General features: G+C 68.3%; 110 protein-coding genes, 2 tRNA genes and 1 pseudogene (2 of these 113 cut by a window edge). 50 read left to right on the plus strand and 63 right to left on the minus strand.

The window, feature by feature from the left end; all coding sequences use genetic code 11:
• A protein-coding gene (locus tag AC1RIF_RS00885) for a hypothetical protein (RefSeq protein ID WP_492599491.1) crosses the window boundary here: on the plus strand, positions 1-288 show its 3' portion. Its footprint begins 384 nt before the window's first position; the window shows 288 of its 672 coding nt (coding positions 385-672); its start codon lies beyond the left edge, outside the window; it ends in the stop codon at positions 286-288.
• Positions 289-348: 60 nt separating this feature from the next.
• Here the strand turns inward: AC1RIF_RS00885 and AC1RIF_RS00890 are convergent, their stop codons facing one another.
• Genes AC1RIF_RS00890 through AC1RIF_RS00905 form a run of 4 tightly spaced genes read right to left on the minus strand, consistent with a single transcriptional unit; the run spans position 349 to position 3,996 of the window.
• Positions 349-1,443, minus strand: coding sequence for an LLM class flavin-dependent oxidoreductase (locus AC1RIF_RS00890; RefSeq protein WP_492599492.1), 1,095 nt, complete (start codon positions 1,441-1,443; stop codon positions 349-351).
• Positions 1,440-2,174, minus strand: a complete 735-nt coding sequence (locus AC1RIF_RS00895; RefSeq protein ID WP_492599493.1) for an ABC transporter ATP-binding protein — start codon at positions 2,172-2,174, stop codon at positions 1,440-1,442. The genes AC1RIF_RS00890 and AC1RIF_RS00895 overlap by 4 nt, the downstream gene beginning before the upstream one ends.
• Positions 2,147-2,989, minus strand: coding sequence for an ABC transporter permease (locus AC1RIF_RS00900; protein ID WP_492599494.1), 843 nt, complete (start codon positions 2,987-2,989; stop codon positions 2,147-2,149). The genes AC1RIF_RS00895 and AC1RIF_RS00900 overlap by 28 nt, the downstream gene beginning before the upstream one ends.
• The gene (locus AC1RIF_RS00905; protein WP_492599495.1) at positions 2,986-3,996 is read right to left on the minus strand and encodes an ABC transporter substrate-binding protein; all 1,011 of its coding nucleotides are present in this window, start codon (positions 3,994-3,996) and stop codon (positions 2,986-2,988) included. The genes AC1RIF_RS00900 and AC1RIF_RS00905 overlap by 4 nt, the downstream gene beginning before the upstream one ends.
• Before the next feature lie 386 nt (positions 3,997-4,382).
• Here AC1RIF_RS00905 and AC1RIF_RS00910 point away from each other — a divergent pair, with 386 nt between their 5' ends.
• From AC1RIF_RS00910 to AC1RIF_RS00935, 6 genes are all read left to right on the plus strand, one after another.
• Complete coding sequence (locus tag AC1RIF_RS00910) at positions 4,383-4,652, plus strand: GlsB/YeaQ/YmgE family stress response membrane protein (protein WP_492600105.1); 270 nt, start codon at positions 4,383-4,385, stop codon at positions 4,650-4,652.
• A 588-nt stretch (positions 4,653-5,240) separates the two neighbouring features.
• Positions 5,241-5,714 (plus strand): hypothetical protein, encoded by a 474-nt coding sequence (locus AC1RIF_RS00915; RefSeq protein ID WP_492599496.1) that lies wholly within the window; start codon positions 5,241-5,243, stop codon positions 5,712-5,714.
• Between the two features lie 100 nt (positions 5,715-5,814).
• Complete coding sequence (locus AC1RIF_RS00920; RefSeq protein WP_492600106.1) at positions 5,815-6,792, plus strand: pseudouridine synthase; 978 nt, start codon at positions 5,815-5,817, stop codon at positions 6,790-6,792.
• A gap of 198 nt (positions 6,793-6,990) precedes the next feature.
• The gene (locus AC1RIF_RS00925) at positions 6,991-7,494 is read left to right on the plus strand and encodes an Rv1352/Rv1906c domain-containing protein (RefSeq protein ID WP_492599497.1); all 504 of its coding nucleotides are present in this window, start codon (positions 6,991-6,993) and stop codon (positions 7,492-7,494) included.
• A gap of 335 nt (positions 7,495-7,829) precedes the next feature.
• A complete protein-coding gene (locus AC1RIF_RS00930; RefSeq protein WP_492599498.1) occupies positions 7,830-8,438 on the plus strand; it encodes an LppA family lipoprotein in 609 nt (202 codons plus the stop codon).
• Positions 8,435-8,590 carry a hypothetical protein gene (locus AC1RIF_RS00935; protein ID WP_492599499.1) on the plus strand — a complete coding sequence of 52 codons (156 nt, stop codon included), beginning with the start codon at positions 8,435-8,437 and terminating at the stop codon, positions 8,588-8,590. The genes AC1RIF_RS00930 and AC1RIF_RS00935 overlap by 4 nt, the downstream gene beginning before the upstream one ends.
• A 144-nt stretch (positions 8,591-8,734) precedes the next feature.
• On the opposite strand, the gene AC1RIF_RS00940 is transcribed toward AC1RIF_RS00935, so the two are convergent.
• A complete protein-coding gene (locus tag AC1RIF_RS00940) occupies positions 8,735-9,682 on the minus strand; it encodes a glycoside hydrolase family protein (RefSeq protein ID WP_492600107.1) in 948 nt (315 codons plus the stop codon).
• A gap of 144 nt (positions 9,683-9,826) precedes the next feature.
• On the opposite strand from AC1RIF_RS00940, the gene AC1RIF_RS00945 reads away from it, so the two are divergent.
• Positions 9,827-9,988 carry a hypothetical protein gene (locus AC1RIF_RS00945; RefSeq protein WP_492599500.1) on the plus strand — a complete coding sequence of 54 codons (162 nt, stop codon included), beginning with the start codon at positions 9,827-9,829 and terminating at the stop codon, positions 9,986-9,988.
• Here AC1RIF_RS00945 and AC1RIF_RS00950 read toward each other — a convergent pair.
• From AC1RIF_RS00950 to AC1RIF_RS00990, 9 genes are all read right to left on the minus strand, one after another.
• Positions 9,977-11,365, minus strand: a complete 1,389-nt coding sequence (locus AC1RIF_RS00950; protein ID WP_492599501.1) for an FAD-dependent oxidoreductase — start codon at positions 11,363-11,365, stop codon at positions 9,977-9,979. The two genes, AC1RIF_RS00945 and AC1RIF_RS00950, sit on opposite strands and share 12 nt — an antisense overlap.
• 12 nt (positions 11,366-11,377) lie before the next feature.
• Positions 11,378-12,265 (minus strand): AurF N-oxygenase family protein, encoded by an 888-nt coding sequence (locus tag AC1RIF_RS00955; protein WP_492599502.1) that lies wholly within the window; start codon positions 12,263-12,265, stop codon positions 11,378-11,380.
• A 1,139-nt stretch (positions 12,266-13,404) separates the two neighbouring features.
• Positions 13,405-13,530 (minus strand): hypothetical protein, encoded by a 126-nt coding sequence (locus AC1RIF_RS00960; protein ID WP_492599503.1) that lies wholly within the window; start codon positions 13,528-13,530, stop codon positions 13,405-13,407.
• A 409-nt stretch (positions 13,531-13,939) separates the two neighbouring features.
• On the minus strand, positions 13,940-15,019 hold the full coding sequence (ychF, locus tag AC1RIF_RS00965) for a redox-regulated ATPase YchF (RefSeq protein ID WP_492599504.1): 1,080 nt from the start codon (positions 15,017-15,019) through the stop codon (positions 13,940-13,942).
• A 71-nt stretch (positions 15,020-15,090) separates the two neighbouring features.
• Positions 15,091-15,486 (minus strand): CD225/dispanin family protein, encoded by a 396-nt coding sequence (locus tag AC1RIF_RS00970; RefSeq protein ID WP_492599505.1) that lies wholly within the window; start codon positions 15,484-15,486, stop codon positions 15,091-15,093.
• A gap of 63 nt (positions 15,487-15,549) precedes the next feature.
• A complete protein-coding gene (locus AC1RIF_RS00975; protein ID WP_492599506.1) occupies positions 15,550-16,137 on the minus strand; it encodes a class I SAM-dependent methyltransferase in 588 nt (195 codons plus the stop codon).
• Positions 16,138-16,278: 141 nt separating this feature from the next.
• Complete coding sequence (locus tag AC1RIF_RS00980) at positions 16,279-17,898, minus strand: MDR family MFS transporter (RefSeq protein WP_492600108.1); 1,620 nt, start codon at positions 17,896-17,898, stop codon at positions 16,279-16,281.
• 128 nt (positions 17,899-18,026) lie between these two features.
• Entirely contained in the window at positions 18,027-18,482 is a 456-nt protein-coding gene (locus tag AC1RIF_RS00985; protein WP_492599507.1) for a MarR family winged helix-turn-helix transcriptional regulator, read from the minus strand.
• 78 nt (positions 18,483-18,560) lie between these two features.
• On the minus strand, positions 18,561-18,992 hold the full coding sequence (locus AC1RIF_RS00990) for a MarR family winged helix-turn-helix transcriptional regulator (RefSeq protein ID WP_492599508.1): 432 nt from the start codon (positions 18,990-18,992) through the stop codon (positions 18,561-18,563).
• Positions 18,993-19,088: 96 nt separating this feature from the next.
• Here AC1RIF_RS00990 and AC1RIF_RS00995 point away from each other — a divergent pair, with 96 nt between their 5' ends.
• A complete protein-coding gene (locus AC1RIF_RS00995) occupies positions 19,089-20,666 on the plus strand; it encodes an FMN-binding glutamate synthase family protein (protein ID WP_492599509.1) in 1,578 nt (525 codons plus the stop codon).
• A 9-nt stretch (positions 20,667-20,675) separates the two neighbouring features.
• On the opposite strand, the gene AC1RIF_RS01000 is transcribed toward AC1RIF_RS00995, so the two are convergent.
• Entirely contained in the window at positions 20,676-21,152 is a 477-nt protein-coding gene (locus AC1RIF_RS01000; RefSeq protein WP_492599510.1) for a hypothetical protein, read from the minus strand.
• Between the two features lie 185 nt (positions 21,153-21,337).
• On the opposite strand from AC1RIF_RS01000, the gene AC1RIF_RS01005 reads away from it, so the two are divergent.
• Positions 21,338-22,543: an AI-2E family transporter gene (locus AC1RIF_RS01005; protein ID WP_492600109.1), complete on the plus strand. Its 1,206-nt coding sequence runs from the start codon at positions 21,338-21,340 to the stop codon at positions 22,541-22,543.
• Here the strand turns inward: AC1RIF_RS01005 and AC1RIF_RS01010 are convergent.
• Entirely contained in the window at positions 22,540-25,521 is a 2,982-nt protein-coding gene (locus AC1RIF_RS01010) for an AAA family ATPase (RefSeq protein WP_492599511.1), read from the minus strand. The genes AC1RIF_RS01005 and AC1RIF_RS01010 overlap by 4 nt on opposite strands.
• Positions 25,518-26,714, minus strand: a complete 1,197-nt coding sequence (locus AC1RIF_RS01015; protein ID WP_492599512.1) for a metallophosphoesterase family protein — start codon at positions 26,712-26,714, stop codon at positions 25,518-25,520. Before AC1RIF_RS01015 ends, AC1RIF_RS01010 begins: the two co-directional genes overlap by 4 nt.
• Positions 26,715-26,834: 120 nt before the next feature.
• Between AC1RIF_RS01015 and AC1RIF_RS01020 the strand changes: the two genes are divergently transcribed.
• Entirely contained in the window at positions 26,835-27,791 is a 957-nt protein-coding gene (locus tag AC1RIF_RS01020; protein ID WP_492599513.1) for a DUF6542 domain-containing protein, read from the plus strand.
• A 66-nt stretch (positions 27,792-27,857) separates the two neighbouring features.
• Here AC1RIF_RS01020 and AC1RIF_RS01025 read toward each other — a convergent pair whose 3' ends face one another.
• A complete protein-coding gene (locus tag AC1RIF_RS01025; RefSeq protein WP_492599514.1) occupies positions 27,858-28,862 on the minus strand; it encodes a 4-hydroxy-3-methylbut-2-enyl diphosphate reductase in 1,005 nt (334 codons plus the stop codon).
• A gap of 110 nt (positions 28,863-28,972) precedes the next feature.
• Here AC1RIF_RS01025 and AC1RIF_RS01030 point away from each other — a divergent pair, with 110 nt between their 5' ends.
• Genes AC1RIF_RS01030 through AC1RIF_RS01040 form a run of 3 tightly spaced genes read left to right on the plus strand, consistent with a single transcriptional unit; the run spans position 28,973 to position 31,100 of the window.
• On the plus strand, positions 28,973-29,602 hold the full coding sequence (locus tag AC1RIF_RS01030) for a lipid droplet-associated protein (RefSeq protein WP_492599515.1): 630 nt from the start codon (positions 28,973-28,975) through the stop codon (positions 29,600-29,602).
• Complete coding sequence (xseA, locus tag AC1RIF_RS01035) at positions 29,599-30,861, plus strand: exodeoxyribonuclease VII large subunit (RefSeq protein ID WP_492599516.1); 1,263 nt, start codon at positions 29,599-29,601, stop codon at positions 30,859-30,861. Before AC1RIF_RS01030 ends, xseA begins: the two co-directional genes overlap by 4 nt.
• A 5-nt stretch (positions 30,862-30,866) precedes the next feature.
• On the plus strand, positions 30,867-31,100 hold the full coding sequence (locus AC1RIF_RS01040) for an exodeoxyribonuclease VII small subunit (protein WP_492599517.1): 234 nt from the start codon (positions 30,867-30,869) through the stop codon (positions 31,098-31,100).
• A 30-nt stretch (positions 31,101-31,130) separates the two neighbouring features.
• On the opposite strand, the gene AC1RIF_RS01045 is transcribed toward AC1RIF_RS01040, so the two are convergent.
• Positions 31,131-31,751, minus strand: coding sequence for a DUF4245 domain-containing protein (locus AC1RIF_RS01045; protein WP_492599518.1), 621 nt, complete (start codon positions 31,749-31,751; stop codon positions 31,131-31,133).
• 129 nt (positions 31,752-31,880) lie between these two features.
• Between AC1RIF_RS01045 and glpX the strand changes: the two genes are divergently transcribed.
• The 5 genes from glpX (at position 31,881) to AC1RIF_RS01070 (ending at position 36,997) form a co-directional block, all read left to right on the plus strand.
• Complete coding sequence (glpX, locus tag AC1RIF_RS01050) at positions 31,881-32,921, plus strand: class II fructose-bisphosphatase (protein WP_492599519.1); 1,041 nt, start codon at positions 31,881-31,883, stop codon at positions 32,919-32,921.
• Between the two features lie 96 nt (positions 32,922-33,017).
• Entirely contained in the window at positions 33,018-34,427 is a 1,410-nt protein-coding gene (locus AC1RIF_RS01055) for a class II fumarate hydratase (protein ID WP_492599520.1), read from the plus strand.
• 72 nt (positions 34,428-34,499) lie between these two features.
• On the plus strand, positions 34,500-36,086 hold the full coding sequence (locus tag AC1RIF_RS01060) for a serine hydrolase (protein WP_492599521.1): 1,587 nt from the start codon (positions 34,500-34,502) through the stop codon (positions 36,084-36,086).
• Complete coding sequence (locus AC1RIF_RS01065) at positions 36,083-36,508, plus strand: limonene-1,2-epoxide hydrolase family protein (RefSeq protein WP_492599522.1); 426 nt, start codon at positions 36,083-36,085, stop codon at positions 36,506-36,508. Before AC1RIF_RS01060 ends, AC1RIF_RS01065 begins: the two co-directional genes overlap by 4 nt.
• Positions 36,509-36,583: 75 nt before the next feature.
• A complete protein-coding gene (locus AC1RIF_RS01070) occupies positions 36,584-36,997 on the plus strand; it encodes a carboxymuconolactone decarboxylase family protein (RefSeq protein WP_492599523.1) in 414 nt (137 codons plus the stop codon).
• Here AC1RIF_RS01070 and kstD read toward each other — a convergent pair.
• Positions 36,984-38,687 carry a 3-oxosteroid 1-dehydrogenase gene (gene kstD / locus AC1RIF_RS01075; protein WP_492599524.1) on the minus strand — a complete coding sequence of 568 codons (1,704 nt, stop codon included), beginning with the start codon at positions 38,685-38,687 and terminating at the stop codon, positions 36,984-36,986. The two genes, AC1RIF_RS01070 and kstD, sit on opposite strands and share 14 nt — an antisense overlap.
• Positions 38,688-38,915: 228 nt before the next feature.
• Between kstD and AC1RIF_RS01080 the strand changes: the two genes are divergently transcribed.
• Together AC1RIF_RS01080 and AC1RIF_RS01085 are read left to right on the plus strand one after the other, a co-directional pair.
• Positions 38,916-39,596, plus strand: a complete 681-nt coding sequence (locus AC1RIF_RS01080; protein ID WP_492599525.1) for a FadR/GntR family transcriptional regulator — start codon at positions 38,916-38,918, stop codon at positions 39,594-39,596.
• 1 nt (position 39,597) lies between these two features.
• The gene (locus AC1RIF_RS01085; RefSeq protein WP_492599526.1) at positions 39,598-40,428 is read left to right on the plus strand and encodes a sterol desaturase family protein; all 831 of its coding nucleotides are present in this window, start codon (positions 39,598-39,600) and stop codon (positions 40,426-40,428) included.
• A gap of 102 nt (positions 40,429-40,530) precedes the next feature.
• On the opposite strand, the gene phoH2 is transcribed toward AC1RIF_RS01085, so the two are convergent.
• The 5 genes from phoH2 to AC1RIF_RS01110 all read right to left on the minus strand — a co-directional run bounded on the left by phoH2 (position 40,531) and on the right by AC1RIF_RS01110 (position 47,082).
• Positions 40,531-41,841: an RNA 5'-3' helicase PhoH2 gene (phoH2, locus tag AC1RIF_RS01090; RefSeq protein ID WP_492599527.1), complete on the minus strand. Its 1,311-nt coding sequence runs from the start codon at positions 41,839-41,841 to the stop codon at positions 40,531-40,533.
• Positions 41,842-42,090: 249 nt separating this feature from the next.
• Positions 42,091-43,104 (minus strand): ABC transporter substrate-binding protein, encoded by a 1,014-nt coding sequence (locus tag AC1RIF_RS01095; protein ID WP_492599528.1) that lies wholly within the window; start codon positions 43,102-43,104, stop codon positions 42,091-42,093.
• 127 nt (positions 43,105-43,231) lie between these two features.
• The gene (locus AC1RIF_RS01100; protein WP_492599529.1) at positions 43,232-44,305 is read right to left on the minus strand and encodes an alpha/beta hydrolase; all 1,074 of its coding nucleotides are present in this window, start codon (positions 44,303-44,305) and stop codon (positions 43,232-43,234) included.
• Positions 44,306-44,484: 179 nt separating this feature from the next.
• Positions 44,485-45,795 carry a serine hydroxymethyltransferase gene (glyA, locus tag AC1RIF_RS01105; protein ID WP_492599530.1) on the minus strand — a complete coding sequence of 437 codons (1,311 nt, stop codon included), beginning with the start codon at positions 45,793-45,795 and terminating at the stop codon, positions 44,485-44,487.
• A 42-nt stretch (positions 45,796-45,837) separates the two neighbouring features.
• The gene (locus AC1RIF_RS01110; protein ID WP_492599531.1) at positions 45,838-47,082 is read right to left on the minus strand and encodes a DUF885 domain-containing protein; all 1,245 of its coding nucleotides are present in this window, start codon (positions 47,080-47,082) and stop codon (positions 45,838-45,840) included.
• Between the two features lie 150 nt (positions 47,083-47,232).
• Here AC1RIF_RS01110 and coaA point away from each other — a divergent pair, with 150 nt between their 5' ends.
• Complete coding sequence (coaA, locus tag AC1RIF_RS01115; RefSeq protein ID WP_114718318.1) at positions 47,233-48,165, plus strand: type I pantothenate kinase; 933 nt, start codon at positions 47,233-47,235, stop codon at positions 48,163-48,165.
• 51 nt (positions 48,166-48,216) lie between these two features.
• On the opposite strand, the gene AC1RIF_RS01120 is transcribed toward coaA, so the two are convergent.
• On the minus strand, positions 48,217-49,356 hold the full coding sequence (locus AC1RIF_RS01120; RefSeq protein WP_492599532.1) for a serine hydrolase domain-containing protein: 1,140 nt from the start codon (positions 49,354-49,356) through the stop codon (positions 48,217-48,219).
• The gene (locus tag AC1RIF_RS01125) at positions 49,353-50,687 is read right to left on the minus strand and encodes a flavin-containing monooxygenase (protein WP_492599533.1); all 1,335 of its coding nucleotides are present in this window, start codon (positions 50,685-50,687) and stop codon (positions 49,353-49,355) included. Before AC1RIF_RS01125 ends, AC1RIF_RS01120 begins: the two co-directional genes overlap by 4 nt.
• A gap of 146 nt (positions 50,688-50,833) precedes the next feature.
• On the opposite strand from AC1RIF_RS01125, the gene AC1RIF_RS01130 reads away from it, so the two are divergent.
• A complete protein-coding gene (locus AC1RIF_RS01130) occupies positions 50,834-51,469 on the plus strand; it encodes a TetR/AcrR family transcriptional regulator (protein ID WP_492599534.1) in 636 nt (211 codons plus the stop codon).
• Between the two features lie 7 nt (positions 51,470-51,476).
• Here AC1RIF_RS01130 and AC1RIF_RS01135 read toward each other — a convergent pair whose 3' ends face one another.
• Positions 51,477-52,244, minus strand: a complete 768-nt coding sequence (locus AC1RIF_RS01135; protein WP_492599535.1) for an isoprenyl transferase — start codon at positions 52,242-52,244, stop codon at positions 51,477-51,479.
• 183 nt (positions 52,245-52,427) lie between these two features.
• On the opposite strand from AC1RIF_RS01135, the gene trhA reads away from it, so the two are divergent.
• The 5 genes from trhA (at position 52,428) to AC1RIF_RS01160 (ending at position 57,181) form a co-directional block, all read left to right on the plus strand.
• Positions 52,428-53,096, plus strand: a complete 669-nt coding sequence (gene trhA, locus AC1RIF_RS01140; protein ID WP_492599536.1) for a PAQR family membrane homeostasis protein TrhA — start codon at positions 52,428-52,430, stop codon at positions 53,094-53,096.
• A 109-nt stretch (positions 53,097-53,205) separates the two neighbouring features.
• Positions 53,206-54,693, plus strand: coding sequence for a wax ester/triacylglycerol synthase domain-containing protein (locus AC1RIF_RS01145; protein WP_492599537.1), 1,488 nt, complete (start codon positions 53,206-53,208; stop codon positions 54,691-54,693).
• A 144-nt stretch (positions 54,694-54,837) separates the two neighbouring features.
• On the plus strand, positions 54,838-55,032 hold the full coding sequence (locus AC1RIF_RS01150; protein ID WP_492599538.1) for a hypothetical protein: 195 nt from the start codon (positions 54,838-54,840) through the stop codon (positions 55,030-55,032).
• A gap of 507 nt (positions 55,033-55,539) precedes the next feature.
• Positions 55,540-56,541, plus strand: coding sequence for an alpha/beta hydrolase (locus tag AC1RIF_RS01155; protein WP_492599539.1), 1,002 nt, complete (start codon positions 55,540-55,542; stop codon positions 56,539-56,541).
• 493 nt (positions 56,542-57,034) lie between these two features.
• On the plus strand, positions 57,035-57,181 hold the full coding sequence (locus AC1RIF_RS01160; protein ID WP_492599540.1) for a hypothetical protein: 147 nt from the start codon (positions 57,035-57,037) through the stop codon (positions 57,179-57,181).
• A 64-nt stretch (positions 57,182-57,245) separates the two neighbouring features.
• On the opposite strand, the gene AC1RIF_RS01165 is transcribed toward AC1RIF_RS01160, so the two are convergent.
• Genes AC1RIF_RS01165 through mca form a run of 3 tightly spaced genes read right to left on the minus strand, consistent with a single transcriptional unit; the run spans position 57,246 to position 60,479 of the window.
• Positions 57,246-59,273 carry a thioredoxin domain-containing protein gene (locus tag AC1RIF_RS01165; protein ID WP_492599541.1) on the minus strand — a complete coding sequence of 676 codons (2,028 nt, stop codon included), beginning with the start codon at positions 59,271-59,273 and terminating at the stop codon, positions 57,246-57,248.
• A 7-nt stretch (positions 59,274-59,280) separates the two neighbouring features.
• A complete protein-coding gene (locus tag AC1RIF_RS01170) occupies positions 59,281-59,601 on the minus strand; it encodes a hypothetical protein (RefSeq protein ID WP_492599542.1) in 321 nt (106 codons plus the stop codon).
• Positions 59,602-59,603: 2 nt separating this feature from the next.
• Positions 59,604-60,479 (minus strand): mycothiol conjugate amidase Mca, encoded by an 876-nt coding sequence (gene mca / locus AC1RIF_RS01175; RefSeq protein ID WP_492599543.1) that lies wholly within the window; start codon positions 60,477-60,479, stop codon positions 59,604-59,606.
• 198 nt (positions 60,480-60,677) lie between these two features.
• Between mca and AC1RIF_RS01180 the strand changes: the two genes are divergently transcribed.
• Positions 60,678-61,103, plus strand: coding sequence for a DUF4307 domain-containing protein (locus AC1RIF_RS01180; RefSeq protein ID WP_492599544.1), 426 nt, complete (start codon positions 60,678-60,680; stop codon positions 61,101-61,103).
• Positions 61,104-61,361: 258 nt separating this feature from the next.
• Entirely contained in the window at positions 61,362-61,856 is a 495-nt protein-coding gene (gene greA, locus AC1RIF_RS01185) for a transcription elongation factor GreA (protein ID WP_492599545.1), read from the plus strand.
• A 74-nt stretch (positions 61,857-61,930) separates the two neighbouring features.
• Here greA and AC1RIF_RS01190 read toward each other — a convergent pair whose 3' ends face one another.
• The 5 genes from AC1RIF_RS01190 to AC1RIF_RS01210 form a co-directional block, all read right to left on the minus strand.
• Entirely contained in the window at positions 61,931-63,811 is a 1,881-nt protein-coding gene (locus AC1RIF_RS01190) for an SEC-C domain-containing protein (protein WP_492599546.1), read from the minus strand.
• A 9-nt stretch (positions 63,812-63,820) separates the two neighbouring features.
• Positions 63,821-65,164 carry a C40 family peptidase gene (locus AC1RIF_RS01195; protein ID WP_492599547.1) on the minus strand — a complete coding sequence of 448 codons (1,344 nt, stop codon included), beginning with the start codon at positions 65,162-65,164 and terminating at the stop codon, positions 63,821-63,823.
• A gap of 155 nt (positions 65,165-65,319) precedes the next feature.
• Complete coding sequence (locus AC1RIF_RS01200; RefSeq protein ID WP_492599548.1) at positions 65,320-66,474, minus strand: cystathionine gamma-synthase; 1,155 nt, start codon at positions 66,472-66,474, stop codon at positions 65,320-65,322.
• 60 nt (positions 66,475-66,534) lie between these two features.
• The gene (locus AC1RIF_RS01205) at positions 66,535-67,140 is read right to left on the minus strand and encodes a hypothetical protein (RefSeq protein WP_492599549.1); all 606 of its coding nucleotides are present in this window, start codon (positions 67,138-67,140) and stop codon (positions 66,535-66,537) included.
• A 79-nt stretch (positions 67,141-67,219) separates the two neighbouring features.
• Entirely contained in the window at positions 67,220-68,605 is a 1,386-nt protein-coding gene (locus AC1RIF_RS01210) for a cystathionine beta-synthase (RefSeq protein WP_492599550.1), read from the minus strand.
• Between the two features lie 375 nt (positions 68,606-68,980).
• Between AC1RIF_RS01210 and AC1RIF_RS01215 the strand changes: the two genes are divergently transcribed.
• The gene (locus AC1RIF_RS01215; RefSeq protein ID WP_492599551.1) at positions 68,981-70,198 is read left to right on the plus strand and encodes an acetyl-CoA C-acetyltransferase; all 1,218 of its coding nucleotides are present in this window, start codon (positions 68,981-68,983) and stop codon (positions 70,196-70,198) included.
• A 170-nt stretch (positions 70,199-70,368) separates the two neighbouring features.
• On the opposite strand, the gene AC1RIF_RS01220 is transcribed toward AC1RIF_RS01215, so the two are convergent.
• Positions 70,369-71,214, minus strand: coding sequence for a Bax inhibitor-1/YccA family protein (locus AC1RIF_RS01220; protein WP_492599552.1), 846 nt, complete (start codon positions 71,212-71,214; stop codon positions 70,369-70,371).
• 245 nt (positions 71,215-71,459) lie between these two features.
• On the opposite strand from AC1RIF_RS01220, the gene AC1RIF_RS01225 reads away from it, so the two are divergent.
• Positions 71,460-71,798, plus strand: a complete 339-nt coding sequence (locus AC1RIF_RS01225) for a hypothetical protein (protein ID WP_492599553.1) — start codon at positions 71,460-71,462, stop codon at positions 71,796-71,798.
• A 6-nt stretch (positions 71,799-71,804) separates the two neighbouring features.
• Here the strand turns inward: AC1RIF_RS01225 and AC1RIF_RS01230 are convergent, their stop codons facing one another.
• From AC1RIF_RS01230 to AC1RIF_RS01285, 12 genes and pseudogenes are all read right to left on the minus strand, one after another.
• The gene (locus AC1RIF_RS01230; RefSeq protein WP_492599554.1) at positions 71,805-72,941 is read right to left on the minus strand and encodes a class I SAM-dependent methyltransferase; all 1,137 of its coding nucleotides are present in this window, start codon (positions 72,939-72,941) and stop codon (positions 71,805-71,807) included.
• A 54-nt stretch (positions 72,942-72,995) separates the two neighbouring features.
• A pseudogene (locus tag AC1RIF_RS01235) lies at positions 72,996-73,400 on the minus strand (alpha/beta hydrolase); the annotation flags it as partial.
• On the minus strand, positions 73,401-73,541 hold the full coding sequence (locus AC1RIF_RS01240) for a hypothetical protein (RefSeq protein ID WP_492599555.1): 141 nt from the start codon (positions 73,539-73,541) through the stop codon (positions 73,401-73,403).
• A complete protein-coding gene (locus AC1RIF_RS01245) occupies positions 73,538-74,731 on the minus strand; it encodes a glycerate kinase (RefSeq protein WP_492599556.1) in 1,194 nt (397 codons plus the stop codon). Before AC1RIF_RS01245 ends, AC1RIF_RS01240 begins: the two co-directional genes overlap by 4 nt.
• Before the next feature lie 25 nt (positions 74,732-74,756).
• Positions 74,757-76,274 (minus strand): SLC13 family permease, encoded by a 1,518-nt coding sequence (locus AC1RIF_RS01250; protein WP_492599557.1) that lies wholly within the window; start codon positions 76,272-76,274, stop codon positions 74,757-74,759.
• Positions 76,271-76,939 (minus strand): response regulator transcription factor, encoded by a 669-nt coding sequence (locus AC1RIF_RS01255; RefSeq protein ID WP_492599558.1) that lies wholly within the window; start codon positions 76,937-76,939, stop codon positions 76,271-76,273. Before AC1RIF_RS01255 ends, AC1RIF_RS01250 begins: the two co-directional genes overlap by 4 nt.
• Positions 76,936-78,417 (minus strand): sensor histidine kinase, encoded by a 1,482-nt coding sequence (locus tag AC1RIF_RS01260; RefSeq protein ID WP_492599559.1) that lies wholly within the window; start codon positions 78,415-78,417, stop codon positions 76,936-76,938. The genes AC1RIF_RS01255 and AC1RIF_RS01260 overlap by 4 nt, the downstream gene beginning before the upstream one ends.
• A gap of 34 nt (positions 78,418-78,451) precedes the next feature.
• The gene (locus AC1RIF_RS01265) at positions 78,452-78,838 is read right to left on the minus strand and encodes a hypothetical protein (RefSeq protein ID WP_492599560.1); all 387 of its coding nucleotides are present in this window, start codon (positions 78,836-78,838) and stop codon (positions 78,452-78,454) included.
• 77 nt (positions 78,839-78,915) lie between these two features.
• Positions 78,916-79,536, minus strand: coding sequence for an FMN reductase (locus tag AC1RIF_RS01270; RefSeq protein ID WP_492599561.1), 621 nt, complete (start codon positions 79,534-79,536; stop codon positions 78,916-78,918).
• Entirely contained in the window at positions 79,533-80,621 is a 1,089-nt protein-coding gene (locus AC1RIF_RS01275; protein WP_492599562.1) for an LLM class flavin-dependent oxidoreductase, read from the minus strand. Before AC1RIF_RS01275 ends, AC1RIF_RS01270 begins: the two co-directional genes overlap by 4 nt.
• An 87-nt stretch (positions 80,622-80,708) precedes the next feature.
• Positions 80,709-81,302: a TetR/AcrR family transcriptional regulator gene (locus AC1RIF_RS01280; protein WP_492599563.1), complete on the minus strand. Its 594-nt coding sequence runs from the start codon at positions 81,300-81,302 to the stop codon at positions 80,709-80,711.
• Positions 81,303-81,352: 50 nt separating this feature from the next.
• Complete coding sequence (locus AC1RIF_RS01285) at positions 81,353-82,852, minus strand: MFS transporter (protein WP_492599564.1); 1,500 nt, start codon at positions 82,850-82,852, stop codon at positions 81,353-81,355.
• Positions 82,853-82,992: 140 nt separating this feature from the next.
• On the opposite strand from AC1RIF_RS01285, the gene AC1RIF_RS01290 reads away from it, so the two are divergent.
• Entirely contained in the window at positions 82,993-84,630 is a 1,638-nt protein-coding gene (locus tag AC1RIF_RS01290) for an acyl-CoA dehydrogenase family protein (protein ID WP_492599565.1), read from the plus strand.
• Between the two features lie 68 nt (positions 84,631-84,698).
• Entirely contained in the window at positions 84,699-85,040 is a 342-nt protein-coding gene (locus tag AC1RIF_RS01295) for a GNAT family N-acetyltransferase (RefSeq protein ID WP_492599566.1), read from the plus strand.
• Positions 85,041-85,121: 81 nt separating this feature from the next.
• On the opposite strand, the gene AC1RIF_RS01300 is transcribed toward AC1RIF_RS01295, so the two are convergent.
• Positions 85,122-85,325: a cold-shock protein gene (locus AC1RIF_RS01300; RefSeq protein WP_114718550.1), complete on the minus strand. Its 204-nt coding sequence runs from the start codon at positions 85,323-85,325 to the stop codon at positions 85,122-85,124.
• Positions 85,326-85,470: 145 nt separating this feature from the next.
• On the opposite strand from AC1RIF_RS01300, the gene AC1RIF_RS01305 reads away from it, so the two are divergent.
• Complete coding sequence (locus AC1RIF_RS01305) at positions 85,471-86,013, plus strand: hypothetical protein (protein WP_492599567.1); 543 nt, start codon at positions 85,471-85,473, stop codon at positions 86,011-86,013.
• 351 nt (positions 86,014-86,364) lie between these two features.
• Positions 86,365-86,610, plus strand: coding sequence for a hypothetical protein (locus tag AC1RIF_RS01310; RefSeq protein WP_492599568.1), 246 nt, complete (start codon positions 86,365-86,367; stop codon positions 86,608-86,610).
• Positions 86,611-86,763: 153 nt separating this feature from the next.
• Here the strand turns inward: AC1RIF_RS01310 and AC1RIF_RS01315 are convergent.
• The 6 genes from AC1RIF_RS01315 to AC1RIF_RS01340 form a co-directional block, all read right to left on the minus strand.
• Positions 86,764-86,837: transfer RNA gene (locus AC1RIF_RS01315), tRNA-Leu, on the minus strand.
• A gap of 77 nt (positions 86,838-86,914) precedes the next feature.
• Positions 86,915-87,871, minus strand: coding sequence for a Ppx/GppA phosphatase family protein (locus AC1RIF_RS01320; protein WP_492599569.1), 957 nt, complete (start codon positions 87,869-87,871; stop codon positions 86,915-86,917).
• Entirely contained in the window at positions 87,868-88,404 is a 537-nt protein-coding gene (locus AC1RIF_RS01325) for a DUF501 domain-containing protein (protein ID WP_492599570.1), read from the minus strand. The genes AC1RIF_RS01320 and AC1RIF_RS01325 overlap by 4 nt, the downstream gene beginning before the upstream one ends.
• Positions 88,401-89,132 (minus strand): FtsB family cell division protein, encoded by a 732-nt coding sequence (locus tag AC1RIF_RS01330; protein WP_492599571.1) that lies wholly within the window; start codon positions 89,130-89,132, stop codon positions 88,401-88,403. The genes AC1RIF_RS01325 and AC1RIF_RS01330 overlap by 4 nt, the downstream gene beginning before the upstream one ends.
• Positions 89,132-90,427, minus strand: a complete 1,296-nt coding sequence (gene eno / locus AC1RIF_RS01335) for a phosphopyruvate hydratase (protein WP_492599572.1) — start codon at positions 90,425-90,427, stop codon at positions 89,132-89,134. Before eno ends, AC1RIF_RS01330 begins: the two co-directional genes overlap by 1 nt.
• Positions 90,428-90,634: 207 nt before the next feature.
• Positions 90,635-91,465: a lytic transglycosylase domain-containing protein gene (locus AC1RIF_RS01340; protein ID WP_492599573.1), complete on the minus strand. Its 831-nt coding sequence runs from the start codon at positions 91,463-91,465 to the stop codon at positions 90,635-90,637.
• Positions 91,466-91,660: 195 nt separating this feature from the next.
• Here AC1RIF_RS01340 and efeU point away from each other — a divergent pair, with 195 nt between their 5' ends.
• From efeU to AC1RIF_RS01360, 4 genes are all read left to right on the plus strand, one after another.
• Positions 91,661-92,557 carry an iron uptake transporter permease EfeU gene (gene efeU, locus AC1RIF_RS01345; protein ID WP_492599574.1) on the plus strand — a complete coding sequence of 299 codons (897 nt, stop codon included), beginning with the start codon at positions 91,661-91,663 and terminating at the stop codon, positions 92,555-92,557.
• A gap of 12 nt (positions 92,558-92,569) precedes the next feature.
• Positions 92,570-93,703 (plus strand): iron uptake system protein EfeO, encoded by a 1,134-nt coding sequence (efeO, locus tag AC1RIF_RS01350; RefSeq protein WP_492599575.1) that lies wholly within the window; start codon positions 92,570-92,572, stop codon positions 93,701-93,703.
• A gap of 67 nt (positions 93,704-93,770) precedes the next feature.
• Positions 93,771-95,018 (plus strand): iron uptake transporter deferrochelatase/peroxidase subunit, encoded by a 1,248-nt coding sequence (gene efeB, locus AC1RIF_RS01355; RefSeq protein WP_492600110.1) that lies wholly within the window; start codon positions 93,771-93,773, stop codon positions 95,016-95,018.
• Positions 95,019-95,144: 126 nt separating this feature from the next.
• Positions 95,145-95,885, plus strand: coding sequence for a class I SAM-dependent methyltransferase (locus AC1RIF_RS01360; RefSeq protein WP_492599576.1), 741 nt, complete (start codon positions 95,145-95,147; stop codon positions 95,883-95,885).
• A 65-nt stretch (positions 95,886-95,950) separates the two neighbouring features.
• Here AC1RIF_RS01360 and AC1RIF_RS01365 read toward each other — a convergent pair whose 3' ends face one another.
• The 3 genes from AC1RIF_RS01365 to AC1RIF_RS01375 all read right to left on the minus strand — a co-directional run bounded on the left by AC1RIF_RS01365 (position 95,951) and on the right by AC1RIF_RS01375 (position 101,024).
• Positions 95,951-96,634 carry a nucleoside triphosphate pyrophosphohydrolase gene (locus tag AC1RIF_RS01365; RefSeq protein WP_492599577.1) on the minus strand — a complete coding sequence of 228 codons (684 nt, stop codon included), beginning with the start codon at positions 96,632-96,634 and terminating at the stop codon, positions 95,951-95,953.
• A gap of 5 nt (positions 96,635-96,639) precedes the next feature.
• Positions 96,640-100,326, minus strand: coding sequence for a transcription-repair coupling factor (mfd, locus tag AC1RIF_RS01370; protein WP_492600111.1), 3,687 nt, complete (start codon positions 100,324-100,326; stop codon positions 96,640-96,642).
• Between the two features lie 107 nt (positions 100,327-100,433).
• On the minus strand, positions 100,434-101,024 hold the full coding sequence (locus tag AC1RIF_RS01375; protein ID WP_492599578.1) for a TetR/AcrR family transcriptional regulator: 591 nt from the start codon (positions 101,022-101,024) through the stop codon (positions 100,434-100,436).
• 221 nt (positions 101,025-101,245) lie between these two features.
• Here AC1RIF_RS01375 and AC1RIF_RS01380 point away from each other — a divergent pair.
• From AC1RIF_RS01380 to AC1RIF_RS01405, 6 genes are all read left to right on the plus strand, one after another.
• A tRNA-Gln gene (locus AC1RIF_RS01380) sits at positions 101,246-101,316 on the plus strand.
• Positions 101,317-101,619: 303 nt separating this feature from the next.
• A complete protein-coding gene (gene glmU / locus AC1RIF_RS01385; RefSeq protein WP_492599579.1) occupies positions 101,620-103,098 on the plus strand; it encodes a bifunctional UDP-N-acetylglucosamine diphosphorylase/glucosamine-1-phosphate N-acetyltransferase GlmU in 1,479 nt (492 codons plus the stop codon).
• Positions 103,095-104,075, plus strand: coding sequence for a ribose-phosphate diphosphokinase (locus AC1RIF_RS01390; protein ID WP_492599580.1), 981 nt, complete (start codon positions 103,095-103,097; stop codon positions 104,073-104,075). Before glmU ends, AC1RIF_RS01390 begins: the two co-directional genes overlap by 4 nt.
• Before the next feature lie 66 nt (positions 104,076-104,141).
• On the plus strand, positions 104,142-104,774 hold the full coding sequence (locus AC1RIF_RS01395) for a DUF2461 domain-containing protein (protein ID WP_492599581.1): 633 nt from the start codon (positions 104,142-104,144) through the stop codon (positions 104,772-104,774).
• Between the two features lie 145 nt (positions 104,775-104,919).
• Positions 104,920-105,597: a hypothetical protein gene (locus AC1RIF_RS01400; RefSeq protein WP_492599582.1), complete on the plus strand. Its 678-nt coding sequence runs from the start codon at positions 104,920-104,922 to the stop codon at positions 105,595-105,597.
• A 21-nt stretch (positions 105,598-105,618) separates the two neighbouring features.
• Positions 105,619-106,128, plus strand: a complete 510-nt coding sequence (locus AC1RIF_RS01405; protein WP_492599583.1) for a GNAT family N-acetyltransferase — start codon at positions 105,619-105,621, stop codon at positions 106,126-106,128.
• Here the strand turns inward: AC1RIF_RS01405 and egtD are convergent, their stop codons facing one another.
• Genes egtD through egtA form a run of 4 tightly spaced genes read right to left on the minus strand, consistent with a single transcriptional unit; the run spans position 106,129 to position 110,379 of the window.
• Positions 106,129-107,100: an L-histidine N(alpha)-methyltransferase gene (gene egtD, locus AC1RIF_RS01410; RefSeq protein WP_492599584.1), complete on the minus strand. Its 972-nt coding sequence runs from the start codon at positions 107,098-107,100 to the stop codon at positions 106,129-106,131. It lies immediately after the preceding gene.
• A gap of 35 nt (positions 107,101-107,135) precedes the next feature.
• Positions 107,136-107,864: an ergothioneine biosynthesis protein EgtC gene (egtC, locus tag AC1RIF_RS01415; RefSeq protein WP_492599585.1), complete on the minus strand. Its 729-nt coding sequence runs from the start codon at positions 107,862-107,864 to the stop codon at positions 107,136-107,138.
• A complete protein-coding gene (gene egtB, locus AC1RIF_RS01420; RefSeq protein WP_492599586.1) occupies positions 107,864-109,174 on the minus strand; it encodes an ergothioneine biosynthesis protein EgtB in 1,311 nt (436 codons plus the stop codon). The genes egtC and egtB overlap by 1 nt, the downstream gene beginning before the upstream one ends.
• Positions 109,150-110,379 (minus strand): ergothioneine biosynthesis glutamate--cysteine ligase EgtA, encoded by a 1,230-nt coding sequence (gene egtA, locus AC1RIF_RS01425; protein WP_492599587.1) that lies wholly within the window; start codon positions 110,377-110,379, stop codon positions 109,150-109,152. The genes egtB and egtA overlap by 25 nt, the downstream gene beginning before the upstream one ends.
• Before the next feature lie 86 nt (positions 110,380-110,465).
• Between egtA and AC1RIF_RS01430 the strand changes: the two genes are divergently transcribed.
• From AC1RIF_RS01430 to AC1RIF_RS01445, 4 genes are all read left to right on the plus strand, one after another.
• Entirely contained in the window at positions 110,466-111,638 is a 1,173-nt protein-coding gene (locus tag AC1RIF_RS01430) for an aminotransferase class V-fold PLP-dependent enzyme (protein WP_492599588.1), read from the plus strand.
• Between the two features lie 135 nt (positions 111,639-111,773).
• The gene (locus tag AC1RIF_RS01435; protein ID WP_492599589.1) at positions 111,774-112,298 is read left to right on the plus strand and encodes a hypothetical protein; all 525 of its coding nucleotides are present in this window, start codon (positions 111,774-111,776) and stop codon (positions 112,296-112,298) included.
• A 156-nt stretch (positions 112,299-112,454) separates the two neighbouring features.
• Entirely contained in the window at positions 112,455-113,930 is a 1,476-nt protein-coding gene (locus AC1RIF_RS01440; protein WP_492599590.1) for an FAD-dependent oxidoreductase, read from the plus strand.
• Between the two features lie 273 nt (positions 113,931-114,203).
• Positions 114,204-114,337 carry the 5' portion of a 50S ribosomal protein L25/general stress protein Ctc gene (locus AC1RIF_RS01445; protein WP_492599591.1) on the plus strand. Its footprint extends 454 nt past the window's final position, so 134 of the gene's 588 nt are visible here — the first part of the coding sequence; it begins with the start codon at positions 114,204-114,206; its stop codon lies off the right edge, out of view.

The following is a 114,337-nucleotide window of genomic DNA, read 5'->3' on the forward strand; positions in this document are numbered from 1 at the left end:
AAGGTGGAGCCGGGCACGATGGCGCGCGCCGTCGACGTCTACAAGCTGGCGGCGTTGCCCGCGATGGGCGAGATCGACGGGTTCTGCAGCGCGAGTCTGATGGCCGACCATGCGGCCGGACGCGCGGTGTCCTCGGTGACCTTCGACAGCGTCGAGCAGATGGCAGCCAGCCGCGACCAGGCCGAGACCATCCGGAACGCAACCCTGAGTGAGGCCCGAGCCGAGGTGCTGGAGGTGTGCGAGTTCGAGCTCGCGATCGCCCACCTGCACGTGCCCGAGATGGTCTGACCGACCCGCCGGCCGGTCCGGGAGCCACGAAGTGACTCCCGGACCGCCTCCGTCCGCCCATCACGCGACCTGCAGCAACCCCTGCCGCGACAGGATCGGACGCACCCCCTCCCCGAACCAGTACGCCTCCTCGATGTGCGGCTGACCCGACAGCACGAAGTGCTCGACGCCCACCGCCGCGTACTCCTGGATCAGCGATGCCACCTCCGCGTGGCTGCCGACGAGCGCGGTACCGGCGCCGCCGCGGACCAGTCCGTATCCGGCCCACAGGCCCGGGTACACCTCGAGGTGGCGCAGATCCGCGCTCAGGCCGAGCTGACGGCGCTGACCTTCGGACTCGCTCTGAGCCAACCTGTTTCGTGCCGACTCGATCTGCGCGGGATCCATCCACTCGACCAGCTTGCGCGCCTCGGCCCACGCCTCCTCCGAAGTGTCCCGGGCGATGACGTGCGCGCGGATGCCGAAGCTCAGCGTCCGCCCGTGCAGCGCGGCGCGACGGCGGACGTCGTCGACGAGCGCGCCCACCTTCGCCGGTGGCTCGGTCCAGGTGAGGTAGGTGTCGACATGCCGGGCCGCGACGTCCAGCGCGGGCTCGCTGGCCCCGCCGAAGAAGATCCCCGGTGCCGGGGACGGCGTCGGGAACGCCACGGCGCCCTCGACCGTGTAGTGGGTGCCCACGAAGTCGAACGGCGACCCGCCCCACGCGCCGCGGATGATCTCGAGGAACTCCCCCGTCCGCTCGTAGCGCTCCGCCTTGGTGAGGAAGTCGCCGAACCGCCGCTGCTCCTCCGCGTCGCCGCCGGTGACGATGTTGAGCAGCAACCGCCCGCCGGACAACTGCTGGAAGGCCGCCGCCTGCTGCGCGGCCAGGGTCGGGGTGATCAACCCGGGCCGGAACGCGACGAGGAACTTCAGCGTGCGGGTCTCCCGGATGAGTGCCGCGGTGGTGATCCAGGCATCGGAGCACCACGTCCCGGTCGGTGTGAGCACCGCCTCGAATCCCAGCTGCTCGGCGGTCCTGGCGACCAGGGACAGGTAGTCGAGCGACGGCGGACGGAACGCGGACGCCCGGCCGGACGACCCCGCGTCGAGCGCGCCGATCACCTCCCGGCCGTCCCCGGAGGTGGGCAGATACCAGTGGAAGTGCAGGGTCATGCGGGAATCCCTTCGAGAACGCCGAGATGCGTGAGAACCGTGCTGCGCAGCTCGACCACGTGCGGGTCGGCGCGCAGCCGTGGGCGCGATGCCGACACCGCGACGTCGTGGGCGATCCGGCCGCCGTCTAGGACGAGCACACGATCCGCGAGCAGCACCGCCTCCTCCACGTCGTGGGTGACGAGCAGGACCGCGAAACCGTGCCGCTTCCACAGCCGGATCAGCAACTCGTAGGCGGTGATTCGGGTCAGTGCATCCAGCGCACCGAACGGCTCGTCCAGGAGCAGCAACTCGGGTCCACGGACGAGTGCCCGCGCCAACGACACTCGCTGCGCCTCACCGCCGGACAGCGTCAGCGGCCACGCGTCGACACGGTGCCCCAGGTTCACTTCGCCGAGGGCCTCCGTCGCGCGTTGCCTGCCGTCGGCTGCCGGCAGTCCGAGCGAGACGTTGCGGTGCACCCTCTTCCACGGCAGCAGCCGCGGTTCCTGGAATGCCACGGCTACCGAACCCTCGACGTCGATGCTGCCGTCGTGCCCGCGGTCGAGGCCCGCGATGGTGCGCAGCAGCGTCGACTTGCCGGACCCGCTGCGCCCGACGAGCGCGACGATCTCGCCGCGGCGCAGCGTCAAGTCGATGCCGTCGAGCACGACGTCGGTGCCGAACACCCGTCGCACGCCGCGGGCGGTGACGACGGCGTCACTCACACGCCCTGGTAGGTCTTGCGCCATGTCAGGAGCCTCCCTTCGAGGGCCCGCACGATCGCGTCGGTCGCGAGACCGAGGACCGCGTATACGAGCAGACCGAAGATGACGATGTCGATGCGGAAATAGATGCGGGCGTTGTTGATCAGGTAGCCGAGGCCCGCGTCTGCGTTGATCTGTTCGGCGACGATGAGCGCGAGCCACGCGACGCCGAGCGACATCCGCAGACCGGTCAGCGCCTGTGGCAGCGCACCCGGGAGGATGACGTGCAGAGCGAGCTGGAACTTGTTCAGCCCCAGTGTCTGCGCCGCCTCGACGAGCTTGCCGTCGATGCTGCGGATGCCCGCGAACAGATTCAGGTAGAGCGGGAACATCACCCCGAGCGCGACGAGGAACACCTTGGGTTGTTCACCGATCCCGAACCAGATGATGAACAGCGGGATCAGCCCGAGGAACGGCACCGTCCGCAGCATCTGGATCGGCGGATCGATCGCGAGTTCCACGATCCGGGAGAACCCGGCGAGCACACCGAGAACGACGGCGAGCGCGACACCGAGCACGACGCCGACCAGCACCCGCTGCACCGACACCGCCAGCGCGTCCTGCAGACTGCCGTCCGACCACAGCTCGCCGGCCGCCGAGATCACCTGCGCCGGCGAGGCGAGCGTCTTGTCCGACACAACCCCGGCGCTGCTGAGTGCCTGCCACAGCACCAGCAGCACCAGCGGGGAGATCAGTCGCAGTAGCGGCGTCCACGAGCGGCGCGCTTGCCCGGTCGGTTCCGGGACAGCGCTGTCCGACGAGTCGACGGTCGCGATGTCATTCGTCAGGACCGCGGTCATCTCCGGCCCTCCTCGATCTGCTGGTTGAACCGGGCGTCGAAGTACTCACCCGCGACGGCAGCCTGCTTCAGCAGGCCCGCGGCGGCGAGCAGGTCGATCAGCTTCTGCTGCTTCGCGATGCGCTGGTCGTCGATCGGCACGTAGGAGCCCTTCGACGTGTCGAACGACGCCGCGGCGACGTCCTCGGGCAACTTGGTCAGCTTCGCGAAGATCGGCACCCACGCTTCCGGGTGCGCGTCGGCCCACACCTGGGCGCGGGCCAGCCGTCGGAAGAAGTCCGCCAGCGCAGCCGACTTCGCCGGGTCCGCCAAGGCCTCCGACGCGGCCGAGAAGTAGGACTGTCCGGTGGTCACCTCGCTGCCGTCGGCGATCACCTTGGCGCCGGCAGTGTTCGTGCCGACGGTCGCGTAGGGGTTCCACACCGCCCACGCATCGACCTGTCCGGCCGTGAACGCACTCAATGCGTCTGCGGGGCTCAGGAACTGGAACTGGAAGTCCGACACCGGGAGACTCGCTTGCTCGAGCAGGCCCAGCACCAGCCCGTGTGAGCTCGAGCCCTGCGTGACCGCGACCTTCTTACCCTTCAGGTCGGCGATGGACGACGCCGTAGAGTTCGCGGGCACCAGCAGAAAGTCGTTGGCACCGGTCCGCGCCTGCACCGCGACGATCCGGCCGGAGTTCCCCGTGGCCTGGGCGAACACCGGCGGCACGTCACCGGTGCCACCTGCGTCGATCTTGTTGGCGCCCAGCGCTTCCAGCAGCGGTGGCCCCGCCTCGAACGTGGACCATTCGATCTTGTAGTCGAGGCCGTCCAGCGCCCCGGCGGCCTCGAGCAACGATTGCGTGCTCTTGACCTGGTCTCCGATTCGGAGGGTGACGTCGGAGTGCGTGCTGCCGGCAGTGCCGGACGGCTCCGTGGCGTCGGAGCTGCTGCACGCGGTCATTGCGAGGGATGCGATGACCGCGGCGGCGATCAGGGAGAAACGTGGACGCGTCGAACGACGCATGGAAACCTCCGATACGTACGTGGGGAGTGCTCAGACGATCCCGCGCGGTCGCGGACTGCGGGAGGGCAAGGAGTGACGGCCCGCCGAACTCCGGGGGCCGGCGACATCAACAGGAGCGCGGACAGATGGCACCCACGCAGCAGGCCGGAACGGCGTGCCGGGGTGCCCGGGTGTCGACGCTGATTGTCATGCCGGGAATCCTGTGTGCCGCCGACGAGATCGTCAACGGCGACGCGGCCGCCGCCCACAGCCCGAGAACGCCTGTCCAGGCGGTTCAAGAGTTCGGATCACCGAGTTCGATACCCACCACGATTGTTGTCGTCGCGAAATCGTGTCTTTGCGACAAAACAAGGAACCAGCAGGGAAAGGCTGCCTATACTCCCGCCATGCTGATCATCGGGATCATTCTGTTCGGGTTGCTCGTCGGCGTCGTCGCCCAGCTCATCATGGGCAGATCCAAGAACGGAATCGACTGGAGTCTGGCCTGCGCTGCCGGCATCGGGGGTTCGTTCGTTGGCGGCCTGGTCATCAGCCTCCTCGCCGGAGACGGCCTGGCATTGCGCCCCAGTGGGATCATCGGCTCCCTCGCCGGCGCCATCATCGTCACGGCCGCCTGGTCGTGGTGGAAGACCCGGGCAGCGTCGTCGGTCAGCTGAGACGCCGCCCATCGAGCATCCGGAACTCCGGCGGCCTTCTTCTCCGCCTCGTTCAGCAACCGCGGTCGCAGCACCTCGACGCCGTGACGCTCGAACACAGCACACAGGTTGTCGCGCTCGGCTTCCCACCGACGTTGACGCTCGGGAGAGGCATCGGCGTGATCGCGGCCGAGCATTGTCGCCGGCATGTCTCGGTCCTCCGGCGCCAGGAACGCGGTGCCGGATTCCGACAACACATCCGGTGCGCCGAACTGGGACTGTGACACGACAACCGTGTGCAAGGGGGCGAACTCGCTCCGCACCAGGACCCGACCCGGGTCATGCTCCACCGCAGAAGGATTCGTGACGTCTTCCATCGAGATCCCCTCGCATCGGACATCGAGCCCACCCGGCAACGGAGTCTGCGTCTCCGACCTGCCCCGTGCCGTACGAGCGGTCGCCGCGCCGGCGCAGCGACCGCTCGGATTCGGCGCCGAACGGGCGGTTTGCTGCGGTCGGCACTCGGACGATGCGGCACGCCAGGTGTGAGGCGGTCCCGGAACGGGTACTCGCTCCCGGACGGACCCTTCTCGCTCACCTGGAGTTGCCATGATCGTCATCATCGGCCTGATCATTCTCATCGCGGCAGTCGTCGTCGGTGTGGCAGGCGTCCTCGCCAACGGGGGCAGCGAGCATGCCCTGACCGACGACTTCTCGGTGTTCGGCTATCACGTGACCGGATCGACCGGTGCCCTGTTCCTCTACGGAATCGTCGTCGGGGCCGTCGGCCTCCTGGGGCTCGCCCTTGTGCTCACGGGGGCCCGGCGCGCCTCCAGACGAGGACGGGCCGACCGTAACGAGTTGGAGCAATCGCGCCGGAACGAGGCCGCACTCACCCAGGAACGGGACCAACTCGCCGCCACCGGAACGCAGACGACCACCGCCCGTCATGCTGCCGCGGACACCGACACCGGCACTCCCACCACCACCGGCAGTGCCGAGACCGCCGGCGAACGAAGCTGGAAACACCCCTTCGGAGGGGGACACCAGGACCCTCCCGCGTCCCCTCGCCCGGCGCACTGAGACACCGGACGGCACCGCAGAACCGGCGGTTAGGGCGGTCGACTCTCGGCCGTTGTCGCAGCAACCGCCCGTCGTCGCGGCCCTCGGCGCGGCCGGTGAGATGATGATGCCCGTGCCGATGCCCTCACCCCTGCCCGTGAAGAACGGGGTCGGACCGACGCGGCTGCGCGTCCCGACGTCGGGGCCGTGGGCGACGATCGCCGAGTACGTCGTCGGGAGGTTCGACCACCTGGACGCCGACGACCTGTACCGGCGGTTCGACGCCGCCGAGATCGTGGGCATCGACGGCCGGCCGATCGGGCGCGGCACGGTGCTGGGCGCGCACCAGTTCATCTGGTACTACCGCGATCTTCCGGTCGAGGAACCGGTGCCGTTCCACGAGGAGATCCTGTACGTCGACGACGACCTCGTCGTGATCGACAAGCCGCACTTCCTGCCCACCACCCCGGGCGGGCGGTACCTCCGGGAGTCCGCGCTCGTCCGGTTGCGGACCCGACTCGACAATCCGGACCTGACGCCGATCCATCGACTCGACCGCGCGACCGCCGGACTGGTGATGTTCTCGGCGCGCCCCGCGACACGCGGCGCCTACCAGTCGCTGTTCGAGAAGCGGCAGGTCACGAAGGTCTACGAGGCTGTATCGGCCCTACCGTCCGGATGGAACCCGGACGCACCGACGCTCGCCGGGCACGCCGTCCCCGTCGTCTACCGCAACCACATCGAGTCGCGGCGCGGCGAGCTGCGGGTCGTCGTCGACGACTCCCGTGAGCCCAACTCCGAGACGCTGGTCGAGATACGTGGTGCCGGCGTGAGCGCCTCCGGTCGTGCTGTATTGCACACGATCCTGCGCCCGCACACCGGACGGATGCACCAGCTGCGGGTACATCTGGCAGCCCTCGGCATCGGGATTCTGGGCGACAGCTGGTACCCGGACCTGTTGCCCGAAGTACCGGACGACCATTCCCTACCGCTCCAACTGCTCGCGCGGGAACTGGAATTCACCGATCCGCTGTCGGGTACTCCGCGGCGGTTCGTCACCGAGCGGACGCTGAGCGAGGCGCCCGCGTCCGGGCTGTGACACGCGGCGCCGCCTGCCACCAACCCGCCACAATCGCGATGGAACCGTTCACGTCCGGCCTGCGTCGAACCGACCACGGCCAGCGGCGCACCGCTCGACGAGCACGCCATCAGGACAAGTGTCCAAAACCGCCCTACAGGTCGGCACTGCCCACTACAGTCGCCGGGACCCACCACGGAACCTCAGGGAGAAAACGGAATGCGCAAGTCCATCGCTGCCGGCGTTGTCGCAGCAGCATCGGTCGGAATCATCCTCGGAGGCACAGGAATCGCGTCCGCAGCCTCCAAGACCATTCCCGAAGGGACCGGGATGTATTACGTGAACAAGGACATCCGACCCGGCATCTACTCCACCGAGGGTGCACTCGTCGACGGAAACCAGACCTGCACCTGGGTGCGCGGCAGCATGAAAACGCTCCGCATGGAACCGATCGCGTCCGGTAAGACCAAGGGCCCGACCACGGTGAAGATCGAAGAAACCGACGACGTGTTCATCACCTCCGGGTGCGGCGAGTGGACGCGCGACACCCAACTGGACGGCGGCTTCCTCCATTCCCTGTTCGGCTCGCTCGACGTCGGCTCCCTGGTCGACCCTCTGGTCGGGTCTCTCGAGGTCGGTTCGGCGGCAGGGTCGCTCGGTGGTTCCCTCGCCACCGGTTCCATCATCAACGGATCACTCGCGAACGACTCGACCGGTTCCTGATCGCTGGAACGCGAACAGCTCAGGCGGCCGGCTCGCAGCGCCGGCCGCCGTGAGGGGTGAGGTGGCTGAACCTGACCACGGGCGCTACCCGAACCACGGCGATTCGCCGAACGCCCGTCGACTACAGTCGCCCCGTCGCCGCGGACGAATGGTGCCGATACACCCCGGCCACGGCGGTCACCGGCGGCGGCACCCTGGTCGCAACAGCCGACACCGACTCGGTCGTCGCCCCGGGAGGCTTCCAGGTTCAGGTCAACCGGGGTTCGGAACCATCGGCGTTCCCTAGAGTTGTGTGGTTCATCCCCGCCGACAGGCGTCACCAACCCGAAGCAATCGTGAGGGAAGCGTTCACCGCCCGCCTGCGTCACACCACACAGGCTCCGCTGCGAGCCCCGGACCGGGCCGCGCCCGGTGCAGCCACTGCGGAGGCGAACGTCCGTGGCTACGACGACACCGACCACTGCTCCTTGATGAAGGCCGACGAGAACCGGATCGTCACCGAAATCGGCAAGACGCACCGGTTCGGCCCCGACCCCAGCACTCCGACTTCGAACAACTCTCCGTCAACGCAGGCACCCGCCCCGACGGCGTCCACCCGCACTGAACTGGGAACCGGACCGCCCGAGGGAACAGCACGGATGCGGCGGCGCCTTCGGGAAAACCGACGGTCTCTCGATCGAGACCCAGTTCCTCGTCTCACCACCCCGATCTCCGACGCCGAATGGCCACTCGTGCTCCAAGCCGCCCGTGACATCGCCGCGCCCCTCGGAATCACCCAGCTGAACGTACGCGTCGACAAGCCGGGCGATCACGCCGTGGTGCTCACCAGCGACGACGGCAAGATCTGGATCGGAAGCCGGGTGGCCGCCCTCATCAGGGCCGAGACCGGCTGTCGCCTGCCCGCCGAGCGAACCGACCCGACGACACCGGGAGCCACACCATGACCAGCCCCGCACCGCTCGACGACCTCTCTGCGTCCGGCGGCCGCATCACCGCACTGCCCATCACCGACACCGCTGCGCCGCGCCACCACCCCGCGCCCGAGGAAGACGACGACGCGTACTACTCCACCGGAGCCCTCGTCCGACGCGTCTGACACCCGAGCGGTGGGATGACGGCGCATATGCCGATGCCCTCTCCACAGATCCGCCGCGGCACGGCGTTGGGTGCGCACCCGGTCGTCTGGTGATTACCGCGATCTGCCGGTGGAGGACCCGGTGCGCCTGTCATCGGGTCGGTGTCATGCCGGCTCTCGCATCACACCGAAGTGGCGCACCTTCCCCGAAGAACCTGGAAGCTCTTGCACGGGCGACCAGGTACTCAGCCCATCCGTGCTGTCGGAGTACAGATACTTTCCTTCGGTGTACGCGTCGAGATAGATCCGCCAAACACCGTTCGGCAACTGGACAACGGCTGGACCCTCCACCAGCGTGCCCCAGTTTCCGGGTGGGACGAAGGAGTACGGACCGGTCACCGATGGGGCGACCGCATGCTCGATGACCTTGGTCGTCTCGTTCTTGGTGAACGCATGATATGTCGATCCGACCTTGACCACGGTGGTGTCGATGTGGTCGGCTCCGATGCCGGCGAGCGGAACAGGCAGGCTCCACTGCCGGAGCGAGGGTTCCAGCGCCGTCATCAGATACGGCACGAATCCCCCACCGGTCGACATCGACAGGATGACGTTGACGCGGTCGCCCTCGACGAACCATTCGGGCGCCCACGCCTTGGTGACGAACGGCGACAACGACGGCCCGTCGGCCGAGCCTGCGGACCCCGAGGAGCCCAAGAAGTTCGAGGAGCCCTGCAGGCTCGCCGATCCCTTGCCGTCCCCCGTCCCCGGCATGAGGGCGCAGCAGAACGGGACCGGAAGGTTGCCCATGTGCGTCCAGTTGACGCGGTCACTGCTGCGCGCGAAGCCGATACTCGCCCCGCCGCCCGTCGTGTACGTGATGTAGTACAGCCCGTCCGCGTTCCGGAAGATGCTCGGGTCACGCACGAGTCCTGACGGGGGTCGATACGCCGACGGTTGGACCAGTTGGAACTGAGACCCGTCCCCCGACTCGAACACGTCCATGTCGCTGTCGCTGGTGTTGCTGAACGCCACCATCGTGTATCGCCAACCCGACGGCGGTGCGGCCCCACTGCTCCCCGACGCCGCGACCAACACGCCTGCGACACACAGCATCACCACCCATAGGGCGGAACAGCTTCGCTTGGCGAATGTCACCTCTGCAGCATCCACGACGGCAGGCGCACCACGCCCAGCTTCGGCCACAGGCCTTAGCAGATCGTTACCGACGACGTGGCGACGCCGCACTGCCGTACACGAGTGAGGGGCCACGTCGACGACTCCCACGAACCCGACTCCGAGACGCTGATCGAAGTGAGTGACATCGGCGAGAGCGTCTCGGGACATGCTGCGCTGCACACGATCCTGCGCCGCGCACCGGACGAATGCACCAGCTTCGTCGCCGTGACGTCACACCCGTGAGCGGAGGTCCGTGGCGAGTTGTGTGACGGTTTCGGCCGCGCAGGCGCGGTTGTCGCCGACTCCGCCGGACGCACCTCGCTTGGCCCAGCCGACGACGTACAGCCCCTCGAGCGGATCGCCCGTCTCGTGGGAGATCACCTGTCCGCGACGGTTGGGCACGACACCCCGGGCGCCCAGCGGAACGCCGTCGATCGGCTTGGTGGTGAATCCGGTGGCGCAGATCGCGGAATTGGCATGGAGGGTCCGACCGCTGGTCGTGGTGACCGCGACGGCACCGAGTCCGGTCTTCGCGAGGTCGGCCACCTCCTGTCCGAACGACAGGACGATGCGCAGCGGGCCCGCGGCCCCGGTCGGCGAGGGGTGCACGTCGCCGACATCGGTGGAGGGCAGGTGCGACAACGCGCGCAGCAGCGGGCTGTCCGCGGCGACGCACGGTGCGCTGCCTGCTCGGTCGATCAGCACCTCGGTGTGCTCGAGGTCGAGAAGCTCGTAGAACGCCGACGGAGTGAAGGCGGCGCCGTCCGGGGCCGACCGCGACAGGATCACCAGTTCTCGGAGCTGTTCGCTCGCGGCCGCCCGGTGACGGGTCCTCGCGACCCACCGGACCACGTCGCAGGCGACGTTGCCCGCTCCGATCACGACGCATCCGGGTCCGGCAGGTGCGGGCGGCGGGAATGTGCCGCAGTTCTCGGCAACCAGAATGTCGATGGCCTGGTGGATCTCGTCACCGGCACCGGAGGAGCCGATCCGACGCGGCTGCGAGGCTCCGCAGGCGAGGATCACGGCATCGAACCCCCGCCGAAGCTCTCCGATCGAGATATCCACGCCGACTTCGGTTCCGGGAACGATCGTGACGCGGTCGTCACCGAAGGGCACATCGAAGAGTCGGATCATCTCGCGCACACCGACGTGGTCCGGGGACACACCCCGGCGCAACAGGCCCCCGATCGTGTCGTACTGCTCGTAGACGGTGACGCGGATCGACGACGATCGCTGCAGGAGTTCGCGAACCGTGTACATCGCGGCAGCCCCCGACCCCACGATGGCGATCTCGAGTCGGTCACTCGGGCCGGCCAGTGGCAGCTCGAAGACGGCTCGTGGTCGGGAGCGCGGCGCCGCGGGGGCCTGCACGAAGAACTCCCTGTTGCGGGTGGCGTACGGGAGTTCGGTCGAGGTCAACGCATGCTCGGGTTTGATCGCCACGGCCGGGCAGGCCTCGACGCAGGCAGTGCAGTCGATACACGAGTCGGGGTCGATGTAGAGCGTCTCGGTGGACGCGAAGCCGTCCTCCCCGGGCGTGGGATGGATGCAGTTCTGTGGGCACACCCGCACACACGAGGCGTCCTTGCAGCAATGTCCCAGGATGACGTGGGCCACGACAACTCCTAGTCAGAGAAGGTTCGACTTTCGGTAGATCCATCGAGCGCCGGAATTCAGCAGCCCTTCTCTGCTCAGGAATTCGATGAACGGCTCCGCAGCCCTCCGGAACATCATCCGATGGTGTTCGTTCCCATCGATGTTCGCCTTCACGACATCCCAGTCGAGGCCGAGATCGTCGTACACCCGGCGATTGATCAGGCTCCTCGCGATCAGGTGCATTCCTGCCGCGATGATCATGGTGCTGACGAACCGGCGGAAGCGGGAGCGTCCGACCAATCGATCGCGGATCTTCCGACGCGCGAACGCCATGTGCCGGGACTCTTCGACGACGTGAATGTAGGCCGACCGGCGGATGGGTGCCGCGACGTCGTCACTGTTCATCCAGTCACGCTGCATGACGTCGAAGATCTCCTCGCCGGCGAGGACGATTCCGTACGCGACTTCGTCCCACGCGATGTGGCGGAACAGCCAACCGAAGAAGTCCAGCATCCGGTCGCGCGGATAGAAGTGGGATCCGATGCTCTCGATGGCGTTGGCGAACATCAACGAGTGCAGGTTCTCGTCGGCGCATTCGTTGAAGAGGAATTTGATATCCGGGCGACCCGGATCCGCGCTGTGGCTCGCCCTCAGCAGAGCCACCTGCAAACCCACCTCGAGCCAGATGCCGATGCCCAGGAACTGCGCGACCTCGCTCCTGGTGAGCCGGACGCGCGCCTCCTCGGACAGGCCGTCCCACAGCGGGGTTCCGTAGAGCGGTGACCACTGCGGCGTCATACCGTGGCGTTCGTCGTCGCCAGGTTCGGGTCGGTAGACGAGCGGACTCCTCGAATCGAACGACAGTCGCTTGGCAGATTCCAACAGGGTCTCGAAGATCGCGTCGCTCTCGGAACCTGCCATCGTGTCCGACTCCTCCGATCACTGTGCCGGTGTGGACACGGGGGTTCCCGCCCTTCCACTCGTACGGGCATGGAAACACAGGTTCGGCGAGCTGTCGCGACGAAGCGGTGCCTCGAACACCGACGGCGCTTCACCGTCGATACCCGCAGGCCGAGCGTAACCCGGATCACACCTGTCGACGGTGTGCGTGGCCGACGCAGAGGACAGAACCGCAGGGCTCCGGACGAAATGTCCGAACCTCTGTGGGTTCTGCTGCGCACCGTTGGCACGTTTGAACACCGCTGGAAAAACCCTCCACAGAAGCGGATTCGGGCGTCGCACTCGTTGGCCGGCATCGGTGCTCGTTGGCGCTACTGCGGACGCACTGTGGACAAACCCTCCAACGGTAATGACGGCTGCCGCGTTGGGGTGCATCACCAACCGCTCGGCGATCTCTGCCGCCGTGAGTGCCGGACGGAGAGTCTCATTCTGCGTGGGTCATTTGACCTTGGCGAGTCCATGCCACCCCTAGTCGACACCCGCACTGCCCGCCACGCCTCGAAGACAGGTGGCTCTCCGGCCGATCGGAACATCCCTCACAAATGGGGCCCCTTCCCCCTCGGGTGCCGGGCCCGCTCCGTCTTGCGGTACAGGCCGTCTCGGTGCACGGCAGAACTGGCGCCCATTCTCTCGACGGTAGAGACTGCCGATCCACCGGGTGTAACTTGCGCCACATAAGGCCTGGCCGCTAGCTTCTTTGGGCATCCGGCAGTCCCGCCGTGCAGCCACTTTCGCTTGAAGGAGTTAGCTATGGGTCCGTTCTCCGAGTTCACGCTGATCGATCACGTTGCCGGCAGTGTCAGCTGGGCTTTCGGAAGTCTCGTCATGCTCGGCCTTGCCCGTGTACTGAGCACCGCCAGCTGACCTACACGCGGACCCTCACCCTGGGTGAATACACATTCAACCACCACCCCACTACCGAAACACGGCAAGCCCCCAACCATCGCGTGGATGGCGGGGGCTTCATCGGGTCTGGTGGCTGAATGTCCGCGAGAAAACAACGCACACAACGGAATTCGCAGGATCCGACGGTCCTGAATGGTTGACGTCACCCGTGTCTGTGCTCCCTTGCTGCAGACACGGGTACGCGCTTCGCCTCCTCAGTGTTGCACGTAAAACGTGGCCGGGCGGTGCGTCCACTGGAGGGGCATCGCCCGCCACCCCGCGAGTTCCCCGCCGCCACCGGCGAAGATGAGCTTGCCGTCGGAATCGACCATCTGCGTCATGGCCCAGTGGACGTGGTCGTAGTGCTGGGCGAAGGTGTCGGTATCGAAGGAGAGCGGTCAGGCCCGCAAGCCCAAGTTCGGGCCGCGGACGCCGCTCGTCGACCACCGGTGGCACCAAGCCTGAGCGCCCACTCCTCGCCCCGATCGGCGGGAACCCTCGGGAGCGGAAGGATTGGGCACTCAGGCCGACGACCCCAGCCCCCGAGCTTGGTGAAATCGGGGTAGTTGGCGATCTCCCAGCCGCCGTCGACCATGAGGCTGGTCCCGGTGATGTAGCCGGCGTCGTCGCTGGCCAGCTGTGGCCGGATGTGAATGACAGAACCCGCAGGGCTGCGGAAGAACTGATCCGAGCCTCTGCGGGTTCTACTGCGGACGTACTGCGGACGGAGCCCTGAAAAAGCCAGACCCCCTAGACGTTGAAGCGGAACTCCACGACGTCGCCGTCCTGCATGACGTAGTCCTTACCTTCCATGCGCACCTTGCCGGCGGCCTTGGCGGCGTTCATGGATCCGGCTTCGACGAGGTCGTCGAAGGAGACGATCTCGGCCTTGATGAAGCCGCGCTCGAAGTCGGTGTGGATGACGCCGGCGGCCTGCGGGGCGGTGTCGCCCTTGTGGATGGTCCAGGCGCGCGCTTCCTTGGGACCGGCGGTGAGGTAGGTCTGCAGGCCGAGGGTGTGGAAGCCGGTGCGGGCGAGGGCGTGCAGGCCGGGCTCGGACTGGCCGATGGAGTCCAGCATCTCCTGGCGGTCTTCCTCGTCCAGCTCGAGCAGCTCCTGCTCCACCTTGGCGTCGAGGAACACGGCGTCGGCGGGCGCGACGGAGGCACGCAGCTCGGCGACCTTGGCCTCGTCGGTGAGGACGGCCTCGTCGGCGTTGAAGACGTACAGGAACGGCTTGGTGGTGAGCAGGCTCAGCTCACGCAGCAGCGAGAAGTCCAGCTTGTCCTTGACGCTGAACAGCGTCTTGCCCTCGTCGAGGAACGCCTGAGCCTTGAGTGCCTCGTCGTGCTGCGCCTTCAGTTCCTTGTTCTTGCGCGCTTCCTTGTCCAGACGCGGGAGCGCCTTCTCCAAGGTCTGCATGTCGGCGATGACGAGCTCGGTCTCGATCACCTCGATGTCCGACGCCGGATCGACGCGACCGTCGACGTGGACGACGTCGTCGTCGGCGAACACGCGGACCACCTGGCAGATGGCGTCGGCCTCACGGATGTTGGCGAGGAACTTGTTGCCCAGGCCCGCGCCTTCGGAGGCACCCTTGACGATGCCGGCGATGTCGACGAACGACACGGTGGCGGGGAGGATGCGCTCGGAACCGAAGATCTCGGCCAGCTTCTTCAGCCGCTCGTCCGGCAGCTCGACCAGGCCGACGTTGGGCTCGATGGTGGCGAACGGGTAGTTCGCGGCCAGCACGTCGTTGTTGGTCAGCGCGTTGAAAAGGGTCGACTTGCCGACGTTGGGAAGTCCGACGATTCCGAGGGTAAGGCTCACGGTATAGGGATTCTACGGCGTCCCGGCGCCGCAGCGGTGGTCGGCCGCACTACGGCCGACCACCGGGCGGGTCAGTAGCTGTACGAGTAGCCGGAGCTGACCTCGTTCGCGGTGGCCGCGATCACGATGATGATGAAGATCACGTACAGCACGACGAGCCCCGCGGCGATGCACAGTGCGATCTTGCCGAGCGCTTTGACGCGGTCCGACGCGTACTGCGCGCCCTGGTAGTCGCCCATCGCCCACTTCGGGAAGATGTCGTGCAGATGACCGAACGCCGAGAACGCGACCGGCCAGAAGAAGATGATCGCGGCGACCGCCCAACCGGCGTTCGACGGCGGCAGCGGCGGGACGCCGTACTGGGCGGGGGCGGGCTGGTACTGCGGCGCGGACGGGTACGGCTGCTGCGGGTAGCCGGGTGCACCGTACGGGTCTTGCGGGCCGGGGTTGTAGGTCGGCTCGGACATGGGATCCCCCTGGGTCTGACGACGGTGTGTCGGCAGAGACCGTAACCGAAACCGACGAGTCGGTCAGTGGCCAGGTTTGCGGGCCACGGTGACGGCCCAACCCGCTTTGTCGCGCCACGGCCGCAGGTCCCACGTCGCGAAGCGGTGCTCCCGGACGAGGCCGATGGCAGCGAGGTCTGCGTCGAACTCGTCCACCGTGTACTCGTAGTCGGTCGCGAACCCGGTCACGAGGACACCGCCGGGCACCAGGTGGTCCGCGAGTCGCTGCAGCACCCGGCGCTCGGTGCCGCGGGCGACGAAGATCAGCACGTTGCCGGCCGCGACGACGGCGTCGAACCGCTCCCCCGGCAGGTCGAGCGTCGCCAGATCGGCCTCGTGGACTGTCAGTGCGCTGTTCTTCCGCGCCTCCGCCACCAGGATCGGGTCCAGATCGACGGCCGTTACCCGATGTCCCCGGCGTGCCAGTTCCGCGCCGAGTCGCCCTGTGCCGCAACCGGCGTCGAGCACGCGCGCGCTCCGCGGCAGCATCGCGTCGACGGCGCGGGCCTCGCCGTGCAGGTCCGTGCCGTCGGCTTCGAGCTGTGCGAAGCGCTCGATGTACTGACGGGAGTCGGATGCGGATCGTTCACGCTGCCAGCGGGTGTCGGCCATGGCCACGAGCCTATTGCGTGCGGTCGGGACCCTGTGAGCGCCCTCCCCGGCGACGCACAGGAGGACGCACAGAGGGTGGCGTGGGCGGCGATTCAGTGAATCCACTGCCCACGCCACCCTCCGGGTGAGTTGAACCTGCCCCTACTGCCTTCCGGGGTCACCGGGCTTCGCGGGGAGCGGGTCCACCAGGACGGGGTCGCCCTGGACGATCTCGGCGAGCTCGGCGTCGATGTCGTCACCGGTCGCCTCGGCCCGCCGCTGGTCGTCGGCGCTGAAGGTGCGCAGCGCGACCTCCTTGATGAACAGGACCGCCGCGAGGCTGAGCAGCGAGACGATGCCGGAGATCAGGAAGATCCGCGCGGTCGCGTCACCGTAGGAGCCGCGGACGATGTCCGCAATGGGACCGGGCAGCTCGTTGAGGTTCGACAGCCCCGCCCCGGACCCACCACCCCCGCCGACGTCGATACCGACCGCCGCCAGGCCCTTCGCGGTGAGGTCGGCGACGTGGCTCGACAGCACCGCGCCGAGAACGGAGACACCGGCTGCACCACCGAGCGAGCGGAAGAAACCGACCGTCGAGCTGGCCGAACCGAGATCCTCCGGACTCACGGTGTTCTGCACCGCCAGCACCAGATTCTGCATCGTCATACCCATGCCGATACCGAGGACGAACAGGAAGCTGCCGAGCAGCACCATGTTGGTCTGGTGGTCGATCGTCGAGAGCAGGAAGAAGCCGACCGTCATCATGATCGAGCCACCGACGATGAAGCCCTTCCAGCGGCCGAACTTGGTGATGAGCGAGCCCGAGACCGCGGACGAGACCATCGAACCGATGACCATCGGCAGCGTCAGCAGCCCGGCCGCTGTCGGCGAGTAGCCGCGCGCGATCTGGAAGTACTGGCCCAGGAACACCGCGCCACCGAAGAGGGCGATGCCGACCGCGACGCTCGCGAGGGTCGCGAGTGCGGTGGTGCGGTCCCGGAACAGCCGCAGCGGGATGATCGGGTCCTTCGCCCTGGATTCGACGAAGATCGCCAGTCCGAGCAGCACCACGCCGAGCGCGACGAGCCCGTACGAGACTCCCGACGCCCAGTCGAAGTTCTTGCCTGCCAAGGTCACCCAGATCAGCAGGGTGCTCACACCGGATGCGATCAGCAGTGCACCGAAGTAGTCGATGCTGACGTTCTTGCGAACCACGGGCAGGTTGAGGGTGCGCTGGACGAAGACCAGCGCGATCACCGCGAGCGGCACGCCGACGAAGAACGTCCAGCGCCAGCCCAGCCAACTGGTGTCCACGATGACGCCACCGATCAGCGGCCCGGCGACGGTCGCGACGGACATCACGGCAGCGATCGGGCCCTGGTAGCGGCCACGCTCACGCGGGCTGAACATGCTCGCGATCACGATGACGACCAGCGCCTGGAGACCACCGAGTCCGATGCCCTGGATCACACGGAATCCGATGAGCATGCCCACGGACTGCGACAGGCCGGCCAGCACCGATCCGATCGTGAAGATCACGATCGACAGCTGGACCAGGAGCTTCTTACTGACCAGGTCGGAGAACTTGCCCCAGATCGGGGTGGTGGCGGTGGACGCCAGCAGCGTCGCGGTGACCACCCACGTGTACTGGTCCTGCGTGCCGTGCAGATCGGTGATGATGGTCGGCAACGCGTTCGAGACGATCGTCGACGACAGGAAGGCGACGAACATGCCGAGCAGCAGACCCACGAGAGCCTGAATGCGCTGCGCGTGGGTCATCGGTGAATCGGTCGACGGATCGAGTGTCCCGGTATCCCGGGTAGCGGATGTGCTCATGCGGAAACCTCACGAGTTCTTCGAGTTTCCCCGAAAACAGTTGCACAAAAAGTGAATTGAAAAGTCTGACGTCACGACGTCGAGGTCGCGTCCCGCACCGACAGACGCAAGCGCGCGAGCCCGTCCACGAGCTGTTGCGCTTCCCCGTCCGACCAGTCCGAGATCGAGGCCAGCAACCACGCCCTCTGCCGGTCGCGGTGCCGACGGAGAACCGCTTCCCCCTCGTCGGTCAACGCGGGCAGGGTGGCCCGGCGATCGGCGGGATCGGGAACTCGCATCAGGTAGCCGAGTTCCTCCGCGTGGGCGATGTGCCGACTCAACGTGGAGGGAGTGATTCGCATTCGCTCGGCGAGAACGTTGCAGCGTCGCCCCTGACCGGCGGCGACGTGCGACAGCACCGCCCCCATCGGTTCGGTGAGCATGTCGCCACCGGACTCGCGAGCGAGCACGGCAGAGACGTCACGACCGCGGCGCACGATGTCACGCAGGTTGTCGAGCAGCGCATCGGCGGTATCCGTCGCGACCATGACCCCTCCCAATTAGTTGAGTAGTACAACTATAGGGGGCGATGGTTGCGTCTCGCAACTAAATATTCGACCAGCTGCTCAGTCGGAGCAGTCGCCGAGCCGATGCAGCAGCGTCGTGAGCTGACGAACATCCGCGGGATCCCACCTCGACAGCCGTTCACGCCACCGCGCGATCACCACCTCACGCAGGGCGGTGAGCTGACCGCGCCCGGTTTCGGTGAGCGCGACCAGGCGCGCGCGGGCATCCTGCGGATCCGGTCGACGCTCGACCAGACCGAGACGCACCAAGGCGTCGATCTGACGGGTCATCGTCGACTTCTCCACGCCGAGCTCGGCGACCAGATCCGACATCGGAACCGCATCGGTGCGGATGAGGATCATGAGGAGCGCGTAGCAGGCCGGATCGAGCTTGGGATGGATCGCGCGTGCCCGCTCGCGGGATTGGATCCGCCCACGCCGCCACATGTCGACCAGCTCGGCCTCCAGCTCGGTGATCGGATCCGTGCTCATGTTCGTGGGCGTCCCTTCGTATGACCGGAGCCGGTGGACACACCGACCGCAACGCCCGACAGGGTACGGCCCGCGTCCACCGCCTACCATCGCCGCATGGTTCGTTGGTCGATCGTCGTCAGTGTCTGGATACTCGGGGCGGCAGCCGCCGTCGCGACCGGAGTCTTCTCGCCGTGGTGGCTCCTCGCCACGATTCCGCTGGTTGCGCTCGCCCTCGTCGGAACGTGGGATCTGTTGCAGCGGCGCCACAATGTGCTGCGCAACTACCCGATCCTCGGCCACATGCGCTTCCTCATGGAACACATCCGACCCGAGATTCAGCAGTACTTCGTCGAAACATCAACCGGTGGAACACCGTTCGATCGCGAGACGCGAGATCTGGTGTACCAGCGCGCGAAGGGCACGCTGGACGAGGAGCCGTTCGGCACCGAACGGGACGTGCACGCGATCGGCTACGAGTTCATGACCCACTCGCTGCGCGCCCGGCCCGCGCCCGAAGCGACGCCCACGGTGCGCATCGGCGGGCCCGACTGCAGCCGCCCGTACGACATCGCGCTGCTCAACGTTTCGGCGATGAGCTTCGGGTCGCTGTCGGCGAACGCGATCGAGGCACTCAACGCCGGCGCGGCGCGCGGGGGGTTCGCGCACGACACCGGCGAAGGCAGCATCAGCCGGTACCACCGCAGGCACGGCGGCGACCTGATCTGGGAGATCGCGTCCGGCTACTTCGGCTGCCGCACCCCCGAGGGCCGATTCGATCCCGAACAGTTCGCCGCCAAGGCCGCCGACGACCAGGTGAAGGCGATCTCGATCAAGCTCTCGCAGGGCGCCAAGCCCGGACTCGGCGGTGTCCTGCCCGGCACCAAGGTGACCGCCGAGGTCTCCGAGGCCCGCGGCGTCCCGATCGGGCACACGGTGATCTCACCGCCCGCGCATCGCGAGTTCGGCACACCGCACGAGTTGATCGACTTCGTCGTCCGTCTGCGCACGCTGTCCGGCGGCAAGCCCGTCGGCTTCAAACTCTGTGTGGGGTCCCGCGTCGAGTTCCTCGCGATCTGCAAGGCGATGCTCGCACGCGGCGTCACCCCGGACTTCGTGATCGTCGACGGCGCGGAGGGCGGTACCGGCGCCGGCCCCGTCGAATTCGAGGACAACATGGGCATGCCGCTCACCGAGGGGTTGATGCTGGTGCACAACGCTCTCGTCGGCGTCGGCCTGCGCGACCGCATCCGGATCGGCGCCTCGGGGAAGGTCGCCAGCGGATCCGACATCGTCAAGCGCATCATCCAGGGCGCGGACTTCACCCTGTCCGCACGCGCGATGATGTTCGCGGTCGGATGCATCCAGGCACAGGCCTGCCACACCAACCACTGTCCGGTCGGTGTCGCCACGCAGGACCCGGCCCGGGCGCGGGCCCTCGACGTGCCCGACAAGACGGCGCGGGTGTATCGGTTCCAGAAGGCCACCGTCGCGAGCGCCAAGCAGATGGTCGCGTCGATGGGACTCGACAGCTTCGACGAACTGCATCCGTCGATGCTGCACCGCCGGGTCGACGGCGTCACCACCCGCACGTACGCCGAACTCTACGACTGGCTGGAACCGAAGGAACTCCTCGACCACGCGCGCGGATCCTGGCGGCGCGACTGGCGCGCCGCCGACCCGTCCCGCTTCTGACCGGCGGACCTACGGGCAGGCCGGCCGGACGATCTGCAGGATCCGCGCAGCCTGGTCCTCGGTCGGGACGGTGCCGTCGTTGGTCGCGACCTCGGTGACCTTGTCGGTCAGCTCCTGATCGCTGGCGCCGGCGTCGATGGCGGTGCACGTCTCCTTGACGATCGACTCGATCGACTCGTCGTCGCGGTCGCTCGACAGGTTCGGGTACGCCGTCCGGAACGCCGCGGTGAATGCCGTCAGCTTGGCGTTGTCCCACGCCCCGCCGATACCGGACACCGCGCTCGACGCCGTCGCCTCGATGCTCGAACGCAGCGCCTCTCCGGGACCGGTCTCGTCGGTGGCCTCCGGCGTGGACGTGACCGCGGAACTGATCCGCTCCTTGGTCTCCTCGGACGTCCCGCTGTCGTCGGTACATGCTCCGAGCGTCAGCACGACCGCAGTTGCTGTGACGATCGTGGCGGCGAACTTCCCGTTGATTCTCGTCATGCGCCGGATCCTACGGACGGTGTCAGCCACCCTTGTCCGCTTTCACCGGGTCGTGACCGGATCGAATTGCTCGCGCCGATTCGAGGAGGAATGCGTAGATTCGACGACGACCGTCGTCACCCTGCCGGAAGGATCCTCTCCCCGTGAGCGTCAAGAAGACCGATCAGTCCAGTTCGCGCCTACGCATGCGTGATCGTGGCGAGGTTATCGGTGCCGGCGGTATGTGGCTCGCGAAGTGGTCGCTGTGCATCGCCGCGATCGCCGTCGGGGCGCTGGTGATGGGCTGGGTCCTGCAGAAGCTGTGGGTGATCGTGCTGCCGGTGCTGCTCGCGATCGTGGTCTGCACGGTGCTGTGGCCCCCGACCCGTGCCCTCACCAAGCGGGGCGTGCCCCCGGCCGGGGCGGCAGCCATCACGCTGCTCGTCTTCTTCGCCATCTTCGGCGGGATCGTGGCGTTGGTCGTGCCGTCGGTGGTGGATCAGGCCCCGGAACTCGCGAACAAGGCGACCCAGGGCATCCAGCAGGTGCAGGACTGGCTGAAGGGCCCGCCGATCAACCTGCAGGACGACCAGATCGACACCGCGGTCCACGCGATCACCTCCAAGGTCCAGGAGAGCGGTACCGCGATCGCCTCGGGCGTGTTCAGCGGTGTCACCACCGCGGGATCGATGATCGTCACGCTCGGCCTGGTCCTGGTGCTGGCGTTCTTCTTCATCAAGGACGGCCCTCGGTTCATCCCCTGGATGCACAGCGTCGGCGGCGGCCGGGCGGGACGGCACCTCGAAGAGGTCCTCGGCCGGATGTGGGACACCCTCGGCGGCTTCATCCGCACGCAGGCCCTCGTCAGCCTCATCGATGCCGTCTTCATCGGAGCGGGACTGTTGATCCTCGGCGTGCCGCTCGCCCCGGTGCTCGCGATCCTCACGTTCATCGGCGGCTTCGTCCCGATCGTGGGCGCATTCGTCGCGGGCGCCCTCGCGGTGCTGGTCGCGCTCGTCGCCAACGGCCTGACGACGGCGCTGATCGTGCTCGCGATCATCATCGCGGTCCAACAGATCGAGGGGAACGTGCTGCAGCCGGTGCTGCAGAGCAAGAGCATGAAACTGCACGCCGTGGTCGTGCTGCTCGCCGTCACCGCGGGCGGTTCCCTGTTCGGCATCGTCGGCGCGTTCCTCGCCGTGCCGGTCGCCGCGGTGGGCGCGGTCGTCATCCGCTACCTCGGTGAGCAGATCGACCACCGTCTCGAGGAAGACGCGCTGCTCGACGCCGCGGAAGCAACGGCCGACGGCACCGCCACCGAGAACCCCGGGCAGCCGCCCGAGGAACCGAGCCCGCTCCGCAAGGCCCTCCCGAGCGGGAACTCGTCGGGGCCGGAGCCCGTGCAGAGCTAGCCGGCGATCATCTCGAGGGTGGACCCGGCCCGGCCCCGCACCACGTGCAGCCGGCTCGGGATCCGCTGCCGCATCTCGTCCACGTGACTGACGATGCCGACCACGCGGCCGCCCTCGCGCAGTTCGTCGAGCACCCCCATCACCAGGTCCAGGGTGTCGGCGTCGAGGGTGCCGAAACCCTCGTCGATGAACATCGTGTCGAGCACCACGCCACCGGACTCGGCGGCCACGACGTCCGCAAGGCCCAGCGCCAGCGACAGCGACGCGAGGAAGGACTCGCCGCCCGAGAGCGTCTTCGCGGAGCGGACGACGCCGGTGTAGTCGTCACGGATGTCCAGGCCCAGGCCGCCGCGGCGGCCACGCGAGCCGGCCTCGTCGGAGTGCACGAACTCGTAGCGTCCGGCGGACATCCGGCGCAGCCGCACCGACGCCGACACCGCGACCTCCTCGAGCCGCGAGGCCAGGACGTACGACCGCAACGACATCTTGCGCGAGTTCTGGCCTCGCCCCTCGACGACGTCGGCCAGGCCCGCCAGTTCGTCGTGCTGCGCCAGCACCGGACCCAGCCCCTTCATCGCCTCCTCGAGTTGGGTGGTCAACCGCTCGACGTTGGTGCGGCGGGTCTCCGCCTCGGCAACCGCCGTGGCGGCGACCTCCACGGCCGTCGCGGCCTCGCGGGCCGTCGCCTCCGGCATCGACGGGTCGATCGGGTCGAGCGACGCGATCGTCTGGACATCGGGCTCGGACAGCACCGCACCGGCTGCGACGAGCCGGTCCCGGGCCGCGGTCAGGACTGTGTCGATCTGCTCGATCCGTGCCGCGGGGCGCACCGCCGCCAGCGCCTCCGCCAGCGAGACGAAGCCGGCGTCGGCCGCCGCCGTGTGCGCCCGGTCCGACAACTCCCGTGCGGCTGTGTCGAGCGTCGCGGCCCGGTCACGGGCGTCGAGCAGGCCGGCGGCCCGGGTGGAGAGGGCGTCGAAACGCTCACGACGGGCCGGCACGCTGCGATCGGCCCCGGCCGCCTCCAGCATCCGGTCGCGCATCCGGCGGACCTGCTCCTCGGCGGACTCGATACGGGTCTCGAGTGCGGTGCGCTCGTTGTCCACGGCACGCGACTGCTCGTCCAACTGCACACCGCGAGAACGCAGTTGGTCCAGCACGCCGGTCGCCTTCGCGCGCGTGGCGGCCTCAGCCCGCGCCCGGGAGACCTCGGCGGTCGCGACGGCATGTGCCTGCTGCAACGCCTCGCGGTCCCCGTCGCCACCACGCTGGATCAGCAGATCCACGGTGCGTTCGAGACTGGTGACCCGCTCGGTCTCCGCCTCGAAGGCGGTGGCCGCCTTCTGTTCGACGACCCGCGCGGCGTCCTCGTCGACCTTCGTGACGGTGGCTGCACCCGGACGCGCGGGCTCGGGGTGCTCGAGCGAGCCGCAGACCGCGCACTTGTCGCCGTCGACCAGTTCCGCGGCGAGCTCCGCCGCCATGCCGGCGATGCGCCGCTCCCGCAGGTCGAGCAGCCGATCCCGGGCATCCTGGTGGCGGGTCCTGGCGCTCGCGGCGCCCGCGCGGCGTTCGTCCAACGCCGCGCGGGTCGACACGAGTTCGGCCGCGGCGGCCGCGGCGTCCGCAGCGCGGGTACAGGCATCCTCCAGCGCCGGCAGGGCCGCCTGAGCATGCTCGGCCGACCGCACCGCTTCCTCCGCCGCGCGCAACTCTTCCGGCCACCGCGCGCGGGCGCTCGCAAGGTCCTCGGCCCGGCGGGACAACTCGACACCGCGACCGCGCATCGCCTCCAGATCCCGACCCAGCTGGTCGGCGGTCCGGGCTTCGGTGTGCAGCGCGTCGAGGCGGACGACCTCCGCGGTCCAGTCCCGGGCCTGCGCCCGGATCGCCTCCCGGTCCGCCTCGGTCTGCGGCCACGACAGCTGCGCGACCAGACCGGCACCGTCCACCGATCCGCTCAGGCCGTCGGCGAGGGCACGCGCACGCGAGATCGCGGTCTCGGCGTCGCGCGCAGCCGACTCCGCATCCGCGGCGACAGCCTCGACCGGGGCTGCGCGGCGTGCACAGTCGACCTCGGCGGCGAGTTCGTCACGCTCGGCGGCACCCGACTCGAGCTGCGCCAGTTCGGCATTCGCACGGTCGCGTCGGAGCTGCAGGTCGTGGACGCGGCGGGACTCCGCGGCGGCGGCACGCGCCTTCTCCTCGACCGTGCGTGTGCGGGCGAGTTCCACCGACGCCAGGTCGACCGTCTCGGCGGCCTGCTCCAGCAGTCTCCTCGACCAGCTGAGCGGGTCGCCTTCGGTACCCACCTCGAGGCCCGCCGCGGTCGAGACCCGCGCCAGCAGCAGGTCCACCTGCTTGCGGTGTTCCTCGACCCGAGCCGCACTGGCCCGCCGCCGGTCCACGAACCACTGTTCGACTGATTTGAACCGAGTGGTGTCGAACAGCTGCTCGAGCAGCTTGCCGCGGTCCTCGTTGTCGGCCCGCAGGAACTTCGCGAACTCCCCCTGCGGCAGCAGCACCACCTGGAAGAACTGATCCGACGTCATCCCCAGCAGCCGCTCGACTTCCCGGGCGATGTCGGGGATCCGGGACAGGTTCTCGCCGGTACCGTCCAGCCACTCGAGGGTGGCCTTCGCGTTCTCCGTGATGGTTCCCGCGCCCCGCTTCTTGGGCCGCTGATACTCCGGTGAACGGATGAGACGCAGTCGACGTCCCCCGATGGTCGCCTCGAGCGTCACCGTCGGCACCGAGCCTGCAGGCGCGTGATCGGACAGCAGTCGCTTGCCGTCCTTCCGGGCGCCGGGCACCGTGCCGTACAGCGCGAAGGCGACGGCGTCGAGAATCGTCGTCTTGCCCGCCCCGGTCTGGCCGTGCAGCAGGAACAGACCGTCCGAGCCGAGTTCGTCGAAGTCGACCTCGACGGTCCGGCCGAACGGTCCGAACGCGCTCACCTCGAGGTTGTGCAACCTCACGCCGAGACCTCCATCGACTCGGAGCGCTGGGCGACGCCGGGCGACGACTCCTCCGGCGCGGTGGCGCTGCGCAGCGCCTGCTCGAGCAGACGCACCTCCCCTGCCGTCGCGCCGCTGCGGACGTCGGACACGAAGCTCTGCGTCACCTCCAGGTCCGATCGACCGCGCACCCGATCCCGATACTTGAGCTCCGGATTACCCTCCGGGCGTTGCCATTCCATGTGCACGGCGTACGGGAAACGGGTCTGCAGCGCCCGCATCGCGTCGACCGGCCGGAGCGGGTCGGTGAGCACCGCGGACACGTAGTGCTCCTCCGCGGACGCGAACGCCGCATCGTCGAGCAGTTCGTCGAGCGTGCCGACGAGCTGGCTGAGCCCCCGCACCACCGGCAGATCGATCCGCTCCACCGCCGCGAGCCCGTTCGCGTCGATGTCCACCAGCCACACCGACTTGCGGTGCGAGCGCTCCCCGAACGAGTACGGCAGCGGCGAGCCGCTGTAGCGGACGTGCTCGGCCAGCGTCTGCGGTGAGTGCAGGTGCCCGAGTGCGACGTAGTCGACACCGTCGAACGCGGACGCCGACACCGTCTCGACGCCGCCGACCGAGATCGAGCGCTCCGACCCGGTAGCCTCCCCGCCGACGACGAAGGCGTGTGCCAGCAACACCGCACGCATTCCAGGCGCGTCCGCCCTGCGCGCGTCGAGATCTGCCCGGACACGCGTCATCGCGACGTCCAGGATGTCGGCATGCGACCGCGCGTGGGGTGCGTCGAGCTCCGCGCGGGTGATCTCGGGCTCGAGGTAGGGGATCCCGTAGAACGCGACCGGCCCGTACTCGTCGTCCAGCAGCACCGGGGTGTCCAACTCCCCCACCCGGGTCCGGAGGTGCAGGCCGCCGGCCGCCGCGAACGCCGCGCCCGCGCCGAGGCGCACCGGCGAGTCGTGATTTCCCGATGTGGCGACAATCACCGCACCGGCCGCCCGGATCGCCTCGAAGCCCCTGTTGCAGACCGAGACCGCGTCCGCACTCGGGATCGACCGGTCGTACACATCGCCGGGGACCACCACGACGTCCACATCGCGTGCGACGACCGTCTCCGCGATCGCGTCGAGCACCCGCGCCTGGTCGCCGAGCAGGTCGACGCCGTGGAACGTGCGCCCGATGTGCCAGTCGGACGTGTGCAGGATCCTCATGCCGCAAGACGGTAGAGCACCCCGCCGACACTGCGCCGACGCGGACGGGTCGGCCGATTTCTCGGCTTCCGACGGTCCCGCCAACGAATCAAGCCGACCGTTAGCGACTACTGTCGAAGTGTGTCCGCAACCCAACGTGCTAGATCCGGGGTGCCGCTCGACCAGAGATCGGCCCTCCCCACCATTCCCGGCATACCCGCCTGGGGAGCTGTCGCAGTCGCCGCTGGGTTGACCTTCCTCGGCTTCGCATTCGACGGTATGTCGGGCAACGAGCTGACCTCGACCTTCTCGACGATGTACTTCCTCGGCTGCGTGCTGGCTGTGCTCGCCGTCCGCCAGCGGGGACTGTTCACCGCGATCGTGCAGCCGCCACTCCTCCTCTTCGTCGCGGTACCGATCGGTCAGCAGGTACTCACCGACAACGCCGGCACCGGGCTCAAGGACCTCGCGTTCAACGTCGCGATTCCACTGGTCAACCGTTTCCCGTTGATGCTGGCCGCAACCGTCGTGGTGGCGCTGATCGCAGGTGCCCGGACGTTCCTCGCCCAGCAGAAGAACGGTGCGCCCACGCGTTCACGTACTCGGCGGACGTCCGGCCGTCCCGCTCGCACCGAGGCGCGCACGGCTCGACGGGACGAACCCACCACCGCGACACGCCGCGCGCGCCCCCGCCGCGACGTCCGTGATGCCGACCGCGAGCCCACCCGTGAGCCGCGTACCGCGCGCGCGCCGCACGACCCCGTCACGGCGCATGCGTCGTCCTACAGCGGCGCCTACGCGGGCCCCGACCAGCGTCGGGGGCGGGACGGGTATCACGACCCCGTCGCGCGCGAGCCGATCCACCGGGAGCCGATCCGCCGCGAACCGATCCACCGGGAGCCGGTCTACCGCGACGCGCCACGCAGGGACAACGTGCGCCGCGACAACGGCTACGACGAGCCGATCGTCAGGAACCGTGAGCCACTCGATCGCGACCCGATTCCGGCCCGGACGGCCCGACCGGTGGCCGACGCCCCTGATCACCCCGTCCGGCAGGTGCGTTACCGCGATCGCCGCGAACCCCCGATCGACCAGTAGCCGCAAACGAAAGACCGCCCCGGGACGAATGCTTGTCCCGGGGCGGTCTTCGTTGGTTCGGTGGCGCTACGCGCGCGCGGCCCGCAACTCACGCGGCAACGCGAACACGAGCGTCTCGTTGGCGGTGGTCACCGGCTGTACGTCGTCGAAACCGTGCTGCGCGAGCAGGTCGATCACGCCGCGGACCAGGATCTCCGGCACCGACGCGCCGGACGTGATGCCGATCGTGCGGACACCGTCGAGCCACGCCAGATCCACCTCGCGAGCGAAATCCACGAGATACGCGGCCTCGGCGCCCGCGCCCAGCGCGACCTCGACCAGTCGCACCGAGTTGGACGAGTTCCGGGAGCCGACCACGATCACGAGATCGCATTCGGGCGCCATCGCCTTGACCGCGACCTGACGGTTCTGGGTGGCGTAGCAGATGTCGTCGCTCGGCGGGTCCTGCAGCTTGGGGAACTTCTCCCGCAGACGGTTGACCGTCTCCATCGTCTCGTCGACCGACAGCGTGGTCTGCGACAGCCAGATGACCTTGTCCTCGTCGCGGACGGTGATCGAGTCGACCGCGTCCGGGCCGTCGACCAACTGCACATGATCGGGCGCCTCACCGGCGGTACCCTCGACCTCCTCGTGCCCCTCGTGACCGATGAGCAGGATGTCGTAGTCGTCGCGGGCGAACCGCTTGGCCTCCTGGTGCACCTTCGTCACCAGCGGGCACGTCGCGTCGATGGTGTGCAGGCTGCGCTCCGCGGCCGCGGCGTGCACTGCGGGCGAGACGCCGTGGGCGGAGAACACCAGGACCGAGCTCTCGGGAACCTCGTCGGTCTCGTCGACGAAGATCACGCCGCGCTCGGCGAGCGTGTCCACGACGTGGCGGTTGTGCACGATTTCCTTGCGCACGTAGATCGGTGCGCCGTGCTTCTCGAGCGCCTTCTCGACCGTCTCGACGGCACGGTCGACGCCCGCACAGTAGCCACGTGGCTCGGCGAGAAGGATCCGCTTGCCGACACCAGCCGCATCGGAACCCGCGGATCGTGCGATACCCAGATTGAGAGGAACAGCCGAAGACATGACTCCAGCCTACGGGGCATGTCCGCGACCGCCCCGGCAGTACACGACCTCTCGCCGACGTTCGGTCCCGTCAGCTACCAAATCGCGCCATCGTGAGGCAGGCTGTTTGCATGATCCGTCCCCCGTTCGTGGCGCGCGTCGCCGCCGGAATGGCCATCACGGCCTACGAAGAGGCGCTCAAGCTGCCGTCCACAGCCGTGACACTGCCGATGACCGCGGTCAGCCAGGTCCTGCAGACGACGATGCGGATGCAGCAGTCCATGACTGCGCTCGCCATCAAGGGCGACCAGGCGTTCTGTCTGCTCAACCGCGCCGAGGAGGAGCCGTCGTGGGCGGTGTTCGACGAGGACCGCTCCTCCGGCTTCGACACCGACGGTGAGGTCGATGTCGAGGACGACCGTCCAGCGGCACCGGGCCGGTTCGCGCTGTACTCGATGACGCCCGCCGACACCGGCGAGGCGGGGGAAGCGGCGTCGACCCCGGCGGCCCCCACCGCCACCACGACCCCGAAGACGCCGATCCCGGACACGACGGCCGACGATTCCGACGAGATCCCGGTTCCGGAGATCGCCGAGGAACTCGACTACGCGGCGCTCACGCTCGCCCAACTGCGCTCGCGCCTGCGTTCGCTGTCGGTGGAGGATCTGAGCACGCTGCTCGAGTACGAGGAGCGCACCGCGGCTCGGGCACCGTTCCAGACCATGCTCGCCAATCGCATCACCTCCGCCAAAGCCAAGTGACTTCCGCGCGCCCCGCCTCCGCCGCCGGTGGCCCGTCGCCCAGCACGGCCGAACAGCCCTGGCCGGTCCGGACCGTCTCGACCAAGGTCGCGCAGTGGATCGACAGGCTCGGCAGTGTGTGGGTCGAGGGTCAGATCACCCAGATCAACGCCCGCCCGGGGACACGGACCGCGTTTCTCGTCCTGCGCGATCCGTCGGTCGACATGTCACTGTCGGTGACATGTTCCCCGCAGCTGTTGCGGGACGCCCCGGTGCCGCTCACCGAGGGCAGCCGGGTCGTGATGTTCGGGAAGCTGTCTTTCTACACCGGTCGCGGCAGCGTCTCGTTGCGGGTGACGGAGATCCGCGCGGTCGGCATCGGTGAACTGCTGGCCCGGATCGAGCGCCTGCGCGCGCTGCTGGCCGCCGAAGGCCTGTTCGACCCCCGGCTCAAGCGTCCGCTGCCGTTCCTGCCCGGCACGATCGGCCTCGTCACCGGACGTGCCAGCGCGGCCGAGCGGGACGTGCTCAGCGTCGCCCAGCGCCGCTGGCCGGCCGTGCGGTTCGAGGTCCGCAACACCGCCGTGCAGGGCCCCACCGCGGTGCCCCAGATCATCGAAGCGCTCCGGGAACTGGACCGCGACCCGCACGTGGACGTCATCATCCTCGCCCGCGGCGGTGGCAGCGTCGAGGATCTGCTGCCGTTCTCCGACGAGGCGCTGTGCCGTGCGATCGTCGCGTGCACCACGCCGGTGGTGAGCGCGATCGGCCACGAACCGGACAGCCCGCTCAGTGACCACGTCGCCGATCTGCGCGCGGCCACACCCACCGACGCCGCCAAGCGCGTCGTACCGGACGCCGTCGCCGAGCAGGCGTTGGTGTCCGATCTACGCCAGCGGAGCGCCGCCGCGCTGCGGAACTGGGTGCAGCGGGAGTCGCATCTGGTCGCGCAACTCCGCAGCCGCCCGGTGCTCGCAGATCCCCTGTCCGGGATCGACCGCCGGGCCGAGGAGGTCGAACGCCTCCGCGTCACCGCCCGCCGGGACGTCACCCGCACGATCGACGCCGAAGCGACCGCTGTCGAGCACCTGCGGGCACGGCTGGCCACTCTCGGCCCCGCCGCGACCCTTGCCCGCGGCTACGCGGTGGTGCAGCGCGTCCACGGTGACAGCGAGCCCGAGGTGCTGCGGTCGGTGGACGACGCACCGCCCGGCACGCAGATCCGAGTCAGATTGGCCGACGGCGCCGTCCGCGCCGCCGTGATGGGAAGAGAGTCTTGAGCACCATGAGCAACACGGATGTGACCGAACTCGGATACGAGGCGGCGCGCGACGAACTGGTCGTCGTCGTGAAGACCCTCGAGTTGGGCGGACTGGACCTGGACGAGTCGCTTGCACTGTGGGAGCGCGGCGAGGCCCTGGCCAAGCGCTGCGAGCAGCACCTCGCGGGCGCCCGCAAGCGGGTCGAGGACGCACTTGCACACGCCGACGACGACCCCGCCGACACCGCCGACGAGTAATCGTCGGCAGGGTCGACCGCGTGTCCGGCCCTAGCGCTGCATCGGCTCGACGCCGCCGATCGCGGTCGCGAGCTGGGTGAAGTCCTCCACCGGAGCCGGGCCGGTGAGGAGCACTCGGGCGTCGCCGAAGTCGGCGACCCAGATCGCCTCGGAGTCACCGTCGTCGAACACGTCCCAGGTGCGGCCGCCGACCTGCTCGGTGCCCGTCTGGATGCGCGGTTCCCCCGCGATGAACGGGACCAGCGCCTCGACGGTCGCATCGCTCTGGGTCAGCTGGAGGTAGCGGCCGATCTCGGTGATGAACCCGATGTTGCTCGAGTCGCCGCCACCATCGCCGGAGACGATGCTGCGGCTGCCCGAGTTCGCCGTCCAGCCCTCGGGGATCTCCGGCTGCCGGATCGGGAACCCGAGCTCGCGGGAGTCGTACTTGAACGCGGCATCGGCGTCGAAGCTGGGGATGGGGCCGGGTGTGGGGCCACCCGGGCTGAACGAGCACTGGCTCGCAATTCCCGCGATCAGCAGACACGCCAGAACGAGCGGAATGAGCGACCACGCCATGTCATGGCCGTTCTGCAGAATGCGGGGCTTCTTCTCGGGCACGGTGTCCAGTATTCCTGTTCCACCGTCGGGGTGGCCCAGCAGCCCACTCATCGTGGGGGTTCTGAGAGAATCACCTCGAGATTCGTCCACCGAATCGACGGCAGGCCGCACCGCGGTCGCCGTCCCATCGTGTCGGCCACCACATTGTGCCGACCGTGACTGCAGCAGGAGGCACTGCCCATGACGGCCAGCACCCCATCGAGTCGCCGCGAGGCCCCGGACCGCAACCTCGCTCTCGAGCTGGTACGCGTCACAGAAGCGGCCGCCATGGCTGCGGGCCGCTGGGTCGGGCGGGGTGACAAGGAGGGCGGCGACGGCGCTGCCGTCGATGCCATGCGCCATATGGTGAGCTCGGTCTCGATGCAGGGCGTCGTCGTCATCGGTGAGGGCGAGAAGGACGAAGCCCCGATGCTCTACAACGGCGAGGAAGTCGGCAACGGCGACGGCCCGCTGTGCGACGTCGCGGTCGACCCGATCGACGGCACGACGCTGATGAGCAAGGGCGCGCCCGGCTCCATCGCGGTCCTCGCGGTCGCCGAGCGCGGCGCGATGTTCGACCCGTCCGCGGTGTTCTACATGGACAAGATCGCGGTCGGCCCCGAGGCCGCCGACGTCATCGATCTGGCCGCCGGCGTCTCCGAGAACATCCGCCGCGTCGCGAAGGCGAAGAATCGCGCGGTGTCGGACACGACGGTGACCATCCTGGACCGTCCACGTCACGCCGAGATCATCCGCGAGATCCGCGAGACCGGCGCGCGCATCCGCCTGATCTCCGACGGTGACGTCGCCGGCGCGATCGCGACGGCCCGCCCCGAGTCGGGCGTGGACATGCTGCTGGGCACCGGCGGCACCCCCGAGGGCATCATCGCCGCGGCCGCACTGCGCTGCATGGGCGGCGCGCTGCAGGGCCGCCTGGCCCCGACCGACGACGCCGAGCGTCAGAAGGCGATCGACGCCGGCCACGACCTCGACCGCGTCCTGCGGACCGAGGAACTGGTCACAGGCGAGAACATCTTCTTCTGCGCGACCGGCGTCACCGACGGTGACCTGCTCAAGGGCGTGCGCTACTACGGTGGCGGCGCGACGACCCAGTCGATCGTCATGCGCAGCAAGTCCGGCACCGTCCGCATGATCGAGGCCTACCACCGCCTCGAGAAGCTGCACGAGTTCTCGTCGATCAACTTCGACGGAGTCGACGGCGCGCAGCCGCCGATGCCCTGATCGACCACCTCCAGTTCCCCAGCTGAAGGGTCCCTTCGTGCGCTGCGAGCGCACGAAGGGACCCTTCAGCTCTTCCAGCGGTGGCAAGCTGGATCCATGACCGACAGCACCGATCCCCAGTTCCGCATCGAACACGACACGATGGGCGAGGTCCGGGTCCCGGCCGACGCGCTGTGGCGCGCGCAGACGCAGCGGGCCGTCGAGAACTTCCCGATCTCCGGCCGTGGCCTCGAACGCGCCCAGATTCGCGCGATGGGGCTCCTGAAAGCCGCCTGCGCGCAGGTCAACAAGGATCTGGGACTGCTCGAATCCACCAAGGCCGACGCGATCGTCGCGGCGGCGAACGAGATCGCCGCCGGCCGCCACGACGACCAGTTCCCGATCGACGTGTTCCAGACCGGATCCGGGACGAGTTCGAACATGAACGCCAACGAGGTGATCGCGAGCCTCGCGGCGAGGGCCGGCGTGACCGTCCATCCCAACGACGACGTCAACATGTCGCAGTCTTCGAACGACACTTTCCCCACTGCCACCCACGTCGCGGCGACCGAGGCCGCCGTCAAGGATCTCGTGCCCGCGCTCGATCATCTGCGGCTCGCCCTGTTCGACAAGGCCGCCCAGTGGCAGACGGTGGTCAAGTCCGGCCGCACCCATCTGATGGATGCCGTCCCGGTCACCCTCGGTCAGGAGTTCGGCGGGTACGCCCGACAGATCGAGGCAGGCATCGAGCGGGTTCTCGCGACGCTCCCCCGCCTGGGTGAGCTGCCCATCGGCGGCACCGCCGTCGGGACCGGGCTCAACGCCCCCGACGGGTTCGGTCCTCGCGTCGTCGCGGAGTTGGTCCGCACCACAGGTCTCGACGCACTCTCCCCCGCCCGCAACAGTTTCGAGGCGCAGGCCGCCCGTGACGGTCTGGTGGAGGCGTCCGGCGCGCTGCGTACCGTGGCCGTGTCGCTCACGAAGATCGCCAACGACATCCGCTGGATGGGGTCGGGGCCACTGACCGGCCTCGGCGAGATCCGACTCCCGGATCTGCAGCCGGGCAGCTCGATCATGCCCGGCAAGGTCAATCCCGTTCTGCCCGAGGCGGTCACCCAGGTCGCGGCCCAGGTCGTCGGCAACGATGCGACGGTCGCGTGGGGTGGCGCCGCCGGGGCCTTCGAGCTCAACGTCTACATCCCGGTGATGGCCCGCAACCTGCTCGAGTCGTTCCGCCTACTGGCCAACGTCTCCCGACTGTTCGCCGACCGTTGCATCGTGGGGTTGGAGGCGAACGAGGAGCACCTGCGGATGCTCGCCGAGTCGTCACCGTCGATCGTCACCCCACTGAACTCCGCCATCGGCTACGAGGAGGCCGCGGCCGTCGCGAAGCAGGCCCTGAGGGAGAAGAAGACCATCCGACAGACCGTGATCGACCGAGGGCTGATCGGCGACGGGCTGACGGAGTCCGAGCTGGATCGTCGGCTCGACGTGCTCGCCATGACGAAGGTGGAGCCCACGGAGTAGACCGCGGGCCCGCTGTTCGCCCACGGAGCATCGCAGGTCGGTCTACCATCCGACTGGAGAGAAGGGTCCACCATGCGCTCATTCCGTCGCGGTGCGCTCGCAGTCGCGGTCGTGTCGGCACTGGCGACCGCATGCAGTTCCGCCCCGGACGGGAACACGGCAGGGCCCACGTCCACCCCGCCACGGAATCCCGCACAGGTCGCCGGAGTTCCGCTGCCCGAGGCCTCGGTCGCCGAAGCCGTCACACAGTTGGACGGGCTGGCGGAGAAGCTGATGGCGGACTCCGGCATCCCCGGGATGGCTGTCGCCGTCGTACACGGAGGAGAAACCCTGTACGCGAAGGGGTTCGGAGTGCGCGAGGTGGGCAAGCCGGACAAGGTGGACGCCGACACCGTCTTCCAGTTGGCATCGATGTCCAAGCCGATCGGGGCGACGGTCGTGGCACGACAGGTCGGCAGCGGCGTCGTCGACTGGGACTCCCCCGTGGCGACCGAACTTCCCGGTTTCGCTCTGGCCGACCCCTACGTGTCCGAGCACGTCACCGTCGGTGACCTGTACGCGCACCGCTCCGGCCTGCCCGACCACGCCGGAGACGAGCTCGAGGACCTCGGCTACGACCGCGGTCAGGTGCTCGAGAGGCTGCGGCAGCTACCCCTCACGCCGTTCCGGGATTCCTACGCCTACACCAACTTCGGGCTCACTGCGGCCGCAGAGGCCGTCGCGACCGCGTCGGGTACCGACTGGGCCACCCTGTCGCAGCAGACGATCTACGGGCCGTTGAGCATGTCGGACACCAGTTCCCGGTTCGCGGACTACGCCGGACGCGAGAATCGTGCGGTGGGACACATGTCGGTCGACGGAAAATACGTCGCGCAGGCAGTGCGCGAGCCCGACGCCCAGTCCCCGGCCGGCGGCGTCAGTTCATCCGTCGCCGACCTCACCGCGTGGCTGACGATGTTGCTGGGCGACGGCCGGGTCGACGGGCGACAACTGATCCCGGCCGAGGCGCTGCTGCCCGCGATCTCCCCACAGAGCGCCTCCTCTCCCCCCACCACCCCGGACACGCGCGCCGGCTTCTACGGGTTCGGATTCAACGTGGGCACCAGCCCGGCCGGACGGGTCACGCTCGGACATTCGGGCGCATTCACGCTGGGCGCTGCCACCAGCTTCGTCGCGATACCGTCCGCCGACGTCGCGATCGTCGCTCTCACCAACGCGGCCCCGATCGGTGTGCCCGAGACCCTCACCGCCGAGTTCGCGGATCTGGTGCAGTTCGGCGAGATCCGCGAGGACTGGACCGCGCTGTACAGTGAGAAGTTCTCCGAGTTCGACGCGCCGGAGGGTTCACTCGTTGGGCAGCAACCACCCACCGATCCGGCTCCGGCACAACCCCTCGGGGCCTACTCGGGTACGTACGCCAACGACTACTTCGGCCCCGCGCAGGTCACCGAGCGCGACGGCGGCCTGGTGCTGACCATGGGACCGAAGGGGCTGGCCTTCCCGCTCACACACTGGGACGGCGACACCTTCGTCTTCTCCCCCGACGGCGAGAACGCCCCGGACGGCTCGATCTCCAAGGCCACCTTCACCGGGAACACCGTCGTGCTCGAGTACTTCGACACCGACCACCTCGGCACCTTCACCAGGAGTGCTCCATGAACGCGACATCCGACGCCGACCGTAGCGACACTGCCGTCCGGGTGGTCGAGGAATTCTTCTCCGCCCTCACCGATCTGGACGTCGACCGCGCCGCCGAGTACCTCACGCCCGACATCGTGTGGCAGAACCGGACCCTGCCGACGCTGCGCGGACTACCAGCGGTGCGCCGTGCCCTCGCGTTCGCGAATCGGCCGACGCGCCGCTTCGAAGCCGTCATGCAGAACATCGCGAGCGACGGCGACACCGTCCTCACCGAGCGCATCGACACCCTGTTCGTGGGGCCGCTGCGCTCCACGTTCTGGGTGTGCGGGACGTTCGAGATCCGCGACGGCCGGATCGCGCTCTGGCGGGACCGGTTCAGCTGGGGCAACCTCGCCGTGGGCACCGTCACGGCGACGGCCCGCTCCCTCCTTCGCCGGTAGCGACGCGAGTAGGCTCCCAGATCGTGCGGTACCGGCGATGTGTGCCGCCAGACCCTGCACAGGAAGCCGACGACGATGAGCGAAGAGCACCAGAACACCTCCCCCGCATTCCAGGCCGGACTGGGTGTCCGCACCGAGGTGATGGGTGCCGACTTCGTCGAGCGGGCTTTCGAGCGCACCCGCGGCACCGACTCGGAGGACATCCAGGAGTTCATCACCGAGCACGTGTGGGGATCGGTGTGGACGCGTCCCGGTCTGGACCGCCGCAGCCGCAGCCTGATCAACCTCGGCATGCTGATCGCGCTGCGTGCAGAGAACGAACTGCGCGGCCACGTCCGCGGCGCGCTGCGGAACGGGCTGACCCGCACCGAGATCGTCGAGGCCGTCATCCACGCGAGCGCCTACTGCGGCGCCCCCGCCGGACTGGCCGCGATGCGCGTCGTACAGGAGGTCCTCGAGGCCGAACTGGGTCCGCTCAGCGACGACTGACCGACCGGCCCGCCTTCGCTGCGATATCCAGGGCCGCAAGGTAACCGAACACGAGTGCGGGGCCGATGGTGGCGCCCGGTCCGGCGTACGTGTGCCCCATCACCGGCGCACTGGTGTTGCCGGCCGCGTACAGCCCGTCGATCACCGAGCCGTCCTCACGCAGGGCCCGTCCCGCGACGTCGGTGACGATGCCGCCCTTGGTACCCAGGTCGCCGGGCACCATCTGCGCGGCATAGAACGGCGCCTTGGTGAGCTCGCCGAGGCTGGGATTGGGCTTGTTGGTGATGTCGCCGTAGTAGTGCTCGTACTTGCTCTCGCCGCGGTGGAAGTCCTCGTCGACGCCGGTGCGGGCGAAGCCGTTGAACTGTCGGACCGTCGCGGCGAGCACGCCGGCCGGGATCCCGATCTTCTCGGCCAACGCCTCGACCGTGGACGCCTTGACGATCGTCCCGCTCTCGAGCCACTTGCGCGGCAGCGGACTGCGCGCGGTCACCCCGGCGAACAGGTAGCGGTCACGGTAGGTCTGGTCGAAGATCAGCCAGCAGGGCAGGTTCTCGCCCGGACCGTCACCCTGACCGAACTCGCCGCCGTACATGCGGTGCGTCGCCTCGACGTACGGCAGCGACTCGTTCATGAAGCGCTCACCACGGTCGTTGACCATGATGCTGCGCGGTAGTGACCGCTCCGCGAGCGCGAACCACGGTCCCCGCGGCAGCGGAATGGACGGCGCCCACCAGGCGTCGTCCATGAAATCGATTGCGGCGCCGACCTTCAGCCCCGCGTTGATGCCGTCACCGGTGTTGGACGGGGCGCCGATGGTCCAGTCCGCACCGATCGGCGCCCGCTGATACTTCTTGCGCATCTCGTCGTTGGCGTCGAAGCCGCCGCAGGCCAGCACGACGCCGTGCGCGGCCCGCAGAGTGCTCTTCTCGCCACCGGATTCGACGACGACACCCGTCACCTGGCCGTCCTCGACCACCAGGTCGACGAGCCCGGTGTTCAGGCGCAACGGAATCCCGGCCTCACGCACCCCGAGCAGCAACTCGGCCATCAGTGCGCCGCCCATGCCGATCAGCTTCTGCCGACGCGCCTTGGCCACGAAGGTCCGCATGCCGACCCGGAGCATGCGGACCGGTCCGCGCCAGTGCCGCAGTCCCGTGCTGAGCCACCGGTAATCCGACTGCTTCACAACGACGTTCAGTGGAGTCTTGCTGTAGGGCGGGTGCAGGGTGTCGAGATCGGCACCGAGCTTGCGGGCGTCGAACGGCGTGGGTTCGCACGACCGTCCGGACGACAGACCGCCGGGGGCCTCCGGGTAGTAGTCGGAGTAGTTCTTCACCCACTCGAGCTTCAGCGGGGAGTTGTCGATGAAGAACTGCAGCGCCTCGGGGCCACGATCGATGTAGGTGTCGATCCGCGACGGATCCACTCCGGGCCCGATGATGCTGTGCAGGTAGGTGCGAGCGGCCTCGATGTCGTCGGCGGGTGCGTCACGCTTCAGTACCGAGTTCCCGGGGATCCACACGCCGCCGCCCGAACGGGACGTCGAGCCGCCCCAGTACTCCGACTTCTCGACGATGACCACCTTCAGACCCTGCTTCGCGGCCGTGATCGCAGTGGCCATACCGGCCCCGCCGGCACCCACCACAACCACGTCGAACTGCTCGTCCCGCTCCGTGTGCGCTGCCATAACCGCTCCTGATCCGAGTGCGAAAGCTTGCACTCGAAACCTAGAACACGTTTCACTATTGATCAACGATTTGGCACACCTACATACATTCACCTGCATCGATAACGCCCTCGTCCGAACATTTCCGGTAGAAATTCCATCCAACAATGCGGGCCATCGGAAGGCCCGGGATAGAAAAATTGGTCCAACCAGTTGACCAGCCGCCCCGTTCTGATCCAGCATGGGCGCATGGCCATCGCCCCAGTGCTTCGCGAATCCGTCTCCGATCTGGTCTTCGCCGGACTGGTCGACGAGATCCTGTCCGGACGGTTCGCCGCGGGCTCGCCGATCCCGTCCGAACGCGAACTCGCCGAGCAGTTCCAGGTCAACCGGCATGCGGTGCGGGAAGCGCTCAAACGCATCAGACAGGCGGGACTGATCCGCATAGCCCAGGGCGGCAAGACCCTCGTGCTCGACTGGCGAACGCACGCGGGCCTCGATGTGCTCGTCGAATTGGTTCGGGCCGGGGCCGTCCCACCCGTGAAGGTGCTGCACGACGTGGCCGAGATGCGCCGATCCGTCGGCGCCGACGCGGTCCGCGCCTGCGCCGAACGCGCCGACGACGCGACGCTCACACGGATCGCGACCGCTGCCGAGCGCTATCCCGATCCCGATGCCGACACCGAGTTCTGGGAGGCCGTCATCGAAGGATCCTGCAACATCGCGTACCGACTCGGTTACAACACGCTCGTCGCCGCGATCGACGGCCTCGGGATCGACCGATTCTCCGGCCTCGCAATGGAGGTGGCGGATCGCGACAGCCACGTCCGGCTCGCCACGCTGATAGTGGACCGGAGCGGCGACGAGGCCCGCGCCCACGCCGAACGCATGTTGAGCGGCGTGGTCACCACACTGTCCGAGGGGATCTGAGATGTTCGACCTGATTCGGACCGCGATTCCGGTGTTCGTGATCTGCCTCGTTCTCGAGGCCGCCTCGTTCCATTTCCTGCGCGACGAGGACCAACGCGGCTACGGACTTCGCGACACCGCAACGAGTCTCACAATGGGCATCGGGAACGTCGTGGTCAACCTCGGGTGGAAGCTCGTCGTGTTGGCGACCTATGCCGCCGCCTACACGATCAGCCCGATCCACCTGCCCACCGACAACCCCCTGACCTGGATCGCGCTCTTCTTCGCCGACGACTTCCTCTACTACTGGTACCACCGGACCCACCACACCATTCGGATCTTCTGGGCGAGCCACGTGGTGCACCACTCGAGCGAGTACTACAACCTGTCTACGGCATTGCGGCAGCCGTGGACGCCGATGTCTTCGCTCCCGTTCTGGCTTCCCCTGGCGTTCCTCGGTTTTCCGCCCTGGATGATCCTGCTGCAGCAGTCGATCAGCCTGCTGTATCAGTTCTTCATCCACACCGAACGGGTCGGCACGATGTGGAAGCCGATCGAATGGGTGCTGAACACCCCCTCGCACCACCGCGTCCATCACGGGTCCAACGCGCAGTATCTGGATCGCAACTACGGCGGGATCCTCATCGTCTGGGACCGACTCTTCGGCACTTTCGAACCCGAGGGCGAGCGGGTGGTCTACGGGCTCACGAAGAACATCGGAACCTTCCAACCCGTGCGCGTCGCGTTCCACGAGTTCAGCTCCATCGCATCGGATTTCAGACAGGCGACGACCTGGCGTGCACGGCTCGGGTACGTGTTCAAGGGCCCAGGTTGGCAGCCGGCGGATTCGTAGCCGGAAGAAGCACATCCAGCAGGTTCACCCAGACGTCCCCCGCGCCGAATGTCACATACGTTCGATCCGACTGAACGTATGTGACATTCGGCCGGTCGTGGGTCAGGCGGTGGGACCGAACTCCTCGAGCATCTCCGTCACCAGTGCAGCGATGGGCGAGCGTTCGCTGCGGGTAAGGGTGATGTGCGCGAACAGCGGGTGACCCTTGAGCTTCTCGATGACTGCGGCGACGCCGTCGTGTCGGCCGACCCGGAGGTTGTCACGCTGGGCGACGTCGTGGGTGAGCACGACCCGCGAGCCGCTGCCGAGCCGGGACAACACGGTGAGCAGGACGTTGCGTTCGAGTGACTGCGCCTCGTCGACGATCACGAACGAATCGTGCAGCGAACGGCCACGAATATGCGTGAGCGGCAACACTTCCAGCATGCCGCGGCTGAGCACCTCCTCCATCACCTCGGGGCTCGCGAGGCCGTCGAGGGTGTCGAACACGGCCTGCGCCCACGGCCCCATCTTCTCGCTCTCGCTGCCCGGCAGGTAGCCGAGCTCCTGCCCGCCGACGGCGTACAGCGGCCGGAACACGACGACCTTGCGGTGGCTGCGCCGTTCGAGGACTGCCTCGAGCCCCGCCGTCAACGCCAGCGCGGACTTGCCGGTGCCGGCCTTGCCGCCGAGCGAGACGATGCCGATGCTCTCGTCGAGCAGCAGGTCGAGCGCGACGCGCTGTTCCGCGGACCGGCCGTGCAGGCCGAATGCCTCCCGTTCGCCGCGCACCAGTTGTACCCGCTTGTCCGGTGTGACACGCCCCAGCGCACTCGACCGTTCACCCAGTAGACGGATACCGGTGTGACACGGCAACTCCCGGGCCTCGTCGAGATCGACGACGCCCTCGGAGAACAGCTGGTCGATGGCGCCGGACTCGACGTCCAACTCGGTCATCCCGGTCCAACCGGACGGGACGACGTCGTGGGCACGGAACTCGTCCGCCGGCAGACCGACTGCGCCGGCCTTGACGCGCAGCGGGATGTCCTTGCTCACCAGTACCACGTCCCGGCCCTCGGCGGCGAGGTTGAGGGCGCAGGCGAGAATCCTGGAATCGTTACTGTCCGTCCGGAATCCGACGGGAAGCACCGACGGGTCGGTGTGGTTGAGCTCCACCTGGAGCGTGCCGTTCTCGGTGCCGATCGGCACGGGACGGTCGAGTCGACCGAACTCGAGACGAAGGTCGTCGAGCATCCGCAGTGCTTCGCGGGCGAACCATCCCAGCTCGTGATGGTGACGCTTGTCCTCGAGTTCACTGATCACGACCAGCGGCAGGACCACCTCGTGTTCGGCGAATCTACTGACAGCCCACGGGTCCGAGAGCAGGACCGAGGTGTCGAGGACGTAGGTGCGGACGGAGCTGATTGCGGTCACGTGAGGCTCCTCGTTGTCTGCGTGGCACCCGCGCAAACGTATGTCGCTGGACCGGTCCGAACCCGAGTGTCAATCGACACGAGGGCCGGGCGCCGGCCCCCTCGCACTGACTGCATCAGCCACGATCAGGACCTCCCGTACAGTCAGCTACCCGTGCTGCCTGTTATCCGGGACGCTACGCCCGTCCTCCCGGGTGCGCGATGCTCACGCACGGCGTGTCGAGTGAACGCCGCGTTAAGTGTTCGCGGGTCACGTGAAGATCCGCTCGATGTCGTCGAAGCGCATCAGGGTCGCGCGCGGCGAGTAGCCCGCTCCCCACAGGCTGTCGTCGACATAGTGGACGCGCCCGGCACGGACCGCGGGCAACCGCTCCCAGAGCGGATTGAGCGCCATCTGCGTCCGGATATCGTCGAAGTCGCCGAACGCACTCACGATGACGACGTCGCTGGTGACGCTGTCGATCCTCTCGGCGGGGATCTCGCGGGCGAACTCGTCGGCCGAGGGTCGGTCGCCGGGGAATCCGACGGCACTGAGCAGTGGGTCGACCTGGCTGTACATGACACCGCCCTCGCCCGCCCGCAGCAGCGTGACCGACGGCAGGGCGCCCAGTGCGGACAGCCGTGTCTTCAGCTCGTCGCGCCGCTGACGGGTCTGCTGCACCAGCGCTGCCGCCTCGGCCTCCCGGCGCACGCCGACACCGAGGGTGGTGACGAGCCGCTCGAGGTGCTCCCACGTCGTGTAGCCGTTGAAGCCCGCGAACACCGGCACGCCCGTGGAGGCCAGTTCGTTCTTCGTCTTCGTGAAGAACGGGCTGCCGTGCGACAGCATGACGATCAGGTCGGGGTCGGTGTTCACGATCGCCTCGAGGTTCCACGTCCCGGCGGTGCCGATGTTCGGGATTCCGGCGGCCTCCGGCATCGTGCGCAGCACGGCATCGCCCTGCACACCGTCGGCTCCGAAGAAACCGCCGACGATCCGGTCGGCCGGGATCCCGAGATCGAGCAGGGTCACCAGCGCGCTGACGTGGACGACGACGATCCGCTGCGGGTCGGCCGGCACCGCGACGGGACCGAACTCGTCCGACACGTCCGCGGCCGTGTCCGACGCCGAATCACGCCCCGCCGCACCGCCGCTCCCGCATCCGGTCGCAACGGCGGCGACGGACAGCCCCACCCCCGCGAGGAAACCCCGACGGGTCAACGAATCGACGATCCTCGCCCACTCGTGGTCGGGGACGGTCGCGGGCACGGAACGTACGAGCACGGCAGATTCCTTCATCGACGGATTCAGTACGACCATTCTGAATCATCAACGCGGCGAGAAGGTTCTGGCGACTACTCCGAATCGGCCGAGCGGTGTCGCGATGACGCCGCGGCAGCCGACCACGATGTCACGACTCGCTGCTGCCCTGCACGACCGGCGGCGCCGGCTCGTCGACCTCGACCCCGAGCGATTCCATGAGGATCGGCCACGATGCCTTCAGTTCGTCGTTCCAGTAGCTCCAGCGGTGGGTGCCCGTCGGACGCAGATTGGTGGTGTGCTCGATGCCGAGCGAATCGAGGCGTGCGCCCAGGCCGGCGGTGCACACCAAGGTCCCGAACTCGACGAACATTCCCGACGCTGTCTGCTCGAACGAGTCGCCGAGCAGCTTGTTGTACTGACCGGGAATTCCCGAGCCCGAGGACAGATAGATCGTCTTGCCCCGCAGTTTCTCCGCGTTCACGCTCGGATCGTGGGCGGCCCATGCCGGATCGGTCGACGGACCCCACATGTTCAGCGGATCGCCGCCACCGCGGCGCACGTCGTACTGGATGACCCACTGGTTGATCGGGCTCGACGTGTCCGCACACTTGCTGTAGCCGGCGACGCCGCGGTAGAGATCCGGGTTGCGGGCCGCGAGGGTGAGGGCAGCGGCGCCGCCCATCGACGCACCGCCGATGGCATTGGCGCCGTTGCCGCCGGCCCACGCGTCGATCACCGGCGGCAGTTCCTTCGTCAGGAAAGTCTCGTATGCGACCTTCCCCTGGACCGGGTCCGGGCGTTGCCAGTCGGTGTAGTACGTGTGTGCACCGCCGATAGGCAGCACCACATTGACGTTCTGCCCGCGGGCGACCGTCTCGAGATCGGTGATCATGGTCCACGCGCTCGCGGACGGATCGGCCTCCGCTCCGTCGAGGAGGTACAGCGTGGGACGGGTACCGTCGGCGCCCTGCGGGCGCAGGACGTCGACGAGGATGTCCCGGTCCATCGAGGGCGAGTACACCGCCAGCCGGGTCCGTTCGCCACCCATGTCGGTGGTCGACGTGACCTCGGCGGCGCGGACGGCGCTGCTCGGGGCCGCCGGTTCGGCCGAGACCGGTGCCGAGGCACCGAGCACCAGCCCGACCGCGGTGGTGGCGACGAGCGCCGCCGGACCGACCGCGAACCGACGTCTGAAGCCGGCAGCCGCCGTGCGTGGACTCATGTGATCTCTCCCCCTGGGAACCGTCGTGGCGCGCGAAGTCTACGACGGAAGACTGACGAATACCGGCAAACCGGAAACAACCCGGTGACCCACCGATGCACAGAGGGGTGTCCCACCCGTATGAACAACGCGACGGCCCGCCCCGACAAGGGGCGGGCCGTCGTCGTGGTCCGGAAGGATCAGGCCTTGGGCAGCAGGCCCCAGTTCTCGAGGCCGTCGTACAGCGGGAAGTCCTGGGCCAGCTTGGAGACGCGGGCACGCAGGGCCGGCACGTCCGCGGCGGCACCGTTGGCGAGGGCGGTCGCGATGATGTCGGCGACCTCGGTGAACTCGGCGTCGCCGAAGCCGCGGGTGGCCAGGGCCGGGGTACCGATCCGCAGGCCCGACGGGTTCATCGGCGGACGCGGGTCGAACGGCACCGCGTTGCGGTTGACGGTGATACCGATCTCGTGGAGCAGATCCTCACCCTGCTGGCCGTCGAGCTGCGAGTGACGCAGGTCGACCAGCACCAGGTGCACGTCGGTGCCACCGGTGAGGACCGAGATGCCGTTGCCGGCGACATCGGCGCCACCCAGACGCTCGGCCAGGATCTTCGAACCGGCCAGGGTGCGCTCCTGGCGCGCCTTGAACTCCGGGGTGCCGGCGATCTTCATGGCGACAGCCTTCGCAGCGATCGCATGCATCAGCGGGCCGCCCTGCTGACCGGGGAACACCGAGGAGTTGAGCTTCTTCGCCCACTCCTTCTTCGCCAGGATCATGCCCGAGCGGGGGCCACCGAGCGTCTTGTGGACGGTGGTGGACACGACGTCGGCGTGCGGGACCGGCGACGGGTGCAGACCCGCGGCGACCAGACCGGCGAAGTGCGCCATGTCGACCCACAGCTTGGCGCCGATCTCGTCGGCGATCGAACGGAACGCCGCGAAGTCGAGGTGGCGCGGGTACGCCGACCAGCCGGCGATCAGGACCTGCGGACGCTCGGCGAGCGCGGTCTCGCGGACCTGGTCCATGTCGACCACGTGGGTGTCCTCGCGGACGCCGTACGACGCGACCTCGTACAGCTTGCCCGAGAAGTTCAGCTTCATGCCGTGGGTGAGGTGACCGCCGTGCGCGAGGTCCATGCCCATGAGCTTCTCGCCCGGGTTCATCAGCGCCATCAGCACCGCGGCGTTGGCCTGCGCGCCGGCGTGCGGCTGGACGTTCGCGAACTCGGCACCGAAGACGTCCTTGGCGCGGTTGCGGGCCAGGTCCTCGACGACGTCGACGAACTCGCAGCCGCCGTAGTAGCGACGACCCGGGTAGCCCTCGGCGTACTTGTTGGTCAGCACGCTGCCCTGGGCCTCGAGCACCGCGCGGGGAACGAAGTTCTCCGACGCGATCATCTCGAGAGTGTCACGCTGACGCGACAACTCACCCGCCATCGCGGTGGCGACCTCGGGGTCCAGTTCGGCGAGGGACGCGGTATTCACGTCGGTGGCAGGCACAGCAGTCATCAGCGAATCTCCAGGCTGGATTGCGGAAGTATCGCTCCCAGTCTAAGGACGACCTCGGCCGAGCATCGAGGCGGCTCCGTCAGCGCTCACGAGGTCGCCGCGTAGCGCACCCGGAGTGAGGGGTTCGTCGAGCAGTCGGCGGAACCGCTCGGACCTCTCGGGCCCGACCGGAGCCTGGGCCAGCCAGCCGCCGAGCAGGCGATATCCCTCGACGTACGTGCTGATGTACGCGCGCCACAACGGCGACGACAGGAACCGCAGGCTCTGCCGCGCCCGCTCGGGACTCGACAGCGTCCAACGCTGCAGGAACTCGGCGACGTCGTCGGCGCTCGCTCCGCGATCGTGCAGCAGCAGCGCGGCGTCCTGCCGCACCGACAGCAGCCCGCTCGACGCCGCCGCGAGCTCCTCCGCCCGCTCGCCGTCGAACCGCAGACCCAGGTCGGCGTAGATCTCCTGCGCCCAGCGCCCCCAGCCCTCGCCAACGACGGATTCCAGCGCCAGATCCGCCAGTCCCTCCGCCATCAGGCACTGCGGGGTGTTGACGACGAACAGCGTCTGCTCGAGCTGACCGGCCCCCACCAGTCCGGCCTCCTTACGGCAGTGCTCGGTGTGGTGACCGGGATAGGACTCGTGCGCGATCAGCCGCGGCAGGTTCGACATGTGCTGGTCGAGATCGGAGTTGATCGCGACCGTGGAGCGGTAGCCGCCGAGGTAGTAGTTGAACCCGGACCACGGCTTGTCGCCGACCACCTCGTAGTCGACCCGCTCGTGCTCGGGCAGCGTGTACTCGGCGCGGACACGGTCGCGCAGCGCGCTGTCGAACGCCTCGACGCAGGCCTGCAACCGATCCGGTGGGATCCGGTCGGCCGCGCGGTGCGCCTCCATGCGTTCGGCGAGGGTGCCCGGTCCGGGCAGGACGGCATCCATCCGACGGTGCGCGTCGCGGTACCGCTCCTCGTCGCCGGGCGCGATCCGCACGTCGAAATACGCTGCCACCTCGTCGACGAAGCCGATGTCGTCGCCGGCGAACTTGCGCGCCGAGCACTCCAACGCCGTCAGGTGGGCCTCGAGGAACCTCGTCCGGTCCTCACTCAATCCGCCCGAAGGCAGTTCGGCGCGCAGCGCACGGGCATCGCCGACGAGTGTGCGCGGATCCGGCCGCGGCTCGTTCTCCACCTGACGGCGCAATGCCGGATCACCGATGTAGGCATCGACGAACCCCTCCTCCAGGCGGTCGAAACGCAGACCCAGCAGGAGGTATTCACGCACCAGTGTGTCGAGCTCCATGGCGGCTGACACTAGTCGTTTTCGGTGCGAAGTGGACCCGGCGCATCGGCGGTGTGTGGCTGCGAGCACAATCTGGCTCATGCACCTGCCTCCCCCCAGCACGCGCATGCACCGATCGCAGTCGGAGCCGCTCTCCCGAGAGGTGCACCGATGGCACGGGTGAGCGAGTCCAGCCCCTACGTCGAGTTCGACCGCAAGCAGTGGCGCAAGCTGCGCAAGTCGACGCCGCTCGTACTCACCGAGGAAGAGCTCGTGGGCCTGCGTGGTCTCGGTGAGCAGATCGACCTCGACGAGGTCGCCGAGGTCTACCTCCCGCTCGCGCGACTGATCCACCTGCAGGTCGCCGCCCGACAGCGTCTGTTCGCCGCCACCGCAACCTTCCTCGGCGAGAAGCACCCCGACCGTCAGGTGCCGTTCGTCATCGGAGTCGCCGGCAGCGTCGCGGTCGGCAAGTCCACCACGGCCCGCGTCCTGCAGGCGCTGCTCGCCCGCTGGGAACACCACCCGCGGGTCGACCTCGTCACCACCGACGGGTTCCTCTACCCCACCGCCGAACTCACCCGACGCGGCATCATGCACCGCAAGGGTTTTCCCGAGAGCTACGACCGCCGCAAGCTGCTGCGGTTCGTCACCGAGGTCAAGTCCGGTGCGGAAGAGGTTGCCGCCCCGGTCTATTCACACACCTCGTACGACGTGATCCCGGGCCAGTACCACCTCATCCGACAGCCCGACATCCTCATCATCGAGGGCCTGAACGTGCTGCAGACCGGCCCCCGGCTGATGGTCTCGGACCTGTTCGACTTCTCGATCTACGTCGACGCGCGCATCGAGGACATCGAAGCCTGGTACATCAAACGTTTTCTGGCGCTGCGTAAGACATCCTTCGCCGACCCCAACGCGCACTTCCACCACTACGCGGCGCTGTCCGACGAGCACGCGACCTTGGCGGCCGAGGACATCTGGAACTCGATCAACCGGCCCAACCTGGTCGAGAACATCCTGCCGACCCGCCCGCGCGCGACTCTGGTGCTCCGCAAGGACGCCGATCACACCATCAACCGCCTGCGACTCCGAAAGCTCTGAGGGATCCGGGTGTCCTGTGCGTCCCCCGTGCGGCGCACAGGACACCCGAGGTCACAGCGCCGCGTACGTCCGGGCGACGTATTCCTCGGTACGTGGCGCGCCGAGGAGTTGCGGGGTCATCTTGTTCATCACGTACGCGAACGTCATCCGGCGCTCCAGGTCGTTGACGACGATCGACCCGCCGTAGCCCGTCCACCAGCACGCCCGACCGTCGGGGATCGAGGGGTGGATCGACGGAGCGGGCAACGCGTACCCGAGTCCGAACCGCAGTACGGCGCCGAGCACCTGGTCGACGCCGTCGGCCTGAACATCGAACACGCGCTCGACGGTCTCCGGTCGCAGGACCTCCGCGCCGGAGACGGCCCGCCCGCCGTGCGAGATCACCGCCTGGACGCGGGCCACCGACCGGGCATTGCCGTGGCCGTTGGCACCGCCGATCTGGGCGCCACGCCACTGCCTGCTCGACGTCTCCGGGATCGGGATCACAGGATTGGTCATGGTCTTGACGAAGACGCTGTCCGCCGGGAGCGCGCCGTAGTCGAATCCGGTGGGCGGCGGCGGAATCAGTGGCGCGACCCGCGGATCCACGTCGGCGGGTGTGCCGATCAGATAGTCGGCGCCGCACGGCCCCGCGACCTCGGTCGCGAAGAACTCGCCGAGACTGCGGCCGGTGATCCGGCGGACCAGGCCGCCGACGAGGTGCCCGTAGTTCGTGGCGTGGTAGCCCGACGCGGAACCCGGCTCCCACCACGGCGCCTGCTCGGCGAGCAGATCTTCCGCGAGGACGCCGTCGCAGATGTCGGCGACCGTCACCTGTCGCTGCCAACCGCTCACACCCGACGTGTGTCCGAGGACGTGCCTCACCAGGACACCGTCCTTGCCGTTCGCGGCGAACTCCGGCCAGTACCGGGCGACCGGCGCGTCGGGATCGAGCAGGTCGCGATCGACGAGCACGAGCGCCGTGAGTGCCGTCATCGTCTTGGTCAGCGAATACGTGTTGGCGACGGTGTCCTTGACCCAGCGGGCGCCGGTGTCGACATCGGCGACGCCGCCCCACAGGTCCACGACGATCTCGCCATCGCGCACGACACACACCGACGCACCGGCATCGGTGCCGTCATCGAGGTTGCGCTGCAGCAGATCTCGCAGCCCTGCGAAGCTCGGGTCGGCGAACCCCTCGACGGGCGTCACCGTGCCCCCACCGACACACTCTGCGCCCGCTTCTCCCCGGCGGCGATCTCCTTCTTCAGATCCCGGACGTAGCGTGCGAAGTCCACCTGGATGGTGTGGCGGGGCGTCTGGTAGTACTGCGCCAGGCTCGCCGCGTCGTCGGCCGCGATGATCCGGCGCATCTCGTCGGTGGCCGGCGGCGCGTAGCTGCCGTCGAGCACACCGGCGACGAGCTTGCTCTGCTGCTCGGCGAGATTGACGATCGTGGGCGACGCCTGCGCCAGACCCATGAAGAACAGGTTGTCGACGCCGGGCTGCATGATCCGCTTGAACAGCGGGAGCCGGTGCTGCGCATCGGGTTGCAGCGACGGATCCTCGAAGAACGGGAAGCTCATGTTGTATCCGGTGGCGCACACGATCACGTCGGCCGGGATCCGGCGGCCGTCGACCAGGCGGACGTGGTCGCCGTCGAGTGATTCGATCGCCGGCACACACGTCAGGTCACCGGATCCGGCCTTCGCGAGGAAGTCGATGCTCACCGACGGGTGCGCGCCGAGGGGCTCGTGATCGGGCTCGGGCAGGCCGTAGTCCTGCATCCGGCCCAGCGACTTCTTGATCTTGCGCCGGGCGATCTTCAGGCCCAGCTTCTTCGGCATCCACGGCGGCATCATCATCTTGTCCGCCGGCTTGCCCTCGCGGTACTTGGTCAGCACCCACACCCCGCGACGTGCGGACACCCAGACGTGCCTCGCGATCGACCGGTGCGACAGTTCCGAGGCGATGTCGAGCGCCGAGTTGCCCATCCCGACGACGACGATGTTCTTGCCGCGCATGTCGATCGGGTCGAACGCATTGAGGTAGTCGTGGCTGTGGATGATCCGGCCGTCGAACGTGCCGGGATACTCCGGCATCCGCGGATCCCAGTGATGGCCGTTCGCGACGACGAGCGCGTCGTACGTGCGGGTCTCACCGGTATCGAGCGTGACCGCCCAGGTCCCGTCCGCGTTGCGGACGGCCTTCTCGACCATGGTGCCGAACGTGATGGTCTCGCGCAGACCGAACTTCTCGATGTAGTCACGGAAGTAGCCGTGCATCAGCGTGTGGTGCGGAAAGTGCGGCCAGTCCGCCGGCACCGGGAAGTCCTCGAACTGCAACCGCGTCGACGACGTGTCGATGTGCAGGCTCTCGTAGCACGACGACATGCCCGTCGGGTTCTTGTAGTACCAGTTGCCGCCGACGTCGTCGGAGGCCTCGAAGCAGTCGTAGGGGACGCCGTGATCCTTGAGGCGCTTCGCGGTGGTGAATCCCGAGCAGCCGGCGCCGATGATGCACACCTGGGGCAGTTGGGGCATGGTCGTTCCTCTCCCGCGCTTGAATCGAACGTCAAACCTGACAGAGCGTGATCTGCGTCATAGAACCGGATTCACTGACACACTGTCAAGCGAAGCCTCGCGGACCGGCACGGCACCGGTCCGTACGATGCGATCGGAGGTGTGAGGTGAACCAGATCGGGACCAGGGCCGAGGCCGACAGGAAGCCGACGCAGCGCGACGAACAGAAGCGGATCACCCGACTCCGGCTGTTGGACTGCGCCCGTGACCTGTTCGCGGCGCGCGGCTACGCGGCCGTGAAGATCGACGACATCACGTCGGCAGCCGGCTGCAGTCGCGCCACCTTCTATCTGCACTTCACCGGCAAGACCGACGTCCTGCGCAAGATCGGGTCCGAAGCGATGGAGCCGCGCGCGGCGTCGGTCTACGCCGACCTCGACGAGGTCCTCGACAGCGGATCGCGGGACGAGTTCGCTCGCTGGGTGGGCCGGGCCATCGACTGGTTCGACCGCAACCGCGCGATCCTGCCCGCCTGGGACGAGGCACTGGCCCTCGAACCGGAGTTCCGCGAGGCGGCCCGCGAGGCCATCTCGGCACTGCCGAGCGCGATGCCGTCGTACCTGGCGCGATGGGGAGACGACCGGGAACAGGAAGCTCGCCTGCGGATCGAACTACTCGTCACCCAACTCGAACGCTTCTTCACCCGGTGGGCGGTGCAGGGCACCATCGAGGTCTCCCGCGAGCAGGCTGCGGAGATCCTCACCGACGTCTGGTTCCCGGCGATGACACCGCCGGTGCGGTAGCGGTCGGTCAGGTGCCGAACCGACGGTGCCGGGCCGCGTAATCGCGCAGCGCGCGCAGGAAGTCGACGCGCCGGAACTCGGGCCAGTAGGCCTCGGTGAACCAGATCTCGGAGTACGCGCTCTGCCACAGCAGGAATCCCGACAGCCGCTGCTCCCCCGACGTCCGGATCACCAGATCGGGATCGGGTTGTCCCGACGTGTAGAGGTGGCTGTCGATGCCCTCGACGCTCATCGCTTTCACGAGGTCGTCGCCGGTGAGCCCCTCACGGAGCTTCTCGCGCAGCAACGACTGCACCGCATCGGCGATCTCCTGCCGGCCGCCGTAGCCGACCGCGACGTTGACGTGCGTGCCGGTGCGTCCACGGGTGCTCTCAGCCGCCTCCCGCAGGCGACGCGCCTGCTCGTCCGGGAGCAGATCGAGCGTTCCGACGATCTTGACGCTCCAGTTCCGGCCCGGCGCGGAGATCTCCTCGACGACGTCGGTGATGATCTCGAGGAGGGTGTCGAGTTCCTCGGGTTCGCGGCGCAGGTTCTCGGTGGAGAGCAGATAGATGGTGGCCATCTCGATGCCTGCCGCGTCGCACCAGCGCAGCAGTTCGGCGATCTTGCGCGCACCCATCCGGTGCCCGTGGCTGACGTCGGTGAATCCGTTCTCCCGCGCCCACCGGCGATTGCCGTCGCACATCACCGCCACATGGCGCGGATGCTGTAAACCGTCGAGACGGCGCAGGAGCCGTCGCTCGTAGATGCTGTACAGCAGGCCGCGCAATTTCACCTGGACATCACCACGAGAAGAAAGACTACGCCGCGAACCCCGCGCACCCGCGACGGTGGTCACAGTGTCGGCACGGAGACGTTCGCCACCGCTACATTTAGTTACCCAACCGTAGGTTACGGTTGCGTAGGTTTGGTGGCGCGGGACGGTACCACCAGGCGGAACAACGACAGGGGCACCGACATGACGGCACTCGGACTGGACGACCTGCCGGTCAAGCCGCGCATGCGTGGCTGGATCCACGCGTGGTCGCTGGTGGTCGCGATCCTGGCGAGCGCCGTACTGGTCTCACTCGCCTACGCGAAGGAATCGCCACGCGCCGGGCTCGCGACGCTGACCTACAGCCTCACCGTGTGCGGCCTGTTCGCGGTGAGCACCACCTACCACCGCATCCACTGGCACACCGTGCGCGCCCGCACATGGATGAAGCGTGCCGACCACTCGATGATCTTCCTGTTCATCGCCGGCAGTTACACCCCGTTCGGACTGCTGGCGCTCCCACCACGCACCGGGGCGATCCTGCTGACGGTCGTCTGGTGCGGCGCCTTCGCCGGCATAGCGCTGAAGATGCTGTGGCCCACCGCCCCTCGCTGGGTCGGAGTCCCGCTCTATCTCCTGCTCGGATGGGCCATCGTTCCCGTGGCCGGGGACCTCGTCGACGAGGCCGGCGTGCTGCCTCTGGTCCTGCTCGCGATCGGCGGCGTCCTCTACAGCGTCGGCGCGGTCCTCTACGCCACCAAGTGGCCCAATCCCTGGCCGCAGACATTCGGGCATCACGAATTCTTCCACGCCGCCACCGCGGTCGCGGCGCTGTGCCACTTCGCCGCGGTCTGCCTGGTCGTGTTCGGGTAGCCGACCGGTGCATCTCCGCTTTGCGGAGACTGCGCGAAAGGTCCCCGAAACACCCCTGAACACGGGGTCGCCTGCTTACTCTGAGCGGATCTGATCCGGGAGGGACCGAGTGACAACGACCGAACATGTAGTGGGTGGCATCAGCAGGCTGGCACCGCAGGATGCCGACTTCGTCTACCACGAACGCGAGAACCGCATCTCGAACTCGACGGGCATCTATCTGTTCGACACCACCGCCGAGGCCGCGCCGATCACGCAGGCCGAGGCCATCTCGTGGATGCGGGAGCGACTCGGCTACAGCGGAGTCTTCACCCGACGTCTGCGGCATGTCCCTCTCGCCCTCGACTATCCGTTCTGGGTTCCGGACCCCACCCTCGATCTCACGAAGCACGTGATCGTCGAGCCGGTCGACGGGCCTGGGTGGGATGCTCTGCGGCACCACATCGCCCGCTTCTCGGGCAAGTCTCTCGACCTCACCCGGCCGCCGTGGCAGCTGCACTTCCTCACCGGCGTCACCGGCATCGACGGACTGCCCGACCGGATGACCGTCGCGGTCCTGCGATGCCACCACAGTTCCGGGGACGGCCTCGCCGCCCGCGACCTGGCGTTGCGCATCTTCGGTCGTTCGGAGACTCACCCGCCAATTCCCTCGACGTCGGTAAACTGGTTCCCGCCTGCAGAATTCGTCAAGGCCATCGGCCGGCTCCCACAGCAGTGGCGCGACTTCCGTCAGGGGCTCACGACGTCGGGAGGGGCGGCGCGCCGAGTCACCGAACAGGTCCAGTCCGGCGCGATCGCGCCCACTCCGCCACGGCGACCCACGACCCGCTTCAACACGGCCATCACCTCCGAGCTCACGTTCGACGTCGTGAGCTTCCCACCCGAGGACATCCGCACCGTGCAGGCAGCCGTCGAGGGCGTGACCTTCAACGACGTTCTGCTGGCCACGATCTCCGGGGCCCTCGCCGCCTACCTGGCCGAGAAGGGCGAAACCCCGCCCGGATCCCTCGCCACACTCGTGCCGATGTCGCTGCGGGGCACACGCCCCGGTGTGGCCGACCATCCGAACGGGAATCGTGCGAACCATCTCGCGTTGATGACGGTGGATCTTCACACCGACATCGACGACCCGGTCCAGCGACTCCGAGCCATCAACGCAACGATCCGCGCCGAGAAGGAACGGCATCGGAACCCCGATGTCCAGGAAGCCGCGTCCAGGATCGACACATCGCCCGCCTGGCTGCTGAAGCTCGTCACGCGACTGATGGACGTGCGCAAGCAGCCCGAGGGAACCGTCGAGACCATCAACACGATGGTCAGCAATATCCCTTGGGCTGGCGACGACATGATCTTGCGCGGTGCGCCTCTCGTCAAGAGCTTCGGCATTCTGGGAATCATCGACAAAGTCGGACTGCGGCATCTGATCGTGTCGCATCACGGCGACGAGATCGAGATCTCGTTCTCCACCGATGCCGCGATGATGCCGGACACCGATCGTTACAAAGCCCTCCTCAGCGAGTCGTTCCGCTCTCTGGTCGAGCGCGCGGCGACCCCGGTCGCCGAGGGACCTTCCTCCGATTCGCGAAAACTTTCCTGAAACCGACCCGGCAGCATGTGATCCGTTGTTACCGTTCGTTTGATCACAGGCAATCCGCTCGTGATACACGAAAAACCGGTGTGCGATCCGAATTGTGTGCGGGATTCGGTACCGGGTAACACATGACGTCTTCAGGAGGCACAAATGGGTTCACTCGAAGGACTTATGGGCGCAATCTTGGGAAATGGCGGACTCGGCTCCCTTCTTGCCGACGGACTGCTCCCGGCGTTCCTCGGCTCCGCTCAGACCAGCATTGACAGCGCCCTCGGCTCGGTGGGTGCGCTCGTCGACATCGGCTTCGGCTCGATCGACAGCTTCTCGGCGGCCCCGACCAAGTAACACAGCGAGTTCGCTGTCCAAGCGATTGACCGCCTCGGCGGCTGGACTTCGTGACGGAGTCTCGGCGCTAGTCATGTCAACCGCACAGAATCGCACTACCTAAGGAGCATCATGGGATCCCTCTACGAAGCACTTGGAGTTGGTACCGCGAGCGCGAGCGCTCAGGTCATGAAGGCCATCGGTTCGCTCTTCGTTCTCAGCGGCTACCCCGCTGAAGGGCCGCCGAAGTAAAACAGGCGACGGTGCCCTGAGCACCTCATCGGGGCCCGCGCTTCCGCGCGGGCCCCGATTGTGTCTGTACGGTACCGGAACTACGTTGCGACCAACTCGACCGGGGACTATCGAACACCGTTGGCCGTACAGATTTCCGTCCCGCAGATTCCCGCTCATGGGGGGATACTGTGATGACGACCTGCACAAACTGAGGCCGATGACTGCACGGGCGCTGGGCAACTGAACGAGCCGAACCGGGGAGATCGAACAAGTATGCAGCGGAAGAATATTCGAGTGCTGTCCGCAGGACTGCTGACCTTAGGACTCCTCGCGGCACTGCCCGCAGTGGCCACAGCCGAAGCCGAGATCGGGACGGCCGTACCCGAATACGTCCAGGTGGCCGTAGACGCTCGACCGTCGATCACCAGCATCACGTCCGTGGACGATCGACTGCTCCTCCTGCAAGTCGCGTCGCCGGCGATGCGCCGCGAGGTCCCGGTCAACGTGATCCTGCCCGCCGACCGGAGTCAGACCCGCGGCGTCCTCTACCTTCTCGACGGCAATTCCGGCCAGGTCGAGAGCAGCAACTGGCTCGATCACACCAGGGGCGACGCGGAAGCCTTCTTCGCCGACAAGAACGTCAATGTCGTCCTACCGGTCGGCGGTACCGGAACCCTCTTCACCGACTGGGCTCAGGACCACCCGACGTTCGGGCGGACCCAGTGGGAGACGTTCCTGTCGAAGGAACTGCCTCCACTCATCGACGCCGAACTCGACACCAACGGCCGCAACGTCATCGGCGGAATCTCGTCCGGTGCTCAGGGGGCTCTGATGTTGGCGGCACGTGAACCGCAACTCTACGACGGCGTCGTCGGATACAGCGGCTGCTACGTCACCGACGGCCCCGTCGGGCGCGCGCTGACCGACCTGGTCGTCATCAACGGCATGGCCAACTCCGAGATGATGTGGGGCCCTGAGGGAAACGACACCTGGCGTGAGCACGACCTGTTCCGCAACGCGTCCGCCCTCGTCGGCAAGAAGGTTTACCTCTCGTCGGGTAATGGCCTCCCCGGACCCCACGAATCCCTCGACCAGCAGGGTATCCAGGACCGGGTCGTCGTCGGCGGCCTGCTCGAGGCGGGCTCCAATCTGTGTACCGACCAACTGGCGCAGGCTCTTCGAGACGCGGGCGCCGACGTGACCCGCAGCGCCCAACCGTCGGGCGTGCACGCGTGGCCGTACTGGCGCGACGAACTCGGCCGGTCGTGGCCCACCATCGAGGCGGCTCTCCGATAGTCGGAGCAATTCGTTCAGTCGACCGCGCCGGTGGGAGACACGGCCTGGACCATCCTCGACCGGACGAAACGGACAGATGTTCAATATCGCTTCGAAGGGATGGATTTGTCGCATCGACGGTGTTTCACCCCGCGGAATCCGCCCCGAGGAAGTTCGCCGAAATACATCACACCGGCATCAATGGGTTGCTACCTTCACTCCAGTCACAAGCACTTGCTTGCGATTGAACATCGGCGCATGCCTGCATTCGACTGCGATCAAAATTGCGCCACCCGCATTCACGTTAGGAGAGTTACATGGCTTCGATCGAGGACATCTTCAAGGGACTCGGCTCGCTGGACGCGCTCGAGGGCCTGTTCGCCACGATCACCGGTTCGGTCGCGGGCATCTTCAACAGCTGACGCTGTCGACACGAAAGCCCCGCTCCCCCCTGTGGAGCTTCCCCACCATGTAGGGCGGCCCGGCCGCCCCGCAATCCTTTTGGAGGTACACCATGGACTTCGGATCGATCACCAGTCTCATCGCAATCCCCGTCGGCAGTGTCGACACCGTCGTCACCGGCCTGATCACCTCGGCCAACAACGCCATCACCGACCTGAGCACGTGGTTCAACGGCGTCACCGGAAGCCTCGGCTCGTAGAACGCTGATCCCTTCCAGGGATCGAACCGGGCCCGTGTGGAATACCACACGGGCCCTGCGCGTTTCAGCGCTCGTCGATCAACTCCCGCAGACCCTCGACCGCGGTCACCGGCCGATCGCACACGAATCCGCGGCACACATACGCCGTCGGCGCACCCCCTATGCTGGGCCGATCGGCCAGCAGCGGAACCGAATCGGGTAGGCCCGCCACCACCACAGCACCACCGGGCGCGAGGCGTCGAGCCGCGGCCGTCAGTTCCGACGGCGCGCTCTCCGCCACCGCGATCTGCATCGGCCCCCGCACCGACGCCTCCGCGACCGTGAGCCAGTGCCCCGCCGAGCGGGGCGCCCGCTGCAGGACCACCGCCGCGCGGGCCATCGAATCCGCCGCGACCGCGGCGTACTTCGAGGACCGGTCCGCATCGACCAACGCCGAAGCGGTGAGCAGTGCCTCCGTGACGGCCGATGCACCCGACGGTGTCGCCCCGTCCAGCGGATCACGCGGACGGGTCACCAGGGTCTCGGCGTCGTCGGCGGTGTCGAACCAGCTGCCGGCCACGTCGCGGTCGGCGAAGCGCTCGATCGCGGTGTCCAGCAGGAACGTCGCCGCGTCCCGCCACTCGGCGGCCCCCGTCGCCTGGTGCAGCGTGAGCAACCCCGTCGACAGGGCGGCGTAGTCATCGAGGATCCCGGCGGGCTCCCCCACCACACCGGCGAGGGACGCGCGACGCAGTCGCCCGTCCACCACATGCGTCGTGAGCAGGACGCGGGCGCACTCCTCGGCGGCACGGACCCATTCCCACCGCCCCAACGCCGCGCCCGCCTCTGCCAGCGCCGTGACGGCCAGCCCGTTCCACGCCGTGACCACCTTGTCGTCGCGGCCGGGCTGCGGACGTCGGGCGCGTGCGGCGAGCAGTCGTGCCCGGACCTCGGCGAGGCGCCGTCCGTCGGACGGATCCACCGGCAACTGCAGGACCGATGCGCCCCGTTCGAACGTCCCGGCATCGGTCACCGCGAACGTCTCCGCCGCCCATGCGCCGTCGTCCGCGCCGAGGACCTCGATCAGCCGGTCCGGCGTCCACGAGTAGGTGAGCCCCTCCTCGCCGTCGGTGTCGGCGTCGAGCGCCGACGCGAACGCGCCCGCGGCGGTGCGCAGGTCGCGCAACAGGAACTCGACGGTCTCCTCGGCGACGCGGTACGCGAGGTCGGACCCCGTGCGGCGGGCGAGGTGCGCGTAGAAACGCAGCAGCAGCGCATTGTCGTAGAGCATCTTCTCGAAGTGCGGCACAACCCACTCGGCATCGACCGCATAGCGGGCGAAGCCCCCGCCGAGCTGGTCGTAGATGCCGCCGCGCGCCATCGCGTCGGCCGTGCGCTGGACGGCCCGCAGCGTCGGTTCGGCCCCGCTGCGCTCGTACGAACGCAGCAGCCCCTCGAGCAACATCGACGGCGGGAACTTCGGCGCACCACCGAATCCACCGCGCTCGCGGTCCTCGTCACGCAGGATGCTCGCGACCGCGCCCGACAGCAGCGGGACGTCGACCGGTGCCCCGCCGAGCGGCAGCGCACCGGCACTGCGGCGCAGTTCGGCCACCACCGACGCCGCGGCATCGTCGACGTCACCGCGCCGCGTCCGCCAGGTGTCGGTGATCGCGTGCAGCAGCTGCGTGAACGACGGCATCCCACCCCGCGGTCGCACCGGGTAGTAGGTGCCGCAGTAGAACGGGCTGCCGTCGGGGGTGAGGAAGCAGGTCATGGGCCAGCCGCCCTGACCCGTCATCGCCACCGTCGCGTTCATGTAGACCGCGTCGAGGTCGGGGCGTTCCTCCCGGTCGACCTTGATGCACACGAAGTGCTCGTTCATCACGGCCGCCGTCTCGGGGTCCTCGAACGATTCGTGCGCCATCACGTGACACCAGTGGCACGCCGCATACCCGATGGACAGCAGGATCGGCACGTTGCGTTCCCGCGCCCATTCCAGGGCCTCGGCCCCCCACTGGTGCCAGTGCACCGGATTGTCTGCGTGCTGACGCAGATACGGACTGGTCGCTTCGTCGAGCGTGTTGCGCTCGCGCGGCTCCGGCCCGGTCACGGAAGTCCTAGCTCGCCGGCTTCGCGGGCGGATCCTGCTTCGCCTGCCGGTCCGTCGCCGGTCGACTCGGCTCGACGACCTCGCTGATCACCGCGCCGCGGTCGGTGCCCTCGTCCGCCGCCTGGTCGGCCTCGGGATGCTCCGGCTCGAAATCGTCCGGCAGCCTCCGCAGCTGCTTGTTCATCGAGCGAATCAGCAGCACGGTGCCGACGAGCAGCGCCACGATCAATACCAGCCCGATCGGAGACGCCTTGCCGAACTCGGGGCCCTGCGGGTTGCTCGGGGTGCTGGTCCCCTGCGCCAGCAAGTCCCACGCCAACGTCGTCATCACTACTGCTCATCCTCCACAATGCCCGCGAACAGGTCGTTCTCCGGGATGGCGGTGCTCACCCGGGTCTTGGCCAACTCGAACTCCTCGGTGGGCCAGATCTTCTGCTGAATGTCCAGCGGAACCGCAAAGAACGATCCGTTGGGATCGATCTGCGTCGCATGGGCCCGCAAGGCGTCGTCGCGCTGGGGGAAATAGTCACCGCACGCGATCTGCGTCGTCACACGGGCCATCAGGTCGCCCTGCTCGGTCTTCCACTTCTTGAGCCACTCCGCCATCGGGAACTCCTCGCCGCGGCGCTCGTACTCCTCTTGGAACTGCAACAGGCGCTTGCGGATGAACCCGTGCGAGTAGTAGACCTTCTGCACCTCCCACGGCTCACCCGCGTCGGGGAACTGCTCGGGATCGCCGGCCGCCTCGTAGGCGGCCATCGACACCTCGTGGCACTTGATGTGGTCGGGGTGCGGGTAACCGCCGTTCTCGTCGTACGTGGTCATGACGTGCGGACGGAACTCGCGGATGACCCGGACCAACGCCTCGGTGGGGACCTCGAGCGGTTCGAGCGCGAAGCAACCCTCGGGCAGCGGCGGCTTGGGGTCGCCCTCCGGCAGACCGGAGTCGACGAATCCGAGCCACGTCTGCTGCACACCCAGGATGCGCGCGGCCTCGGCCATCTCCTCCTGGCGGACCCTGGTCATCCGCTCCCGGATACCCGGGACGTCCATCGCCGGGTTGAGGATGTCACCGCGTTCGCCGCCCGTGAGGGTCACGACGAGCACCTCGTTACCCTCGGCGGCGTAACGGGCCATCGTCGCCGCACCCTTGCTCGACTCGTCGTCGGGATGGGCATGAACGGCCATGAGTCGGAATCCGCTCACGTGTGTCTTCACCTCAGCTTCGCGTGTCACCGGCGTGGCGTGTCACCTGCCGTCGTCGACCGCTACCACTCGTCGGTCGCCGTTGTCCTTCCCCTATAGTTCCACCTGACACATACGACCGTCTGTCGTACCCCCGCTACGCGCGGTAAACAGCGACTCCGACGGCCCCGCAGAGCACCACCCGGCGAGAGCAGAGTGATGAGCAACACGCCTTCGACGGACCGCTACGGTTCCACCCGCCGCACGTCCGGCCCGATCCCCTGGGCCAAGTGGATCCTCACCGGTCTCGTCGTCCTCGCCGGCGTCGGACTCGCGTACCTCGCGTACAACAAGTTCGCCGTCAAGGAGATCGAGGGCGAGCAAGTCGCATTCGACGTCGTCGACCAGACGACGATGAACATCCGGTTCACCGTCACGCGCGACGACCCGTCCGAGCCTGCCGTCTGCATCGTCCGCACCCGCTCCAGGGACGGCTCGGAGACCGGCCGCCGCGAGGTCTACATCGAGCCGTCGAAGTCGGGCACCGTCGAGATCACGGCCCCCGTTCACGCATCTCAGCCGCCCGCGATGGGCGATCTGTACGGTTGCAGTCTGGACGTTCCGGACTATCTTCGCGCAGGCTGACAAGTGGACCGATCGGTCTTCGTTCGGAACGGTCGATACCCCTCATCGTGCTAAAATAAGTCGATACACGGTTCCACTCGGAGCCGTGTATTGCTGCATTGACGGCAGGACGAGTCTGCTCACGAGACGGGCGTGCCGGCGATCTTCGCCACGACATTCGCAACCGACTCGAGCTGGCCCTGCCCGTTGATCGCTGCTGTTCGCAGTGATCTGCCGAGGGAGTCCACCAGGACTTCGACTACAAGGGAGTGATCGAGAATGACCGAGACCCAGGTGACCTGGCTTACTCAGGAGTCTCACGACAGGCTCAAGAATGAGCTGGACCAGCTCATCGCCAATCGTCCGGTCATTGCCGCCGAGATCAACGAGCGTCGCGAAGAGGGTGACCTCAAGGAGAACGGTGGCTACCACGCCGCTCGCGAGGAGCAGGGGCAGCAGGAGGCGCGCATCCGCCAGCTGCAGGAGCTGCTGAACAGCGCAAAGGTCGGCGAGGCCCCCACCCAGTCCGGCATCGCACTGCCCGGCTCGGTCGTCAAGGTGTACTACGACGGCGACGAGTCCGACACCGAGACCTTCCTGATCGCGACCCGCGAAGAGGGTTCCCGCGACAACGCGCTCGAGGTCTACTCGCCGAACTCCCCGCTGGGTGCCGCGCTGCTCCAGGCCAAGGTCGGCGAGACCCGCGAGTACACCCTGCCCAACGGCAGCCTGATGAAGGTCACCCTCGTCAGCGCGGAGCCGTACCACGGCTGATACCGCCGCCGGAAACGCAGAACCCCGGTTCGAGCCTCCGCTCGAACCGGGGTTCTTTCGTCATGATGCGGCGATCATCCGATCGCCGCACCCAGAATCTCGATGACGTCCTCGGGCTGCGCATCCTCCCCCGACAGCACCTCGAGCACCACGTCACGACGATCCGCGGGCACCTGCTCGACGCCACCGAGGATCTGCGCCCGTTCCCCGGTCGGCACGACACGCCCGCACAACAGATCTCCGACGGCCCCGGCTCCCTCGACGACGGCCGTCTCCCCGGTGCGCAGATCTCGCAGTGTCACCGTCGAGTCGTCGGCGGCGGTCACCTCGTGCACCGACCGCCGCACCTGCAGCCAGCGTCCGGCGAGCTCGAGTTCGTCGGCGGGCAGCAGCACCCCTCGACGCGCGACGAACACCTCGAACAAACCACCCTCGAACAGCGCGACGTCGAGCACCAGCGGATCCTCGAAGGCCCGCGCGACCGCCTCCTCGTCCTGCCAGGACCGCGCCCGCAGCTCCGCCAGTTCCAGAACCAGGTCGAACAGCATCGTCGACTGGGCGTACAGGCCGGCCTTCTCGTAAAGCCAGTGGGCACGATCGTCCAGCGCGCTGTCGGACTTGCCGAGATGGCACACCTTGTACTTGCGGCCGGACCCGCACCAGCACCTGTCGTTTCGGCCGAGTTCGGGATGCTCGGTGGGTGCGAACCGCGTCAGAACGTCATGCAGTCGCTCGCTGTCGCCGCCGTCGATGCGGCTGAGCAGCGACAGCCCCCGCGGAGCGTCGCCGCGGTCCGACGCGATCTGCGCCAGTTCGAACAACGCCGGCGACCACGCCTCGTCCATCGCGGCGGCGTCCGCGAAGTGCCGCTCCGCCTCGAGCACATCCCCGAGGGTGTCGGCGGCCATGCCGGCCAACCAGTGACCCGAAGCCCTCACCTTCCGCGGTCCGCGCTCGGCCACCGCCAGTGCCGTCGCGTACAGGGCCGGGATGTAGTCGTCCTGCACGCCGTTGATCAGATCCAGCGCCGCCGCGGCTGCGGCCGGATCCTCCAGTCCCGCAAGCGAATCACCGAGCGCCACGACGTACTCCACGGCCGCAGCGGCATCGAGCTCGCCGTCGTGCACGGCCCCGACGCACTGGACGAAAGTCACCACCGCGTCCGCCTCGTCGGGGTGCAGTTCGTGCTCACGCGCGACCATCGCGATGTGGGCGGCGAGCCGGTGCGCGTCGAAATCGAATCCGCGGACCGCGATGTAGTCGCCCTCCCGATCGAACCCGGCCGCCTCGATCAACTCCCCGAGCGGCGACGTCGGCGCCACGCAGAGAGCATCGTCGTCCTGGAGAAGCTGCCAGACAACCGTTTCCAGATTGTCGGCGTTGTCCTCGCCGATGATCAGGGCGAGCCGCCCCGCCAGATCGGGTGCGGCGGCCGGATCGTCGTCCACCCTCGACAGCTCGAGCGCCCCCTTCTCCCGCACCGACACCGCGACCATGTCCCCGGCCGAAAACCCGTGCAGTGCATCGTGTCCGAACAGCAGGCCGGAGCCGTCCGGGAAGTCCTCGTCCGCTATCCCCAACGCCGCGATCTCGTCGGCGTCGTAGTCGGAGAACAACACCTGCACCGGGCCGTCGTCGTCCGCCATCGCCAACAGCACCAGCGGAGCCAGATCCGGCTCGGCGTGCAGCAGGCCCGAACCGATCTCCCCCGCCGTCAACCGGTGCGTGAACACCCGACCGTCCAACAACGTGTCCAGCGCAGCGTTGCGGCCGTCCGCGAGCAGCACCACCAGCGGATGATCGAGCAGTTCGACGAATTCGGCCAGCTCCGACATCTCGCCGTGGCCGGCGCCGACGAGGCGTCCCGCCCAGTCCTCGGTGGTCAGCGGGCCGTCTGCGCGCAGAACGGAGACCGCGGCGGCGGTCAGGTCACGGGGGTCGGGCTTCGCACTCACCCCGCGATACTAGGCCAGTACCCGGCGCGCCTTCATGCCGTCGAAGACGGGGCCGACCTTGACCACATCGCCGAATGTCGGCGCATGGACCATCATGCCGTTGCCCATGTAGATGCCGACGTGTCCGGGACCCGCGGCCTGCCAGTTGCCGAACACCAGGTCGCCGGGCTGCGCCGCCGCCATCGGGATCTCGGTGCCGACACCCCACTGCGTCTCCGACGTCCGCGGCAGTGCGACCTTGCCGCCACTGGCCGCGAACACCGCGAACGACGTCAGACCCGAGCAGTCGAAGCCGCCCATCGACGGCCCGCTGATGTTGCCACCGCCCCACACGTACGGCAGGCCGAGGTAGCGCATCGCGAGCTGCACGATGGAACCGCCGATGCCCGACGTCGGAAGGGTGATGTCGCCCGGGTCGAAGTTCGCGAACGGCGACAGTAACTGCTCGAACTGGCCCTCGGACGCGCGGATCTTCTGCACGTACGGGCCGCTCTGATCGGCCGCGTCGTCCACGCCGGACGGCACGCCGCCCGCCTTGCGCACCGCACGGGTGCCGGCGTTGAACGCGGCGAGCGCCAGGTCGAGCGTGTCGCCCTGGACCAGGCCCTCCTGCTTCCAGGTCTCGACCTGTGCGTAGTTGTCGCACAGCATGTGCCCGGCGGCCATCACCGAGTCGGCGACACCGAGGATGTCGGCGGTGCCGTCCCCGTCGGCGTCCTTGCCGTACTTGGCCCACTCGCTCGGCATGAACTTCGCGGGACCACGGCCGCCGGCGAGCGACACCGGCGCCGTCGGACCGTATCGGAAGTCGTTCTCCACCGAGAACAGGGCCGCGAGGGTGGGCGCCTTGACGCCGCCGCAGATCTCGCCTGCCTTGCGCAGCCACGGCGAGAACACCGCGATCGATCCGACCTGGCCCAACCCGATGTTCGGGGGCAGGACCGCGGGAAGGGTGGGCAGTGCGAAACCGCCGATCCCGGGAAGCGCCACCGCCGGAGCGGCGATCGGCGCCGGGGCCGGCACGTAGACGGCGGGTGCGGGAGCGGGAGCCGGTTCGGGCGCAGCGGGTTCCGCGGCAGGAGGTGCGTCCGCATTCTCCGTGGACGGCAGTTGCACACCGGGAATCGTGGCAATGAAATCGACGACCGCCTGCTCGGCCTGCGGCCGCATCTCCGGCGGGAGCATCGAGATCAGGCCGCTGACCTGTTCACCGGCCCCGGGTGCAGCCTGATCGATGGCCGCAATGGTCTGGGCTGCCTGGTCTTTGACGGGAAGTGGAACGCCGGTTCCCTGGATTGCTGCACCTGCTGCTGCAGTGATGGCCACGATGATGGCCGCGGGATCCAATGACATTCACCGCTCCTGGGGTCGCGCTCTACTGCCGAGAACTCACGGTAACGGGCAAACCGGCAGCCCGGGGCGGGATTCAGGAAACGCTCAGCATTTCGGCGCACTTGCCGTCGCCAGGCCGTCTGTCCGGGGCGACGGCAAGTGCGCACGCTGCGAGATCAGCCGAGCGCCTGCTCCACATCGGCGAGCAGATCGGCCGCGTCCTCGATGCCCACGGACAGGCGCACCAGGTCCTCCGGCACCTCGAGCGCGGAACCCGCGGTGGACGCGTGCGTCATCGCACCCGGGTGCTCGATGAGGGACTCGACGCCGCCGAGCGACTCGGCGAGCGTGAAGATCCGGGTGCGCGAGCAGAAGTCGAGCGCGGCCTGCTTGCCGCCCTTCAGCCGCACCGAGATCATGCCGCCGAAGCGCCGCATCTGCTTGGCCGCGACCGCGTGGCCCGGGTGCGATTCGAGACCCGGGTAGATCACGTGGGAGATCGCGGCATGGCCGGTGAGCAGGTCGACGATCTTCTCGGCGTTGTCGCTGTGCCGTTCCATGCGCAGCGCGAGGGTCTTGATGCCGCGCATCGTCAGGAAGGCGTCGAACGGTCCCGGGACCGCGCCCGCACCGTTCTGCAGGAACGCGAACTTGGTGTCGAGTTCCTCGTCGTTCGTCACGAGCGCGCCACCCACGACGTCGGAGTGCCCGCCGATGTACTTCGTCGTGGAGTGCAGCGCGATGTCCGCGCCCAACTGCAGCGGCTGCTGCAGGTACGGCGATGCGAAGGTGTTGTCCACCACCAGCTTTGCCCCGGCGGTGTGCGCCACCTCGGAGATCGCTGCGATGTCGCCGATGTTGAGCAGCGGGTTGGTGGGCGTCTCGACCCACACCAGCTTGGTGTTCGGGCGGATCGCGGCGCGGACGGCGTCGACGTCGGACACCGCGGCCGGGGTGTACTCGATGCCCCACTGGGTGAAGACCTTGTCGATGAGCCGGAACGTGCCGCCGTAGGCATCGTTCGGGATGACCAGGTGATCGCCCGGGCGCAGCATCGACCGCAGGACGCAGTCCGTCGCCGCCATTCCCGAACCGAACGCCCGCCCGAACGTGCCCGATTCGAGCGCCGCGAGGTTCGCCTCGAGGGGGCGGCGGGTCGGGTTGCCGGTGCGCGCGTACTCGAAACCGCCGCGCATCCCGCCGACGCCGTCCTGGGCGAAGGTGGAACTGGCGTAGATCGGCACGTTCACCGCACCGGTCTGCGGATCGGGTTCGTACCCCGCGTGGATGGCCTTGGTGGAGAAACCGCTGGAGAATCCCTGCTCACTCATGGCGACCAGCCTAGCGACCCGCCCCGCCGCACACGTCCTCCGGCCGTCTGCTCGCCCGCCTCAGTTCGACATGGCTGCGCCGACCGCGAGGACGACCTCCACGGCCTGCTCCTTCGACACGTCCGCCCCGTCGGGAATGATGAGGAGAATCTGTGCGCCCGGCAACGACAACGCCAGATCGCGACCACCCAGCGGACTCGAGATGTAACCGCCCATGCGCTCCGCCGCAGCCGACGACACGAACCTGTCGGGCCGCTCCTTCGCCATGTAGTCCCGGGTGCGGGCCAACTGCTCGGCGGTCTGGTCCGCAGGGTTGACGGAGACGGTGACCGCCTTCGTCAGCCCTCCGGCACCGGACTCGCTGAACCAGCACATCGTCGACCCGCTGTCGAAGGACGGATTCCGGTCCAGCCGGTAGCCCGTCAGCACGCCCAGTACCGGCTTCTCGATCTCGTCACACGTCGGTGGCGTCGATGCCCCGGCAGCGGCGCCCGGCGCCCGCTGCTCGACCGTCGTCGGAAGCGGACTCGCACCCGCCGATCCCGCCGCGACCATGTCGTCGCCCTGCGCCTGCGGCGTCCCCTCGACGGTGTTCCCGCACGCCGAACCCCACATCACCACCGCCGCAAGACATGCGGCAGCCCCCACTGCTCTCCCCCAATGCATGCCGAGAGCCTAACCGAGCCCGGAAGAGCCGGAATCCCCGGCGGTGGCCGCCGGGGATTCCGTGTGAGACCTCGAAGTGTTACGCGCCGGCGCTGAGGAAGCCGAGCAGGTCGTGCCGGGTGATGACGCCGACGGGCTTGCCGTCGTCGACCACCATGAGCGCGTCGGTGTCGCCGAGGGCCTTCGTCGCCGACGACACCGGCTCGCCCGCACCGATCAGCGGCAGAGGCTTGCTCATGTGCTTCTCGACCGGGTCGGCGAGAGCGGCGCGGCCCTCGAACACCGCGCTGAGCAGGTCACGCTCGGACACGCTGCCCGCGACCTCTCCGGCCATGATCGGCGGCTCCGCACCGACGACCGGCATCTGCGAGACGCCGTACTCGCGCAGGATCTCGATCGCGTCACGCAGGGTCTCGGACGGGTGCGTGTGGACCAGGTCCGGCAGCTCGCCGGACTTGCCGCGCAGCACGTCACCGACGGTGGGTTCGGTGAGGTCGCCGTCGAGCGGGGTGCGCAGGAAGCCGTACGACGCCATCCACTCGTCGTTGAAGATCTTCGACAGGTAGCCGCGGCCACCGTCGGGCAGCAGCACGACGACGACGGCGTCCGGGCCCTCACGCTTCGCCACCTCGAGAGCGGCGACGACGGCCATGCCGCACGAGCCGCCGACCAGCAGGCCCTCCTCGCGGGCGAGGCGCCGGGTCATCTCGAACGAGTCGGCGTCGGAGACGGCGATGATCTCGTCCGGAACCGACGGGTCGTAGGCGGTGGGCCAGAAGTCCTCACCGACACCCTCGACCAGGTACGGCCGTCCGGTGCCGCCCGAGTAGACCGAGCCCTCCGGGTCGGCGCCGATGACCTTGACCTTGCCGCCCGAGATCTCCTTGAGGTAGCGGCCGGTGCCGGTGATGGTGCCGCCGGTGCCGACGCCGGCGACGAAGTGCGTCACCTTGCCGTCGGTGTCCCGCCAGATCTCCGGGCCGGTGGTCTCGTAGTGGCTGTCGGGGCCGCCCGGGTTGGCGTACTGGTTGGGCTTCCAGGCGCCCGGGATCTCCTGTACCAGCCGGTCGGAGACGTTGTAGTAGCTGTCGGGGTGCTCCGGCGCGACCGCGGTGGGGCACACCACGACCTCGGCGCCGTACGCACGCAGCACGTTGCGCTTGTCTTCGCTGACCTTGTCGGGGCAGACGAACACGCACTTGTAACCGCGCTTCTGCGCGACCAGCGCGAGACCGACGCCGGTATTGCCGGACGTGGGCTCGACGATGGTGCCACCAGGCTTCAGCTCGCCCGACGCCTCGGCGGCGTCGATCATCTTGACCGCGATGCGGTCCTTGGAGCTGCCGCCCGGGTTGAGGTATTCGATCTTGGCGGCCACCAGCCCGGAGTTCTCGCCGACGACGGAGGACAGCTTGACCAGAGGGGTGTTGCCGATGAGATCGACGACATGATCCGCGATGCGCATGACCCCATGTTTCCAGATCCGATTCGGACACGCGCCGGGAAGGGTCCTTACCTGCGCGAAACCGCCCCGGGTGCGCGTGGTCGAGCGGGCCGGCGGGATCGGTCGACCAGTCGGTCGCGGCCGGGCGACCGGCCGACGTCCACTCCTCGGTCCGACTTCGGACAGGGCTCTCGCTGAGTGGGACGGGCATTCGTCACTCGACATCCGAGAACGCGTTTCAGAACCGCGTGCATCCGACCAGGTGGCGAACCCCGCGGGCCTCCGAAATCGCGCTCGCAGGGGGTTCCGGGCCACCGATGACTGGCTGCCGCGTGGTGATGTGGCGCAGGCAACGTAAGTTCATGGTCGAAGAGACCAACGTACGAAGGAGTTTTCATGCCCGAGGCAGTTATTGTCTCCGCCGCCCGTTCGCCGATCGGTCGCGCTCACAAGGGTTCGCTGGCGAGCATGCGCCCGGACGATCTGGCCGCGCAGATGGTTGCCGCCGCGCTGGCGAAGGTGCCCGAGCTCGACCCCACCGAGATCGACGACCTGATCATGGGCTGTGGCCAGCCCGGCGGCCAGTCCGGCTTCAACATCGCGAAGGTCGTCGCCACCACCCTCGGCTACGACTTCATGCCCGGCGTCACCGTCAACCGCTACTGCTCGTCGTCGCTGCAGACCACCCGTATGGCGATGCACGCGATCCGCGCAGGTGAGGGCGATATCTACGTCTCGGCCGGCGTCGAGTCCGTCTCCAGCTTCAAGAGCGGCAACGCCGACGGCTGGCCGGACACCAAGAACGCCCGCTACGACGAGGCGCAGGCCCGCTCCGCGAAGCTCGCCGAGGGCGGCATCCCGTGGACCGACCCGCGTGACGAGGGCCTGCTGCCCGACATCTACATCTCGATGGGCCAGACCGCCGAGAACGTCGCGTCGCTGACCGGCATCAGCCGTGAGGACCAGGACCGCTGGGGCGTCCGCTCGCAGAACCGTGCGGAGGAGGCCATCAAGTCCGGCTTCTTCGAGCGCGAGATCTCCCCGGTCACCCTGGCCGACGGCACCGTCGTCACCACCGACGACGGCCCGCGTCCGGGCACCACCTACGAGAAGATCAGCGGCCTCAAGCCGGTCTTCCGCCCCGACGGCACCGTCACCGCCGGTAACGCCTGCCCGCTCAACGACGGCGCTGCCGCGCTCGTCATCATGAGCGACACCAAGGCGAAGGCCCTCGGCCTGACCCCGCTCGCGCGCGTCGTCGCGACGGCCGCCACCGGCCTGTCCCCCGAGATCATGGGCCTGGGCCCGATCGAGGCGGTCAAGAAGGCGCTCGGCTACGCGAACATGTCCACCTCGGACATCGACCTGTACGAGATCAACGAGGCGTTCGCGGTGCAGGTGCTGGGCTCGGCCCGCGCCCTGAACCTGGACGAGGACAAGATCAACGTCTCCGGTGGCGCCATCGCGATCGGCCACCCGTTCGGTATGACCGGCGCCCGCATCACCGCGACGCTGATCAACAACCTGCAGACCCAGGACAAGCAGTTCGGCGTCGAGACCATGTGTGTCGGCGGCGGCCAGGGTATGGCAATGGTGATCGAGCGCCTGAGCTAGTCAGCTACTGACGCTGCCTCACGTCGGGCGGTTGCTGCGATCGGCTCTCGGCCGTTGTCGCAGTAACCGCCCGTCGTCGTTTCGAGCCGTCGTTTCGAGCAGTGGGCAGCGAACGAAAACGGGCGGCCGCCGCATTCGCGACGACCGCCCGGTCGTGAGGCGTGGTGAGACTAGTCGTTGTTGAAGTAGCTCAGCAGGCGCAGGATCTCGACGTACAGCCACACCAGGGTGACGGTGAGGCCGAGGGCGACGCCCCAGGCGGCCTTCTCCGGCGCCTGGGCGCGAATCAGCTGGTCGGCGGCGTCGAAGTCCAGCAGGAAGCTGAACGCGGCGAGCGCGATGCAGACGAGGCTGAAGATGATCGCGACCGTGCCGCCGTCACGCAGGCCGAAGCCGCCGTCGGTGAAGAAGCTGGCGATCAGGTTGCCGACCATCAGGACCAGGACGCCGATGAGGCCGCCGATGATCATGCGGGTCAGACGCGGGGTGACGCGGATCGCGCCGGTCTTGTAGACGACGAGCATGCCGAAGAACACGCCGAACGTGCCGAGGACGGCCTGGCCGATCAGCATCGAGCCGCCGACACCACCGAACTCGACGTTGGTGAACATGAACGACAGCGCACCGAGGAACACGCCCTCGCAGGCGGCGTAGGCCAGCACGATGGCCGGGTTGTCCATCTTGCGGCCGAACGACGCGACCATCACCAGCACGAAGCCGATGAGACCGCCGCCGATGACGAACGGTGCCGCCAGGTTCGTGTTCCCGTCGACCAGGAAGTAGGAGATGATCGCGGCCACCGACAGCACGCCGAGCGTGATCGCGGTCTTGGTGACCACGTCGTCGATCGTCATGGCCCGCTGCGTGGTCTGGTACTGGTCGGGCGCCGGGTGATGCTGCTGCCCGTACTCCTGCGTGACCTGCGCGGCGCCGGCCTGCGCGGATCCGAAGGTGGCGTATCCGCTGCCCTCCTGCTTGGGCAGGTTCTTGAACACCGGGTTGCTGGTGGTGCGCACCGTGCACATCCCTTCTCGTGGTCGTCTGTCGTGCCCGTCGGGGCTCGTTTCCGGCCGGGTCGGACCGGCGTCGTTGTCCGTTGAACGTCCGGCACCGAGAGGAAAGTTCCCACGCGACGAGCCGAGTTGGACAATTCGGACTGTACCGGGGAGGCCTCGGCCACCGCTATACGAGCACCTGATCAACGGTATCGTCGTTCGGCCACAATCCAGCGGAAACCCGCAATCCGGCCGACAATGGTCGCATGGGAATCGAAGACGGATTCGACGAGACACTGGATGTCAGCGAGAGCCTCGATTCTGACGAGGTTCGCAACGCCGACGGGGACGACGTGGTCGACGCGCCTGACGAGTGGAGCGAGGCCGACCGCTTCGGCACCACCCTGAGGGAGGCCGAGCAGGGCGAGAGCCTGGACCAGCGGCTCGCCGAGGAGGAACCGGACATCCCGCCGTCGGGACCCGACCGTGAGGATGACGACGAACTCCAGGGCGCCGAGATCGTCGACGGCGTGATCATCGAGGACATCGGACTCCACCGCGGCCAGGTCGACGGGGACGCGGCCGGCGGCGGGCCCGTCCAGTAGTTCTCGCTACTGCACGCGGACCGACCGTGTGACGCTGAACTTCGGGTTGCGCCCGACCACCTCGGTGCGCCCCACCGCCCGGGCCAACACGCTCTTGTATTCGAGATGCGAGTTGAACACCGTCCACATCTCGCCGCCGGGACGTAGGACGCGGCCGGCCTCGGCGAACATCTTGTCGGCCACGCCGGTGTGCACCGCGGCGCCCACATGGAACGGCGGGTTGCAGACGATCAGGTCGACGCTCGCGTCCGGAAGCGATGCCATGGCGTCGTCACGCAGTCCACGCACCCGGTCGCCGACGCCGGCCGCACTGGCCGTGGCCTCTGCCGAGGCGACCGCCGCCGCTGACTGGTCGGTCGCGACGACCTCGATCCCGGGACGCGCAGCCGCGAGGGCGACGGCCAGGATGCCGGTGCCACAGCCGAGATCGACCGCGGATCGCGCGTCGGGCAGCGCGCGGGGCAGGAACTCGAGCAGGTACCGGGTGCCGATGTCGAGTTTGGTGCCGGCGAAGACGGCGCCGTGCGCGAATACGTCGAGGTCCAGCTCGTCGAGGTGATCAGAAATCGGAAATCGCGCTGCCGCCGAGATCTCCCGCGGCGTGTGGGCGATCAGCACGCGCGACTTCTGCCGACCGCGGCTGGCACGCACATCGACGAAGGACCGGGCCAGCACCTCATTCATCGTCGGGGTGATGTGCTTGTCCCGTCCGCCGGCGAAGACGACGACGCCGGGATCGGCGAAGCGGGCGATCGCGTCGGCGATCTCGTCGAGTTCGTCGAGGCTGCGCGGCAGCTGCATGAGGACGACACGGGCGCCGGTCAGCAGTTCCTCCCCCAGCCCACACGAGCGGTAGCGGTCGGCCAACTCGAAGGTCGACGCATTGTTCGCGAGCGCGCGTTCCCCGGTGAGCGGATCCTGGTACACCCGGATCCCGGTCACGCCGAACCGGACCGCGGTGCCGAGGGTGAGCGCGCCGTAGTGGTCGCCGATCACGACGATCGAGTCACCCGGGGCCGAACCCAGGGCGTCCGCCGCCTCGTCGAGAATCAGACGGTCCGCCGCGTCGACGGCGAACAGGTTGGGTGCCTCTACGTCGGGGAATCGACGTATGAGGGTGAACAGGTTTTCGGCGGAGAGCATGAGGACAAGTGTGACGCATCGGCCGACCGTCGCCGTCCAGTCGACAACCGACCGTCAACCGGCCTGCAGCACCTGCTCGCCCAGGAACGCGTCGGTGTGCCGCCACGAGGTGTCCCGCGCACCCGGTCCGGCGAGCAAGCCGAGATGGCTGCCGGGCGCGGTCTCGAACCGCACCGACGGTGACCCGGTGAGGACGTCGACGATCGCGCCGACGGAGTCTGCGGTGGCGATGACGTCGCCGGTTCCGCCGACCGCCAGCACCGGAACGGCGAGTTCGGCGAGCTTGATCGTGTTGCCGCCCACAGTGATCCGGCCCTCGAGGAGCCCGTTGCCGAGGACCAACTCTTCCGCCGTCTGGTGGAACAGCCGCGCCGGGTACCCGGGCATCCGTGCCATGAACCGGTCGATGGACTCCATGCGGGCGAGTGTCTCGGTGTCGTGCAGGTTGCGCGCGATGAATCAGTTCGGTGACGGGTCGGTGGCCGGTGACGCGGCAGGGACGATGCCGTCGGTCCAGGTCTCGAATCCGAGGTTCCGGTCGGCGTAGCCCATCGCCCCGAAGTCCGCCGGACCGATCTCGGCGCCCCGTCGACACTTCACGCGCCGATCGCGCACCCGATCAGCACGAGTCTCAGCGCCCTTTCGGTGGCCTGGGCGACGAGATGGCCGGCGGACTCGACGGCCTGCGCGAGTTCCATCGGGATGGGGATGATGCCCATCACCGCGTCGATCCCGACGTCATGGACGTCGTTGGCGCCCTCGCCGATCGAACCGGCCAGCGCGATGACCGGCGTCCCGAAGGACTTTGCGCGGGCCGCCACCTCGGCGGGCACCTTTCCCCGGGGAGTCTGGTAGTCGACCGCCCCCTCGGCGGTGATGACGAGGTCGGCATCGGAGAGCAGCCGGTTCAGGTCCGGCATGCCGAGCGAGTCGTCGAGGAAGACCTCGAACCGCGACCGGAGGGACGCACCGCACACACTGGCCAGGGCCGCGCCCAGGCCACCGGAGGCGCCGGTCCCTGGCCCGAGCCGAACGGCGTCGAGCGAACCCGATCGGCCGGCCGCCGCGAGCAGCCCCGCCCACGTCTCCAGCGCGGCCGCCAGTTCGGTCACCACCTCAGGTGTCGCGCCCTTCTGCGGACCGAAGACGCGGGCGACCCCACTCCGACCGCACAGCACGTTGTGCGGATTGCAGCCCACGACGATGTCGGTGTCGGCGAGACGAGGATCGAGACCGGACAGGTCCAGATCGACAGCGTCCGCGAGCGGGGCGCCCCCGAAAGGCAACTCGGCTCCGTCGGTGCCGATGACCCGCGCACCCAGCGCCGTCAGCGCCCCGGCCCCGCCGTCGCTGGTGCCGGAGTCGCCGCAGCCGACGATGATGCGCTCGGCACCGGCGTCGAGCGCCGCCCGGATCAACTCGCCCACCCCGAAGGTGGTGGTGAATCGAGGATCACGACGGTCGGCCGGAACGTGCCGTAGTCCGGCGGCGGCCGCCATCTCGACCATCGCGGTCCTCCGAGACTGCTTGCCCAGCAGCGCGAAATGGCTGCGTATCGGCTCGCCGACAGGCCCGGTTACGGTGCACTCGACGACCTCTCCGCCGGTCGACGCGGCCAGCGACCGCGCCGAACCCTCACCACCGTCGACGATGGGTGCGAGGGAGATTCGGACGCCCGGAAGCATTCGACGGACACCGGCTGCGATAGATCTGGCAACGTCGTCCGCCGACAGGGATTCCTTGAATCCACTGGGCGCAATGACGATTCGATGCGGAACGGTGATGGACACGGATGCCTCCGAAGTTCGGAACGGATTACGAATGCTGATACAGCGGCAGCCCGAGCTGCGGCCAGACGAAGAACGAGAAGACGAGCACGAGAACGACGGTCGCGGGACCCAACCAGTAGGAGAGCCGGCGGAGGTCCTCCGGCGCGTAGGTCGTGACCCCGTCGATCGAGGCGAACATCGCCACCGGTTTGGCGGAGCTCGTCAGCGTGTGACAGAAGCCCGCAGCCGCGGTCGACGCGAACGCCGCAGCGGCTGCCGACACCCCCAGAGGCGGAGCCAACGAGATGACGATGGGCACGAGCACCGCCGAGCGCGCCGAGCGGCTCTGGATGACCAGGTGCGCGGCCGCAGACACCGTCACCACCAGGACCATGAACCCCACCACCGACTCGGTACCGATCGCCGAGAAGGCGCGGTCGGCGAGGAAGTGGGCCGCACCGCTCCGGAGCAGCGCATCTCCCATTGCGATGGTCGCCGCCATGAACAACAGCATCGACCACGGCACCGCCGCCAATCCCTGTTTGAACGTGGCGATACCGAATGCGGGCAGCGTGATCAGCAACGCACCGAGCAGCGCCACGACGGCCGGGTCGACACCGTGCAGTGACTGGGTACTCCACAGGATCACCACCGCCAACAGGAGCGCCGACGCACGCCCTTCCGCGACCGACAACGGCCCGGACCGGCGGATCGGGAGCACGAAGCGAACCCGGCGCTGCTCGCGTGAGCTGAACAGCGCAAGAACAAGTTCGGCCGAAACGTGCGACGACAGCAGTGCGAGCGGAAGTCCCAGCAAGAGCCAGGTGGCGAAACTGAAGCCGACACCCGTCGCCTGTTCCACCAGCATCGAGGTCACCAGGTGCGCACCGGCCCCGATCAGCGAGCCGACCGCCGACAGCAGGATCACGGTGGGGAACGTCAGCGCCAGTACCTTGACCAGCCAGTCCATCGGCAACCCGGTTTCCCGGATCGCCGCCCGAACCGCGAGGAACACCGGAAGTACCAGCGCTGCGCGCCCCGACGTCGCCGGGACCATGAAGGCGGTCACGACGAGCGCCAAGGTCAGGATGTGCACCACCGCTCGTGGACTGCGCGCGCCGGTCAGGAGCCACATACCGGCCCGGTGCGCGAGACCGGACTTGGCAACCGCGCTCGCGATCACCGCGGCGCCCACCAGCAGCCAGACGACGTCGTCGCCGAGTGCCCGGAACAGCCCGTCGGTCTCGAGCGCGCCGAGGATCACCAACGCGGTGCCGGCACCCAACGCGATGTAGGTGTCGTCGACACCGGTGCCGGCCCAGGCCCAGATCGCGACCAGGAAGACGATCAGGGCGGTGCGTCCAGGCACGGTGAGCGGCGCCGCACCGACGTCGAGGTCGACGGTGAACAGCCACGCCGTCACGGCCGCCACCACGAGCAGGCCGGCAGCCGAGCCCCAACGCAGGTTCAGGGGACGGCGCGGCGGCCGCACTCCGGCGGAGCCCGGTGCGGGAGCAGGTGTGCGGACGTAGACGGCCGCCGAGTCGGCGACGGACGGATTCACGGCTGCACCAACCGGTACCCGACACCACGAACGGTTTCGATGTGCCGAGCGCCGATCTTCGACCGCAGACTACGGATGAACACGTCGACGACATTGGACGACGTGTCCGTCTGCATCCCCCACACGTGGCTGAGCAACTGTTCACGTGTGAGCACCTGTCCGGGGTGCCGCAGCAGGGTTTCCATCAGCGTGAACTCGCGGGCTGTGAGATTCACGGCAGTCCCGTCGACGGTGAGGGCCCGGGATCGCAGGTCCAGCGACATCCCGGCGGCCTCCACCACGACCGGTGACGATGCCCCCGGTGGTTCGTTCCTGATCCGCAGGCGGATTCGAGCCAGCAGTTCCGCGAAGTGGAACGGCTTGCTCATGTAGTCGTCGGCGCCGCAACTCAACAACTCGGCGGACGTCGACGCGGGGTCCTGTGCGGTCAGCACGATGACCGGGGTGAGGTCGTTCGCCTGCCGCATCGCGCGGACCACTTCGTCACCGGACATGCGAGGCAGACCCAGGTCGAGAATGACCAGATCGAATTCGCCTGTGCGCGAGAGCAACAGGCTCGATTCACCGTCGCTGACCCGCGTGGTCAGGTAACCCGCGGAGCGCAGCCCGTTCTGGAGGAATCCCGCGATGCGGTCCTCGTCCTCGGTGATCAGGATGTGGCTCATCGCACTCCCTCCGGCGCGGGGGCCGACGCGTCGGATCCGGCGCGCGGGCCGCCGCTGTGCACCGGGAGGATCAATCCGAAGGTGGCCCCGACGCCCAGGCGGCTTTCGACGTAGACGCTGCCTCCGTGTCCGTCCGCGATGGCGCGCACGATGGACAATCCCAGCCCCGCACCCGTGATCCGTCGGGCACCCGCCTGCCGGAACCGTTCGAAGATGACCTGTGCGTCGTCCGGAGACATACCCTTTCCTTCGTCTCGGACCGAGAAGACCACGGCAGCACCGATGTCCGGGTCCGTCGTGAACCGTGAGCTCAGCTCGATGACGGTTCCCGGTTCCGTGTGCTCCACCGCGTTCTGCGCCAACTGCAGGACGGCCTGCTGTACGCGTTGCGGGTCGAGCGTGGAGGTACCGTCGGCCACCTCGCTCAGATGCCACTGCCGGTCACCCAACGCAACCATCTTCGAGTCCAGGTCCAACGTGAGTTCGGCAGTGTCCACGTCGTCCTGGACCTGGATGAAGTTGGGCCGCTCGGCCTTCGCCAACACCAGCAGGTCCGCCACGATCCGGCCCATGCGGTCGAGTTCGTCGAGGATCAGCGCGGTCGTCGTGGCCCGTTCGGCCGGATCGTCCGGCATCGTCTCGAGATGCCCCTGAATGATCGTGATCGGGGTCCGCAGTTCGTGGCCGACGTCGTCGACGAAGCGTTGCTGCAGCGAGAATGCGTTGTCGAGGCGGTCGAGCATCCCGTTGAAGGTGACGGCAAGCTCGGCAATGTCGTCGTTGCCCTGCACCGGGATTCGCCGGGTGAGGTCGTGTTCGGTGATCTCTGCCGCGGCACGGCGCACCGTCCGGACCGGGCGGAGGATCTGGCCGGCGAACACGTACGCGAGACCGGCTGCCAGCACGACCGCACCCAGCGACACGAATGTCATCAGTTTCGTGACCTCGCGCGCCTGATCGACGTACGGCCGGTCGAACTGGATCACCACGAAGTTGCCGACCTCGTCCCCCACCCGGACCTCGCTACGTCCGTACCGTACTTCGCCGGCATCGGTGGCGATCACACCCGACGTGGCGCGCGACAGCATGGACCGCAGATTCGTCACATCGCCGCCTTCGGTGACGACGTCGACCTGAGCCTCCTGCAGTTCGTCGGCCGTCAGCCCGGGTCCGTCGATGACCTGGGCGGTCCGTTCGTCGGTCGCCACGACACCGACGAGCAGCTCCCCCGGATCCGGTCTCTGACGCTCCAGGTGCGCCGAGAAGAACGCCTCGACGCCGGTGAACGGTTGCGCGGTGCGGGGATCGCGCCCGACGGCGGCGAAGGTGCGCAACTCCTCGATCTCCCGCACGATCGATGCGTTGGCATCGCGCCCGCCGGCGCCGATCATGGTGCTCCGGACCGTGACGATGACGGTCGCGAGGGCGATGACGAGAGTCAACAGCAGCCACCCGACGATCCGAATCCGGGCCGGCACCCGACTCCCCCTGCGACTTTCCTGTACATGTACCTCAGTCGTCATCGCCGCTACCGTCGTCGACACTGTCTCCGCCACCGAAATCGTCGTCATCGTCATCGTCGTCGCCGGTCCAGGCGGGCGGTTGCGGCGCCGGGGTGCGCGGCGCCTGTGGAACGACCATCGGGGCCGTCACACTCGGCGCAGCCTGACCGCCACCCGGGGCAGGCGCCGGCCGAGCCGGCGCATCTGGCGCGGGAGTCGGTGTGGTCGGCTCAGGCTCGGGCGGCGTGGAGGGTGCCGCCTTCTCCAAGGTGATCGGCGGCTGACTGGGCAGGTCGGGCGCCCCCGGGCGGGCGGCCAACACCTGACTGCCCAGTGCCAACAGCACCGGAAACAGCAGGATCGCCACAAGGGCGAGACCGCGGCGGAAAACCATCATGGGAGTCAGTCTCTCCCGTGTAGATGAGGACTCCATGAGTTGATCATGAAGGCTTCTTCATACAGCGCGCGGAACGGTCACCCCCGGGCCAGCAACTCCTCGAACGGCACCGTGTTCTCGAACGGATCTGCCGGTCCGGTGTTCTCGCGCGCGGCCATCGCCGCCGCCAGTTCACCGGCCGCCCGCCCGATCCGCTGCGCCAGACCCTGGTCGCCGGATCCGGCCCAGTCCTCGGATGCCGCGTAGACGGCCGTCGGCACCGCCGCCGCCCGCAGGTACGCGAACATCGGCCGGACGGCGTGCTCGAGCGCAAGCGAGTGCCGCGCAGTGCCACCGGTCGCGCCCAGCAGGACCGGCACGCTGTCGAGAGTGCCCGGCTCGAGGACGTCGAAGAACGACTTGTACAGCCCGCTGTACGACGCGTTGAAGATCGGTGTGACCGTGATCAGCCCGTCGGACCGGGCAACACGGTCGACGACCGCCCGCAGCCCGCCGCCGGGGAATCCGGTGAGCAGGTTGTCGGTGAGTGCGTGCGCATGGTCGCGGAGTTCGACCACCTCGACGTCGGCGTCGAATCCCCGCTCGGTGAGCGCGTCGACGGTCGCCGCGGCGAGCCGGTCGGCCAGCAGCCGACTCGACGACGGCTGCGTCAATCCGGCCGAGATCACCGTCAGCGTACGGGTTTTCGCGTCGGTCACGACAGCACCTCCGCCTTCTTCGCAGCCAGCAGGCTCGCGTGCGTGGGCGCCTCGGGCACGTGCGCGGGACGCAGCGCGTCCATTTCGCGGCGCAGCACCGGCACCACTTCCTCGCCGAGCAGGTCGAGCTGTTCGAGAACGGTCTTCAGCGGCAGGCCGGCATGGTCCATGAGGAACAGCTGACGCTGGTAGTCGCCGAAGCTCTCCCGGAAGGTGAGGGTTTTGTCGATGACCTCCTGCGGGCTGCCGACGGTCAGCGGGGTCTGCTCGGTGAACTCCTCGAGCGACGGCCCGTGCCCGTAGACCGGGGCGTTGTCGAAGTAGGGACGGAACTCACGGACCGCGTCCTGCGAGTTCTTGCGCATGAACACCTGACCACCGAGCCCGACGATCGCCTGATCGGCCGAGCCGTGCCCGTAGTGCTCGTAGCGGCGGCGGTAGAGGTTGATCAGCTGGATGAAGTGCTCCTTGGGCCAGAAGATGTTGTTCGCGAAGAAGCCGTCGCCGTAGTAGGCGGCCTGTTCGGCGATCTCCGGGCTGCGGATCGAGCCGTGCCATACGAAGGGCGGGACGTCGTCGAGAGGACGCGGCGTCGAGGTGAACGACTGCAGCGGCGTCCGGAAACGTCCCTGCCAGTTGACGACGTCCTCACGCCAGAGCTTGTGCAGCAGCGCGTAGTTCTCGATCGCGAGCGGAATGCCCTCGCGGATGTCCTTACCGAACCACGGGTACACGGGACCGGTGTTGCCGCGGCCGAGCATGAGGTCGACGCGGCCGTCCGCGAGGTGCTGGAGCATCGCGAAGTCCTCGGCGATCTTCACCGGGTCGTTGGTGGTGATCAGCGTCGTGGACGTCGACAGCATGATCCGCTCGGTGCGGGCGGCGATGTAGCCGAGCATCGTCGTCGGGGAGGACGGCACGAACGGCGGGTTGTGGTGCTCGCCGGTGGCGAACACGTCGAGACCGACCTCCTCGGCTTTCTCCGCGATCGCGACCATTGCCTTGATGCGCTCGGCCTCGGTCGGGGTCCGGCCGGTCGTGGGGTCCGCGGTCACGTCGCCGACGGTGAAGATTCCGAACTGCATGCCTACCTCCAAAGTATTTCAAGTTTCAACTATATGCCACCAACTGCGGACGCCTGCCGGATATTCCACAGGAAGCTTCCTACCACCTCAGCCGCAGGTCAGCGACGGAAGCACCACGTGATCCACAACGCGTTCGATGAACTCCCGTCCCACCGGCTGCGCGATCACGGTGACGCGGTGGAACGTCAGCGCGGGAAAGACCATGCCGATCAGCTCGATGTCACAGGTCGCCGGAATCTCACCGCGCTCGACGGCGCGGGACACGATCGACCGGTAGACCGCCCGGCGCGGCTCGGTGACCGCGGCGCGGACCGCGTCGCGCAGTTCACCGTCGTGCGCCATCGCGGTGAGAAGCCCCGCGACGACGGCGTCGCGCCGCGCGTCGGGGTCGTGCCACGCCGATGCCGCCATGACGAGATCCTCACGCAGACTTCCCGTGTCGGGCTCGGGATACGAATCATGGAGCAGCGCAACAGCGTCAGCGACCAACTTGCTCTTCCCGGCCCACCGCCGGTACACGGTGGTCTTGCCCGCACCACATCGAGCCGCGACCGCGTCGATCGACAGGCGGTCGTAGCCCACCTCCGCGAGCAGATCCTGTGTCGCGATCAACAACTCACGCTCACGCTCCATGTCGCGGGGACGACCCGCACGCATCGACGACACCATCTCTCCCTTCACCGGAAGTTCAGTGTGGCGGCGATATCGCCGCCACACCAACTCCCACCTTCTCAGCCCGCGTGCACGGGCGGCTTCTCCCCCGTGGCCGCGCGGGCGTTGATCGCCGTGACCGTGACGATCACCCCGACGATCAACAGCACGGCCGCACCGGCGAATGCCGCGGTGAACCCACTGGTCAGCGCGTCCGCGGCGCGTTCGAGCAACGCGCCGTCGCCGGTCGCCACGGCCTGGAAGTAGGCGTGGTCGGCGTCGGGCAGCGAGTCGTTCGCGGTGGCGGTGGCCACGGTCGACAGGATCGCCAGGCCCATCGCGCCACCGATCTGCTGCGCCGTGCTGAGCAGGGCCGAGGCGATGCCGGCGTCGGCGTGCGTGACACCGGAGACCGCACCGAGCGTCATCGGCAGGAAGCTGCTGCCGAGGCCGACGGCGGTGACGAACATTGCGGGCATGAGGTGCGTCAGGTACGACGACCCGGGTTCGAGCATCGCCAACCAGGCCATGCCGATCGCGGCGACGACCAGGCCGGGGCCGGCGAGCAGTCGTGCAGGCAGACGTCCCGCCAACTTCGACCCGACCCCGGTCGCGAGCGCCATGCCGAAGCTGAACGGCAGGTAGGCCAGACCGGTCTCGACCGGCGAGAACTGCAACACCTGCTGCATGTACAGCGACAGGAAGTAGAAGGTCGCGAACATCGCGGCACCGATGATCAGCATCGCCGCGTACGAACCGGAGCGGTTGCGGTCCTTCAGCAGCCGCAGCGGCATCATCGGATGGTCGGAGCGGGCCTGGATCACGACGAACACCGCCAGCAACGCCACCGCGGACGCGAACAGGGCGAGGGTCAGCGGGTCGGTCCAGCCGTCCTCGCCGCCGCGGGTGATGCCGTAGACGAGCGCGACCAGACCGAGGGTGCCGGTGACGGCACCGGGCACGTCGAGTCGGCCGCGGACACGGTCACCGGCCGGCAGCACGGAGGTGCCGAACAGCAGTGCGATACCGATCGGGACGTTGACGAAGAAGATCCAGCGCCAGTCGAGGTAGTCGGTGAGCACGCCGCCGAGGAGCAGTCCGATGGTCGATCCGATACCGGACATCGCGGCGTAGACGCCCATCGCCTTGTTGCGCGGTCCCCCCTCGGGGAAGGTCGTCGCGATCAACGAGAGCGCCGTGGGTGCGGCGATCGCGGCACCCACACCCTGCAGGATGCGGGCGGCGATCAGCAGTTCCGCGTTGGGGGCGAAGCCGCCGAGCAGGGATGCGACGGTGAACACGACGATACCGACGCGGAACATGCGCCGCCGGCCGAACAGGTCGCCGGACCGGCCGCCGAGCAGCAGTAAACCGCCGAACGCGAGCACGTACGAGTTCACGATCCAGGCCAGTCCCGACGCCGAGATGCCGAGATCGGCCTGAATGCTGGGCAGCGCGATGTTGGTGATGGTGCTGTCGAGGATCACCATCAGCTGTGCCGTCGCGATGACGACGAGCGCCAGCCCGAGGTGTCGCGGCGCCCCGACGGCGGGGGCGCGCGAGATGGACGAAGTGGTCATGACCGGACCTTTCGAGATCGGGAGCAGTATTTCAATACGCTACCGTCTCGTATCGTATTCCCGCGAGTCCTTGACGGGCGCCCCCAACCGTCATTGACTTCTGATCAAGGATCGCCGTCACCACCGCACCAGGGGGTCGCATGAGGGTCACGCACGAGGTCACCAACCAGGTTCCGCCGCTGATCGACTACGACGCCGCCGACTACCCTCCGCTGCTCGAGGCGCTGCAGCGCGAGGGCGCCCATCACGCGCTCGACGAGGTGCACCGCGTCGGACGACTCGCGGGCGGCGCCGACGCGCTCGCGCTGGGCGATCTCGCTGAGGCTCATCCACCCGTCCTGCAGACCCATGACCGGTACGGTCACCGCATCGACGAGGTCGCCTACGACCCCGCTTACCACCAGCTGATGGACACCGCCGTCGAACTGGGGCTGCACGGCACCCCGTGGACGGACCCGAAACCGCACCCGCATCTCGTGCGCGCCGCGAAGATGGCGGTGTGGGGGCAGGTGGACGCCGGCCACGGATGCCCGATCTCGATGACGTACGCCGTCATACCGGCGCTGCGTCACAATCCCGAACTCGCGCTGCAGTACGAGCCGCTGCTCACGGCCCGCGTGTACGACCCGGAGTTGCGCGCCCCTCTCACCAAGCCCGGGCTGATCGCGGGCATGTCGATGACCGAGAAGCAGGGCGGCTCCGATGTCCGCGCCGGCACCACCCGCGCCGTCCCGCAGTCGGACGGCTCCTATCTGCTCACCGGGCACAAGTGGTTCACGTCGGCGCCGATGTCGGACGTCTTCCTGGTGCTCGCCCAGGCGCCCGGCGGGCTCACGTGCTTCCTGCTCCCCCGGATCCTGTCCGACGGCACCCGCAACGCGATTTACCTACAGCGACTCAAGGACAAGCTGGGCAATCACTCGAATGCGAGCAGCGAGGTGGAGTACGACGACGCAGTGGCCTGGCGGGTCGGCGACGAGGGCCGCGGCGTGCGCACCATCATCGAGATGGTCAACATGACGCGACTGGACTGCACGATCGGGACAGCGACCGGGATGCGCGTCGGCGTCACGCAGGCCGCGCACCATGCCGTGCACCGCAGCGCTTTCGGCGCGCACCTCGTCGACCAGCCCCTCATGCGCAACGTCCTCGCCGATCTTGCCGTCGAGTCGGAGGCGTCGACAACCGTCGCGCTGTGGCTCGCCGCGCTCACCGACCGCGCCGACGACGGCGATCCGCAGGCGTCGACCCTGCGCCGCGTCGCGCTGGCGGTCAGCAAGTACTACGTGTGCAAGCGCGGACCCGTGCACGCCGCCGAGGCCCTGGAGTGCCTGGGTGGAAACGGTTACGTCGAGGAGTCGCGAATGCCGCGCCTGTACCGGGAGGCGCCGCTGCTGTCGGTGTGGGAGGGCTCCGGCAACGTCGCCGCCCTCGACGTCCTGCGGGCGATGGCCCGTCAGCCCGAGTCCGTGGAGGCGTTCTTCGACGAACTCGACGACAGCGCCGGTGCCGACGCCCGCCTCGACACCGCGGTCGCGAACCTGAAGACATCGTTCACGGATGTCGACACGCTGCAGCACCGGGCGCGGCGGGTGGTCGGCGACATGGCGCTCGCGCTGCAAGGGACGCTACTGGTCCGGCACGGGCACCCCGCGGTGGCCGACGCCTTCTGCGCGACCCGATTGGACCGCGACTGGGGCACCGTGTTCGGCACGCTGCCCACCGGACTCGATCTGGCCCCGATCATCGATCGCGCGACCCCCAAGGTGGGTTCCTGAATCGCGTTTCGCCGGCGTCGGTGGCCGGAACCCTCGCACCAGGGCGTCCGAGTTGTCATAGTGGAGTCATGGCCGACGAACTGGATGCACAACCCCGCGTGAATGCCGCGCCGGACCTCCGCCGCTACGAGATCCGGGTCGGAGACGCCACCGCCGGATTCACCCAGTTCGTCGACCGCGGCGACCAGCGCATCTTCTTCCACACCGAGATCGGCGAGCGCTTCGCCGGGCGCGGCCTGGCCAGCACGCTGATCCGGGCGGCGCTCGAGGACACCGTTGCACACGACAAGCGGATCGTGCCGATCTGCCCGTTCGTGGCGGGATTCCTGGAGAAGCACGACGACTTCGAGGGCTACGTCGACGCCGTCACACCCGCCGCGCAGCAGGCGGTCATCGACTCACAACGCTGACGAGACAACACGACAGGCCCCGCTCCGTGTGCACGGAGCGGGGCCTGTCGTCAGTCGTCGCCCGATTCGGGCGACGCGCGATCAGATCGCGTTGATGTTGGTGGCCTGGGGGCCCTTGGCGCCCTGGCCCAGATCGTAGGAAACGCGCTGGTTCTCATCGAGGCTGCGGAAGCCGCCGCCCTGGATCTCCGAGTAGTGCGCGAACACGTCGGCGCTGCCGTCCTCGGGAGCGATGAAGCCGAAGCCCTTTTCAGCGTTGAACCACTTCACGGTGCCGGTTGCCATTTTGTACTCCTCATGCTTGCCGATCACGAATCGCCGATGTTCGAGCGACCCGGGCCGGTACTGCCGAAAGCGATACCCGAAGAGGAGATCTATCCCCCACAACTAAAGGAATTGCGAGCGCACAGACATGCAACCACAAAACACTATGACCACTTTCAGTCAATCACACTTGCGTCGAGAAGTCGACGCGATTCGGATCACCGTGTCGGGCAAAAGATTTCCGCGCCTCAGTCCGCGACCCGGCGACACAGCCACCGGCCGTCGCGACGTGGCGTACCCAACGATCGCCACGGCGGTGAGTTCGGCCGAGTCGACGGATCTCGCGGAGCCAGAAGTGCGCCGCCAGAGTCGTCTGAGCATTGCCGCCCGGATCATCCGACGCGCCGTCCACGACGGCGACGAGCGCCTCCGAGAGAGCTGCGACTCTGAGGTTGTTCTCCTGCGAGTGCTGCATCAGCAGTTGCACGGCGGCGTCGCGCTCACACCGGTAGAGGATGCCGACAATCTCGAGTGCACGCGCCCGGAGCGCCGCGGACCGTCCGCGTGCATGGTCTCGAGGGTCTCCCGAGGAATCCGGACCGGTCCCGACCGGCGAATGAACAGTGGTGTAGTGCATGAAATTCCTTTGTGGTCGTCGCGAGTTGAACTCGGCGACAACACGTATCGGCGCATTCGCGCCTGGCTGTGATCCTTCGGTCGACGATGGGCCCGACTCGCGAGCGCTCGACCTGTGAGTTCGTGAGGAGGTCAGGGATTCGACGGTGACGTCGCTTCGGCAGCTCAGGATCGGAATCCGAGCCGGCATGCAGCCTCGATGGCGCACCTGACAGACCCACTGTACGGCATGCGCCGGGAAACACGGCCGCCATCCCCTGGGTGGCGGCTGCACGGGCCCCCTCCAGGCCCTCCCACCGGGGCGGCAATCGGCCCTAACATGGATTGTGGAGCAGGAGCGATGCGCCTGTCGAACCCGCAATCTCGCGATTTCGGTTGTTCGACGATCATGGCGCCCACTGGTCCGCGTGGAAAGGATCGACCGATGACACAGGAGAACGACCAACGCCACAGCGTCACGCGCCGCGCTCGAATGCTCGCGAACGTCCTGGCGACGGCTGCGCTCGCGGCAATTCCGCTGAGCGTCGCCGCGACCCCGGCGGCCGCCGACACTCCGCAGTTCGCGGGGGGACCACCGGCCGTGGCGGCGACGCAGGCGAGCGCCGACCACACCGCGCCGTGCCGACGCTGGCAGAACCCGCAGGCATACGGCCACTGGCACTGCCGCTGACCCCGGTTCGGTTCGAATCCACCTCCACCGCAGCCGGATCGGAGGAGTCGACCGCCGCGTCCCGCATCCTGCTCAGCGGCGAAGGTCCCACCCACCGGAATCGCGGTGAGCGGGACCTTCGATGCCATGTTCCGGCGAACGGCGGGACGGAGGTGCCCCCAGTGGGACTCGAACCCACACTCGGCGGATTTTAAGTCCGCTGCCTCTGCCAATTGGGCTATGGGGGCCCACCACCGGCCCGACTCCGGTGGCCACGACAGTGGAAACCAAGGAACAGTGTAGGCGGAACAAACAGTGAGCTAATTCACGACCCGCCCAGTGGGATCGACATTGCAATTCCGTCCAAAATGTCGTGTTCGCTGACGACGAGTTCACCGATTCCGGCCCGCTGCGAAAGCTCGTCGGCCAGAACCGCGGTGACGATCGCCCCGCCGCCGATCACGTCGACCCGACCGGGATGCATCGGGCCGAGGGCGGCCCGCTGGTCGTGGGTCATCGTCACGAGGCGGTGTGCGACGTCGTGCAACTGGTCGATACCGAGCCGGGACAGGTGCACACGCTCGGCGTCGTACTCCGGAAGATCCTGTGCGACGGCGGACAGCGTCGTCATGGTGCCGGCGACACCGACCCATGTGCGGGCCTGCTCGACCGGAACCTTCGCGAACGCCTGCTCGAGCCGGTCCGACGCGAACGCCCGCGCGGACTCGATCTGCTCCGCGGTGGGCGGATCGTCGCGCAGACAACGCTCGGTCACCCGCACGCAGCCGACATCGGTGGAGAACGCGGCATGGACACCGTCGGCGTCACCGAGCACCACCTCGGTGGACCCGCCGCCGAGATCGACGACGACGAACGGCCCCTCGGCCGGATCCAGTTCACCGACCGCCCCCGCGAAGGACAGTCGCGCCTCCTCGTCACCGGTGATGACCTCGGCCTCCGAGCCGGGGATCACGGCTCCGAGCACCTCACGGGTCATCGCGAAGAAGTCCTCGCGATTCGACGCATCGCGCGTGGCCGACGTGGCGACCATCCGCACCGCGGTGGCGCCGGTGTCACGGATGATGTCGGCGTACTCGCTCAGTGCGATCCGGGTGCGTTCGATGGCCTCGGGCGCGAATGCCCCGGTGGCGTCGACGCCCTGGCCGAGACGCACGATCCGCATCAGCCGGGTGACGTCGGTGAGCCGTCCGCTGTCGTCGGCGTCCGCGACGAGCAGTCGGATCGAGTTGGTGCCGCAGTCGATCGCGGCGACCCTCGTCACTCGCCGTCTCCCGCCTCGCCGGGTCCGCGGTACTCGGGCCAGTCCGCCGGAATCGCGGCGCCTCGCAACTTGCCTCGCGCGGCGAGGGCGACCGACTCGTCACCGAACGGGTTGACACCCGGCCCCTTCGCGAGCGAATGCGCCATCAGGACGTGCAGGCACTTGACCCGGTCGGGCATGCCACCACCCGTGAAATCGGTTCCGAGGGAATCGATCTCGTTGCGCTCGGCAAGGTAGGACTCGTGGGCGCGGCGGTACGCTGCGGCCAACTCGGGGTCGGTTCCGAGGCGTTCGGTCATCTCCCGCATCACGCCGGCGGACTCCTGCCGGCTGGCCTCGGCGGTCAGGCGGGGGTCGGTGAGGTAGTACAGGGTGGGGAACGGCGTGCCGTCGGGCAGCCGGGGGGCCGTCTTCACGACGCCGGGCTGCCCGTCCGGGCAGCGGTAGGCGATCTCGAGGACGCCCCGCGGGGCACGACCCAGCTGGGCCTCCACGGCGTCGAGGTCTTCCTGGGGGACGGACGATTCGCTCACCCGGTGGGTACTCCTGGTTCTTCTGGTGCGGGAGCCGGCACCACGGGGGCCGCCGGCGGTGACTCTGGTTCGGGCTCGGCGGACGGCGGCAGTTCGGTGAGCCGCTGCCACAGGTCGCTGTGCCACGCTCCGGTGGACGGCGGTGGTGGCGGCGCATCCTTCTCCGGCGGCTTGTAGTCGCCGGGCAGTTGCACCTTGTACGGGGTCTCCCCCGGCCGGACCAGGCCGAGGCGTTCCCGGCCCTGGGTCGCAACCCACGCAGGATCCTCGATCTGTTCCTTCTGCCGCTGCAGATCGTCGAGCTGCCGTTCGAGATCCCGCTGCTCGGACGCCAGGCGATCGGCTTCCGTGCGTTGCGTCAGGTAGGTGCGCAGCGGCATCGCGAGGGTGAGCGCCAACGCGCAGATCACGACGCCGAGGATCACGGCGCGGCCCGTCGAGAGCCCGAAGAACGTGCGCTCGGACCGGGCCGGCGCCGACCGGCGTCCCGCACCTGCTCGCGACGAGCTGGTGCGGGACCCGGCGGCTTGCTTGTCCGAACGCCCGGTTGCGTCGCCGGAGGCATCGAGCGGGCTCGATGCCTCCGGGTCGACGCGCCCGGTTGCGGTAGTGGCGCCGGCACGGTTCCGGCGGGGCCTGCGAGAGCCCTGCCCGGTTCCGGCACCGCGGCGATCGGGACGCCCACCCGGAGAGGGGCGACCCGACCGCGACCTACCGTGCTGATTCATCAGCTGGCGGAACCCTCGAAGACGAAGCGCGGGAACGCAACCTCGCCGGCGTAGCGGGCGGCGTCGCCGAGGCTCTCCTCGATGCGCAGCAGCTGGTTGTACTTCGCGACGCGCTCGCTGCGGGCCGGGGCACCGGTCTTGATCTGGCCGCTGCCGACCGCGACGGCCAGATCGGCGATCGTGGTGTCCTCGGTCTCGCCCGAACGGTGGCTCATCATCGTCTTGTAGCCGCTGCGGTGCGCCAGGTCGACAGCGTCCAGGGTCTCGGTCAGGGTGCCGATCTGGTTGACCTTCACCAGCAGTGCGTTGGCCGCACCCTTGGCGATGCCCTCCTCGAGGCGCTCCGGGTTGGTGACGAACAGGTCGTCACCGACGAGCTGGATCTTGTTGCCGATCTGCTCGGTCAGGGAAACCCAACCCGACCAGTCGTCCTCGTCCAGCGGATCCTCGATCGAGACCAGCGGGTAGGCGGTGAGCAGCTCGGCGTAGAACGCGGCCATCTCCTCGGCCGTGCGGTTCTTGCCCTCGAACTTGTAGCCGGTGCCGTCGGTGTAGAACTCGGTGGCCGCGACGTCGAGCGCGAGCGCGACGTCGGTGCCGAGCTTGAGGCCGGTCTTCGCGACGGCGACGGCGATCAGGTCCAGCGCTTCCTTGGTGCCGGCGACATCCGGCGCGAAGCCGCCCTCGTCACCGAGACCGGTGGACAGGCCCTTGGCCTTGAGCACCGACTTGAGCGAGTGGTAGACCTCGGCACCCCAGCGCAGCGACTCCTTGAAGGTCGGCGCGCCGATGGGCGCGACCATGAACTCCTGGACGTCGACACCGGTATCGGCGTGCGCACCACCGTTGAGGATGTTCATCATCGGGACGGGCAGCACATGGGCGTTGGGGCCACCGACGTAGCGGAACAGCTCCAGGCCGGACGACTCGGCACCGGCGCGGGCCACGGCCAGCGACGCACCGAGCAGGGCATTCGCGCCGAGGCGGGACTTGTCCGGGGTGCCGTCGGCGTCGAGCAGCGCCTGGTCGACGGTCCGCTGCTCGGTGGCGTCCAGGCCGATGATGGCCGGCGCGATCTCGCCGAGTACGGCCTCGACGGCCTTCTGGACGCCCTTACCCAGGTAGCGGTCGCCACCGTCACGCAGCTCGACGGCCTCGTGCTCACCGGTGGAGGCACCGGAGGGAACGGCAGCGCGGGCGAAGCTGCCGTCCTCGAGCAGCACCTCGACCTCCACCGTGGGGTTGCCACGGGAATCGAGGATCTCGCGAGCTCCTACCTGCTCAATGATGGCCACGAATGGTTCTCCTTCGGCGGCTTCGTACGGCTGCTGCGGACGACAGTGAAATGCCGGTCCGGACAGGCAGCGTCTGGGTTGTCTACTGGCAGGCGGCCACGGTGAACCGCCGGATGCATAGTGCCAGGTCTGAGCCTAACCGGCGTAACCGACTCCCGTCCCGCGGCGCGCGCAGCGTGGCCCTCGTCACCACTGCCACGGCGGCGCTCACCGACGCACCCCCACCGAGTAGGCCGCGGCCCGATCCCGGACATCCCGCAGGTACTCGCCGGAGAGGTTGTAGGCCATGAGCGCCGCGGTCCAGCCGTCGGCGGTGGTGAGGTCGCCGCCACGCGCGCACAGGTAGCGCGCCGCAGTGAGCGCGGCGTCGTCGATGTTGTCCGGATCGACGGTCCCGTCCCCGTTGGCGTCGACGCCCCACCGGACCCATGTCTCGGGGATGAACTGCAACGGCCCCATGGCGCGGTCGTGGGTGGCGTCGCCGTCCATCGCGCCCCCGTCGGTGTCGGGAATCTCCGCGACTCCGGGTGTGCCGTCAAGTGGGATGCCGCGGATCGGCGGCGCCACCTTCCCGTTGTCGTCGACGCGGGCGCCGCCGTGGGTGCCGTGCTTGCTCTCGACGGCGGCGATGCCCGCGAGGGTGGTCCACCCGATGCCGCATTCGGGACGCGTCGCGGCCATGACGGCGGCGGCGTAGCCGTACGCCTCGAGCGCGGTCGGTGAGATCGCCAGAGCTTCTGACAGCGGTGCCGCCCAATCCCCCAGCAGGTTCGCGGTCCGTCCAGCCGCGTTGACGTCGATCGGCGGGAGCGGCGCACCGGGACCCGGCGGAATCCCCTCGGGGATCTCGATCCGCGGCTTCCGTTGGTCCAACTCGTCGAGCCCCACCGCGAGCGTCACGACCGCGACACCGACGAGGAGCGAGGACGTCACAATCAGGAACGTGCGGAACGGACGCCGTCGTTTCGGCGGTCGGGCCGGCGGCAGCCCCGTCGCTTGCGGTCGCGGCACCCCGGCGCGCGTGGCGGCATCTCTCATCACGCCGTCCATCATCCAGACCGCGCGGTCGTGACGCTTGCCGGAATCGGGACCAACTCCCCATTTCAGACAAAAAAGACCTGGTAGGGGGCGGTTTCCGGGAGACGTTAGGGGATGCTACTTTCGGCTTGGCCACTCCCAGGTTTGCCTTGCCTGACCCGCGGCGGCCGTCCGACTCTCATCAGGAGACATGAAGTGTCAGTCCTCGCCGCCGGCGCCGATGCACCGTCCATCGCGACACAGCTGTTCGGCAGCGGTCTGATCGGTGTCAGGGAGGGACTCGAGACCGGGATCGTCGTGATGATCCTTGTCGCGTTCCTGGTGAAGTCCGAGCGCCGTGACGCACTGAAGTGGGTGTGGGCCGGTGTCGGTGCGGCCGTCGCGATGGTCGTCGGCATCTTCGTCGCGATCCACTTCGGCACCTCCACCGTCACCGGCACCGCCGCCGAACTGATCAGCGGCCTCGCATCGCTCGTCGCGGTCGGGATCGTGACCGCGATGGTGTTGTGGATGCGCACCGCAGCGGCATCGATCTCGGGGCACCTCAAGGCCGGCATGGGCCGGGCGCTCGCCGTGGGGCCGGTGGCCGTCGCCGCGATGGCGTTCTTCGCGGTCGGCCGCGAGGGCGTCGAGACCGCCCTGTTGCTCGTCGGCTACGCCGAGAACACCGCCGGCAGCGCGTGGCCGCTGATCGGCCTGCTGCTGGGAATCGCGGTCGCGGCCGTCCTCACCGTGCTGATGTACGTCGGCGCCGTGCACATCGACTTCGCCCGGTTCTTCCGCTACACCGGCGCCTTCCTCGTCGTCGTGGCGGCGGGCATCCTCGCCTACGGCGTCCGCGCGCTACAGATCGCAGGATGGCTCCCGGGCGGCTCCACCGTCGCATTCGACATCTCGTCGGTGTTCGACAGCTCCAGCTGGTACGGCACCGTCCTGTCCGGCATCTTCAACTTCCGGCCGGACCCGACCGTCTTCCAGCTCGTCGCGTGGGTGGCGTACCTCGTGATCGTGCTGCCGCTGTTCGTGCGCCCGGTCGCTGCCCGGCCGGAACCGGTCGCCGCCGAAGAAGACTCCTCGATCACCGCTTCCTGAAAGGTTACGCCCGTGCGTCGTTCAACCTCTGCGCTCGCCCTGCTTGCGATCGCTCCCCTCGCACTCGCCGCGTGCACGTCCAAATCGGCTGCCGGTGACGAGGCCGTCACGGTGACCGCCACCGACACCGCGTGCGAGATCTCGAGCAGCACCGCCGAGACCGGGAACACCACGTTCTCGATCACCAACAACGGCGCCAAGGTCACCGAGTTCTATGTCTTCGGCGACGGCGACCGGGTGATGGGCGAGGTCGAGAACGTCGGCCCCGGCCTGACCCGCCAACTGATCGTCAACCTCGCCGAGCCCGGGACCTACCACACGGCGTGCAAGCCGGGCATGGTCGGCGACGGCATCCGCAGCGAGTTCACCGTCACCGGCGACTCGGTGGCCGCGACCGACCAGGACGGACGCCTCGCCGAGGCCGCCGCCGGATACAAGCGCTACGTCGACAGCCAGCTCACCGCGTTGCAGGAGACGGCCGGCGCGTTCGTCGCCGCGATCAAAGCCGGCGACGTCGCCGGGGCGAAGGCTCAGTACCCGCTCACTCGCACCTACTACGAGCGCATCGAACCCATCGCCGAGAGCTTCCCCGACGACCTCGATCCGCGGATCGACCTGCGTGAGGTGGACGTCGAACCGGGTTGGAACTGGACCGGCTTCCACCGTCTCGAGAAGGACCTGTGGGTCCAGGGGCTGCAGCCCGACACCGATGCGATCGCCGACCAGTTGCTCGCAGACATCCAGGAACTGGCCGACGGCGTGGCCGCCCCGGACTTCGTCGTCGACCCGATCCAGGTGGCGGGCGGCGCGCAGACCCTGCTCGACGAGATCGCACGTACCAAGATCACCGGTGAGGAGGACATCTTCTCGCACACCGACCTGTACGACTTCCAGGCCAACGCGGACGGCTCGCAGGCGGCGATCGCGTCGCTGCGTCCGATCCTCGACGAGCGCAATCCCGAGCTGGCCGGACGCATCGACCAGCGCTTCGCCGAACTCGACCAGGCGCTCGCGCAGTACCGCCAGGGCGACGGCTTCGTCTCGTACGACACGGTGACCGAGCCACAGCGCCAGGCCCTGTCGCAGAAGATCGATGCGTTGTCCGCAGAAGTGAGCCAGGTGCAGGGTGTCGTCGCAGGGCAGTAACCGGCAGGGCAGTAACCGGCAGGGCGGCGGCGGGAGCGACGACGCCCGACCCGAGTCACGTCCGGGCCTGTCCCGGCGGCGCCTGTTCGGCGCCGTCGGGGCGGGTGCCGTCCTGGCCGGGGCCGGGGCGGCGGTGGGACGGCTGACCGCGCCCGAGGCCGCCGAGTCGACCACGCAGACAGTGGCTTTCCGAGGCGCGAACCAGGCCGGGATCGTCACTCCCGCGCAGGATCGCATGCACTTCGTCGCGTTCGACGTCATCACCGATTCGCGTGACGAACTGGTGGCGATGTTGAAGAAGTGGACCGAGATGGCCGAGCGGATGACCGCCGGCGAGGAGGCCACCGAGGACGGTGCGATCGGCGCCGGCGAATACAACCCGCCCAGCGACACCGGCGAGGCGCTCGACCTGCACGCGTCCAAGCTCACGCTCACGATCGGCTTCGGGCCGTCCCTGTTCGAGGCGAACGGCACGGACCGGTTCGGTATCGCCGGCCGCAGACCGGCCGCGCTGGTGGACCTGCCGAAGTTCACCGGCGACGCCCTCGAGCCGGCCCGCAGCGGCGGCGACATCGCAATCCAGGCGTGCGCCGACGACCCGCAGGTCGCGGTCCACGCGGTGCGCAACCTCGCCCGCGTCGGATTCGGCGTGGTCGCGGTGCGCTGGTCACAGCTGGGATTCGGTCGCACGTCGTCGACGTCCACGAGTCAGACGACGCCGCGAAACCTGTTCGGGTTCAAGGACGGAACGCGCAACATCAAGGCCGAGGACCCTTCGGCGGTGTCCGAGTTCGTGTGGGTCGATCCTGCCGACGATCAGGCGTGGATGGCCGGCGGCTCGTACCTGGTGGCCCGGCGCATCCGCATGTTGATCGAACCGTGGGACCGCACCACCCTGCACGAGCAGGAGCGGGTGTTCGGCCGGAGCAAGGGCAGCGGCGCACCGCTGGGCCGGAAGGACGAGTTCGACGACCTCCAGCTCGACGCGAAGGGCGCCGGCGGCAAGCCGGTCATCGACACCGACGCGCACGTGCGGCTGGCGTCGGCGGAGGAACTGGGTGGCATCCAGATCCTGCGCCGCGGCTACAACTTCACGGACGGCACAGACGGTTTCGGCCATCTCGACGCCGGATTGTTCTTCATCGCCTACTGCCGCGATCCGCAGAAGCAGTTCGTGCCGATGCAACAGAGCCTCGCCCGCAACGACGCCCTCAACGAGTACATCAAGCACGTGGGCTCCGCGGTGTTCGCGGTTCCGCCGGGCGTCGGCGACGGCGGGTACTGGGGGTCGACGCTGTTCGAGCCGCAGCGGTAGCGCATGCATCGACGCGCAGAACGTACCTGCGGGTAGCTCCTGTTCGGCCTAGCGTGACGAGCGTGTGGTCTCCCTTCGCATCCGAAGGGCTCGAGACATCACACCCGCGGAACAGGAGAGGTGCGTATGCAGAGCCAATTCGACGAGCTTGCCGATCTCTACGAGGACATGGCCGCCTGGCCGTTCAGAAGGTATCTGGAGATTCCGAACGTGCTCGCGACACTCGGAGATCTGACGGGACGCGACGTCCTGGACTTCGGCTGCGGCAACGGGATGTACTCGCGGTGGCTCAAGGAACGGGGCGCGCGCCGGGTCGTCGGGTACGACGTCTCGGACGGAATGCTCGACTATGCGCGCACGTGGGAACGGAACAGTCCTCGCGGAATCACGTTCACTTCCGAACTGACACCCGACCTCGAAGGCCAGTTCGACCTGGTGCTGGCGGTCTATGTACTGCCCTATGCCGCGACGCGAGAAGAGCTCCACGAGATGTGTGCGCAGATGGCGCGACCGCTTCGACCCGGTGGCCGTCTGGTCACTCTTCCGATCCATCCGGACTACGAACGCGATCCGTCGTACTACGAGCAGTTCGGCTTCCGGCTCACTCCGATCGGGCCCGATGTGGACGGTGGGCAGGTGCGGCTCGATCTCTTCGACCCGGCCGCCCCCGAGAAGGAGGACACCGTCACCGCCTATGTCTGGACCAGGCAGAGCATCGACGACGCGATGCACACGTCGGGGTTCCACCTGGCTCAGTGGGTCGGTCATGCGCAGGTGCGTTCCCCGGAGGCGGATGCTGCGGCGTCTCTCCTGCGCGGCTACTGGGAGAAGCCTCATGCGGCGATACTGAACTGCCGCAAGAACTGACGCCTACCGGGTCACCGTGCCGAACACGAGCGGTGTGCCGAGCCCCGTCGTGCACACCGCTGGTTCTACACCCAGTAGGTCCGCCACGTGTCGGAGTCGAGTCCGCCCCACGCGACACCGTCGGCGTGCGCGGCGGACTCGGCGGCACGGATCCGTTCGACGAATCGCAGTGTCGCCTTACGCAGTTCGTCCTCGGCGCTGCCCGGGCCGCCGAGCCGGACCACCCGCAACTCGTCGGGTACCAACTCGTCGGGCAGCTCGGCCTTGCGGGCACGGGCGATCACCTTCTCGGCCAACGCGAGCGCCGGCTGCATCAGCGCGATCCCGTCGATGCACGACTGCCGGGCCTTCTCCGCGGCCTTGCGCAGTTCCCACGCGCGCTCCTGCTCCGCGATGTCGACGGGTCCGGTGACACCGTCGGTCAGGTGCGGGCTGCGGTGCGCCAGCTTGGCGACCAGGGTCGCGGCGACGTCGTCGACGGTGAACTGACCGGCCGCCTCCGCGATCCGGGAGTGGAAGAGCACCTGCAGCAGCAGATCCCCCAGTTCCTCGCGCACGCCGACGGGATCGCCGACCTGCACGGCGTCGAGAAGCTCGTAGGCCTCCTCGAGCAGGTACGGCCGCAGCGAGTCGTGCGTCTGCGTCACCTCCCAGCCGCCGAATCCCCACAGCCGATCCATCACCTCGACGGCCTCGATCAGCGCGTCCCCCGGACGCCACGCCTCACCGCGACCACCCTCGGCGCTCATCGCGTTCACACCCCCGCCTGCACGACCGATTGCGTCGACACGTCCACCGAGCCGGCCGCCTTGCCGTCCATCGCGAGCAGGAAGTCCGCGATGTACTGCAGCAGCTCGACGTCGCGCACCCGATCCGATCCGATGCCACCGGAGCCCGCACGCGGCAACGGCATCTGGACCAGTCCGGTGGTGGCGCGGTACTGCGCGCTGGGGTAGATCCTCTTGAGGCGCAACTGCTTCGAGTCGGGAAGGCTCATCGGCGAGATCTTGAGCTGGGTGCCGGTGACGGCCACTTCCTCGATCTCGTACTCGCGGCACAGCAGGCGCAGCTTCGCGACCGAGACCAGGCGGCCCACCTCCTCGGGCAGTGGGCCGTACCGGTCGACCAGTTCCTCGACCACGGCGGCGATCGCCTCGGCGTCGGTGGCCGCGGCGAGCTTGCGGTATCCCTCGAGGCGGAGCCGGTCGCTGGTGACGTAGTCGGGTGGAATGTGCGCGTCGACGGGCAGGTCGATTCGCACTTCCTTGGTCTCCTGCTCGGTGACGACCGGGCGTCCGTCGGCGACTGCGCGGTACGCCTCCACGGCCTCGCCCACCAGGCGCACGTACAGATCGAAGCCGACACCCGCGACATGGCCGGACTGCTCGGCGCCCAGGACGTTTCCGGCGCCACGAATCTCGAGGTCCTTCATCGCGACGGCCATGCCGGCGCCGAGGTCGGAGTTCTGCGAGATGGTGGCGAGCCGGTCGTATGCCGTCTCGGTGAGCGGCTTCTCCGGCGGATACAGGAAGTACGCGTAGCCACGTTCCCTGCTGCGGCCGACGCGCCCGCGCAACTGGTGCAGCTGCGACAGGCCCAGCGAGTCGGCCCGCTCGACGATGAGGGTGTTGGCGTTGGAGATGTCGAGGCCGGTCTCGATGATGGTGGTGCACACCAGCACGTCGAACTCGCGCTGCCAGAAGCCCTGCACGGTCTTTTCGAGCGTCTCCTCGTTCATCTGTCCGTGCGCCACCACCACGCGCGCTTCCGGAACCAGATCACGAATCCGCTTGGCTGCCTTGTCGATCGAGCTGACTCGGTTGTGGACGTAGAACACCTGGCCGTCACGCAGCAGTTCGCGTCGGATCGCGGCCGCGACCTGCTTGTCGGCGTACGCACCGACGTACGTGAGCACCGGGTGCCGTTCCTCGGGCGGGGTGAGGATGGTCGACATCTCGCGGATCCCGGCCATGCTCATCTCGAGGGTTCGCGGGATCGGCGTCGCCGACATCGTCAACACGTCGACGTGCGTGCGCAGAGCCTTGATGTGTTCCTTGTGCTCGACGCCGAAACGCTGCTCCTCGTCGACGATGACCAGACCCAGGTCCTTCCATCGGACGCCGGTCTGCAGCAGCCGGTGGGTTCCGACGACGATGTCGATCTCCCCCTCCGCCAACTGCGCGATGATCTCCTTGGAGTCGCCGGCGTCGGTGAACCGGGACAGCCCGCGCACCTTCACCGGGAACGACGCCATCCGCTCGGTGAACGTCTGCAGGTGCTGCTGGGCCAGCAGCGTCGTCGGCACGAGCACCGCGACCTGCTTACCGTCCTGGACCGCCTTGAACGCGGCGCGGACCGCGACCTCGGTCTTGCCGTAGCCGACGTCGCCGATCACGACGCGGTCCATCGGGACCGGCTTCTCCATGTCGGCCTTGACCTCGTCGATCACCGTCAACTGGTCGTGGGTCTCCGTGAACGCGAAGGCGTCCTCCATCTCCTTCTGCCACGGGGTGTCCGGGCCGAAGGCGTGACCCGGCGCCGCCTGGCGAGCCGCGTACAGCTGCACCAGTTCGCCCGCGATCTCACGAACGGCCTTGCGTGCCTTGCGCTTCGTGTTGGCCCAGTCGGAGCCGCCGAGCTTGCTCAGGGCGGGCATCTCGCCGCCGACGTAGCGCGAGAGCTGATCGAGCGCCTCCATCGGCACGAACAGCCGGTCCCCGGGATGTCCGCGCTTGCTGGCCGCGTACTCGATGACGAGGTATTCGCGGCGGGCACCGCCGATGGTGCGCTCGACCATTTCCACGAAGCGCCCGATCCCGTGCTGGTCGTGCACCACCATGTCGCCGGCGTGCAGCGCGAGCGGATCTACCTGGTTCCGGCGCTTGGCGGGCATCTTCTTCCCGTCGCCCGCCGCCGCGACGCGATTGCCGGTGAGGTCGGCCTCGGTCACGATCACCAGCCCGGGGACACCGGCGGTGTCGTCGCCGGGCAGCACCAGACCCTCGTGCAGCGATCCGCACAGGACACCGACCAGTCCGCGGGCCGGCTCGGCGCCCGGCGCCAGTTCGCCCGCCGGAACGTCGGCGTCACGCAGCCGCTCCAGGACACGCTGTGCGGTACCGGAACCCGCGACCACGACCACCGCGCGGCCGCCGGTGGTGACGTGCCCGCGCAGATTCACGAACAGCATCGAGAGCAGCTCGTCGGATCCGCGCACCTCGGGCGCCGGCTGCACCGGCAGCACCGTCTCGTCCTCGCTGCCGGACGTCAGCGGGCTGATGGTCCACCACGGCCGGCCCTGCGCCTCGGCACTCTCCCGCACCTGGCGCAGCGAGCGGTACGCGGAGGCACCCAGATCGATGCCGCCGCCGATCACGGACGTGTCGATCGGTGCCGCACCGCCGATCGAGGCCGCTGTCCACGACGCCTCCAGGAACTCCTGCCCGGTGCGCACCAGATCGGTTGCACGCGTGCGGATCTTCTCCGGATCGCACAGCAGCACATGGGTGTCGCGGGGCAGCACGTCCGAGAGCAGCTGCAGTTCGCCGGGCTGGAGCAGCGGTAGCAGCGCCTCCATGCCCTCGACCGGGATGCCGGCGGAGAGCTTGTCGAGCATCTCGACCAGCGCCGCGTCGGCGGGGTTGTCGGCCGCCAGTTGCGCGGCCCGATCCCGCACCTGCCCGGTGAGCAGCAGCTCGCGGCACGGCGGGGCGATGACGGTGGTGACCTCGAGCTCGGGCAGCGAGCGCTGATCGGCCACCGAGAACGCGCGCAACTCGGTGACCTCGTCGCCCCAGAACTCGACACGCACGGGGTGGTCCGCGGTGGGCGGGAAGATGTCGAGAATGCCGCCGCGGACCGCGAACTCGCCACGCTTGCCGACCATGTCGACGCGCGTGTACGCGAGCTCGACGAGCCTCGAGATCAGGCCCTCGAACTCGTGCTCGGCCCCGACCCGCAGGATGACGGGCTCGATCTCCCCCAGCCCCGGCGCCATGGGCTGCACCAGCGACCGGACCGTGGTGACGATCACCTGCAGCGGCGGGCCGTAGTCGGGGTCCTGGGGCCGCGCGAGGCGGCGAAGCACCTGGAGCCGGCGCCCGACGGTGTCGGCGCCGGGCGACAGCCGCTCGTGCGGCAGGGTCTCCCACGACGGGAACTGGGCCACCGCGTCACCGATGATCTCGCGCAGCTCGACGGTGAGGTCGTCGGCCTCACGACCGGTGGCGGTCACCAGCAACAGCTGCGTCTGCTCGGCCAGGGCCGCGGCGACGAACGGCCGCACCGGGTTGGGGGCGACGATGTCGACGGCCGACCGGCCGATGTGCTCGCGCACCCTGCCGATGGCGCTGTCCGCGAGGGCCGTCCCGGCGAGCCCGGCGAGCGGAGTGGCCGGTCCGGACGAGGCCGCATGGGCGGAGGACGGAGCTGATGGGGACACGGAAGACAACGACGGCGCTCCTGATGTCGTGAAATGCAGACCGTACGATTCTATGCGCGTGCGCCGACATCGGGGCCGGGCGCCCGATCACGTGCGCACGGGCGCGGTCACTGCCCGAGCTGCGGGTCGGCCTCCAGGTTCGTCAGCCCGTTCCAGCACAGGTTCACGAGGTGCGCCGCGACGACCTCCTTCGACGGGGTGCGCTCGTCGAGCCACCACGTCGCCGTCGTGGCGACCATGCCGACGAGCGCCTGTGCGTACAGCGGTGCGAGTTCGGGATCGAATCCGCGGCGGGCGAAGTCACCGGCCAGTATGTAGCCGACCTGCCGAACCGCCTCGTTGAGCAGACTCGAGTACGTGCCCTCCGCCGCGGCGACCGGTGAGTCCCGGACCAGGATGCGGAATCCGTCGGTCCGTTCCTCGACGTAGGTGAGCAACGCGAGGGCGACCCGCTCGACCCGGATCCGTGAGCGGTTCTGGGTCAGCGACGAGGTGATCATTTCGAGCAGCTTGGACATCTCGCGGTCGACGACGACGGCGTAGAGCCCCTCCTTGCCGCCGAAGTGTTCGTAGACCACGGGTTTGGATACCTGGGCGCGCGCGGCGATCTCCTCTATGGAGGCCGCCTCGTACCCGCGTTCGGCGAAGAGTGTGCGTCCGATCTCGATCAACTGCTCCCGGCGCTGGGTACCCGTCATCCGTGTCCGCGGCGCGCGCTCGGCACTCTGGGATTCTCGTGATGGTCGCGACACTCTGGGGTTACCGTCCTTTCCGACACGCCGCACAGAACACCGACGGCGCTGGTAGAGGCCAGCTTATAGCTCCCCCGGGAAGCAAATTCGCCTACGGTTCGACGCGCGGCGCGTCGACATGCGAGGATCGTTCCCGCATTGCGAGCGACAGCTCGTGATCGCGGTAATCCGCCGTAGTGTAATGGCAGCACCTCTGATTTTGGTTCAGATAGTTCAGGTTCGAGTCCTGGCGGCGGAGCCCTCGCGGGCACTCTCCACTCTCTGCACATCCACTGGATGGAATGTGATTCCCAACACGACTACCGACCGGTAAGTTCGATGTTGCTACCGTCCCGTTAACTTCCGTTTCCGGACGAGACGCGTGTGGCCGTACGGTCGACCGATCCCGGGACCACCGGTTCCCCGGACGACCGCGCCACCCACGGCTAGTGTCGGGCGCGTTGCCATCACGAGAAGTCGTCGCGATATTCTTTGTCGGAACGTGCGCGACGAGTCCGCCCGCGCAAGCGGCCAAGCGTAGACCGAAACTCGAGGGAGCTTCATGCCACCGAAGACCGCCGTCATCGTCCTTGCCGCCGGTGCCGGGACGCGAATGCGGTCGAAGACCCCCAAGGTGCTGCACACTCTGGCCGGGCGCTCGATGCTCGCGCATTCCCTGCACGCCGCGGCGGCCGTCGAGCCCACCGAACTGGTCACCGTGATCGGACACGATCGCGACGCGGTCGGTGCCGCGGTCGACGAGGTCGCCAAGGACCTGGGGCGCGCCGTCGCGACGGCCGTGCAGCACGAACAGAACGGCACCGGGCACGCCGTCGGATGCGGATTGACCGCACTGCCCGACGACTTCGACGGCACCGTGCTGGTGACCGCCGCCGACGTCCCCCTGCTGGACGCCGAGACGCTCCGCGCACTCGTCGGCACCCACACGGCCGCGCCCGCTGCCGCGGTGACGGTCCTGACCTCGACGGCACCGGACCCCACCGGATACGGGCGAATCCTGCGCACCACCGACGGCGAGGTCGCCGCGATCGTCGAGCAGGCCGACGCCACCGAGTCGCAGCGCGCCATCACCGAGGTCAACTCGGGTGTCTACGCCTTCGACGCCACGACCCTCCGCGCCGCGCTGTCGTCGCTGAGCGCGGACAACGCGCAGGGCGAGCTGTACCTCACCGATGTCATCGCGATCGCGCGACAGGCCGGGAAAACCGTTCGGGCCCAGCACATCACCGACAACCTCCTCGTGGCCGGGGCCAACGACCGGGTCCAGCTGGCCCAGCTCGCCGGCGAGCTGAACCGCCGCATCCTCGAGCGGCACATGCGGGCGGGGGTGACCGTGGAGGATCCGTCGAGCACGTGGATCGACGTGGACGTCACCATGGATCGCGACGTCACGCTGCGCCCCGGTGTCCAACTCCGCGGCGCCACCAGCATCGGCGAGGACGCCGTCGTCGGTCCCGACACCACGCTCACCGACGTCACCGTCGGGGAGGGTGCGTCGGTGATCCGCACGCACGGCGAGGGCGCCGAGATCGGCCCCGCCGCGACCGTCGGCCCGTACACCTACCTGCGGCCGGGCACCGTCCTGGGCGCGTCGGGCAAGCTCGGGGCTTTCGTCGAGACCAAGAACGCCGACATAGGTGCACACTCGAAGGTGCCGCACCTGACCTACGTCGGTGACGCGACGGTCGGCGAGCACAGCAACATCGGAGCATCCAGCGTTTTCGTCAACTACGACGGCGTGAGCAAGAGCCGCACCGTCGTCGGTTCGCATGTGCGCACCGGATCCGACACCATGTTCGTCGCGCCCGTCCGCGTCGGGGACGGCGCCTACACGGGCGCAGGCACGGTCCTGCGCAACGACGTGCCACCGGGGGCGCTCGCCGTCTCGGGTGGCAAGCAACGCAACATCGAGGGCTGGGTCGAGCGCAATCGACCCGGCACTCCCGCTGCCGAGGCAGCGGCGCTAGCAGCCCAGCAACAAACCGATCGGCTAGAACCAAAGGATGGCGAAGACCAGTGAGCGCGATATCCAGCGACGTGCAGAAGAACTTGATGCTCTTCTCGGGCCGCGCACACCCCGAACTGGCGGAGCAGGTGGCCAAGGAATTGGACATCAAGGTCACGCCGCAGACGGCTCGTGACTTCGCCAACGGCGAGATCTTCGTCCGGTTCGAAGAGTCGGTGCGAGGCAGCGACGCGTTCGTGCTGCAGAGCCACCCGGCACCTCTGAACCAGTGGATCATGGAGCAGTTGATCATGATCGACGCGCTCAAGCGCGGATCCGCCAAGCGGATCACGGCGGTGCTGCCGTTCTACCCGTACGCCCGCCAGGACAAGAAGCACCGCGGACGCGAGCCCATCTCTGCCCGCCTGATCGCGGACCTGCTCAAGACCGCGGGCGCCGACCGGATCATCACCGTCGATCTGCACACCGACCAGATCCAGGGCTTCTTCGACGGTCCGGTCGATCACATGCACGCGCAGGGCCAGCTCGCCCAGTACGTGCGCGAGAACTACGGCACCGACAACATCTGCGTCGTCTCCCCCGATGCCGGTCGTGTGAAGGTCGCCGAGAAGTGGGCCGACGCCCTCGACGGCGCACCGCTGGCGTTCGTGCACAAGACCCGTGACCCGCTGGTGCCCAACCAGGTCAAGTCCAACCGCGTCGTCGGTGAGGTCAGCGGCCGCACCTGTGTGCTGATCGACGACATGATCGACACCGGCGGCACCATCGCCGGCGCCGTCGAGGTCCTCAAGAACGCCGGTGCCGGTGACGTGATCATCGCGACCACGCACGGCGTGTTCTCGGATCCGGCCGCCGAGCGTCTCGCGAACTGCGGCGCCAAGGAGGTCATCGCGACCAACACGCTGCCGATCCCCGAGGAGAAGCGGTTCCCGACGCTCACGGTGCTGTCCATCGCGCCGCTGCTGGCCCGCACCATCCAGGAGGTCTTCGAGAACGGCTCGGTGACGTCCCTCTTCAACGGCATCGCCTAGACGCGCTCTGCTGCCCGTGCCCGGTTCGCGCCTCGCGAGCCGGGCACGGGCGTAGCCTTTCGTAGTGTGTTCTCCGGATTCCCGACAGCCGCACTGGACTTCTACGAAGACCTCGAGGCCGACAACAGCAAGAGCTGGTGGACGGCGCACAAGTCCGTCTACGACACCGACGTCCGTGCGCCGATGGTCGAGTTGCTCGCCGAGCTCGAGCCCGAGTTCGGCTCCGGCAAGGTCTTCCGACCGCATCGGGACGTCCGATTCTCGAAGGACAAGTCGCCGTACAAGACTCATCAGGGCGGCTTCGTCGAGGTCTGCCCGGGTGTCGGGTTCTACGTCCAGATCGACGCGTCGGGCCTGTTCGTGGCCGGTGGCCACTACGCTCATACCCCCGAGCAACTCGCACGCTATCGCGAGGCCGTCGACGACGAGCGCCGCGGCCCATCCCTGAAGCGCATCGTGCGCAAGCTCGGGTCCGCCGGCTACGACATCGGCGGGGACCGTCTCGCCACCCGGCCCCGTGGGGTCGCGGCCGATCATCCCCGGCTGGATCTGCTGCGCCACCGCTCGCTCACGGCCGGACGCAACTACGGGTGTCCGGACTGGCTCGGCACGGCCGACGCGGCCGAGCAGGTCCGGGACGCCTGGCGGGCGATGCACCCCCTCGTCGACTGGTTCGGCGGCGCATTCGGGGTGACGTGAGTCGACCTGGATCGATGCGGAGAGTCGATGTGCCACAAGACTTTGCCCTCGATTGTGCAGCGCGGCCATGAGTTTGATCACGCCCGACGAGAAAAGTGGACCTCGGTGTAGCCGGGGTCGGAGCGGTGCCTTATTGTGGCTCGTCGTGATCGACGCGCAGACCCTGGAAAACCCCGCCGCCGCCTCTGTTCCGAATCCGCAACCGGTTCGCCGATGGACTCCCGGGTCTTGTGTGTGGTGTGGAAGCGCCGAATCGATCGAAGTGTTCCGCAACGAACCGCGCTGCGGCACGTGCCGTGAGCACGAGACCGTCATCGACGAGGCCCGCAAGTTCATGGGCATGTACGGCCTGCGTCCGATCGGCGGCACGTTGCAGTCCGACGACGACGAAGAGCGCGAGTGGCGAGTCAACGCCCGCGACGCCCGTGCGGCCCTGAACCAGATCCGTCTGCCCGAGCCGCCGGACCCGGCGCTCATCCGCAAGTCGATGCGCCCCAAGGCCGCTCGTATCGTGACCGCGTTCGAGGAAGAGTCGGCTCCGGCCCGCAAGGCCCCCGCGCGTCCCCGCACCGCGTCGTCCACGCCTGCCCCCGAGCCGACTGCCGCCGTCGCACCGGCGAAGAAGCTCGACGTCGCGGCGCTCGAGGGGCGGGTGACGGGCCTGCTGGACCAGCTCACCAAGGTGGACACGCAGATCGGTCTGGCCGAGGCCGCCCAGGGTCTGGCCGCACGCGCCCGCCTCAACGACCTCAACAGCCAGAAGGCGACCATCCTCCGTACGCTCGCGGCGCTCGAGAAGGCACGCCGCAGCGCGGGCGAGTAACGAAGGACGGGGAACGTCGGCATGGTGATTCGCGACGCGGTCGAGGACGATCTGCCCGGGATCCTCGAGATCCACAACGAGGCGATCGCCAACACGACGGCGAACTGGGACGACACGCCGGCCGATCTGGACGAGCGGCGGCGGTGGTTCGACGACCGCCGCCGACTCGGGTACCCGATCCTCGTCGCGGACGTCGACGGCGCGGTCGCGGGCTACGCGTCGTACGGGGCGTGGCGGCCCAAGAGCGGGTACCGCCACACAGTCGAGAACTCGGTGTACGTACACGTCGACCACCACCGTCGGGGTATCGCGACGGCACTCATGGCGCAGCTGATCGAGCGGGCGCGCGCCGCGCGCCTCCACGTGATCGTGGCGAGCATCGAGTCGTCGAACGGCACGTCGATCGCGCTGCACGAGCGCTTCGGGTTCCGGATCGTCGCCCAGATGCCCGAGGTGGGCCGAAAGTTCGACCGTTGGCTGGACATGACCTACATGCAGCTGACGCTGCCGGATCCGTTCGACGCCGAGTAGTCAGCCCCGGCGGGCACACACCAACGCGAACCGCTCGTTCTGGTCGGTCCAGGTCTGGACGTCGTCGAAGCCGGCCGCGGTGAGTTCCGCGCGGATGCCGTTCTTGCGGAACTTCGCCGAGATCTCGGTGCGGATCTGCTCGCCCGCAGCGAACTGCACCGTCAGGCCGAGATCGGATACCCGGACCGTCATCGCGGTGTCGGCCTCGAGCCGCATCTCGATCCATTCCTCGACCGGATCCCACAGCGCGACGTGCCGGAACCGGTCCAGGTCGAAGTCGGCCCCCAATTGTTTGTTCAACACCGAGAGCACGTTGAGGTCGAACTGGGCGGTGACGCCCGCGGCATCGTCGTACGCCGGCACCAGCACCGCGGGATCCGTCACCAACGCGACGCCGAGCAACAGATGCTCGCCCGCATCGAGGACGTCGGCGATACCGGCCAGGAAGACGCGGCGCTCGTCCGGCACGAGATTCCCGAGCGTTCCGCCGAGGAACGCGATCATCCGGTGCCCCCCGCCGGGCAGGTGGTGCAGCGAGTCGGTGAAGTCCCCCACGACCCCGTGGACGTCGATCTCCGGGAACTCCGACGCGATCCGGTGGGTCGCATCGCGCAGTGCGCTCTCGGACACGTCCTGCGGGACGTACTTCTCCAGCGAGCCCCGCGCGCCCAGCGCATCCAGCAACAGTCGTGTCTTCTCGGACGAGCCCGACCCCAGTTCCACCAGGACCTGCGGCGCCGCGAGAGCGGCGATCTCGCGGGCGTGTTCCTCGAGCAGGGCCCGCTCGGTCCGCGTCGGGTAGTACTCCGGAAGCCGCGTTATCCGCTCGAACAACTCGCTGCCGCGCGCGTCGTAGAACCACTTGGGCGGCAACCACTTGGGGGTCGCCGTCAGCCCTCGGGCCGCGTCCGCACGTAGCGCGGCCGCCAGTTGGTCCGGTGTGATGTGGACTTCCAGGGTCGGTGCTCTCATACCTCTCCGATCTCCAGAACCTTCTCGGATGACGCTCACAACGGGGTCGTGATCAGGTGGCCGGGACGCGCGGTGACGATGTGCCCGTCCGGTATCTCCTTCCAGTTGTGGTTGCGGTCGTACGGCTCGGAGCTGACGACCGCACGGTCATCGTCGACGAGCGCCGACAGGGAGTGGTCCCACGTGGTCGCCCACAGCTGCCGCCCGTCACCGAGGAGCATGTTCAGCCGCGACCCGGGCGCCACCTCGTCCACCGCCGCCGTCACCTGCATCAGCGCCACCTCGGGGCTGTTGTCGCGCAGGGCATGCCGCACCAGCAGCCACAACAGCGCCGAATCAGTCGGCGCCTCGAGCCCCAGCAGATCCACGGTGGGCAACCCGGACGCGGGACCGGTCATCGACTCGGGCCAGTTCGCGATCCGGCCGTTGAGGCTGAACGCCCAGTGCCCGGACACGAACGGGGCACAAGCGGTGCGCTCGACGGGCATGCCGACGGTCGCCGAGCGGATTGCGGCCAGGACCGCGTGCGAGCGGACCCGCGAAAGCATCTCGGGTAGCGCCGGATCCGACCAGATCGGCATCGCGCTGCGGTACCGCGACAACGTCGGCCCCCACCAGGCCGCGCCGAATCCGTCCGCGTTGATGGTGCCACCGCCGCGCATGTCCCGCGGATCCCACGACTGCCGCAGCAGAGAGAACTCCCCCGCCGATACCACCTCGCGGACGGACCGCGTCGGACCGATGTAGCCCAGGTGTCGGCACATCACACGTCCCGGGCACAACGGAAACCGGCGAAGATCTGACGCCGGATCGGATGATCCCAGTTCCGGAAGGTGCCCCGGCACGCGATCGGATCGGTGCCGAACGAGCCGCCGCGCAGGACCCGGTAGTCGCCGTCGAAGAACACCTCCGAATACTCGCGATACGGGAACGCAGCGAACCCCGGATAACCGGTGAACGACGACGACGTCCACTCCCACACGTCGCCCATCAACTGCTGCACGCCGAGTGGGGACGCGCCCGCAGGGTAGGCACCGACCGGCGCCGGGCCCAGATGACGCTGCCCGAGATTCGCTCGGGCCAGGTCGGGTTCGTCGTCGCCCCACGGGAATCTCCGCGAACGCCCGCTCACCGGGTGCCAACGCGCCGCCTTCTCCCATTCCGCCTCGGTCGGCAGTCGCTTGCCGGCCCACCGTGCGTACGCCTGCGCCTCGAACCAGCAGACGTGCACCACCGGTTCGTCGGGGGGAACGGGCTCGAGGACTCCGAAGCGGTGCCGCCACCAGTTGCCGCTCCCGTCACCGGTCCAGAACAGCGGCGCCTCGAGCCCGGACTCGCGTCGATGCCGCCACCCGCGTTCGCTCCACAGGTCACGCCGCCGGTATCCGCCGTCGTCGATGAAGCGCGCATAGTCGCCGTTCGTCACCGGAACGGTGTCGATCGCGAACTCCCCGACGTACACCCGGTGCGCGGGACGCTCGTTGTCCAGCGCCCACGGGTCGTCCGAGGTCCCCATGGTGAACTCGCCGGCCGGGATCACCGTCTCGCGCGCGACCACCGGCCCGCCGCGCGGGACCGGTGACGCCGTCAGCACTGTGGGGCCCTTCCGCAACTGGTGGGTGGCGAGCATCGTCTCGCCGTGCTGCTGCTCGTGTTGCGCGATCATCGCGAAGGCGAAGCCGTCATGTTCGAGCCGTCGCCCACGAAAACTGCTCGCGTCCAGAACGTCCCACACCTTGCGACGAACCTGACCGACGTAGCGCCGCGCCTCGGCGGGCCCGAGCAGCGGCAGCGTGGGGCGGGTGGAACGCGCGTGCTTGAATGCGTCGTACAGCTCGTCGATGTCCCGGCGGACCGGTTCACCCCCGCCCACGTCGCGGATCAGCCACAGCTCCTCCTGATTGCCGATGTGCGCGAGATCCCACACCAGGGGACTCATCAGCGGCGAGTGCTGAGCCACCAGGTCGGCGTCGTCGACGCACTCGGTCAGGGAGTTGCTGCGTTCCCGCGCCCGCAGCAGCGCCGTCTCCAACTGCTCGCGGACCCCCGTCACAACCGTTCTCCCGTCGGGCATCGCCCACGGCGACATCGCGCGGCCGCGTCACCGAGGGCCGATGCGAATCCCCGGTCGGGCGCGTGCTCGGCCGCGAGCTCGAGGAGATCGACCGCGGCAGCGCGCAGTTCGCCGTCCGCGAGCCCGTCCCGCGCCGCGTCGGACCACCGTCCTCGCGTCGTGGCGCCGACAGCCACGGCCACGCGGGTCGCGTCCGGTGCGCTCGACAACGCCTCGATCGCCGCGATCGGGACCCGCCACTGATCGCCCGGCTGGGCGTCGAAGTACCGCACCTCCAGGTGGCCGACCGCGCGTACCGGCGGGAAGACGGTGGTCAGGTGATAGTCGAGGTCCGCGTGGGTGGGCCGGCGTCCCAGTTCGTCGTCGAGCCCGCCGTCGATCCAATCCGCGAACGTCGCGCCGGGCGGTGCCGGCCAGGAAGGCCCGTCCCGGATCACACACAGCAGCGGGACGTCGAGGACCCAGCGTGCGTAGTCACCGACCGGATCCACCGTCACGTCGGCCGTTCCGGTGGTGCGCGGCGGATCCAACTCGAGCCACGTACGCATCCGCTGGGACGCCCAGTCCCCCGCGGGAATGCCGCACAGCCGCGGCGAGCACGCGAACGCGGCGATCAGGGCGGGCCCCACGGCGTGCAGGAGGTTCCACCGACGCGCCACCTCGTCGACATCGGCGCCGGCGTCCACGCTGACCTGCACGGCGGCGGTGTTGCACATCATGAGCTTGCCGAACGGGCCGATGCCCTCGAAGCGTTCCTCCATCGCCCGATACCGGGGCAGTTGGAGGAGCCGATGTGCCACCCGGCGCGTGTCGGCGGCGTCCGCATGGGCGGCGATGGAGCGGCGTGCGAGGAGGGTGCGCAGAACCCGTTCGTCGGAGGCGAGAGCGTCGCAGAGCGCGAGGACGCTGTCACGGGGAGCGCTGGAGAGTTCGATCTGCCCGCCGGGTTCGACGGTGACGAGACTGCCGGCGGGCAGTGGTCGGGCGGGGGAATCGGGAACGAGAGATCGGGGTGCGTGGGGGCCGAGAGCTGCGGCGATGGCAGTCAGATCGGGGCGCGTGGGAGCAGCACTGTCGTGCGCGGTGAGCCATTCGAGCTCCGCGCCGATCAGCCTCGGCGGACCGAGTTTGAAACAGACCCCGCCGACGTACGACTCCGCTGCGGGGCGCGACGTCAGACAGGTGGACTCGACAGCGACAACCATGCCATCCTCCCCTCGGGGGCGGTCGAGCGTCCTTCTCGAGGGTAGAGCCCGCTCCCCGTTGTGGCTACCACTGAGGAGGAATTGCCGTGCTCGATCTCGAACGGCTCAGGCAGGACACTCCGGGATGCCTCGAGCGAGTGTTCCTCGACAGCGCCGGATCGTCGCTGCCACCGCAGCCGGTCCTGTCGACCGTCATCGGGCACCTGCGCCGCGAGGCGGAGGTGGGCGGCTACGTCGCGGCCGCCGAGCGCGCCGACGACCTCGCCGCGGTCCGTCACTCGATCGCCCGATTGATCGGCGCGACACCGGCTGCCGTCGCCCTGGTCGACAGCGCCACCCGGGCATGGTGCGAGTTCTTCGGGGCCGTCCCGCTGGGCGCCGGCGACCGGATCCTGGTCTCCCGCGTCGAGTACGCCAGCAACGCGATCACGGCACTGCACCACGCCGACGCGGCCGGGGCGACGGTGGAGACGGTGCCCAGCGATCCCACCGGTCGGATCGACCTCGACGCCCTCGAACGGATGCTCGACGACCGGGTCCGATTGGTCTCGCTCGTCCACGTGCCCACCAACGGTGGGCTGATCAATCCGGTACGTGAGGTGGTCGACCTCGCGCACCGGCACGGCGCGCTGGTGCTGCTCGACGCGTGTCAGTCGATCGGGCAGGTCCCGATCGACGTCGACGCCCTCGGCGTGGACGCACTGTCGGCGACCGGGAGGAAGTGGCTGCGGGGTCCCCGCGGCACCGGATTCCTGTTCCTGCGGACCGACCTCGCCACGTCACTGATGCCGTCCGCTCTCGATCTCCATGGTGCGGAGTGGATATCGGCGGACGAATACCTGCCCGCACCGGACGCGACACGATTCGAACTGTGGGAGTGCGACGTCGCCGCGCGACTCGGTCTCGGCGCCGCGGTCGACTACCTCCTCGGCATCGGAATCGACTACGCCGCAAGAGCGATCGCCGATCGCGCAGATTCCCTCCGCGAGGGGCTGAGCGCGCTGCCCGGCGTCGAGGTCCGGGATCTGGGTGTCGACCGGAGCGGCATCGTGACGTTCACCGTCGACGGCGTCGATCCCGCACAGATCCGCGACCACCTCGCGAAACACCGGATCACCGTCACGGTGAGCGGACGCTCGTCGACCCTGCTGGACATGAGCGCACGCGGTCTCGACGCCGTCGTTCGCGCGTCGCCGCACTACTTCGTCTCCGACAGCGACATCGATCGATTCCTCAGGACGGTCTCGACACTGCGCTGACGCAGCGGCCACTCATGTCACATCTGACCCTCGAGTAACATTTCGGACAACTGTTTCGCAATGCTCACATATCTCCCTCGGTGCGCCGGTAGTCACATCACTGGCATCAACCAATCACTGGGGAGGAATTGAGTTATGCAACGCACCAAGGCCGCCGTTCTGTCGGCGGGCATCCTCGCGACGGGTCTCCTGCTCGCCGCGTGCAACGACGACACCGGGACGCCGGTGCCCGAAACCACGTCCACCGCACCCAGCACGACGACCTCGGCACCGCCCACGACCACGACAACGTCTGCGGGGCCGGGTGAGGCAGGATCCAGTGGGGCGGGTGGGACCACCGGTGGCGGTGGCGCAGTTCAACCGGCCGGTGGAACCGGCAACGGAGGCAACGGAGGCGGCCAGAACGCCGGGCCGGGAACACCGGCCCCGCCGGCATCGCCCGCGCCGGTCGGCGACCCGCAGCAGCCGCCGGCCGACCCGAACTCCGGAAATCCCGAGGGCGGGGAGAAGACAGATCCCGGACCCGTCTCGGGCGGGGACGGCACCCCTGAAGAGGGGACGGAGCCGGACGGCACCGGCGGCGGCGAGGGCGGCGGCGAGGGCGGCGGCACAGGTGAGGGCGAGGGCGGTACCGAAGGAGGAGAGCAGCCGAACGGCTGACCGATCGGGCGCGGCGCACTCCCCCGCCCAGGGTGATGCGTCGCGCCCGGCCCTCGACGGCACATATGTTCCCGCTGGGCGGGATGTGTGTGCCGTCGGACCTTTCGCGCATGTAAATGATCTGTGTCACACATTTATTCGCGAGAGGACGACCACATGGCTGACGCCACACCGATCCGACCGATCCGGGCCGATCAAGTCACCGAATGGGCCTACGAGGCCGACGTCGTCGTCGCCGGATTCGGTGTCGCCGGCGCCTCCGCTGCGGTCGCCGCGGCCACCGAGGGCGCCGAGGTGCTGGTGCTCGAGCGCACCGGCGGCTGGGGCGGCGCCGCGGCGATGGCCGGTGGATTCATCTACATGGGCGGCGGAACGCCCCTGCAGAAGGCGTGCGGTTTCGAGGACACCGTCGACAACATGAAGGCGTTCATGAAGGCGGCGCTCGGTCCGGGGACCGACGAGGCCAAGATCGACGCGTACTGCGAGGGCAGCGTCGACCACTACCACTGGCTGACCGACGAGTGTGGCGTCCCGTTCAAGATGAGCTTCTGGGGCGAGCCGGGCTGGGAGCCGCCGGGCGACGACGGCCTGCAGTACACCGGCGGCGAGAACTCCGCCCCCTTCAACGCGACCATCCCGCCCGCACCGCGCGGTCACGTCCCGCAGATGCAGGACAAGCACGTCAGCTCCGATAAGGGCGGCGGCTACATGCTCATGAAGCCGCTCACCGACAAGGCCGCCGAACTGGGCGTCAAGGCCGAGTACGACATGCGCGTGCAGGCCCTGATCGTCGACGCCGACGGTCGCGTCGTCGGCCTGCAGGCCAAGCAGTACGGCAAGGACGTCTCGGTCCGAGCCCGCAAGGGTGTCGTGCTCGCGACCGGCAGCTTCGCGTACAACGACGACATGCTCGAGGCGTACGCCCCGCGCCTGATCGGGCGGCCCGCGGCCTCCATCGAGGAGCACGACGGGCGCGCGATCCGCATGGCGCAGGCGCTCGGCGCCGACCTCGCCCACATGGACGCCACCGAGGTCGCGTTCTTCTGCGATCCGCAGCTGTTCATCCGCGGCATCCTGGTCAACGGCCGCGGGCAGCGCTACATCAACGAGGACACCTACCCGGGCCGCGTCGGCCAGGCCACGCTGATCGAGAACCAGAACCAGTCGTTCCTCGTCATCGACGAGGAGGCGTACGAGGAGGGCATGACCCGCCCGACGTCCAGCCCGCAGCTGCGCCACCAGCCCAAGTGGGTCGCCGAGACCGTCGAGGAGCTCGAGACCGAGATGGGGCTGCCGGCCGGAGCGCTGCAGGCCACCGTCGACGTCTACAACCGGCACGCCGCGAACGGCGAGGACCCGTTGTTCGGCAAGAAAACCGAGTGGGTCAAGCCGATCGGATCGCCCGTCGCGGCCATCGACCTGCGCGGGATGACCGGCGGCTTCACTCTCGGCGGCCTCCGCACCAGCGTCGACTCCGAGGTCCTGCACGTCTCCGGCGAGCCGATCCCGGGTCTGTTCGCCGCGGGTCGCTGCACGTCCGGCGTCTCGGCCGGCGGCTACGCCAGTGGCGCCTCGCTGGGTGACGGCAGCTTCTTCGGCCGTCGCGCCGGCATCAGCGCCGCGAAGGGCTGACGTTCCGCTCCTCACCGAATCGGCCCGGTCGACGCATCGCCGTCGACCGGGCCGATTCCCGCTTCCGCAGGTCGTCCGGTAGAGTGTTTCAAGTTGTCTCGGCGAGGGCGATTCGCGACGAACTTTTTCACGCTGAATCACCGTGATCGACGCGGCTACGGCTCCGCTCGAGCAGTCTGCACTGCTCCCCCGGCCGTCCGTGTCCGTCCGCCTCTCCCGCGACGACGACCGACCGCCAGCGAAATCTCACGTGAGTTGTAGGAGCCGTTCGAAATGTCTGACGATACTCGTCTTGTAGCCACCGCCCGTACCGAGTTCGGCAAGGGTGCCGCCCGTCGCGCACGTCGCGATGGCCAGGTTCCCGCCGTTCTGTACGGCCACGGCACCGACCCGCAGCACCTGAACCT

It is taken from the genome of Prescottella sp. GW823-FHT02E09, from assembly GCF_058797375.1.

Coding starts and splice junctions, on each gene's coding strand:
- greA (WP_492599545.1), top strand. CDS start 61,362: ATGACCGAGACCCAGGTGACCTGGCTTACTCAGGAGTCTCACGACAGG.
- AC1RIF_RS01305 (WP_492599567.1), top strand. CDS start 85,471: ATGACCACTTTCAGTCAATCACACTTGCGTCGAGAAGTCGACGCGATT.
- AC1RIF_RS00935 (WP_492599499.1), top strand. CDS start 8,435: ATGACCAGCCCCGCACCGCTCGACGACCTCTCTGCGTCCGGCGGCCGC.
- AC1RIF_RS00960 (WP_492599503.1), bottom strand. CDS start 13,530: ATGACGCAGATGGTCGATTCCGACGGCAAGCTCATCTTCGCCGGTGGC.
- AC1RIF_RS01080 (WP_492599525.1), top strand. CDS start 38,916: ATGGCCATCGCCCCAGTGCTTCGCGAATCCGTCTCCGATCTGGTCTTC.
- AC1RIF_RS00915 (WP_492599496.1), top strand. CDS start 5,241: ATGATCGTCATCATCGGCCTGATCATTCTCATCGCGGCAGTCGTCGTC.
- AC1RIF_RS01015 (WP_492599512.1), bottom strand. CDS start 26,714: ATGAGGATCCTGCACACGTCCGACTGGCACATCGGGCGCACGTTCCAC.
- AC1RIF_RS01025 (WP_492599514.1), bottom strand. CDS start 28,862: ATGTCTTCGGCTGTTCCTCTCAATCTGGGTATCGCACGATCCGCGGGT.
- AC1RIF_RS01100 (WP_492599529.1), bottom strand. CDS start 44,305: ATGAGTCCACGCACGGCGGCTGCCGGCTTCAGACGTCGGTTCGCGGTC.
- AC1RIF_RS01360 (WP_492599576.1), top strand. CDS start 95,145: ATGCAGAGCCAATTCGACGAGCTTGCCGATCTCTACGAGGACATGGCC.
- AC1RIF_RS01070 (WP_492599523.1), top strand. CDS start 36,584: ATGAGCGAAGAGCACCAGAACACCTCCCCCGCATTCCAGGCCGGACTG.
- egtA (WP_492599587.1), bottom strand. CDS start 110,379: ATGGTTGTCGCTGTCGAGTCCACCTGTCTGACGTCGCGCCCCGCAGCG.
- AC1RIF_RS00975 (WP_492599506.1), bottom strand. CDS start 16,137: ATGGCCGACACCCGCTGGCAGCGTGAACGATCCGCATCCGACTCCCGT.
- AC1RIF_RS00905 (WP_492599495.1), bottom strand. CDS start 3,996: ATGCGTCGTTCGACGCGTCCACGTTTCTCCCTGATCGCCGCCGCGGTC.
- AC1RIF_RS01040 (WP_492599517.1), top strand. CDS start 30,867: ATGAGCAACACGGATGTGACCGAACTCGGATACGAGGCGGCGCGCGAC.
- egtD (WP_492599584.1), bottom strand. CDS start 107,100: ATGAGAGCACCGACCCTGGAAGTCCACATCACACCGGACCAACTGGCG.
- AC1RIF_RS01440 (WP_492599590.1), top strand. CDS start 112,455: ATGGCTGACGCCACACCGATCCGACCGATCCGGGCCGATCAAGTCACC.
- AC1RIF_RS01210 (WP_492599550.1), bottom strand. CDS start 68,605: ATGCGCATCGCGGATCATGTCGTCGATCTCATCGGCAACACCCCTCTG.
- AC1RIF_RS01045 (WP_492599518.1), bottom strand. CDS start 31,751: ATGAGTGGGCTGCTGGGCCACCCCGACGGTGGAACAGGAATACTGGAC.
- AC1RIF_RS00895 (WP_492599493.1), bottom strand. CDS start 2,174: ATGGCGCAAGACCTACCAGGGCGTGTGAGTGACGCCGTCGTCACCGCC.
- AC1RIF_RS01215 (WP_492599551.1), top strand. CDS start 68,981: ATGCCCGAGGCAGTTATTGTCTCCGCCGCCCGTTCGCCGATCGGTCGC.
- AC1RIF_RS00970 (WP_492599505.1), bottom strand. CDS start 15,486: ATGTCCGAGCCGACCTACAACCCCGGCCCGCAAGACCCGTACGGTGCA.
- AC1RIF_RS01230 (WP_492599554.1), bottom strand. CDS start 72,941: ATGCTCTCCGCCGAAAACCTGTTCACCCTCATACGTCGATTCCCCGAC.
- AC1RIF_RS01375 (WP_492599578.1), bottom strand. CDS start 101,024: ATGACGGGTACCCAGCGCCGGGAGCAGTTGATCGAGATCGGACGCACA.
- AC1RIF_RS01065 (WP_492599522.1), top strand. CDS start 36,083: ATGAACGCGACATCCGACGCCGACCGTAGCGACACTGCCGTCCGGGTG.
- AC1RIF_RS01125 (WP_492599533.1), bottom strand. CDS start 50,687: ATGCCCCAACTGCCCCAGGTGTGCATCATCGGCGCCGGCTGCTCGGGA.
- AC1RIF_RS01110 (WP_492599531.1), bottom strand. CDS start 47,082: ATGGAGCTCGACACACTGGTGCGTGAATACCTCCTGCTGGGTCTGCGT.
- AC1RIF_RS00940 (WP_492600107.1), bottom strand. CDS start 9,682: ATGCTGTGTGTCGCAGGCGTGTTGGTCGCGGCGTCGGGGAGCAGTGGG.
- AC1RIF_RS01225 (WP_492599553.1), top strand. CDS start 71,460: ATGGGAATCGAAGACGGATTCGACGAGACACTGGATGTCAGCGAGAGC.
- AC1RIF_RS00910 (WP_492600105.1), top strand. CDS start 4,383: ATGCTGATCATCGGGATCATTCTGTTCGGGTTGCTCGTCGGCGTCGTC.
- AC1RIF_RS01405 (WP_492599583.1), top strand. CDS start 105,619: ATGGTGATTCGCGACGCGGTCGAGGACGATCTGCCCGGGATCCTCGAG.
- AC1RIF_RS01295 (WP_492599566.1), top strand. CDS start 84,699: ATGGCCGACGAACTGGATGCACAACCCCGCGTGAATGCCGCGCCGGAC.
- AC1RIF_RS01030 (WP_492599515.1), top strand. CDS start 28,973: ATGATCCGTCCCCCGTTCGTGGCGCGCGTCGCCGCCGGAATGGCCATC.
- AC1RIF_RS01085 (WP_492599526.1), top strand. CDS start 39,598: ATGTTCGACCTGATTCGGACCGCGATTCCGGTGTTCGTGATCTGCCTC.
- AC1RIF_RS00990 (WP_492599508.1), bottom strand. CDS start 18,992: ATGAGCACGGATCCGATCACCGAGCTGGAGGCCGAGCTGGTCGACATG.
- glmU (WP_492599579.1), top strand. CDS start 101,620: ATGCCACCGAAGACCGCCGTCATCGTCCTTGCCGCCGGTGCCGGGACG.
- coaA (WP_114718318.1), top strand. CDS start 47,233: ATGGCACGGGTGAGCGAGTCCAGCCCCTACGTCGAGTTCGACCGCAAG.
- AC1RIF_RS01310 (WP_492599568.1), top strand. CDS start 86,365: ATGACACAGGAGAACGACCAACGCCACAGCGTCACGCGCCGCGCTCGA.
- kstD (WP_492599524.1), bottom strand. CDS start 38,687: ATGGCAGCGCACACGGAGCGGGACGAGCAGTTCGACGTGGTTGTGGTG.
- AC1RIF_RS01000 (WP_492599510.1), bottom strand. CDS start 21,152: ATGACGAGAATCAACGGGAAGTTCGCCGCCACGATCGTCACAGCAACT.
- glyA (WP_492599530.1), bottom strand. CDS start 45,795: ATGACTGCTGTGCCTGCCACCGACGTGAATACCGCGTCCCTCGCCGAA.
- AC1RIF_RS01290 (WP_492599565.1), top strand. CDS start 82,993: ATGAGGGTCACGCACGAGGTCACCAACCAGGTTCCGCCGCTGATCGAC.
- AC1RIF_RS01265 (WP_492599560.1), bottom strand. CDS start 78,838: ATGATGGTTTTCCGCCGCGGTCTCGCCCTTGTGGCGATCCTGCTGTTT.
- trhA (WP_492599536.1), top strand. CDS start 52,428: ATGACGGCACTCGGACTGGACGACCTGCCGGTCAAGCCGCGCATGCGT.
- AC1RIF_RS01340 (WP_492599573.1), bottom strand. CDS start 91,465: ATGAGAGATGCCGCCACGCGCGCCGGGGTGCCGCGACCGCAAGCGACG.
- AC1RIF_RS00995 (WP_492599509.1), top strand. CDS start 19,089: ATGGTTCGTTGGTCGATCGTCGTCAGTGTCTGGATACTCGGGGCGGCA.
- AC1RIF_RS00925 (WP_492599497.1), top strand. CDS start 6,991: ATGCGCAAGTCCATCGCTGCCGGCGTTGTCGCAGCAGCATCGGTCGGA.
- AC1RIF_RS01005 (WP_492600109.1), top strand. CDS start 21,338: ATGCGTGATCGTGGCGAGGTTATCGGTGCCGGCGGTATGTGGCTCGCG.
- AC1RIF_RS01435 (WP_492599589.1), top strand. CDS start 111,774: ATGCAACGCACCAAGGCCGCCGTTCTGTCGGCGGGCATCCTCGCGACG.
- AC1RIF_RS01275 (WP_492599562.1), bottom strand. CDS start 80,621: ATGCAGTTCGGAATCTTCACCGTCGGCGACGTGACCGCGGACCCCACG.
- AC1RIF_RS01060 (WP_492599521.1), top strand. CDS start 34,500: ATGCGCTCATTCCGTCGCGGTGCGCTCGCAGTCGCGGTCGTGTCGGCA.
- AC1RIF_RS01160 (WP_492599540.1), top strand. CDS start 57,035: ATGGACTTCGGATCGATCACCAGTCTCATCGCAATCCCCGTCGGCAGT.
- egtB (WP_492599586.1), bottom strand. CDS start 109,174: ATGCCCGACGGGAGAACGGTTGTGACGGGGGTCCGCGAGCAGTTGGAG.
- egtC (WP_492599585.1), bottom strand. CDS start 107,864: ATGTGCCGACACCTGGGCTACATCGGTCCGACGCGGTCCGTCCGCGAG.
- AC1RIF_RS00955 (WP_492599502.1), bottom strand. CDS start 12,265: ATGGCAGGTTCCGAGAGCGACGCGATCTTCGAGACCCTGTTGGAATCT.
- AC1RIF_RS00980 (WP_492600108.1), bottom strand. CDS start 17,898: ATGACCCACGCGCAGCGCATTCAGGCTCTCGTGGGTCTGCTGCTCGGC.
- AC1RIF_RS01180 (WP_492599544.1), top strand. CDS start 60,678: ATGAGCAACACGCCTTCGACGGACCGCTACGGTTCCACCCGCCGCACG.
- AC1RIF_RS00920 (WP_492600106.1), top strand. CDS start 5,815: ATGATGATGCCCGTGCCGATGCCCTCACCCCTGCCCGTGAAGAACGGG.
- AC1RIF_RS01200 (WP_492599548.1), bottom strand. CDS start 66,474: ATGAGTGAGCAGGGATTCTCCAGCGGTTTCTCCACCAAGGCCATCCAC.
- AC1RIF_RS01055 (WP_492599520.1), top strand. CDS start 33,018: ATGACCGACAGCACCGATCCCCAGTTCCGCATCGAACACGACACGATG.
- AC1RIF_RS01195 (WP_492599547.1), bottom strand. CDS start 65,164: ATGTCATTGGATCCCGCGGCCATCATCGTGGCCATCACTGCAGCAGCA.
- AC1RIF_RS01365 (WP_492599577.1), bottom strand. CDS start 96,634: ATGAGCGCCGAGGGTGGTCGCGGTGAGGCGTGGCGTCCGGGGGACGCG.
- AC1RIF_RS01300 (WP_114718550.1), bottom strand. CDS start 85,325: ATGGCAACCGGCACCGTGAAGTGGTTCAACGCTGAAAAGGGCTTCGGC.
- AC1RIF_RS01330 (WP_492599571.1), bottom strand. CDS start 89,132: ATGAATCAGCACGGTAGGTCGCGGTCGGGTCGCCCCTCTCCGGGTGGG.
- glpX (WP_492599519.1), top strand. CDS start 31,881: ATGACGGCCAGCACCCCATCGAGTCGCCGCGAGGCCCCGGACCGCAAC.
- AC1RIF_RS01285 (WP_492599564.1), bottom strand. CDS start 82,852: ATGACCACTTCGTCCATCTCGCGCGCCCCCGCCGTCGGGGCGCCGCGA.
- AC1RIF_RS00900 (WP_492599494.1), bottom strand. CDS start 2,989: ATGACCGCGGTCCTGACGAATGACATCGCGACCGTCGACTCGTCGGAC.
- AC1RIF_RS01255 (WP_492599558.1), bottom strand. CDS start 76,939: ATGAGCCACATCCTGATCACCGAGGACGAGGACCGCATCGCGGGATTC.
- AC1RIF_RS00985 (WP_492599507.1), bottom strand. CDS start 18,482: ATGGTCGCGACGGATACCGCCGATGCGCTGCTCGACAACCTGCGTGAC.
- AC1RIF_RS01205 (WP_492599549.1), bottom strand. CDS start 67,140: ATGCATTGGGGGAGAGCAGTGGGGGCTGCCGCATGTCTTGCGGCGGTG.
- AC1RIF_RS01150 (WP_492599538.1), top strand. CDS start 54,838: ATGGGTTCACTCGAAGGACTTATGGGCGCAATCTTGGGAAATGGCGGA.
- AC1RIF_RS01170 (WP_492599542.1), bottom strand. CDS start 59,601: ATGACGACGTTGGCGTGGGACTTGCTGGCGCAGGGGACCAGCACCCCG.
- AC1RIF_RS00890 (WP_492599492.1), bottom strand. CDS start 1,443: ATGACCCTGCACTTCCACTGGTATCTGCCCACCTCCGGGGACGGCCGG.